Raw genomic sequence first — 112869 nt, 5'->3', positions numbered from 1 at the left:
CCGCAGCCGCACTGGCTTTCGGCCTGGACAAGACCGAAAAGGGCGACCGCAAGATCGCCGTGTACGACTTGGGCGGCGGTACTTTCGACGTGTCGATCATTGAAATCGCGGACGTGGACGGCGAGAAGCAGTTCGAAGTGCTGTCGACCAACGGCGACACCTTCCTGGGCGGCGAAGACTTCGACCAGCGCATCATCGATTACATCATCGAAGAGTTCAAGAAGATCAACGGCCTGGACCTGAAAAAAGATCCGATCGCCCTGCAGCGCATCAAGGCTTCGGCCGAGCGCGCGAAGATCGAACTGTCGTCGTCGCAGCAGACCGAAATCAACGAGCCGTACATCGCCATGGCGAACGGCGCGCCGGTCCACCTGACCCTGAAGATGACCCGCGCCAAGCTGGAATCGCTGGTGGAAGAGCTGATCATCGCCACCATCGAACCATGCAAAACCGCCATCAAGGATGCAGGCGTTAAAGTGTCGGACATCGACGACATCATCCTGGTCGGCGGCATGACCCGTATGCCTAAGGTGCAGGAAAAGGTCAAAGAGTTCTTCGGCAAGGATCCACGCAAGGACGTGAACCCGGACGAAGCGGTTGCAGTTGGCGCGGCGATCCAGGGTTCGGTCCTGTCGGGCGAGCGCAAGGACTTGCTGCTGCTGGACGTGACGCCACTGTCGCTGGGTATCGAAACCCTGGGCGGCGTGATGACCAAGATGATCCACAAGAACACCACGATTCCTACCAAGTTCTCGCAAGTGTTCTCGACCGCCGACGACAACCAGCCTGCGGTGACCATCAAGGTTTACCAGGGTGAGCGCGAAATCGCGGCCGGCAACAAGGGCCTGGGCGAATTCAATCTGGAAGGCATCCCGCCGGCAGCACGCGGCACGCCACAGATCGAAGTGACCTTCGACATCGACGCCAACGGCATTCTGCACGTCGGCGCCAAAGACAAGGCCACCGGCAAAGAGAACAAGATCACGATCAAGGCCAACTCCGGCCTGACCGAAGCGGAAATCCAGAAGATGGTGAAAGATGCTGAAGTCAACGCCGAAGAAGACAAGAAAGTGAAAGAACTGGCCGAGTCGCGCAACCAGGCCGACGCGCTGGTGCACTCGACCCGCAAGTCGCTGACCGAATACGGCGACAAGCTGGAAGCCGGCGAGAAAGAGAAGATCGAAGCGGCGATCACCGACCTGGAAGCCTCGATCAAATCGGGCGACAAGGCAGAGATCGACGCCAAGGTGGCCTCGCTGTCGACCGCTTCGCAGAAGCTGGGCGAGAAGATGTACGCCGACATGCAGGCGCAGCAAGCTGCCGGCGGTGCTGAAGGTGCACAGCCAGGCGCAGGTGCGGATCAGGCCAAGCCACAGGACGACGTGGTCGACGCCGACTTCAAAGAAGTCAAAGACAGCAAGTAATCGTCATTCCCGTGAAAACGGGAATCCATGCTGAGCCGAATCCGGCCCGTCTGCATGGGTTCCCGCCTGCGCGGGAACGACGCCGCCGAGCCGCGTGGTCATGCCGCCGGCTCGGCTTTTTCGCATAAATCAGTACAGAATATAAGCAAGGTCCCGACAATATGGCAAAGCGTGATTTCTACGAGATACTCGGTGTCGCAAAAAGCGCATCGGAAGACGAGATCAAGAAGGCCTATCGCAAACTGGCTATGAAGTACCATCCGGACCGCAATCCGGACAGCAAAGACGCGGAAGACAAATTCAAGGAAGTAAAAGAAGCCTACGAGATGCTGACCAACGCGGACAAGCGCGAAGCGTATGACCGCTATGGTCACGCCGGCGTCGATCCGAATGCGGGCGGCTTCGGCGGTGGCGGCGCGGGCGGCTTCGGCGACGCCTTCGGCGACATCTTCGGCGACATCTTTGGCGGCGGCCGTGGCCGCAGCCAGGGTCCGCAGGTGTACCGTGGCGCCGACTTGCGCTACAACCTGGAAATCACCCTGGAACAGGCCGCGCACGGCTTCGACACCACCATCCGCGTGCCGTCGTGGGACAAGTGCGACACCTGCCACGGTTCCGGCGCCAAGCCGGGCACCTCGCCGGTGACCTGCTCGACCTGCGCCGGCCACGGCCAGGTGCGCATGCAGCAGGGCTTCTTCAGCATCCAGCAGACCTGCCCGAAATGCCACGGCACCGGCAAGATCATTCCCGAGCCATGCGCAGCGTGCGCCGGCCAGGGCCGCATCAAGCGCAACAAGACGCTGGAAGTGAAGATCCCGGTCGGCATCGACAATGGCATGCGCATCCGCTCGTCCGGCAACGGCGAACCGGGCACCAATGGCGGACCGTCGGGCGACTTGTACGTGGAAATCCACATCAAGCCGCACAGCGTGTTCCAGCGCGAAGGCGACGATCTGCACTGCGAAATGCCGATCTCCTTCGCCAAGGCGGCGCTGGGCGGCGAAATCGAGGTGCCGACCTTGTCTGGTAAAGTATCGTTTACGATTCCTGAAGGCACCCAGTCGGGCAAGACCTTCCGCCTCAAGGGCAAGGGCATCAAGGGCGTGCGTTCCGGCTTCGCGGGCGATCTGTTCTGCCACGTGGCGGTCGAGACGCCGGTCAAGCTGACCGACAAGCAGAAAGAGCTGCTGCGCGACTTTGAAAAGTCGACCACCGAGGGCGGCTCCAAGCACAGCCCGCAGACGAAAACCTGGCGTGACAAGGTCAAGGACTTTTTTGAGTAACTGGTCAGTCACAGAGACTTGGTAATATCGGACCGCCGCGCTGCCCATTTCGAGCAGACCGGCGGTCTTCTTATGTACGAGAGGAGCAACATGAACGATCTGGATAAGAGCACGTCCCCCCTGCGCAACCTGCTGGAGAACAACCGTCGCTGGGCGGAGTCGGAAGTCGAACGCGACCCCGACTTCTTCAACCGCCTGGCCACCCAGGCCGCGCCGGAGTACCTGTGGATCGGCTGCTCGGACAGCCGCGTGCCGGCGAATGAACTGCTGGGCCTGTTGCCCGGCGACGTCTTCGTCCATCGCAATATCGCCAACGTGGTGGTGCACTCGGACCTGAACTGCCTGTCGGTGCTGCAGTTCGCCATCGAGGTGCTGAAGGTCAAACACGTGATCATCGTCGGCCACTACGGCTGCAAGGGCGTGCACGCCGCCATGACCGGTACCCGCGTCGGCCTGGTCGACAACTGGCTGCGCCATGTGCAGGACGTGCACCAGAAGCACGAGCGCTACATGGGCACCGTGGTCAACGAACAGCGCCGCTCGGAGCGCCTGGTGGAGTTGAACGTGGTCGAGCAGGTGAGCAACGTCTGCGCCACCACCATCGTGCAGGACGCCTGGGATCGCGGCCAGGACCTGACCGTGCACGGCTGGGTCTACGGCATCAACGACGGCAAGCTGCAGGACATGGGCATTGCCGTCAACGCCCTGAACCAACTGGCGCCGGCAGTGCAGCAGCGCCTGGCGAAGTACGCCGAGGCGTAAGACGTTTCAGTCGCTCGCATCCTCAGGCACGGGCGGCTTTTAGCCGCCGGGCGGCCTGCGCGGGCGGCGTATTCCCTAGTGGCAGCAGCGCGGCGGTGCGCGCCAACACGCGCACCAGCGTGGCCTCGCCCCGGCGCAAGCCGCGTCCGCGCAATTGCGGCAGCGAGCGCACCGGTTCCGGTGTGATCTGCACGGCGGCGCGCACCAGCAGGCGCTGGAGCCAGCGCAATGGCGCCGGCAGGATCGGCGCTTCCTGCATGATGCGCATGAAATCGGCCAGTACCGGCGAACCTTCCAATCCCGGCGCGGCGGCTGCCAGCGCCGCATCCCAATCGTTCCAGCAGCGCGGCGTTCCCGTGGCCCCGTACAGTAAAGCCGATGCCTGGCCTTCGGCGAAGGCGGCGTCCTTGTCTGCGCGCGACAGCGGCCGCGCATAGTGGTGATAGGCCTCGGTAAAGCCGAAGGTGGCGGTGGCGTGCACCCAGTCGAGCAAGCGCGGATCGTTGGCGCGGTAGGCCACGCCGTCGGGCGTCGCGCCCTGCACATGGCCATGCATGTGCACCACGTGCGCGATCATCTTTTCCGCCGCCGAGCGCGGGCCGTAGACCGTCATCATGGCGGCGAAGCCGGTGCGCCGCAGCCGCGTTTGCGGATCGCGCTGGAAGTTGCTGTGGTCCCAGACGCCGGAGCGTACCGACGGCTCGGCCAATTCCAGCAGCACTGCCGTCACCCCGCCCACGAACAGCGACACCGGGTTGGCGAACACGCGCCAGGCTACGCCGTCCGGCGGGGCCAGCGATGGTTCGCCGGCAGGCTGGCTGAAGTCGAAGGCCATGCCGGCGGGCGGCTTCATCAAGTCTTGTATCGCACTCAGCATGCAGCCAACTCCTCAAACGGATAGGTAATAACGATATTGGATATGCTTCGTTTTCTAAATAAAGACACCGGCATAAACTGTATCGCACAACTTTCTCAAGGTGTGTGCTATGGCTGCCGTTCTCCAGGACTCTTTTCAGGTTGAATTATTCGATGCGCCGCTGGGCGCGGAAGTTCTCGGGCTGGACCTGAACCGCCCGCTTTCGCAGCGCGACTTCCAGCGCATCCATGAAGCGCATCTGGACCACCATCTGCTGGTGTTCCGCGACCAGCGTATCACGCCGCAGCAGCAGGTCGATTTCAGTCGGCGTTTCGGCCCGCTGCAAATCCATGTGCTGCGCAATTTCCAGCTGCCGGCGCATCCGGAAGTGCTGATCATCTCCAACATCATCGAGAACGGCCAGCCGCTCGGCCTCGGCGACGCCGGCCATTTCTGGCATTCGGATTTATCGTACAAGGAAACGCCGAGCCTTGGCTCCATGCTGCACGCGCAGGAGTTGCCGTTCGAAGGCGGGGATACCTTGTTCGCCAATATGCACCTGGCCTGGGACACCTTGCCGGCCGCGCTGCGCCATGCGGTGCAAGGCGCGCGCGCCGAACACAGTTATCTGGCGCAGTACGAGGAGCTGCGCCGCCGCAGCCCATTCCGTCCGGCGCTGACGCAGGCGCAGATCGACGAGGTCAAGCCGGTGGTGCATCCGGTGGTGCGCACGCATCCAGAGACGGGCCGCAAGGCGCTGTTCGTGAGCGAGCATTTCACCACCCGCATTGTCGGCCTGCCGGAAGACGAGAGCCGCACGCTGCTGGCCGAGCTGTTCGCGCATAGCGTCAAGCCGGAGCATGTGTACCGCCATCGCTGGGCGCCGCATGACCTGGTGTTCTGGGATAACCGCTCGCTGATGCATCTGGCCGGCGGCACGCCCGACCATCTGCGCCGCAAGCTGTATCGCACCACCATCGAAGGCGATGTGCCTTTCTAATCTACCTAGGAAAACCATGTTCAGATTGACCGCCGCCGTTCTCGCCCTGAGCTTCGCCTTTGCCGCACCTGCTGCGCAGGCCGAGGGACGCATCCGCATCGCCGAGCAGTTCGGCGTGGTGTACCTGCTGCTGAACGTGGCGCAGGACCAGCAGCTGATTGAAAAGCAGGGCAAGAAGCTCGGCGTCGATATCAGCGTGGAGCGCTTGCAACTGTCCGGTGGTTCGGCCGTGAATGATGCGCTGCTGTCGGGCGCCATCGATATCGCCGGCGCTGGCGTCGGCCCGCTGCTGACCATCTGGGACCGCACCAACGGCAAGCAGAATGTGAAGGGAGTGGCGTCGCTGGGTAGCTTCCCTTACTACCTGGTGAGCACCAATCCGAAAGTGAAGTCCATCGCCGATCTGACCGAGAAAGACCGCATTGCGCTGCCGGCGGTGACGGTGTCGGTGCAGTCGCGCATCCTGCAGTACGCGGCGGCCAAGCAGTGGGGCGACAAGGAGTTTGCGCGCCTCGATAAATTTACCCAGACGCTGCCGCATCCGGATGCGGCGGCCGCCGTCATTGCAGGCGGTACGGAGATCAACGGCCACTTCGGCAATCCGCCGTTCCAGGAGCAGGAGCTGGCCGGCAATCCGAACGCGCACATCGTGCTCAATTCCTACGATGTGCTGGGCGGCCCGAGTTCGGCCACCGTGTTGTACGCCACCGAGAAGTTCCGCAACGAGAATCCGAAAACCTATCGCGCCTTTACCGCCGCGTTGGCGGAGGCGGCGCAGTACGTCGCCAAGAATCCCGAAGGGGCGGCCGATACCTATCTGCGCATCAGCAAGAGCAAGGTTGATCGCGATCTGCTTTTGAAGATCATCAAGAACCCGCAGGTGAACTTCAGCGTGGCGCCGCAGAATACCTTTGGCCTGTCGCAGTTCCTGCACCGCGTGGGCGCCATCAAGAAGCAGCCGGTCAGCTGGCGCGAATACTTCTTTGAAGATCCTGTGATCGCGAACGGATCATGAGCCTGCAGGTCGTCAGCCCTACCGGCGGCATCGCGCCGCTGCTGCGCGCCGAAGGCGTGAGCCTGGAATACGGCGGCACGCGCGCCACGCACAACGTCAGCTTCGATGTGTATCGCGGCGACCGCTTTGTGTTGCTGGGGCCTTCGGGCTGTGGCAAGTCTTCGTTGCTGAAGGCAGCGGCGGGATTCATCAAGCCGGCGGCGGGCAGCATTTCGATCAACGGTGCGCCGGTGCGCGGGCCGGGGCCGGATCGCATTGTGGTGTTTCAGGAATTCGACCAGCTGCCGCCGTGGAAGACGGTGAAAGAGAATGTGATGTTCCCGCTGCTGATGACCAAGCGCGTGAGCAAGCATGAAGCGGCCGAGCGGGCCATGCACTGGATCGCCAAGGTTGGCTTGGACGGCTTTGAGAACGCGCATCCGCACACGCTGTCGGGTGGCATGAAGCAGCGCGTGGCGATCGCCCGCGCGCTGGCCATGCAGCCGGAGGTGCTGTTGATGGACGAGCCGTTCGCCGCACTCGATGCGCTCACGCGGCGCAAGATGCAGGAGGAGCTGGGACGCTTGTGGGAAGAGCTGCGCTTTACGTTGTTGTTCGTGACGCATTCGATCGAGGAGGCGCTGGTGGTGGGGAATCGCATACTGCTGCTGTCGCCGCATCCGGGGCAAGTGAGGGCGGAGTTGAATAGCCATCAGTTTGATCTGGCCAGCGCCGGCGGTGCGGAGTTTCAGGCGGCCACGCAGCGCATCCATGGATTGTTGTTTTCTGACGCCCCCGCCGTCGCTCTCGCGCACGCGGGAGCCCATGCACGGCATGCGGCCACGCGTTCTATGGGGCCCCGCTTGCGCGAGGACGACGTGCTATGAGCCTGGTCCTCGATCCGCCGATCCGCCAGGAGCGCGAATATACCGTCGCGCCGCCCACGCTGCGCGCTGCCGATCCCGCCTTGCCGCTGGCGCAGCGTGTCTGGCAGCAAAGCTGGCTGCGCAAAACCATCATCCTCATCCTGCTGGCCGTGCTGTGGGAAGCCGTGGCCCGTTGGCAGGACAACGACCTGCTGCTGCCGACCTTCCTGCAAACCGCGCAGGCCTTCGCGCAAGGCATCATCAGCGGCGAGCTGCTGGACCGCGTGCGCGTCTCGCTCAGCGTGCTGCTGCAAGGCTACCTGGCCGGCATCGCCGCCGCCTTCGCCCTGACCGCGCTGGCCGCCTCCACCCGCATCGGCCGCGACCTGCTGGAAACGCTGACCGCCATGTTCAATCCGCTGCCCGCCATCGCCCTGCTGCCGCTGGCGCTGCTGTGGTTCGGCCTGGGCAAGGCCAGCCTGCTGTTCGTGATCGTGCACGCCGTGCTGTGGCCGCTGGCGCTGGGCGCCTACGCCGGCTTCCAATCAGTCCCCGAGACTTTGCGCATGGCCGGCCGCAACTACGGCCTGGGCGGCCTGCGCTTCGTGCTGCACATTCTGGTGCCGGCCGCGCTGCCGTCCATCCTCTCCGGGTTGAAGATCGGCTGGGCCTTTGCCTGGCGCACGCTGATCGCGGCCGAACTGGTGTTCGGCACCACGGCCGGGCAGGGCGGTCTCGGTTGGTACATCTTCCAGAACCGCAATGAGCTCTACACCGACAAGGTATTCGCCGGTCTGGCCGCTGTGATCCTGATCGGCCTGCTGGTGGAAAACGTGGTATTCCGACCACTGGAAACGTTCACCATACGCCGTTGGGGCATGCAACGCTGAGATGATGTCTGGCAGAATCCGGCCTTTGTGCCGTAGAATCTGCGCATGCACATTCAAAATACTGGTTTGATTCTTGCTTGCAGCAAGGTCATAACCCACTCCCATGCGTAAGCCGGCCATGCCCAATCTGCGTATCGTTGTCGTCAACACCGTCATCCATGACGAGGATGACGAAGCGCTGCATGCACAGGCCGAGCGTGAGCGGGTACTGCGTATCGGGCTGCTGGAAGCGGGCTACGACATCATCGCCTCGCTGCCGCCTGATATGTACCTGCCCGAGCGTATCGGCCAGCTGCAACCAGATATGATCATCGTCGATGCCGAGTCGGACGCGCGCGACGTGCTCGAACATATCGTCATCGCCACTCGCGACGAACGCCGTCCCATCGTCATGTTCACCGAGGATCAGGACCCGGAGAGCATGGAAGCGGCGGTCGAGGCTGGCGTGTCGGCCTATATCGTGGCCGGCCTGCAGGGCGAGCGCATCAAGCCGGTGCTGCAGGTGGCGCTGGCGCAATTCAAGCGCGAGCAGAAGCTGCTGGAGGAGCTGAGCGACACCAAGAGCAAGCTGGCCGAACGCAAGGTCATCGAGCGCGCCAAGGGCCTGCTGATGGAGCGCCAGCGCTTCACCGAGGAACAGGCCTACCAGAAGCTGCGCTCCATGGCCATGAGCAAGAACCTCAAGCTGTCCGAAGTGGCCCAGCGCATTCTGGACGTGGAAGACCTGCTGGGCTGAAAACGCCCACCCAAAATGATGCACCGCGCAATTGCGGTGCATTTTTTTTGGGCAAATGCCATCCCGCCACCACCCTTTCCCTCTGTAAACTCGCTGGCACGGACATTGCATAGCTGTAGTCAAGCGCAAAGATGCGCGGCTGTGCCCTGCCAACGGCGGTGGGGCCCACCAGACAACGACGTCTACCCAATCATGAATGTTTTCGTGAGGGTAGGCGTTTTTTTTGGCCGATAGTTATTGACGACTACAAGAAGGGATAGCCATGAATTACAAGAAGCTTGATACGAAGAGCGCGCTGCCACCCAAGACGGAAGAGGTGAATGCGACGCGTAGAAAATTGATTCATGGTGCAGGTCTTGTAGCGGGAGGAAGCATGTTGGGTTTGTCGACGGGTGGCGTGTGGGCAGCGGGTTCGGATAAGCCGGAGAAGGAAGAAATCAAGATCGGCTTCATTCCGCTGACCGACTGCGCCTCCGTGGTCATGGCCTCGGTGCTGGGCTTCGACAAGAAATACGGCGTCAAGTTCGTGCTGAGCAAGGAAGCCTCCTGGGCCGGCGTGCGCGACAAGCTGGCCAATGGCGATCTCGATGCGGCCCATGTGCTGTATGGCCTGCTGTACGGCGTGCAGATGGGCATCGGCGGCCAGAAGAAGGACATGGCCGTGCTGATGAGCCTCAATAACAACGGCCAGGCGATCACCCTGTCCAAGAAAGTGGCCGACAAGGGCGCGGTCGACGGCGCCTCGCTGGCCAAGCTGATGAACACCGACAAACGCGAATACACCTTCGCACAGACCTTCCCGACCGGCACCCACGCGATGTGGCTGTACTACTGGCTGGCCGCCAACGGCATCAATCCGATGAAGGACGCCAAGGTCATCACCGTGCCGCCGCCGCAGATGGTGGCCAATATGCGCGTCGGGAATATGGACGGCTTCTGCGTGGGCGAGCCGTGGGGCCACCGCGCCATCATGGACGGCGTCGGCATCACCGCCACCACCACCCAGGACATCTGGAAGGATCACCCGGAGAAGGTGCTGGGCTCCACGCTGGAATTCGCGAAAAAATATCCGAACACATGCCGCGCCATGATGGCCGCGATTCTCGACGCCGGCAAATGGATCGACTCCTCGCTGGCCAACAAGAACAAGATGGCTGAAACCATCGCCGACAAGTCCTACGTCAACACCAGCAAGGATGCGATCGACCAGCGCATCATGGGCCGCTACCAGAATGGCCTGGGCAAGACCTGGGACGATCCGAACCACATGAAGTTCTACAACGATGGCGCGGTCAACTTCCCTTACCTGTCGGACGGCATGTGGTTCATGACCCAGCACCGCCGCTGGGGCCTGCTGAAGGACGATCCGGATTACCTTGCCGTGGCGACCTCGGTCAACCAGATCGACCTGTACAAGGATGCGGCCACCATGACCAAAACGCCTGTACCTAAGAGCCCTCTGCGTACTTCGAAATTGATGGACGGTTCCGTTTGGGACGGCAAGAACCCGAAAGCGTTCGCCGCCTCGTTCAAGATCAAAGCCTGATGACAGGAGGATGCCATGAACGCCATGCTTAAACCTGATAGTGCAGAACCGGTGACGGTTGCCGGTACATCTGCTGCTCCTGCTGCTGCTTCCTCAGCGCGCCGTCCACGCCGCCCGCTGGCCGCCAACGGCACTGCGCGCGTGCGCCAGCAAGTCTCCGCCACCGCCATGAAAATCGTCGCGCCGCTGGTGGGTGCCGCCTTGCTGGTGCTGGTGTGGCAGCTGATCACCGTGAACAACAGCTCTTTCCCGACGCCGCTGGTCACGCTGCAGGAAGCGATCAAGCTGTTCGCCGATCCGTTCTACCGCAACAGCCCGAACGACCAGGGCATCGGCTGGAACCTGCTGGCGTCCCTGCAGCGCGTCGGCGTGGGCTTCGGCCTGGCCGCGCTGGTGGGCATTCCGCTGGGCTTCCTGATCGGCCGCGTGCAGTTCGTCGGCGCCATGTTCGGCCCGATCATCAGTTTGCTGAAGCCGGTGTCGCCATTGGCCTGGCTGCCTATCGGCCTGCTGGTGTTCAAGTCGGCCAACCCTGCTGCCATCTGGTCGATCTTCATCTGCTCGATCTGGCCGATGATCATCAACACCGCCGTTGGCGTGCAGCGCGTGCCGCAGGATTACATGAACGTGGCGCGTGTGCTCAACCTGTCGGAGTGGAAGGTGCTGACCAAGATCCTGTTGCCATCGGCCCTGCCGTACATCCTGACCGGCGTGCGCCTGTCGATCGGCACCGCGTGGCTGGTGATCGTCGCGGCCGAGATGCTGACCGGCGGCGTGGGCATCGGCTTCTGGGTGTGGGACGAGTGGAACAACCTGAATGTACCGCACATCATCATCGCCATCGTGGCCATCGGCTTGGTTGGCTTGCTGCTGGAGCAGGCGCTGATGGCGCTGGCCCGTGCATTCACCTACGAACAAGTGTCGAACTAAGGAGCGCGATCATGGACGAATCCAAATTCATCGATATCGAAGGCGTGGAGATGGTGTTCCACACCAAGAAGGGCATCTTCCACGCGCTGCGTGAAATCGACCTGACGGTGCGCAAGGGTGAATTCATCACCCTGATCGGCCACTCGGGCTGCGGCAAGTCTACGCTGCTCAACCTGATTGCCGGCCTGCTGAAGCCTAGCGACGGCGTGCTGTTGTGCGCCAACCGCGAGATCGCCGGGCCGTCGCCGGAGCGCTCGGTGGTGTTCCAGAACCATTCGCTGCTACCGTGGCTGACCTGCTACGAGAACGTGTATCTCGGCGTGGAGCGCGTGTTCGGCAAGGTTGAATCGAAAGCGCAGCTGAAGGAGCGCACCATGGCGGCGCTGGCGCTGGTGGGCCTGACGGCCGCCGAAGCCAAGCGCCCGCATGAAATCTCGGGCGGCATGAAGCAGCGCGTCGGCATCGCCCGCGCGCTGGCCATGGAGCCGAAAGTGCTGCTGATGGATGAACCCTTCGGCGCGCTGGACGCGCTGACCCGCGCCCACCTGCAGGATGAACTGCTGAAAATCGTCGCCGCCACCAAGTCCACCGTGGTGATGGTGACGCACGATGTCGATGAAGCGGTGCTGCTGTCGGACCGCATCGTCATGATGACCAACGGCCCGGCCGCCACCATCGGCGAAATCGTCGATGTGCAGCTGGAGCGTCCACGCGACCGCGTGGCGCTGGCGTCGGATGCGAAGTACATGGAATACCGCACGGCGGTGCTGGAATTCCTGTACCGGAAACAGGCGCATCCCGTGAAGGCCGCTTAAATAAAGGAGAAACAACGATGCACATGCACGCGCCCATGCCACCAGCCACCGGCTCCCATGCCGGCAAACCATTGCCGGGAGAAGTCTTCGGCGCCCTGATCAACTTGTCCGGGCGTCGCCGCTTCACCTCGCAGCGGCTGGTGCTGTACGCCGTGCTGGCATCGCAGCAGCAGGAAGGCGCGGCGGCGATAGCGCAGGAGACGCTGACGCTGTTCCGTGGCGCGCACAAGTCGCTGCTGACCGATGGAGATGGCCTGCCGGGCGTGTTCTGCCCGGAGCTGGAGCAGGCCTACTTCGGCAAGTTGCAGGGCGACCGCGAGATCACCGCCTTTGCCGACCTGGCCGAGCGCACCCTGAGGGCCATCGCGCAGAATGCCCGCGACAGCGGTGAGCTGCTGGCGGAGCTGGTGCGCATCACCACGCCCACGCTGGCGATCCTGAACCAGATCACCGGCATCTACGAAGAGCAGTCCAAGTTGCATGCGCGCCTGATGAAGAAGCAGCTGCGCGGCGTGATTACGGATATCGAAACCATTAACCGCCAGGCGCGCATGGTGGCGTTCAACGCGCGTATCGTGGCGGCGAGGGCCGGGCAGGCGGGCAAGGAGTTCTCGGTGGTGGCGGGCGTGCTGTCCTCCATCAGCGGCGAGATAGACGAAATGGTGGCGGCCGCACTGGCCGCAGCGGGGTAAATATGGGCAGCGTAACCTTGGTGGGCGCCGGTCCCGGCGACCTGGAACTGTTGACCTTAAAGGCCGTGCGGGCCATCGAACGCGCGGACGTGGTGCTGATCGATGATCTGGTCAATCCTGAAATATTGAACTTTGCGCCATCGAGCGCACGCGTGATCCAGGTCGGTAAGCGTGGCGGCTGCGCCTCCACGCCGCAGGAATTCATCGAGCGCCTGATGATCGCCGAGGCGCGCGCCGGCAACCGCGTGGTGCGGTTGAAGGGCGGCGATCCTTATATGTTCGGCCGTGGCGGCGAGGAGCGCGCCTCCTTGCGCGCGGAAGGCATCGAAGTCGAGGTGGTGCCGGGCATCAGCAGCGGCCTGGCGGCGCCCACCAGCATCGGCATTCCGGTCACGCACCGCGCGTGGAGCCAGGGCGCCACCTTCGTCACCGGCCATGGCAAGGACGAAGCGTCGGAGCCGAATTGGGCCGCGCTCGCGCAAAGCAAGCTGACACTGGTGATCTATATGGGCGTGGCCCGTGTGGACAGCATCCAGAGCGGCCTGCTGTCCGGCGGCGCCCCGGCCGACACGCCGGTCGCCGTGGTGCAATCGGCCACCCGCGCCAACCAGCAGCAATTGATCACCACCCTCGGCCAGCTGCCGCAAGCCCTGCGCGACAGCGGCCTGGGTAGCCCCAGCATCATCATCGTCGGCGACGTGGTCCGCTGCGCCGACGCCTGGCAGGAACTGGCCGCACCTATCCGCGCCAGCGCGTAGCGTTAATCCAGCTCCGCCAACCTTGCGCGCACCAGGTCCGTCAACAGATTCCGGTCGATCTCCCAATCCACCGGAATCTGGAAGCAGTTCTTGAAGACGACATATGGCCGCAGCCGCTCCTGGAAGACCTCCATCACGAACACGCTCCATGGGGCGAGCGTCAGGTGCTTCTTGTATGCGGCCAGGCCCATCACGTAGTCGCCGCCGCGATGAATCTGCGGCACATTCCACGCCATTTTGAGCGCCAGCTCAGGAAATGCCTCCAGGGTGAAGGCGATGACGGCCTTCAGCGTCGCCGCCTTGGTGGCGTCCTGCGACGCCAGGTAATCCTCCACCGATGTGAATTTTGCTGTGCCCACTGCGCCTCCATGGCTTGCGATAAATGCACCGGCCTGGCGCACCCATAGCGTGCATTATGCACCGCGATATCGCACCGCACCATAGCGCGCAGCCGCCGTAAAACCGCTCTTCCCCCTGCACAAGCCGTTTTCAGCGGGTGGCACGGCTCTTGCAATACAGAGGCTAAGGGATCAACGGCGATCTCCCCGAAGTACACGAATTCATAGCTGGTCCAAGGACGGACTGGCAGGACAACGGCGTCCGCCCAACCCAGTCTTTGAGGCCTGGTTGCGCGGACGCCTTTTTGTTTTCTGAACGGGATAAAAAAATGGCCAGCAAAGCTACCAGCATCAAGCTCTTTTCGATTTCAACGCCTCAGATGCGGGCGTTCCACTTGACCTGGATGGCGTTCTTCGTCTGCTTCTTCGCGTGGTTCGCCTGCGCGCCGCTGATGCCGGTGATTAAAGGCGAGTTTGGCCTGAGCGTCGCGCAGATCGCCAACATCAATATCGCGGCGGTTGCCGTCACCATCATCGTCCGCCTGATCATCGGCCCGCTGTGCGACCACTTCGGCCCGCGCAAAGCCTATACCGGCTTGCTGCTGCTGGGTTCCATCCCGGTGATCGGCGTGGCCTTCGCGCAGAGCTACGAGAGCTTCCTGTTCTTCCGCCTCGCCATCGGCGCGGCCGGCGCCAGCTTCGTCATCACGCAGTACCACACCTCGGTGATGTTCGGCCCTAAAGTAGTGGGCACCGCCAACGCGGCGGCCGCAGGCTGGGGCAATGCCGGCGGCGGTGCCGCGCAAGCGGCCATGCCGCTGCTGATGGCCGCCATGGTGATGCTCGGCGTGGGCGAAGGCTACGGCTGGCGCGCAGCGCTGATCGTGCCGGGCGTGCTGATGATCGTCATGGCCTTCGTCTACTATCGCTTTACCCAGGATTGCCCGCAAGGGAACTTCACCGAACTGCGCGCCGCCGGCATTACGATCGAAGGCGGCAAGAAAGGCGGCTGGGATTCGTTCAAGCTGGCCGCGACCAACCACCGCGTATGGCTGCTGTTCATTACCTACGGCGCCTGCTTCGGCATCGAGATCTTCATCCACAACATCGCCGCCGTCTACTACGTCGACCACTTCAAGCTGACGCTGGCCCAAGCCGGCATGGCGGCTGGCAGTTTCGGCCTGCTGGCGCTGTTCGCTCGTGCACTCGGCGGCTGGGTGTCGGACAAGCTGGCCGTCAACGGCAACCTGAATAACCGCGTCGTCCTGTTGTTCGTGCTGATGCTGGGCGAAGGCGCCGGCCTGCTGATGTTCGCCAACGCCGGCAGCGCCGCACTGGCCATCGCCGCCATGCTGTTCTTCGGCCTGTTCACCCACATGGCTTGCGGCGCAACCTACGCCGTGGTGCCATTCGTCGACAAGCGCGCCCTGGGCGGCGTGGCCGGCATCATCGGCGCCGGCGGCAACGTAGGCGCCGTCGCGGCGGGCTTCCTGATGAAGGGCACCGGCGACGTGCAGCAGACGCTGAGCATCCTCGGCGTGCTGGTCGCCATCTCCGCCCTGTGTGCACTGGCGGCGCGCTTCAGCAGCGCCGCCGTAGAAGAATCCGCAATCGCCACCAAGCTGGCTGCTTAAAAGGAAACGCATCATGAAAATTATCGTCATCGGTCACGGCATGGTTGGCCACAAATTCCTGGAAAGCCTGGCCAACAGCGGCGCCGCCAACTTGCAGGTGACGGTGCTGTGCGAAGAGCCGCGCCCTGCCTACGACCGCGTGCATCTGTCGGAATTCTTCTCCGGTAAAAAGGCGGAAGACCTGTCGCTGGTGAAGCCGGGCTTCTTCGACCGCGACGACATGGTGCTGCGCCTGAACACCCGCGCCACCGCCATCGACACCAAAGCTAAAACCGTCACCATCGCCGACGGCAACGTGCTGGCCTACGACAAGCTGGTGATCGCCACCGGTTCCTTCCCCTTCGTGCCGCCGCTGCCGGGCAAGGAGCGCAAGGACTGCTTCGTCTATCGCACCATCGAAGACCTGGAAGCGATGCTCGAATGCGGCAACCGCTCGAAGACCGGCGTGGTGATCGGCGGCGGCCTGCTGGGCCTCGAATGCGCCAAGGCCCTGCGCGATATGAAGCTGGAAACCCACGTGGTGGAATTCTCGCCGCGCCTGATGGCGGTGCAGGTGGATGATGGCGGCGGCCGCGTGCTGCGCCGTAAAATCGAAGAGCTGGGCGTGACCGTCCACACGGGTAAGAACACCACCGCCATCGTCGACGGCGTCGATGGCACCCACCGCATGGAATTCGCCGACGGCGGCCATCTGGATGCCGACATGATCGTGTTCTCGGCCGGTATCCGTCCGCGCGACATGCTGGCCAAGGAAGCCGGCCTGACCATCGGCCCGCGCGGCGGTATCGAAATCAATAACAACTGCGTCACCTCCGACCCGGACGTGTATGCCATCGGCGAATGCGCGCTGTGGGGCGGCATGATCTTCGGCCTGGTGGCGCCGGGCTATGAAATGGCGCGCGTCGCCGTCAAGCACATGCTGGGCGAAGCGGGCGAATTCGCCGGCGCCGACATGAGCACCAAACTGAAATTGATGGGCGTGGACGTGGCCTCCATCGGCGACCCGCACGGCAAGGAAGAGGGCAGCCACTCCTACCAGTTCATCGACGAGCGCAAACAGATCTACAAGAAGATCGTGGTGTCCAGCTGCGGCAAGTACCTGCTGGGCGGCGTGATGGTGGGCGACGCCAGCGAGTACGGCACGCTGCTGCAGATGATGCTGAACAAAATCGAACTGCCGGAATCGCCGGAGTTCCTGATCCTGCCGCAGTCGGACGGCGCGGCCAAGCCGGCGCTGGGCGTGGATGCGCTGCCGGACGGCGCGCAGATCTGCTCCTGCAACGACGTATCGAAAGGCACGCTGTGCGCCGCCGTCGCCAACGGCGCCTGCACCATCGGTGAACTGAAAAGCTGCACCGGCGCCGGCACCGCCTGCGGCGGCTGCGTGCCGCTGGTGACGCAGGTGATGAAGGCCGAGATGAAGAAGCAGGGCATGGAGGTGAACAACCATGTCTGCGAACACTTTGCCTTCTCGCGCCAGGAGTTGTTCCACCTGATCAAAGTAGGCCAGATCAAGACCTTCCCGGACCTGTTGCATAAGCATGGAAAGGGCCTCGGTTGCGACGTCTGCAAACCGCTGGCCGCCAGCATCCTGGCCACCGTCTACAACGACTTCGTGCTGAAGAAGGAACACGCCAGCCTGCAGGACACCAACGACTACTTCCTCGGCAATATCCAGAAGGACGGCACTTACTCGGTGGTGCCGCGCATGCCGGCCGGTGAGGTCACGCCCGACGGCTTGATCGCGGTTGGCATGGTCGCCAAGAAGTACGGCCTGTACACCAAGATCACCGGCGGCGCGCGCGTCGACATGTTCGGCGCCCGCGTCGAGCAGCTGCCGCTGATCTGGGAAGAACTGATCGCCGCCGGTTTCGAATCCGGCCACGCCTACGGCAAGTCGCTGCGCACCGTGAAGTCTTGCGTCGGCTCGACCTGGTGCCGTTACGGCGTCGATGATTCCATCGGCCTGGCGGTCGAACTGGAGAATCGTTACAAGGGCCTGCGCACGCCGCACAAGATTAAGTTCGGCGTCTCCGGTTGCACCCGCGAGTGCGCCGAAGCGCAGGGCAAGGACGTGGGCGTGATCGCCACCGAAAAAGGCTGGAACCTTTATGTGTCCGGCAATGGCGGCATGAAGCCGCGCCACGCCGAACTGCTGGCGACGGAACTTGACAAGGAAACGCTGATCAAGTACATCGACCGCTTCCTGATGTTCTACAGCCGCACCGGCGACCGCCTGCAACGCACCAGCACCTGGCGCGAGAACCTGGAAGGCGGCCTGGATTACCTGAAGGATGTCATCGTCAAGGACAAGCTGGGCATCGCCGCCGAGCTGGAAGCGGACATGCAGCACGTGGTTAACACCTATGCCTGCGAGTGGAAGGAAGCCGTGGAAAATCCAGAGACCCGCAAGCGCTTCCGCCACTTCGTCAATAGCGACAAGGGCGACCAGAACGTGCTGTTCCTGGAAGAGCGAGGCCAGATCCGCCCGGCCACCATCGAAGAACGCAAGCGCGTTATCCCTATCGCAGTCAAGGCAGCTTGAGGAGAATTATATGCACCGTGATATTCAAACCGATAACTGGATCGCCGTCTGCAACCTGGACGACATCGTGCCCAACACCGGCGTGTGCGCGCTGCTGAACGACGCCCAGGTAGCCGTGTTCCACGTCGACGACGGCGAAGCACGCGTGTTCGCCATCGATAACTACGATCCGAATTCGGAAGCCTCCGTGCTGTCGCGCGGCCTGGTCGGTTCGCTGGGTGAGCGCATCGTGGTGGCATCGCCAATCTACAAGCAGCACTTCGACCTGCAAACCGGCGAATGCCTGGAAGCGCCCGAGCACTCGGTCGGCACCTATCCAGCCCGCGTGGCCGACGGCAAAGTCTGGGTCGGTTTATGAAACCCGCGCTGGTCGTCATTGGCAACGGCATGGCCGGCATGCGTACAGTCGAAGAACTGTACAAGCTGGCGCCGGACATGTACGACATCACCGTGTTCGGCGCCGAGCCGCACGGTAACTACAACCGCATCCTGCTGTCGCCGGTGCTGGCGGGCGAGAAGAGCATCGACGACATCATGCTCAACACGCGCGAATGGTACGTCCAGCACAACATCACGCTGCACGCCGGCGACCCGGTGGTGCACATCGACCGCCGCAAGCGCATCGTGCGTGCGCAGTCAGGGCTGGAAGTCCGTTACGACCGCCTGCTGATCGCCACCGGCTCCAAGCCTTTCATCATTCCTGTGCCGGGCCACCAGCTGAAAGGCGTGCTGGCCTTCCGCGACATCCAGGACGTGGAAACCATGCTGGCGATGGCGCGCAATCACCGCAACGCTGTGGTGATCGGCGGCGGCCTGCTTGGCCTGGAGGCCGCCAACGGCCTGCAACGCCAGGGCATGAGCGTGACCGTGGTCCACGTGACCGAGGCGCTGATGAACCAGCAGCTCGACAAGCCGGCCGCGCTGCTGCTGCAAAAAGCGCTGGAAGCGAAAGGCCTGAAATTCATGATGGGCGCGCAGACCGAGGAAATCCTAGGTCCTGACCGCGTGACCGGCGTGCGCTTCAAGGACGGTACTCTGATCCCGGCCGACCTGGTGGTGATGACCGCCGGCGTGCGACCGAATATCGAGCTGGCGAAATCGGCCGGCCTGCATTGCGAACGCGCCATCGTGGTGGACGACACGCTGCAAACCTACGACCCGCGCGTCTACGCCGTGGGCGAATGCGTGCAGCACCGCAGCGCCACCTTCGGCCTGGTGGCGCCGATCTGGGACCAGGCGCGCGTCTGCGGCGCCCACCTGGCCGGCGCCGGCGTGCGCCGCTATGTACAGCAAACCTCGCCGACCCGCCTGAAGGTCACCGGTGTCGATCTGTATTCGGTCGGCGATTTCGTCGGCGGCGAAGGCAGCGAAGACCTGGTGTTGCGCGATGCGCGCCGTGGCGTCTATAAGCGCCTGGTGATCAAGGATGGCCGCGTCACCGGCGCCGTGCTGTATGGTGACGTGAAAGACGGTCCCTGGTATTTCGGTTTGATCCAGAACCGCGCCGATATTACGCCGATCCGGCAAACCCTGTTATTTGGCGAGGCCCTGTCCAACCGGGCCGCGTGATTTTAAAGCGAGAAGCATCTTGAACCTGTCCACCGACCATCTGGCTGTCCGTACCACTTGTGCATACTGCGGCGTTGGCTGCGGCGTGCAGGCCACGCCGCTGGCCGACGGCACGATCGCCATCGCCGGCGACAAGCAGCACCCGGCGAACAAGGGACGCCTGTGCGTCAAAGGTTCCGCGCTGGGCGAAACGGTGGGGCTGGAAGGCCGACTGCTGTATCCGCAGGTACGCGAATCTGATGGCCTGCGCCGCGCATCGTGGGACGAAGCGCTGGACAAAGTGGCCGGCGCCTGGAAGACCATCATCGCAGAACACGGCCCGGATGCGGTGGCGCTGTACGTCTCCGGCCAGTTGCTGACCGAGGACTACTACGTCGCCAATAAACTGATGAAGGGCTATATCGGCAGCGCCAACATCGACACCAACTCGCGCCTGTGCATGTCGTCCGCCGTGGCGGGTTACAAGCGCGCCTTCGGCGAAGACCTGGTGCCGGTCTGCTATGACGACCTGGAACTGGCCGACATGGTGGTGCTGGTCGGCTCCAACACGGCGTGGTGCCATCCCATCCTGTTCCAGCGCATCCTCAAGGCCAAGGAGGCGCGCCCGGAGATGAAGCTGGTGGTCATCGATCCGCGCCGCACCGCCACCTGCGAGCTGGCCGACATGCACCTGCCGGTCAAGGCCGGCACCGACGTCTGGCTGTTCAACGGTCTGCTGAGCTACCTGTCGCGCATCGGCGCGGTCGATCCGCGCTTCATCGCGCAGCACACCAACGGCTTCGACGCCGCGCTGGAAGTAGCCAACGTCGATTGCAGCGACCCTGCCGTGGTGGCCAAGATCTGCCGCATCGAACTGCCGGTGCTGCTGGAGTTCTACGAACTATTCGCCGCCACCCGCAAGACCATTACCGCCTACTCGATGGGCGTGAACCAGTCCTCGGCCGGCACCGACAAGGCCAACGCCATCATCAACTGCCACCTGATCGGCGGCCGCATCGGCAAGCCGGGCATGGGACCGTTCTCCATCACCGGCCAACCGAACGCCATGGGCGGGCGCGAAGTGGGCGGCTTGGCCAACATGCTGGCCGCGCACATGGACCTGGAGCGCGCCGAGCACCGCGAAGTGGTGCAGACCTTCTGGGAATCGCCGGCCATGGCCGACAAGGGCGGCCTGAAGGCGGTGGACCTGTTCAAGGCCATTGAAGAAGGCAAGGTCAAGTCGGTATGGGTGATCGCCACCAATCCGGTGGTCAGCCTGCCGGACGCCGACCAGGCACGCCGCGCGCTGGAGAAGTGCGAGCTGGTGATTTCGTCCGACATCATGCAGAACACCGACACCACCGCCTATGCCGATGTGCTGCTGCCGGCGCTGGGCTGGGGCGAGAAGGATGGCACGGTCACCAACTCCGAGCGCCGCATCTCGCGTCAGCGCGCCTTCCTGGCGGCGCCCGGCGAAGCGCTGCCGGACTGGAAGATCCTGTCGCTGTTCGCGCAGCGCATGGGCTACAGCGGTTTCGATTTCTGCGGCCAGCACGGCGTGTTCGATGAACACGCGCGTTTGAGCGGCTTCCGCAACGCCGTTGGCGACGTGCCGCGCGCTTTCGATATGTCCGGCCTGGGCGGCTTGAACCAGCGCGAGTACGACGATCTGGAGCCAACCCAGTGGCCGGTGCGCCGCACCGCTTCCGGCGAGCTGCAGGTGGAGATGCGTCTCTTTAAAGACAACGTCTACGCGCATGCGGACGGCAAGGCGCGCTTCATCGCCACCGCGCCGCGTGCGCCGATGCACGCCGTCAGCGAAGACTATCCGCTGTCGCTCAACACCGGCCGCGTGCGCGACCAGTGGCACACCATGACGCGCACCGGCAAGTCCGCTACGCTGGCCGACCACATCGCCGAATCCTTCGTCGACATGCATCCACAGGATGCGCTGCTGAGCGGCGTGCGTGAAGGCGAACTGGCGCGCGTTACCTCCGCCTGGGGCGCCATGGTGGCGCGCGTGCAGCACGGCGGCGGCATTCCGCGCGGCGCCATTTTCATTCCGATTCACTGGAACGGCCAGACCGCTTCCGATGCGCGGGTGGGCGCGGTGGTCAATCCGGTGGTCGACCCGGTATCCGGCGAGCCTGAGTTCAAGCATACACCGGTGCGCGTGGAGCAGTTCCGCGTCAACTGGCACGGCTTCATCCTGAGCCGCGCCGAAGTGGAGCTGGACAGCGTGGCCCACTGGACCCGCATCCAGGGCCGCGAATTTGCGCGCTACGAACTGGCCGGCCGCAACACCATCAAGAGCCATGCCGATTGGGCGCGTGAGCTGCTGGGCGTGCAGGACCTGGACGCCGACTGGCTCGAATACGAAGACCGCACCGCCGGCGTGTACCGCGCCGTACACGTGGTGAACGACCGCATCGACCAATGCATCTTCGTCTCGCCGCGCCAGGACATGCCGTCGCGCGCATGGCTGGCCAGCCTGTTCGCCAAGGAGCAGTTGAGCGAGATCGATCGCGTCGGCCTGCTGGTCGGCATGCCGGTGGAGAAGGGTGCCGATACCGGCCCTACCGTGTGCTCCTGCTTCGGCGTGGGCCGCAACACCATCTGCAACGCCATCATCGAAAAGGATTTGAAGACGGTGCCGGAAGTGACGGCCTGCCTGCAAGCCGGCGGCAACTGCGGCTCCTGCGTCCCGGAGATCAAGAAGATACTGGTACAAACGCGCGTGGAGGCAGCCGAAGCACAGTAAGCAAGGTTGTGCTTATGGTAAGCTAGACTTGTCGAACGCAACCTAGAGCGCACACATGTCTATCCGTGAAAATTTCTCCGATGCTGATATGGACCAGTGGCTCAACGAAAACCGAGTCACTGAAATCGAATGCCTGGTGCCCGACCTGACGGGCGTGGCGCGCGGGAAGATTCTGCCGCGCGCCAAGTTCACGCAGGAGCGCGGCATGCGCATCCCGGAAGCGGTGCTGGGCATGACCGTCACCGGCAACTACCCGACCGAGGACGCGGCCTACGACCGCGCCATCTCCAACACCGACCGCGACATGATCCTGCGCGCGGACCCCGGCAGCATCACGGCCGTGCCGTGGGCCATCGACCCGACCGCGCAGGTGATCCATGACTGCTATTTCGCCGACGGCACGCTGGTCGACTTCGCGCCGCGCTCCGTGCTGCGTCGCGTGCTCAAGCTGTATGCGGATAAAGGCTGGCAGCCTATCGTCGGGCCGGAGCTGGAGTTCTACCTGACCGAAAAGAACATCGATCCCGACCTGCCGCTGAAGGCGCCGATCGGCCGCAGCGGCCGTTCCGAAACCACGCGCCAGGTCTACAGCATCGACGCGGTCAACGAATTCGATCCATTGTTCGAGGACATCTACGACTACTGCGCGTTGATGAACCTCGATGTCGACACGCTGATCCACGAAACCGGCGCCGGCCAGATGGGCCTGAACTTCCAGCACGGCGATGCGATGGCGCTGGCCGACAATGTGTTCTACTTCAAGCGCACCTTGCGCGAGGCGGCGCTCAAGCACGATATGTACGCCACCTTCATGGCCAAGCCGATGGCCGGCGAGCCCGGATCTGCCATGCATGTGCACCAGAGCGTGAGCGACGTCGCCACCGGCCGCAATATCTTCAACCAGCAGGACGGCTCGCCGTCGCCGCACTTCCGCCATTACATCGGCGGCCTGCAGCGCTACACGCCGGCGGCGATGGCGATCCTGGCGCCGTATGTGAATTCCTACCGCCGCATCGTGCGCCACACGGCCGCGCCGATCAATATCCAGTGGGGCATGGACAACCGCACGGTGGGCTTCCGCATTCCGATCTCCGGCGTCGAGCAGCGCCGTGTCGAGAACCGCATCATCGGCGCGGACGCCAATCCCTACCTGGCGATGGCGGTCACGCTGGCCTGCGGCTACCTCGGATTGATCGACCAGCTGGAGCCGACCGCCATGTACACCGGCAGCGCCTACGACCATATGTACGAGCTGCCGCAAGGCTTGCCGCAAGCGCTGGACATGCTGCGGCGCGAGGACCGGCTGCGCGAAGTGCTGGGCGAGCGCTTCATCGACGTCTACACCGCCATCAAGGAACTGGAACACCAGGAGTTCATGACCGTGATCAGCCCCTGGGAGCGGGAACACTTATTGCTCCATGTTTGAGCACTGCCTTTATAATCACCGGTTTGGCAAATATTATTTTACCTTTCTAATAACATGACCATAGAGCGAGCTGCTGAACCTTTCCTCCTGATCCGCAACCTGGTTAAGGAATTCGATGGCGTCCGCGCCGTCAATGACGTATCGGTGGCGATCAACAAGGGCGAAATCTTCGCACTGCTGGGCAGCTCGGGCTGCGGCAAATCGACCCTGCTGCGCATGCTGGCCGGCTTTGAAACGCCGACCTCCGGCGCGATCACGCTGGCGGGGCAGGACATCGTCAGCGTGCCGCCTTACCAGCGCCCGATCAACATGATGTTCCAGTCGTACGCGCTGTTCCCGCACTTGTCGGTGTGGGACAACATCGCCTTCGGCCTGCGCCGCGACGGCCTGCCGAAAGACGAAATCGCCGCGCGCGTGGAAAAGATGCTGGGATTGGTGCAGCTGACCGACTACGCCAAGCGCAAACCGCACCAACTGTCGGGCGGCCAGCAGCAGCGCGTGGCGCTGGCGCGTTCGCTGGCCAAGCGTCCGCAGTTGCTGCTGCTGGACGAGCCGCTCGGCGCATTGGACAAGAAACTGCGCGAACGCACCCAGATGGAACTGGTCTCCATCATCGAGGAAGTGGGCGTAACCTGCGTGATGGTCACCCACGACCAAGACGAAGCCATGAGCATGGCGACCCGCATCGCCGTGATGAGCGCGGGCCGCATCTTGCAGGTGGGCGCTCCGGACGAAATCTACGAAACGCCGAACTGCCGCTTCGTGGCGGACTTCATCGGCAGCGTCAACCTGTTCAACGGCAGCGTGGCGGTGGATCAACCGGATCACGTGATCATCGATACGCCTGAAGGCAAGCATTACGTCACCCACGGCATTACCGGCACCATGGGCATGCCGGTGTCGGTGGCCGTGCGTCCAGAGAAGATCGCGGTGCAGGCCGAGGCGCCGACGCTGGAGCAGCGCGCCAACGCGGCCGAACATGGCTACAACTGCGTGCAGGGCACCATCACCGGCATCGCCTACTTCGGCAACGAAACCAGCTACCACGTCACGCTCGACAGCGGCATGGTGGTCAAGGTCTCGCGCACCAACGCCGCGCGCCACGACGAATCGGCGCTCAAGCGCGATCAGCGCGTGTACGCATGGTGGGATGGCGCCGACGTCGTCGTGCTGACCAGCTAAGGCAGGGTGGACATGAAATCCCTCAAGAACCTGCTCAAGCATCCGGGGCGTTCGGCGGTGATCGCCGTGCCGTTCCTGTGGCTGGCCTTTGCTTTCCTGATTCCGTTCCTGATCGTGCTGCGCATCAGCTTCGCCGACCTGGACTCCGGCGACGGCGGCCCCTTCGGCACCTTGATGACGGTGGTGGACGGCGTGCTGACGCTGAAGATCAAGTTCGGCAACTACCTGTTCATCGCGCAGGACGAGCTGTATGCGATCACCTATCTGAACTCGATCAAGTTCGCCGCGATCACGGCGGCGCTGTGCCTGGCCATCGGTTATCCGTTCGCCTACTTCATGGCGCGCGCCAAGCCGGCCATCCGCCCGGTGCTGCTGATGCTGGTGATGATGCCGTTCTGGACCTCCTTCCTGCTGCGTATCTACGCGTGGAAGGGCATCCTCGCCAACAACGGCATCCTCAACAGCTTCCTGTTGGACCTGGGCATGATCTCCGAGCCGCTGCAGCTGATGAACACCCAGTTCTCGCTGTTGATCGGCATGGTGTACGCCTATTTGCCGTTCATGATTTTGCCGCTGTACGCCAACCTGGTGAAGATGGACGTGCGCTTCATCGAGGCGGCGGCCGATCTTGGTGCGACGCCGTGGCAGACCTTCTGGCGCATCACCGTGCCGCTGTCGAAGTCCGGCATCATCGCCGGCACCATGCTGGTGTTTATCCCGGCGGTGGGTGAGTACGTGATTCCCGAGCTGCTGGGCGGCCCCGAGACCTTGATGATCGGTCGCCAGCTGTGGGATGAATTCTTCACCAATAACGATTGGCCGCTGGCGTCCTCGGTGACGGTGGTGGTGATCCTGCTGATTCTTGTGCCCATGGCGATCTTCAATAAATATCAGGCCGAGCAGGAGGCGCGCAAATGACCCAGTTACTGCATCGTTGGTTCGGGCGCGGCTGGCTGTCGCTGGGCTATCTGTTCCTCTACATTCCCATCGTGGTGCTGGTGGTGTTCTCGTTTAACAGCTCGCGCCAGGACATGGTGTGGAGCGGGTTTTCGCTGCAGTGGTATGCGGCGCTGCTGAACGACCAGGAGATCATCAGCGGCTTCGGGCTGTCGCTGCGCATCGCGCTGCTGACGGCATGCGGCTCGGTGGTGCTGGGTACTTTTGCGGCGTTTGTGCTGGACCGCTACCAGCGCTTCACCGGCCGCACGCTGTTCACCGGCATGGTGAGCGCGCCGCTGGTGATGCCGGAAGTGATCATCGGTTTGTCGCTGCTGCTGATGCTGGTGTCGGTGCAGAAGATGTTCGGATTCCCGGAGCGCGGGCTGGTGACGATCTGGCTGGGCCATACGCTGCTGGGCATGGCCTACGCGACGGTGGTGGTGCAATCGCGCCTGCGCGAGATGGACAAGTCGCTGGAGGAAGCGGCCATGGATCTGGGCTGCCGCCCGTTCCAGGTGTTCTTCCTGGTGACGCTGCCGAACATCAAGCAGGCGCTGGGTTCCGCTTGGCTACTGACGTTCACGCTGTCGCTGGATGACGTGGTGCTGTCGGCCTTCCTGTCCGGCCCCGGTTCATCGACCATGCCGATCGTGATCTTCTCGCGTGCGCGCCTGGGCCTCGATCCGCGCGTGAACGCGGTAGCGGCGCTGACCATCCTGGTTGTGTCGATCGCCGTCATCGCATCGAGTCTCTACATCGCCCGCGCCGAACGCCGACGCTCGAAACAGATTTCGAGCGCCGCCAAGGGGTGATGGGGCAAGCAGCGCCAATTATCGCCGACGCTCTTTACGGCAGCACCTCGGCGGCGATGATGGCGCCTAGTTGCACGCCATAGTCGGTAATTTGCTCCGGCGTGCAGTAGGCGTAACCCACCAGCAGTCCGCGCCGCATCTGCGCCTTGAGGTAGTAGGTGGACAGCGCCTTGACCGAGATGCCCAGCGCCGCCGCGCGCTGCGCCAGCACCACATCGTCCACCGTGTCGGGCAATTCGACCACCAGGTGCAGGCCTGATTCTTCCTTCGATATGGTGACGCTCTGCGGCAGCTGCTGCGCCAGCATGCGGCGCAGCAGTTCGCGCCGCGCGCCGTAGGTCTGGCGTATCTTGCGCACGTGGGTGGAGAAGTGGCCTAGCGCGATGAAGTCCGTCAGTGTGGCCTGCACCGTCAGCTGGCCGGGCCGCTGCAGGTCATACAGCGCGCTGCGGAACGCGTCGATCAGCGCCGGTGGCACCACCAGGTAGCCCACCTTGATGCCGGGGTAGAGCACCTTGGAGAAGGTGCCCATGTACAGCACGCGGTCCGCGTTGTCGAGGCCTTGCAGCGCTGCCAACGGCCGGCCGGTGTAGCGGAATTCGCTGTCGTAATCGTCTTCCAGTATCCACGCGTCCTTGCGCACCGCCACGTCCAGCAATTCGCGGCGGCGCGCGAGGCTCATCACCGCGCCGGTGGGATACTGGTGCGAGGGCGTGACGTAGATCAGGCGCGGCTTGCTGGCCAGGTCGGCCGCCGACAGGGCGATGCCGTCGTTGTCGACGGTGATGGGCCGCAGCCTCAGTTCGCGCGCCTGGAACGCGCGGCGCGCGCCCCAGTAGCACGGGTCTTCCACCCACGCGGTGTCGCCCACATCGGCCAGCAATTGGGCGCACAGGTCCAGCGATTGCTGGGTACCTGCGGTAATCAGCACCTGTTCCACTTCCACCTTCACCGAGCGCGACATGCGCAGGTACTCGGTGATGGCCTGCCGCAGCGGCAGGTAGCCGCCGGACTGGCCGTAGTCCAGCAGGTCGTTGCGCGCTTCGCGCCAGACGCGGTTCTGCAGCCGCTGCCACAGCTTGAACGGGAACGATGAGAAGTCCGGATCGCCCGGCGCAAAAGGCTGTATCTCGAACTGCGGGCCGGCCGCGTAGCTGGTCAACTGCTGGCCGCGACGCGACAGGCGCACCGTTGACGGTGTGGCGGCGCGCTGTTGTGGCGCCGACCCCACACCGCGCATGCTGGCGCTGTGCGCCTGCAAATCGGCCACATAGGTGCCGCTGCCCGCCGCGCTGGTCACATATCCCTCGGCCGCCAACTGCTCGAACGCGGCAATGACCGTATTGCGCGAAATGCGCAGATCCCGCGCCAGATCACGGCTGGACGGCAGTTTGCTGCCCGCGCCCAGCCGCTGCTGGTGGATCGCGGCCTTGGCCGCCTCGTAAAGCCGGCGTTGCTGCGGAAGGCGGGGATGGAAGCCGGATTGCGCCAGCGCGGACGCCAGCAGGTCGGAAGTAGGAGACATCAAAAAAGTGGTTCTATCTAATATCAATAAGTGGCACTCTACATGATACCAAAATAGGCATATCATTTAGTTAAATCAAACAGATGAAAGCTTCTATGCGTAGCCCTGTCGTTTTGGTTCCCGCGTGCGTCAACCAGATAGGCGCACATCCGTATCACACCGCGCAGCTCAAGTACGTGGCCGCCGTGGCGGACGGCGCGCATTGCACGCCGCTGATCGTGCCGGCGCTGGGCGCGGCCACCGACTTTGAAGCGTTGCTGGCGGTGGCGGACGGCGTGATGCTGACCGGCTCACCGTCCAACGTCCATGCCGGCCTGTATGGCGAAGAGGTGCTGGACCCCACACTGCCGCAGGACGCGGCGCGCGACGCCACCACGCTCCCGCTGATCCGCGCCGCCATCAAGCGCGGCATTCCACTGCTGGCGATCTGTCGCGGCTTCCAGGAAGTGAATGTGGCGCTGGGCGGTTCGCTGCACCAGGCGGTGCATGCGGTAGCCGGCATGGCCGATCATCGCGAAAACAAGGAACACACACTGGACCAGCAATACGCGCCGTCGCACCGCGTGCTGCTGGACCCCGGGGGGCGCATGGCGCAGATCCTCGACGGCGTGGCCGAGATCAAGGTCAACTCGCTGCACGGGCAGGGCATCAATCGCCTGGCGTCGGGCCTTGTGGCAGAGGCGCGCGCCGACGACGGTTTGGTGGAAGCCTACCGCGTGGCGGACGCCAAGGGATTTACGCTCGCGGTACAGTGGCACCCTGAGTGGCGCTTTTCCGAGAATCCGGACTCCGTCAAATTATTCAGAGCCTTTGGCGACGCTTGCCGCGCCTACAAGGCCATCCGATAAAAACAAAAGAGAGAAGCAAATGGCAATTCGAGAAAATTTTACCTACACCGATATGGACCTGTGGCTGAACGAGAAGCACGTCACGGAGATTGAATGTTTGGTGCCCGACCTGACCGGCGTGGCGCGCGGGAAGATCCTCCCACGCGGTAAATTCACCCAGGAGCGTGGCATGCGCATTCCTGAAGCGGTGCTGGGCATGACCGTGACCGGCAACTACCCCACCGAAGACGCGGGCTACGACCGCGCCATCTCTAGCACCGATCGCGACATGATCCTCAAGGCCGATCCCACCACCATCACCATGGTGCCATGGGCCACCGATCCCACCGCGCAGGTGATCCACGACTGCTATTTTTCCGATGGCCGCCTGGTCGACTTCGCGCCGCGCTCCGTGCTGCGCCGCGTGCTCAAGCTGTATGAGGACAAAGGCTGGAAGCCTGTGGTGGCGCCAGAACTGGAGTTTTACCTCACCGCCAAGAACGCCGATCCGGATCTGCCATTGAAACCGCCGATCGGCCGCAGCGGCCGCGCCGAAACCAGCCGCCAGGTCTACAGCATCGACGCGGTGAACGAGTTCGATCCGCTGTTCGAAGACATCTACGATTACTGCGAGTTGATGAACCTGGACGTGGATACGCTGATTCACGAAATCGGCGCCGGCCAGATGGAGATCAACTTCCTGCACGGCGATCCGTTGGGACTGGCCGACAAGGTGTTCTTCTTCAAGCGCACTTTGCGCGAAGCGGCGCTCAAGCACGATATGTACGCCACCTTCATGGCCAAGCCGATGGCGGGCGAGCCGGGTTCCGCCATGCACGTGCACCAGAGCGTGGTGGATGCGAACACCGGCAAGAACATCTTCAGTTCCGAGGACGGTTCCGCCTCGCCGCTGTTCAAGCATTACATCGGCGGCCTGCAGCGCTACATGCCGTCGGCGATGGCGATCGTGGCGCCGTATGTGAATTCGTACCGCCGCATCGTGCGCCACACGGCCGCGCCGATCAACATCCAGTGGGGTATGGACAACCGCACCGTGGGCTTCCGCGTGCCGGAATCGGGCGTGCAGGACCGCCGCGTGGAGAACCGCATCATTGGCGCGGACGCCAATCCGTATCTGGCGCTGGCGGTCACGCTGGCCTGCGGCTACCTCGGCATGGTCGACCAGCTGGAGCCGACGCCGATGACCACCAACAGCGCCTACGACCTGAAGGTCGAACTGCCGCAAGGCCTGCCGGAAGCGCTGCAGCTGCTGCGCCGCGAGGACAAACTGCGCACGGTGCTGGGCGACCGCTTCATCGATGTTTACGCCGCCATCAAGGACCTGGAGCATCAGGAATTCATGACCGTCATCAGCCCGTGGGAGCGCGAGCACCTGCTGCTGCACGTTTAAGCGAGGACACACCATGAGCGACTACGATACCGCCGCCATCCAGAAGCTGGACGCGGCACACTATATGCACCCGTTCACCGACCACAAGGCGCTGGGCGAGAAGGGTGCGCGCGTGATGGTGCGCGGCGAAGGCATCTATCTGTGGGATTCGGAAGGCAACAAGATCATCGACGGCATGTCCGGTCTGTGGTGCGTGAACGTGGGCTACGGCCGCACCAGCATCTCCAAGGCAGTGTATGAGCAGATGGAGACGCTGCCGTTCTATAACAGCTTTTTCAACACCACCAACGTTCCGGCGGTGAAGCTGGCGGCCAAGCTGGCGCAGATTTCGCCGCCGCAGTTCAACCACGTGTACTTCACCGGTTCCGGCTCGGAAGGCAACGACACCAATCTGCGCATGGTGCGCCGCTATTGGGATGTGCGTGGCTACAAGGATCGTCACACCATCATCAGCCGCCACAACGCCTATCACGGCAGCACGGTGGCCGGCGCTTCGCTGGGCGGCATGTCGGGCATGCACGAGCAGGGCGGCTTGCCGATTCCCGGCATCGTGCATATCGGCCAGCCGAGCTATCTGGAATCCGGCAAGGGCATGACCGAGGACGAATTCGGCATCGAGGCCGCGTCCTGGCTGGAGAAGAAGATCCTCGAAGTCGGGCCTGAGAAAGTCGCGGCCTTCATCGGCGAGCCGATACAGGGCGCGGGCGGCGTGATTATTCCGCCTGCCACCTACTGGCCAGAGATCCAGCGCATCTGCGACAAGTACGAAATTTTGCTGATCGCCGATGAAGTGATCTGCGGCTTCGGGCGGCTGGGGCGCTGGTTCGCATCGGAGCTGTTCGGCATCAAGCCTGACCTGATCACGTTTGCCAAGGGGGTCACGTCCGGCTATGTGCCGTTGGGCGGTGTGCTGGTGGGCGACCGCGTGGCCAAGGTGCTGATCGAGCAGGGTGGCGAGTTCAATCACGGCTTCACGTATTCCGGCCACCCCGTCGCTTGCGCGGCGGCGCTGGAGAATATCCGCATCATCGAGGATGAAAAGCTGATCGAGCGCGTGGCCAATGAAACCGGGCCTTACCTGAAGAAGCGTTTCGCCGAACTGGCCGATCATCCGCTGGTGGGTTACGCCGACAGCTGCGGCTTTGTGGCCGGCTTGAATCTGGTGCGCAGCAAGGGCGCCACGGTGCACGAGAACGTGGCGTTCGATGAATCGCTGGCCGTCGGCATGGTGTGCCGGGGCTATATGTTCAACAACGGGATGATCATGCGCGCCGTGGGCGACCGCATGATCATCGCGCCGCCGCTGGTGATGACCACGGCGCAGATCGACGAGATGGTGGCGCAGATACGCCACTGCCTCGACCTGACCTACGCCGACATCAAACAGCGCGGCTGGCTGTAAGGAGAATCTTATGGGTATATGGCATGACAAGGCCGCCGCTTTGCAGGCAGACGGCCGCGCCTTCATCGGCGGTGAGCGGGTGTGGGCGAAATCGGAACAGCAGTTTGAAAACCTGTCGCCTATCGATGGCCGCTCGCTGGGCATGGTGGCGCGTTGCGATGGCGCCGACGTGGACCTCGCCGTTGCGGCGGCGCGCGCGGCGTTCGAGGACGGCCGCTGGTCCGGCAAGTCGCCGGGGCAGCGCAAGCGGGTGTTGATCAAGTTCGCGGATCTGATGCAGAAGTACGGCCCCGAGCTGGCGTTGCTGGAGACGCTGGACATGGGCAAGCCGATCAAATACAGCCAGAGCGTGGACGTGGGCGGCGCCGCCAACTGCATCCGCTGGTATGGCGAGGCGATCGATAAGATCTACGACGAGATCGCGCCGACGGCGGCCAGCAGCCTGGCGCTGATCACGCGCGAGCCGGTGGGCGTGGTGGCGGCCATCGTGCCGTGGAATTATCCGATGCTGATGGCGTCCTGGAAGATCGGGCCGGCGCTGGCGGCGGGGAATAGCGTGGTGCTCAAGCCGTCCGAAAAGTCGCCGCTGACGGCGCTGCGGCTGGCGGAGATCGCGCTGGAGGCGGGCGTGCCGCCGGGCGTGTTCAATGTGCTGCCGGGGTATGGCGCGGAGGCCGGTGCGGCGCTGGCGCTGCACATGGACGTGGATTGCATCGGCTTCACCGGCTCCACGCGCGTGGGCAAGCAGATCATGCAGATGGCGGGGCAGTCGAACCTCAAGCGGGCGTGGACGGAGTTGGGCGGCAAGTCGGCCAACATCGTGTGCGCAGATTGTCCGGACCTGGATGCGGCGGTGGAGGCGGCCATTGGTTCGATCTTCTTCAACCAAGGCGAGAGCTGCAATGCGCCTTCGCGTTTGTTTGTGGAGGAGTCCATCAAGGAGCGCTTCCTGGAGAAGGCGCTGGCCATGGTGCCCGCGTATCAGCCGGGCGATCCGCTGGACGAGAACACCGTTATGGGTGCGATTGTCGATGCGACGCAGCTGAAAACGGTGATGGGGTATATCGAGGCCGGCAGCGCAGGTGGTGCGCGCTTGCTGGCGGGCGGCAGGCAGGTGCGCGCGGAAAGTGGTGGCTACTATGTTGAGCCGACCTTGTTCGATCAGGTGGACAGCAGCATGACCATCGCGCGCGAGGAGATCTTCGGACCGGTGTTGTCGGTGCTGAGTTTTACGGATGTGCAGGATGCCGTGCGACAGGCCAACGCCACGCCTTACGGTTTGCACGCGGCGGTGTGGACTTCGGATTTGAGCAAGGCCATCCAGACCTCGCGCGCGCTACGTGCGGGCACGGTGCACGTCAACCAATACGACGGCGACGATATCACCGTGCCCTTCGGCGGCTACAAGCAATCGGGCAACGGCCGCGATAAATCCCTGCACGCCTTCGATAAATACACCGAGCTGAAAACCACCTGGATACAGATAGGTTAGAAGCAGTGTTCCAGCGCCGGGAAGCTGCCGTCTTTGACGGCGGTGACGTAGGCGGAGATGGCGGCGTCGATGCTGGTCTGGCCGTCCATGAAGTTTTTCACGAAGCGCGCTTTGCGGCCCGGGAAGACGCCCAGCAGGTCGTGCATCACCAGCACCTGGCCCGAGCAGTCCGGACCCGCGCCGATGCCGATGGTCGGTATCGCCAGCAGGTCCGTGACTTCTTTACCCAGCGCCGATGGAATCGCCTCCAGCACCAGTAGCGAGGCGCCGGCCGCTTGCATCTTCAGCGCGTCTGATTTCAGCAGGTCGGCGCTTTCGGTGGTTTTGCCTTGCACCTTGTAGCCGCCCAGCTGGTGCACCGATTGCGGCGTCAGGCCCAGGTGCGCGCACACTGGAATCGCGCGGTCGGTCAGGAATTTGACGGTGTCGGCCAACCATGCGCCGCCTTCGATCTTGATCATGTGCGCGCCGGCCTGCATCGCCTGCACGGCGTTGGCATACGCGGTTTCCGGCGTGCCGTAGGCGCCGAACGGCAGGTCGGCCACGATCATCGCGGACTTGGTGCCGCGCGCCACCGAGGCGGTGTGATAGACGATGTCGGCGACGGTGACCGGCAACGTCGATTGGTGGCCGGCGCAGACCATGCCCAGCGAATCGCCGATCAGCAGGATCTCAACGCCGCAGCGGTCCATCAGCGAGGCGAAGCTGGCGTCGTAGCAAGTCAGCATGGTGATCTTTTCACCGGCCGCGCGCAGCGTCGCCAGCGTGTTGACGGTGACTGCTTTGGTGACGGCCGCTTTGGCCGGTGCAGGTGCGTTGGCGTCGGCGAGCTTTTGGCTCGCTGCCAGTTCGGTTCCTTGCAGGTATCCAGACATGATAAATCCTTTTATTTAGAGAGGGCTGACGCCCTGGTCGGCCACGCCGGCGGCATATTGCGCCGCCGCGCCGTGACCTGGAATATGGATGGCCGGCGCCAGTTCCAGCAACGGCACCAGCACGAAGGCGCGCTCGGTCATGCGCGGATGCGGCACCGTCAGCGTGGAGGTGTCGATTACCGCGTCGCCGTACAGCAGCAGGTCGAGGTCCAGCGTGCGCGGGGCGTTGCGGTAGGGGCGTTCGCGGCCGTGTGCCTGTTCGATGGCTTGCAGCGCCTGCAGCAGCGCTTCGGCGTTTAAGGTGGTGGCGATGCGCGCCACGGCGTTGATGTAGTCGTCGCCGCTGGAGTCGATCGGCGCGGTGCGGTACAGGCCCGATGCCGCCATCAGCGTGCAGCCGGGCTGGCGCTGCAGGCGGTCCAGCGCGTCCAGCACGTTGGCGCGGGCGTCGCCCAGGTTGGCGCCGATGCCGATGTAGGCGATGGTGAAGCCGAACGGCGCCTGGTCATCCTTGAGGCTTGCAGGCCCGAGGCCTGCGGTTGTGACGGTGTGCATGATGCGGTGACGGTAGTTTAGTCGTCGCCATTGTGGCCACCATGGCCACTGCTGCTACCTTCGCCGCCGCCGTCGGCGCCTTCGCCACGGCCGCTGCGGCTACGGCCGCCGCGACGCGGGCCGCGTTTGCGTTTTGCGCCACCAGCGCCACCGGCGCCGCTGGCACCACCGGCGTCACCGCTGCGGCCAGCAGGCTGGTTGGCGGTGACGATCAGGTCTTCGCGCGATCCTTCGTCGCTTTCGTAGAAGGCGGTCCACCATTCGCCGATTTCGGCGTCGATCTCGCCCGAGGCGCAGCGCAGCAGCAGGAAGTCGTAGCCGGCGCGGAAGCGCTGGTGTTCCAGCAGCTTGTGCGGCGACTTGCCGGTGCGGCGCTCGAAGCGCGGCTGCATGGCCCAGATGTCGCGCATGTCGGAACCGATCTTGCGCTGCAAGGCCAGCTTCTCGGTCTGCGAATCGAGCACGTCGTCGGCCGCCAGATGCAGCGCCGGAATGGTCTGCTCGCCCGCCGCGCGGTAGGCTTCCCATTTTTCCAGCACCTGGTGCCACAGCAGCGAGGCAAACAGGAAGCCCGGCGACACGGTCTTGCCGGCGTGGATGCGGGAATCGGTCGATTCCAGCGCCAGCGTCACGAACTTGAAGCCCATCGGCTGTTCCAGCACCACGTCCAGCAGCGGCAGCAGGCCGTGATGCAGGCCTTCCTTGCGCAGCTGCTGCAGGCAGGCCAGCGCGTGGCCGCTCATCAGCAGCTTGAGCATTTCGTCGAACACGCGCGCGGCCGGCACGTTGTTGATCAAAGGCGCCATGACCTTGATCGGCGCACCGGTGTGCGGCTCGATCGAGAACTTCAGCTTGGCGGCGAAGCGCACCACGCGCAGCATGCGCACCGGGTCTTCGCGGTAGCGCTCTTCCGGCACGCCGATGATGCGCAGCGTCTTGGCGCGGATGTCTTCGATGCCGCCGTGGTAGTCCAGCACCTGCTGGTTGGCCGGGTTGTAGTACATGGCGTTGATGGTGAAGTCGCGGCGCTCCGCGTCTTCCGCCTGCGAGCCGAAGGTGTTGTCACGCAAAACGCGGCCGTGTTCATCCTTCGGCGCGCTGGCCAGCGTGGTGCCGCGGAAGGTGGTCACCTCCAGCAGGTCCTGGCCGAACATCACGTGCACGATCTGGAAGCGCTTGCCGATGATGAATGCGCGGCGGAACAGGCGCTTTACCTGCTCGGGCGTGGCGTTGGTGGCGATGTCGAAGTCTTTCGGCTTCACGCCCAGCAGCAGGTCGCGCACGGCGCCGCCGACGACGAAGGCTTCGAAGCCGGCTTCCTGCAGGCTGCTGGTGACGCGCACGGCGTTGTTCGACAACAGGCGCGGGTCGATGCCGTGGGCGTCAGGCCCCAGCACCACCGGCGTGTTCGCGTCGCGTGCCGCTTTACTCTTGGTGCCGAGGATTTTGCGGATCAGTTTCTTAATCATTGAATAGGTCAATTAATGGCCAGCCATTCGCGGCGGCGTGCGTTTTCAGTTTTTCGTTGGGGTTGGTCGCCACCGGATGGCTGACGATGGACATCAGCGGCAGGTCGTTGTGCGAATCGCTGTAGAAGTGGACGGTGTCAAAGTCTTCCAGCGTCTTCCCCATTTTTTCCAGCCAGGCCTTGGTGTGCACGATCTTGCCCGCGCCCTGCGTCGGCGTGCCGAGCAGCTTGCCGGTCAGGTTGCCCTCGGCGTCCGTTTCCGGCATGGCCGCGATCAGGTGCTCCACGCCCAGCGCCTTGGCAATCGGCGCGGTGACGAAGTGGTTGGTGGCGGTGACGATGGCCACCAGGTCGCCGGCGTCGATGTGCTTCTTCAGCAGCGCGCGCGCCGCCGGATGCAGCGCCGGCGTGACCACTTCGGCCATGTATTGCGCGTGCATTTCATCCAGTTTGGCGCGCGGGAAGGCGGCCAGGGTGCCCAGCGTGAACTCCAGGTATTCTACCGGATCGAGCGTGCCGGCCTGGTATTGGGCGAAGAAGGCGCGGTTGCGGCGGTCATATTCGACGGCGTCGACGGCGCCGGTACGCACCAGGAACTGGCCCCATTCGAAGTCGGAGTCGATCGGCAGCAGGGTGTGGTCTAAGTCAAAAAGCGCCAGGTTCATTCGATTCATCATTCTTTCGCTTCAGCCTGCAGCCACTCGCGCAACAGCGGCAGAGTGATGGGGCGTTGGGTTTCAAGGGAATACTGGTCCAGCGAATCGAGTATGGTCGACAGCGACCGCATGTCGCGCTGGAAGTGGGACAGCAAGTAGGGTATCACGCCGGCCGACAGCGTCAAGCCGCGTGCGGCGGCGGCGGCGGCCAGGGCAGCGCTCTTTTCCTCGTCGGTCAGGCCGTGGATGCGGTAGATCAGGCCCCAGCCCATGCGTGTGCGCAGGTCTTCGCGCACCGGCAGCACGGCCGGCGCCACGTTGCCGCTGCAGACCATCCAGGCGTTGTTGGCGCGGATTTCGTTAAACAAGGCGAAGGCGTCGATCTGCGCCAGCGGCGACAGTTTTTCGCAGTCGTCCAGCAGGTACAGGTCCACCTCGGGCGAATACACGAACTCCGACTCGATGGAAAACGGCGAGATATAGCGGGCGCGCGCCTGCTCGGCCTCGGAGCCGCTGCTGGCCAGGGCCTTGAGCAGGTGCGATTTGCCGACGCCGACGGCGCCCCACAGGTAGGCGAAATGCTCGCGCGACGTGCGGCTGGCGAATTGCTTCATCAGCGCTGCCGCTTCGGCATTCTGTCCTACCTCGAAGGAGGCGAGGCTGTGCGTGGGTTCGGCCCCTAAATCGAGCACCAGTTGTTTCATGGCGTTCGCCTTGTGGTCTTTTGCATAACGTTTTCGTGATTCACATCATGCATTATAAAAGCTGCTGCTCAGATAGTGGCGACGCAAGTGATTAAAGGCCACCATCAGCACCGCCGAAGCGGGCAAGGCCAGCAGCACGCCGACGAAGCCGAACAGCTGGCCGAAGGCCAGCAGGGCGAAGATGACGGCCAGCGGATGCAGGCCGATGCGCTCGCCCACCAGGCGCGGCGTCAGGAAAAAGCCTTCCAGCACCTGGCCGATGCCGTAGATGACGGCCACCGCGATCACGCCGCTCCAGTCGGTGAACTGCAGCACGGCCGAGATCAGCGCCAGGATCAGGCCCAGGCCGAAGCCGAGGTAGGGAATGAACACCAGCAGGCCGGTGAGGATGCCGACCGGCAGCGCGACGTCGAAACCGGCAATCGCCAGCGCCACCGAGTAGTACACGGCCAGCACCACCATCACCAGCAATTGGCCGCGCAGGTATTGCGCCAGCAGGGTGTCGACTTCGCGCGCCATGCCCATGGTCGGTGCGATGTAGCGGCGCGGCACGCAGCCGGCCACGCGCGCCAGCATGGCGGGCCAGTCCAGCAGCAGGTAGAACAGCACCACCGGCACCAGCGTCAGCGTGGCCAGCCAGCCCAGCACGGCGGTGCCGCCGACGCGCACGGAATTCAATACGGCGCTCCAGATGGCGTCGCCGCTGGCGGCCAGTTGTTCGGAAGCCAGCTGCTTGATGCCGGCGCTGTCGAGCCGCACCTTGACGCCCATCTCCTGCAGCTTGGGCGCCAGCATGTCGTTGGCCTTGGCCAGGAAGGCCGGGATCTGCGCCTGCAGCAGCGGGATTTCTTTTTGCAGCACCGGCACCACGATCAGCACCATGGCGATCAGGGCGGCGAAGAACAGGACCACCACGATGGCGACCGAGGCCGCGCGCGGCATGCCGAAGCGGCGGCCGAAGCGGATGCGGTCGAGCCGGTCGACGCCGGGATTGAGCGCGTAGGCGAAAATCGCGGCCGCCAGGAAGGGCGTCAGGATGGGCCCGAGCGTGATCAACAGGAAGATAAATGCCGCCCATACCGCCAACCAGAATGCCGTTTGCTTTTGCTCTACCGTGAGGGGAAATGGCATGGAGGATGAATTCGATGGTTAAAAAGGCGGTTGGACGGGGCAACTTTGATAAAATAGCGGATTGACCGGGTTGTTGCGCTGGTTTCTGCGCTTTTTGTGCCATTTAGTTGATTAAACTGCACGAAATAGGTCTCCGCCTTCTATTTTACCGCCTCCGCTGCCAAATACACCATGAGCCAAACTTCTAATGTTTCCCTGTCCTACCGTGACGCCGGCGTCGATATCGACGCAGGTGACGCCTTAGTCGAAGCGATCAAGCCTTACGCCAAGCGTACCCTGCGCGAAGGCGTGCTGGGCGGCTTGGGCGGTTTCGGCGCCATGTTCGAGATCAGCAAAAAGTACAAGGAGCCGGTCCTGGTGTCCGGCACCGACGGCGTGGGCACCAAGCTGAAGCTGGCGTTTGAGCTGAACCGTCACGACACGGTCGGCATCGACCTGGTGGCCATGAGCGTCAACGACATCCTGGTGCAGGGCGCCGAGCCGCTGTTCTTCCTCGACTACTTCGCCTGCGGCAAGCTGAACGTGGCGACCGCGACCGACGTCATCAAGGGCATCGCCCAGGGCTGCGAACAAGCCGGCTGCGCGCTGATCGGCGGCGAAACCGCCGAAATGCCGTCGATGTATCCGGACGGCGAGTACGACCTGGCCGGTTTCGCGGTGGGCGCGGTGGAAAAATCGAAGATCATCGACGGCACCAAGATCGCGCCGGGCGACGTGGTGCTGGGCCTGGCCTCGTCGGGCGTGCACTCGAACGGTTACTCGCTGGTGCGCAAGATCATTGAAGTGTCGAAGCCGGACCTGGAAGGCGACTTCCACGGCCGCAAGCTGGCCGACGTGCTGATGCAGCCGACCCGCATCTACGTCAAGCCGTTGCTGGCGCTGATGGAATCGATGGAAGTCAAAGGCATGGTGCACATCACCGGCGGCGGCCTGGTGGAAAACATTCCACGCGTGCTGCAGCCTGGCCTGGTGGCCGAGCTGGACGCGGCATCGTGGACCATGCCGCCGCTGTTCCAGTGGCTGCAACAGCACGGCGGCGTGGCCGACGCGGAAATGCACCGCGTGTTCAACTGCGGCATCGGCATGACCGTGATCGTCTCGGCCGACAACGCCGCAGCGGCCAAGGCCCAGCTGGAAGCGGCCGGCGAGACCGTCTACACCATCGGCAAAATCCGCGCCCGCGTGGGTGACGAGCACCAGACCATCGTCGTGTAAGCTGTAGCTTCACGCCGAAAAAGCGGACCACGCCACCGGCGTCGTCCGCTTTTTTTATTGGAGGAGGCCATGGACAGGCAAGAATTGGTTGCAACGCTGAGGCAGCGCTTGCCGGGCTTGCTGGCGGTGTATGTGTTTGGCAGCCGCGCAGGTGAGGCTGCGCGCGCCGACAGCGATCTTGATTTGGCCGTGCTGGTAGACGGGACGCTGGCGCCGCTGGCCACCTGGGATCTGGCGCAATCGCTGGCGGCGCTGACCGGATACGATGTGGATCTGCTCGACCTGCGTGCGGCATCGACAGTGATGCAGCACCAGGTCATCACCACCGGCACGCGCCTGTGGCATAAAGATGCGCAAGCGCAGTTCTACGAATGCCTGATCCTGCGCGAGAAAATAGACCTGGACTTTGCCCGCGCCGGCCTGCTGAAAGACATCGAGCGCGAAGGGCGGATATATGGCCGATGACGTCATCATTAACAAAGCCGCATCCATCGAGCGCTGCGTGATGCGCGCGCGCGAGGAATACTTCAAGGATCCCGCGACCTTCGGCGGCGACCTGACACGCCAGGATGCTGCGATTCTGAATATCCAGCGGGCATGCGAGGCGGCGCTGGATATCGGCCATCATCTGATTCGCCGGGAGCGCCTCGGCTTGCCGCAGAGTGCACGCGACGTATTTGACCTGCTGGCCCAGACCTCATGGATAGATGCAGCGTTGGCGGACTCGCTCAAACGCATGGTGGGCTTTCGCAACGTCGCGGTGCATAACTATCAGGCACTGCAACTGCCGATTACCATCGCCATCATCGAAAAGCACCTGGATGATTTCTTGAACTACAGCCAGAAAATCATCCAGCACGATGTTTAGTTGCGTGGCGGCGGCGGCGGTGGTGGCTGGCCGCCTTCAGGCCAGGCGGCCAGGACGTCGCCCATTTTCTTGCAGGTGGCTTTGACCGTTTCGTTATTGCGGCCCTTGAACTCGACTTTGGCGCCTTCGGCCTTGCCTTTGCAGGCGGCGACGGCTTCCGGCGGTGGACCGGGCGGCCGTCCGTCCGGTGGATTGTTTTGCGCCGACGCGCTCAGCATGCCGCTGGCCAGGGCCGCGCATACCATCCAGTGCTTGATAACTTTCATGAAAACTCCTGAAAAAAAAATGAATAGCCATTGTCTGCGGACAGCCTGTTATCTGCGGTCAAGGCGCTGTAAAGACCGGTAAAATTTAAACGAAGCCAGGCGCCATAGCAAAGCGATTGGCAAAAATTCGCGTTTAAGGGTATGCGAACAACGTTTCCGCTCATCGTGCTGAGATATGATGACGGCCAATACCAATTGCCATATACGCTTCACCTCAATCATCATGAGAGACCCACACGTCGTTAGCTTGAAGTACACCCTGTTAGTGCCGGCCGATCTAATTTACCAGGGTGTTCCTACGGTAAAAGTGTCGCATGCTGAGTTTCACGCCGAGCTGAATAATGGGAATTTAGAGGTAGTGATGGATGCTCATTTTAAATCTATCCAAGCTGCTCAACGCCCAGTTGATGCTTATTTACGGGCTTGGGAAGTAGACGCGCATCTTCAAGGACATAAGATTAAATTTTCGTTTCTGAGTGGTGAAGTTATTGACCGTGATCCCGTATTGAACGGCACCGTATTGGCATCGGCTACATGCGTCATTTCTTCTTCGTTCACCGTAAGCGGAAATATTACTGTGCGCCCACGCGAGTATCCTGCACCGCCGGGATGGACTAATGTCTCTAATTTAGCTCATCGTATGTATGACCGCTTCGTGACTTACCAAGAGAAACGAGAATCGATTTTCACATCAGGATATTACTGCCTAACGGAATTGCAAGAAGCTGGCGGCGGCTCGCTGCAACGCAAAGGACGGGAGCCGGCAGCGACACGTTTTAAGATCGATCTGAATGTTCTACGCGCGTTAGGAACGTTGACCTCGGAGCGCGGTGGAGCTCAATTTGCCAGAAAAGCGGGCGCACCAGAGGCAACGCCAGTAGAGGCAGCATGGCTGGCCGCAGCTATACCGAAAATTATTCATCACGTCGCGCGCGTTGAGGCTGGCGTCGACGTGAGTGTTTTGACGATGGAAGAGCTGCCTCCACTTCAGTGAGTGTTTGCTCCTACGATCAGGTATACCGGAAGCATCGGCACCGGAGGATCATGATTACTATGCACCCTGGCGAATATCTGTCTCTGTCCTATGTCGAACCATACAAAATTAGTTCGGCCGAGTTGTCGGAGCGATTGGGGCTGTCTGTGCAGGTCATTGATGGACTGCTGGCGGAAGAAGTGGATCTGACGGGGGAGATGGCGGTTCGGCTTGAGTTGGCTTTTGGTCGTTCAGCCGAATCCTGGCTTGGCATGCAAGCCGATCACAGCCTGATGCAGGCACGAAAAAAGGTCGACCCCGGCACCGTTCGACCTTTTATATTTCCACCGTGCGCGGACGCGGCTTAGCCGCAAGCTAGCGCTTGAGGATCTTTTTCACCGGCGCCGGACGCAGGCGGAAGGCGTCGGGCATGCCGGAGCCGAGCAGGGGACGCAGGTACATGCGGAAGGCGTCGGTGACGTCGGTGCCGCTGGCGCTGATGAACTCGTCCTCCATCACGCGCGTTTTGCCGGCCACGTCGCTCAGGGCCATCAGTTCGTAGTCGACCGAGTAGAAGCCGGTGCGCTTGATCGCCACCGAGCCGTCGCGCCCGCCCCACATGGCGAACTGCACCGCCTTTTCGCCCACTTCACGCGCCTCGCGCTGGTCGACGTCCGAGACGCAGCCGATGAAGGAGCGCTGCAAATAGCCGAAGGTATCGCCGCGCACGCGCTTGATGCCGAGCTTGGCCTTGATTTCGTCGCACAGCAAATCGGCTAGCGCGCCGGTGCCGGACAGCTGCACATTGCCGTGCGCGTCGCGCTCGACTTCCTTGGCCAGCAGCGAGGCGATGGCCTCGCCCGAGGCATCGTGGATGCCTTCGGAGACCGCGATCACGCAGCGGCCGTAGCGTTCATACGTGGCCTTCACATCGGCCAGGAAGCGCTCCAGCGAAAACACGCGCTCGGGCAGGTAGATCAGGTGCGGGCCGTCGTCCGGGAATTTCTTGCCCAGCGCCGAGGCGGCGGTGAGGAAGCCGGCGTGCCGGCCCATCACCACGCCCACGTACACGCCCGGCAGCGCGGCGTTGTCGAGGTTGGCGCCGGCGAAGGCCTGGGCCACGAAGCGCGCGGCCGAGGGAAAGCCCGGCGTGTGGTCGCTGCCGACCAAATCATTGTCGATGGTCTTGGGTATGTGCAGGCAGCGCAGCGCGTAGCTGGCGGCCTGCGCCTGCTCGCTGACGATGCGCACCGTGTCGGACGAGTCGTTGCCGCCGATGTAGTAGAACTGCTCGATCTGGTGCGCCTGCAGCACCTTGAAGATCTCCTTGCAATACGCCTCGTCCGGCTTGTCGCGGGTCGAGCCGAGCGCGGAGGAGGGCGTTGCCGCCACCAGCTCCAGGTTGTGGCTGGTTTCGCGCGTGAGGTCGACCAGGTCTTCGTTGACGATGCCGCGCACGCCGTGCATGGCGCCGTAGACCTGGGTGACGTCGCGGAAGCGGCGCGCTTCCAGCACCACCCCCGCCAGCGACTGGTTGATGACGGCGGTGGGTCCGCCTCCCTGTGCGACCAGAATTTTTCCCGACGACATGCTCGCTCCTCCGTGGTGGTTGAAAGGCTTGCTGCTGCACCGAGACTATAGCGCGATCTTCAGGGCTTGCCGATATTCTTGTCGAGGAAACGCTCGACCCGGCCCCAGAAGTCCAGCCGGTTTTTCACCAGCCGCCAGCCATGACCTTCTTCTTCGTACCACACCCATTCTACGTTGGGATTGGTCTTGCGCACGGCGTCGTAGAACAGGCTGCCGTGAATCATGGGCACGCGCTGGTCGACTTCGCCGTGGGCCAGCAGCAGCGGTTGCTTTAGGCGCATTGCTTGTTGCAGCGGTGAGGTGGCGTTGAGCTGGGCCGCATCCTTCTCCAGATCGCCCACCAGCACCGGAAATCCGTATTGCTTGTAGACTTCGCCGAGGTCGGACTTGCTGCTCCAGTGTCCCTTGTTCCACATTGGGATATCGGTCACTCCCATCCAGGACACGCCGCACTTGTATAGTTCCGGGTCATTAATCAACCCCATCAGCGTAGCGTAGCCGCCGAAGCTGCTGCCGGCGATGCAGATGCGTTTGGGATCGGCGTAGCCTTGGGCAATCGCCCAGCGCGCGCCGTCAGCGATATCGTCCTGCATTTTTAAACCCCATTGTTTCCAACCGGCGGTGAAGTGCTTCAGGCCATAGCCCCGGCTGCCGCGATATTCGGGCTCCAGCACGGCATAACCGCGCGATGCGAGGAATTGACTATCCGCATCCCAGTCCCAACTGACGCCGCGCACATAGGGGCCGCCGTGCACCAGTACCACCAGCGGCAAGGACTTGCCTGATTGTCCGCGTGGCAAGGTGAGGTAGGCGGGAATCTCCAGGCCGTCACGTGCCCGGTAGCGCACCATGGTTTTGGGCGACATCTGCTCGGCCGTGATGCCGGGCCGCGCGCGGCCCATAATCTTCAGCTTGCCGGTCTTGGCGTTGTACAGGCTAAATACGGGCGGCTGCACGTCGGAACCCGAAGTCACCAGGACCGTGTCGTTCTTCGCCCGACGCCCGATGCTAATCATATTGTTGGTACCCGGCAGTATCGCGTCGACCGCCTGCTGGATCGCTTTCATGCGCTCATCGACCCAATAAGTGCCGCGCGCATCGATCTCGTAGGTGAAGCCCAGGATCTTGGAGTCGTCGGCGATCATCTCGCCGTCGAAGTCGTAGCCGGGCGTGCTGATCACCGGCTTGTCGCTGAGCGTGCGCTTGACCAAGTCGTAGCGGAACAGCGCGCTTGAGCCGTTCAGTCCGGCGGTCACATACAGATCGCCATCAGGGCCGAAAAAGCGCGGCGTGAAATATTCGCCGATGCCGTAGATTTGCTGCTTGTGCAATGGTTCCCAAGGCTGTCCGTTGTCATCCCGGTAGTAAATGGAGCGCTCGTCGCGCACCGAGGCGAAGGCGATGCGCGGCACGCCTTTTTGGTCCACCAGCCAATCGTCGTTGTAGCGTGGACGGTCGATGTTCGTGGATTTGCCGGTCAGGGTATCCAGGCGTATCAGCGCGCCGCCGCGCTGCATGTAGACGAATTCGGAATCTTGAGCCCCCCATTGCCCCGCCAGTTCACTGTCGACCTCCAGCTTGGATAATTGATTGAAACTATAGTCGTGCTGCCCCTGACGGATCAATCGCGTCCGCATGCTACCGTCGTAGTTGGCCGCGAACAATCCAGGCCAGAAGTACATCTCACCTGCGGCGCGGTTCAGGTCGGTCAGGGTGTAGACCAGGCGCTGGTCGCTGATCCAATTAAAAAAATCCACGTCGGAATCGGCATAGGCGCCTACCACTTTCATCTCGCCGCTATCGGTATCGACGGTGATCAGATACACGCGGCCCATGGGATTGGCGACCGCCGCCGCGATGTGGCGGCCATCCGGTGACAGCTTAACTTTCCGCATTGCTGGGTTGTCGAAAAACGCGCTCAGCGGGATCGGCGCGGCCAGCGATACGCACGGCACCAGCAGGACGCAGGTGCTCAGCATCAGGACTTGCAGCAGCTTTCTCATGGGGTGTGCTTGCCGATATTCTTGTCGAGGAAACGCTCGACCCGGCCCCAGAAATCGATGCGGTTCTTCGGCAGCGACCAGCCGTGGCCTTCCTCGCCGTACTCGATCCACTCGACGTTCGGGTTGCCGGGCTTGACCGCGTCGCGCAGCTTGAGGCCGTGGTTGAGCGGCACGCGCCGGTCGGCGCCGCCGTAGGCCAGCAGCAGCGGCTGCTTGATGCGGGATGCCTGCAGTAGCGGCGAGGTGGCTTTCAGCTGTTCCGCATCCTTGACCTGGTCACCGATCAGCAGCGGCATGCCGTACTGCTTCCAGTCGTTCGACGCGTCCGAGCTGTAGAACCAGCCGCCGTCGTACATCAGGTTGATGTCGCTCACGCCCACCCAGTTGATGCCGCATTTGTACAAGTCCGGGTCCTTGATCAGCCCCATCAGGGTGGCGTAGCCGCCGTAGCTGGCGCCGGCGATGCAGATGCGGCCGGCGTCCGCATAGCCTTGCGCCACCGCCCAGCGCGCGCCGTCGGCGATGTCGTCCTGCATTTTCAGGCCCCACTGTTTCAAGCCGGCGAGGAAATGCTGCTTGCCGTAGCCGGTGCTGCCGCGGAACTCCGGTTCCAGCACGGCATAGCCGCGCGAGGCCAGGAACTCGGCATCGGCATTCCAGTCCCAGCTGCCGCCGCGCACCCATGGGCCGCCGTGCACCAGCATCACCAGCGGCAGGTTCTTCTGCGCGCCGCCCGGCGGCAGGGTCAGCCAGGCTGGAATCTGCAGGCCGTCGCGCGCCTTGTAGTGGACCAGCTCGCGCGGGCCCATGTCGCTGGTCTTGATCTGCGGCGCCAGGCGGCCCACTTCGCTCAGGCGCTTGCTCTCGGTGTTGTACACCAGGGTGCGGCGCGGTTGCTTGTCGGACGACGATTCCACCAGCACCCACGCGGTTTCCGGCCGGGTCGGCGGGGTGAGCAGATTGACCGCCCCGGGCAGGCGCTGGTCGATCTGTTCCTGCAGCGCCTTCATGGCGGGATCGAGCCATACCGTGCCCTGGGCGTCGGCATGGATGCGCACCCCGAGCAGGCGCTGCTTGTTGAGAATCAGGTGGCCCTTGAAGTCGAAGCCGTCCAGTTCGATCAGGTGTTGGGGCGCGAGCTTTTGGTTCTTCAGGTCGTAACGGTACAGCGCGCTGGTGTCGCGGCCGGCGTTGCTGACCACGTACAGCGTGCCGTCCGGCCCGAAGGCCAGGGGCGTGAAACTGCTGTCGAGACTGAAGGCTTTGTAGCTGACCAGCGTGCGCCACTGCTGACTGGCGGGGTCGCGGTACAGCAGGGCGGCATTGTCCTTGTCCCGCGTGGTCAGCAGGCGTGGCTCGCCGTCCTGGTCCAGCAACCAGTCGCGCGCCAGTCCCGGATGCTCGACCGGCTCGGCCTTGCCGTTGCGGGTGTTCAGGCGTAGCAGGTCTTCGGTGGCGCCGATGTCGTTGCTGAAGCCGGCGTCGACAACGTAGACGAAGTCGCTGTTCTGCGCACCGTACTGGTCCAGCATGAAGGTGTGCCACGGCAGCAGGTCGCGGTTGTCGTCGTTGCTGCGGATGAACTCGTTGCGGCGCAGCGCCAGTTGCCGGAAGTGCTTGCCGTCGCGGTCGACCACGTACAGTCCCGGCGCGTAGCGCAGGTCACGCTGGCCGCTCGCCTTGTCGGCGGTGCTGAACATCAGGCGCTCGTTGTTGACCCATTGCGCCTTGCCGATGTCGGTGTCGGTGAACTGCGCCACCATGGTGGCTTTCAGGGTGTCGAGTTCGACCACGGCCAGGCCGTCGCGCTTGTCGTTGGCGCCGATGAAGGCGGCCAGGTAACGGCCGTCGGGCGAGAGCATGGCGCCGTTGAAGGCGGAGTTGTCGAAGAAGGCGGCGATGGGCGGCGGTGTTGCGGCGTGCGCGTGCGCGGCCGCCAGCAACAGCACCGCCAGTACTTGATGGGAAAACTTCAACGTGCAGCTCCAATTTGCTTGTCCAGGAATTTCTCGACGCGGTTCCAGAAATCGATGCGATTCTGCGGCAGGCGCCAGCCGTGTCCTTCTTTTTCGTACATGACCCACTCGACGTTGGGATTGCCCGCCTTGACGGCGGCCAGGAATTTTTCGCCGTGGTACAGCGGCACGCGGTGGTCGTCGCCGCCGTAGGCCAGCAGCAGCGGCTGCTTGATGCGGGCAGCCTGAGTCAGCGGGGAGGTGGCGCTCAGTTGCGCGGCATCGCGTTGCGGGTCGCCGACCAGCAGCGGCGCGCCGTAGGTCAGCCAGCGCTCGCTCATGTCAGACACCGCGCTCCAGGCGCCGTTGTAGAGCAGATTGATGTCGGTGACGCCGGCCCAGTTGACGCCGCACTTGTACAGGTCGGGATCGTTCACCAGGCCCATCAGGGTGGCGTAGCCGCCGTAGCTGGCGCCGGCGATGCAGACGCGCTTGCCGTCGGCGCTGCCCTGGGCGATGGCCCAGCGGGCGCCATCGGCGATATCGTCCTGCATCTTCAGGCCCCATTGCTTCCAGCCGGCGTGGAAATGCTGCCAGCCATAGCCGGTGCTGCCGCGATAGGCCGGTTCCAGCACCATGTAGCCGCGCGAGGCCAGGAACTGGGCGTCGGCATTCCAGCCCCAGTCGCTGCCGTGCACATACGGGCCGCCGTGGACCAGCACCACCAGCGGCAGGTTTTTCTTGGCCGCGCCGCGTGGCCAGGTGATCAACGCCGGAATGCTCAGGCCGTCGCGCGCTTTATAGCGCACCAGCTCCTGCCGGCCCATCTGCTCGGGACGGATGGCGTCGTGGCTGGCGCCGACCTTAACCATCTTGCCGGTCTCGGTGTTGTACACCACGTACACCAACGGCTGCACGTCCGAGTAGCTGGCCACCAGCACCCACGGCGCCTGCGGCCGGCGCGGCAGGGTGATCACGTTCACCAGACCGGGCAGCAACTGGTCGACTTTTTCCTGCAAGGCCTTGCCCTTGGCGTCCAGCCAGGCCACGCCTTCGACGTCGGCGCTGTAGCGCACGCCGACCAGCTTGTTGTCGCGCACGACCAGGGTGTCGTCGCCGGAGGGCGAGAAGTCGGGCTGGAAATCGTAATCGGCCATCTCCACCAGCGCATCGGCGGCGGTGTGCCGTTTGGCCGGGTCGTAGCGGTACAGGGCGTTCTTGTCGCTGTCGCGGCGGGCCGAGACGTACAGCGCGCCGTCCGGGCCGAAGCCGACCGGGGCGAAAGTGTTGGTGCCGTAGGCTTCGCTCTCCAGCAGCTTGCTCCAGCTCTCGCCCTCGCGCAGGTAGACCACATGCTGCTTGCCGATGTCGTTGATGGCCAGGCGTGGTTCGCCCTGCTGGTCCAGCAGCCATTCGCTGGCCTGGCCGGGGCCGGCCACGGCGGTGGTGCGGCCGGTGACCGTGTTCAGGCGCAGCAGCGCATTGTTGGTGACCTCGGTGTAGATCGGATTGAACTGCGGCCTGGTGACGTAGACTTCATCACTGTCCTGCCTGCCGGGCTGGCCCAGCAGAAAGTGGTTCCAATCCAGCAGGCGGTCCTTGATGACGCTGCCGATTTCCGGGCTGCCGCCCTGGCGGTAGTCGGTCTTGCTCAGCTGCTTGTAGCCGCTGCCGTCGCGGTTGACGGCGAACAGGCCGGGAGCGTGGCGGTCGTCGCTGTAGGTGAGGCGGCGGTCGAAGCCGTTGAACACCAGGCGGTTGTCGTTGACCCACTCGAAAAAGGCGACGTCGGCATCGGCGAACATGGCCACCACCTTGACGCTCATGTCGTCCAGGTTGAGCACCGACAGGCGGTCGCGTTCGCCCGGCCGCGATACCCGCGCGGCCAGGTAGCGGCCGCTTGGGGAGAGCTGCGGCGCGGCGAAACGGCTGTTCTCAAAGAAGGCGCTGGCCGGTGGCGCTTCGGCCGCCTGCGACCGCGCCAGCGGCCAGGCGCAGACCGCCAGCAGCAAGGCCGCCCTGAAACAGGACGAGGTATTCATGGTGACGGTCCGGATGCTTTTTCTCATGGCATTACTGCGCGGCGCCGATGTTTTTATCGAGGAATTTCTCGACGCGGCCCCAGAAGTCGATGCGGTTCTGCGGCAGGCGCCAGCCGTGGCCTTCGTCCTCGTACTCGATCCACTCGACGTTCGGATTGGTTTGCTTGACGGCCTTGTAGAACTTGGTGCCGTGTGGCAGCGGCACGCGCATGTCGGCGCCGCCGTAGGCCAGCAGCAGCGGTTGCGTGACGCGCGCCGCCTGCACCAGCGGCGAGGTGGCCTTGAATTGCTCGGCGTCCTTGACCTGATCGCCGATCAGCTGCGGCATGCCGTACTGCTTGTAGTTCTCCGGCATGTCGGAGGTGAAATTCCAGCTGCCGTCGTACAGCAGGTTGATGTCGGTGACGCCGACCCAGTTGACGCCGCATTTGTACAGGTCCGGATCATTGATCAGGCCCATCAGGGTGGCGTAGCCGCCGTAGCTGGCGCCGGCGATGCAGATGCGCTTGGCGTCGGCATAGCCCTGGGCGATGGCCCAGCGCGTGCCGTCGGCGATGTCGTCCTGCATCTTCAGGCCCCATTGCTTCCAGCCGGCGACGAAGTGCTTGACGCCGAAGCCGGTGCTGCCGCGAAACTCCGGCTGCAGCACGGCGTAGCCGCGCGAGGCCAGGAACTGCGCGTCCGGGCTCCAGCCCCAGCTGTCGCCGCGCACATACGGGCCGCCGTGCACCAGCACCACCATGGGCAGATTCTTGCCGCCGCCTTGCGGCAGCGTCAGCCAGGCCGGGATGGTCAGGCCGTCGCGCGCCTTGTAGTGCACCAGCTGTTCGCGTGCCATCTCGTTGGGCTTGATGGCCGGATGGGTTTCGCCCACCAGGGTCAGCTTTTGCGTTTCGCTGTTGTACAGCATGGTGCGCTTGGGCCAGATGTCGGCGTAGGCGGTCACCATCACCCACGGCGATTCCGGCCGCTTCGGCAGGGTCAGCATATTGATCGTGTTGGGCAGCATGGCGTCGACCTTGTCCTGCATGGCCTTCATGGCCGGATCGAGCCAGGTGGTGCCCATGGCGTCGGTCAGGTGGTGCACGCCGACCAGCTTGTTGTTGCGCATGATGAGCTGGCCGTGGAAGTCATAGCCGTCCAGCTTGACCAGCGGCTTGTCCGACAGCTTGCCGGCCGCCAGGTCGTAGGTGTAGACGGCGGTGACGTCGCCCTGGTAGGTGGAGGTGACGTACAGCGTGCCGTCCGGACCGAAGGCCAGCGGGCGGAAACGCGCGCCCTTGCCGGTATAGCTGTCGAAGTCGCCCAGCTTGCGCCAGGCCTTGGTGGCCGGGTCGCGGTAGTACATGCTGCTGGTGCCCTTGTCGGCGGTGATGGTCAGGCGCGGCTCGCCCTGGTAGTCGAGCAGCCAGCTGTGGCTGTCGCCGGGACGGTCCACCACGGTGCCGATGCGGCCGGTGACCGTGTTCAGCCGCACCAGGTTGACGTGGTTGAGCTGGCCAGGGCCGCTGAGGTTGCGGTCCTGCACGTAGATGTAGTCGGAATCCTGGGCGCCTTCATCGTTGAGCAGGTAGGTGTGCCAAGGCAGCAGCTCGCGGGTGCCGAGCGCGCTGCTGGTGGTGATGAAGGCTTTGCCGTCGCGCATGGCCAGTTGGCGGAAACCGCTGCCGTCGCGGTTGATGGCGTACAGGCCGGGCGCGTAGCGGATATCGCCCTGCGCCAGGTCCTTGTCGGTGGCGGTGAACACCAGGCGTTGGTCGTTGACCCAGGCGTAGCGGCCGATGTCGGCGTCGCTGAAATTGCCCACCACCTTGACCGCGTTGGTCGCCAGGTCCACCACGCCCAGCATGTCGCGCTTGGTCTTGCTGCCGAGGCGCACCGCCAGGTATTTGCCGCTCGGCGAGAGCACGGCCTCGCTGAATTCCGGGTTGTTGAAGAAGTCGGCGATGGGCGGCGGCGGCTTGCCGGCGGCGGCCGCCATGGCGGAGCTGCACAGCAGGGCGCCGGCGCAGGCGACGGCACGCAGGAAGTGATGGAGGCGCATAGGTCGGATTGTGAAATTGGTAACCTGGGCACAATAGCACCAAGTTATCAAATCCGCCACTCCACGCTTGTATATTAATGTTGTTACGGTGCGCGGAGGTAGTCGACCAGCGCCGCCGTCTGCGGCCCCGGTGCGCGCGTCATCAGGCTGACCGCGACGATGGTCAACAGGCCGGCCGGCACGCCGAAGATGCCGGCCGAGATCGGCGCGATGTGGAACCACTGGTTGGCCGCGCTGCCGCCCAGCACCGGGTTGGTGTGCAGCATGTAGTAGATGCAGACCAAAAAGCCGACCGTCATGCCGGCGATGGCGCCCTGGTGGTTGGCGCGCTTCCAGAACACGCCCAGCACCAGCGCCGGGAACAGCGTCGAGCCGGCCAGCGAGAAGGCCGCGCCCACCAGCGACAGGATGTCGCCCGGCTTGGTCGAGGCGGCGTAGGCGGCGATGAAGGCCACCGCCAGCAACAGCAGCTTGGAGATGGTGACGCGCTTTTGCGTCGAGGCGCCACGGTCGACCAGCTTGTAGTAGACGTCGTGCGACAGCGCGTTGGAGATGGCCAGCAGCAGGCCGTCGGCGGTCGACAGCGCGGCGGCCAGGCCGCCGGCCGCCACCAGGCCGGAGATGACGTAGGGCAGGCCGGCGATTTCCGGCGTGGCCAGCACCAGCACGTCGGCGTCGATGGCGATTTCGGCCAGCTGCACCACGCCGTCGCGGTTGATGTCGCTGATGCTGAACAGCGGGTTGAGCTTGTCGACGTTGGCCCAGTACGAGACCCAGTTGGGCAAATGCGCGTAGTCGATGCCGACCAGCGAGTTGTAGATGTCGTACTTGACCAGCACCGCCAGCGCCGGAATGGTCAGGTAGATCAGCAGGATGAAGAACAGCGTCCACAGCACCGAGACGCGGGTGTCGTGCACCGATGGCGTGGTGTAGGAGCGCATCAGGATGTGCGGCAGCGCGGCCGTGCCCAGCATCAGGCAGAACACCAGCGCCAGGAAGTTGTTGCGCTTGATGTCGGAGGTGGTCGGATCGCCGGGGTAGGGCGTGGCGTGCGGCGTGATCGGTTCGGCGCGCTGCAGGTTCTGCTCGCGCGCTTCGCGCCACAGGCGCTCGGCCTCGTCGGCGTTTTTCGGATAGGCCACCAGCTCGCGCTCGGCGTTGCGGATTTCGACCAGCGAGGCGTTGCGCGCCTTTACGCTGTCGAGCTTGCGCTGCAGGTCGATGCGCCCGGCTTCCCAGGATGCGGGCAGGGTCTTCAGGCGCGCCTCGTCGTTGGCGGCGCGCTGGCGGAAGATGGCGCGCACTTCGGCTTCCTTCGGATCTTCCTGCAGCACGTGCTCGCGCGCGCTCAGCTGCGGCAGCAGCTTGCCGTAGGCGACCTGCGGGATCGGGTTGCCGCTGTGCTTGGCCGACAGCCACATGGCCGGGATCAGGAAGGCCACCAGAATGATGATGTATTGCGCCACCTGGGTCCAGGTGATGGCGCGCATGCCGCCCAGGAAGGAGCACACCAGGATGCTGGCCAGGCCGAGGAAGATGCCGACCGAGAAATCCACGCCGGTGAAGCGCGAGGCGATCAGGCCGACCGCGTAAATCTGCGCCACCACGTAGGTGAAGGAGACCGAGATGGTGGCGACCACGGCCAGGATGCGCACGGTGCGGGCGCCTTGGCTGGCCTGCTCGCCGCCGCCGTAGCGCTCGGCCAGGAAGTCGGGAATGGTGTACTGGGCGAACTTGCGCAAATAGGGCGCGATCAGCAGCGCCACCAGGCAGTAGCCGCCGGTCCAGCCCATGATGTAGGCCAGGCCGTCGAAGCCGTGCAGGTAGAGTCCGCCCGCCAGGCTGATGAAGCTGGCGGCCGAGATCCAGTCGGCGGCGGTGGCCATGCCGTTGAACATGGCCGGCACGCGCCGCCCGGCCACGTAGTATTCCAGCACGTTGGAGGTGCGGCTGATGACGCCGATCAGCGCGTACAGCACGATGGTGGCCAGCATGAACAGGTAGCCGATCCAGACGCGCGGCATGCCTTCCTGCTCCAGCACGGCCAGCGAGATCAAAAAGCCGGCGAAACCGATGGTGAACAGGCTGTAGTAATAGCGCAGGCGCTGGAAAAAGGTGCGGGCGGGTTTCAAGCGGCGTCCTTGTCGAGCTTTCGCATGCGCCAGGCGTAGAAGGCCAGGATGGCCAGGTAGACCAGCGAGGCGCCTTGCGCCGCCAGGTAGAACGACAGCGGCCAGCCGAATACGCTCAGGCCGGCCAGTTCGCGCGCGAAGAAGGCGGCGCAAAAGGTGGTGAGCAGCCACAGCAGCAGGAGCAGCGCGCTCAGGCGGCGCGTCCGGCGCCAATGTCGCGCGCGTGCGGATTTATCCATAGTGCGGCGGCTCCAGGTCTGGTTCCGGCGCCGCCGGCGGCAGCGGGAAGCTGAGGCGGAACAGCGCGCCCGGCTGCTTGGGCTGGGCCGCGCGTGGATTGTTGAAGATGTCGACCACGGCGCCGTGCTGCTGGGCGATCTCGCGCACGATGGCCAGGCCCAGGCCGCTGCCCTCGGCGCTGTTGCCGAGGATGCGGTAGAAGCGCTCGAACACGCGCTCGCGCTCGGACGGGGCGATGCCGGGGCCGGTGTCCTCCACTTCCAGGCAGGCGTACTCGGGTTCCTGGCGCACGCGCACGGTGACGCTGCCGCCGGCCGGCGTGTAGCGCAGCGCGTTGTCGATCAGGTTGGACAGCAGCTCGCGCAGCATGGTCGGGTTGCCGGTGATCTGCAGCGCTTGCGGTGGTGCCTCGAAGCCGAGGTCGATGCGGTGGGCGAACGAGGCCTGCACCCAGTCTTGCACCACGGTGCGCGCCAGCTCGGCCAGGTCGAGCGGCTGCATGGCGCTGCCGGTCTGCGGCTGGTTCTCGGCGCGCGCCAGGGCCAGCAATTGATTCACGAGGCGCGTCGCCGCTTCCGAGCTCTTGGCCAGCTGTTCCAGCGAGCGGTGGATTTCGCCGCGGTCGGTCTGGCGCAGGGCCAGCTCGGACTGCATGCGCATGCCGGCCAGCGGCGTGCGCATCTGGTGCGCGGCGTCGGCGATGAAGCGCTTTTGCATGTCGATGGTCAGCGACAGGCGCGACAGCATTTCGTTGAGCGAGCGCACCAGCGGCGAGATTTCCTCCGGCACCTGGTTGGAGGCGATCGGGCTCAGGTCTTCCGAGCTGCGCGCTCGGATGCGTTCCTGCAGCTGCGCCAGCGGCGACAGTCCGCGCGCCAGGGCAAACCAAACCAAAGCAAGCACGATCGGCAGCACGATGAACTGCGGCAGGATCACGCCCTTGATGATGGCGTTGGCCAGTTGGGCGCGCTTTTCCAGCGTTTCGGCCACCTGCACCAGCGCCAGTTGCGGCGTGCTGCCGTCGTTGCGTTCCAGCTGCACATAGGCGAAGGCGATGCGCACCGAGGTGCCGTGCATGCTGTCGTTGCGGAAGCGCACGCCGCCCGAGCTGGTCTTGTCCTCGTCGTCGAGGATGGGCTGCGGCATGTCGCGGTCGCCGTCGATGTGCTCGCCGCGCGGGCCCTGGATCTGGAAGTAGACGTTGTCGATGTCGTCGGCGCGCAGGATGTCGCGCGCCGAGCCGGACAGGCTCTTGATGATCTTGCCGTCGACCGCGCGCACCTGCTGGGCCAGCACGGTGACGCTGTCCTCCAGCGCGTGGTCGAAGGGTTGGTTGGCGATGGACTTGGCGACCAGGTAGGTGATGGCGATGCTCATCGGCCACAGCAGCAGCAGCGGGGCCAGCATCCAGTCGAGGATTTCACCGAACAGCGAATGTTGGATATCTTCGTCCGCCTCGGCTGGCGGCGGTTGATATTCCAGTTCGGTGGCGTCCGGTGGCGTCACTTGTTGGCGTCCCCGGCCTCGGCGCTGGCGCGTGCCGCTTCGCTGAATTTTTCCAGGCAGTAGCCGAGCCCGCGCACGGTGGCGATGCGCACGCCGCCCACTTCGATCTTCTTGCGCAGGCGGTGCACATAGACTTCGATGGCGTTGTTGCTGACTTCCTCGCCCCATTCGCACAGGTGGTCGACCAGCTGTTCCTTCGAGACCAGGCGGCCGGTGCGGGCCAGCAGGATTTCCAGCAGGCCCAGTTCGCGGGCCGACAGGTCCAGCATCTGTTCGTTGATGTAGGCGCTGCGGCCGACCTGGTCGTAGCTCAGCGGGCCGTGCTTGATGACGGTGGCGCCGCCCCCGGCGCCGCGCCGCACCAGGGCGCGCACCCGCGCCTCCAGCTCGGACAGGGCGAAGGGCTTGGCCATGTAATCGTCGGCGCCCAGGTCGAGGCCGTTGACGCGTTGTTCGATGGAATCGGCGGCGGTGAGGATCAGCACCGGCAGCAGCGAGCCGCGCGAACGCAGGCGGCGCAGCACTTCCAGCCCGGACAGCTTGGGCAAGCCCAGGTCGAGGATCAGCAGGTCGAATTCCTGGGTCGAGAGGGCGGTGTCGGCTTCCTGGCCGTTGCTGACGCAATCGATGGCATAGCCGGATTGGCGCAATGAGCGGGTCAGGCCGTCGGCCAGCACGCCATCGTCTTCGGCAAGTAAAATACGCATGTAAAACGTCTCCGGCTGCACAAGCCCCTATTCTGGCGACTTTTTGTGTTTTCGCAAAGAATTCGAAGAAATACCAAATCCCGCTTGCATTAAGCACTGTTTTTTTATACAGTGCTACCTGTACTGAACAACCCACTGGCTGAAAGCACATTATGGACGATAAAAAAGGCGTAGTACCCGCATCTGAAAAAGCCAAGGCGCTGGCAGCGGCGCTGGCCCAGATCGAGAAGCAATTCGGTAAAGGCTCCGTCATGCGCATGGACGCCAGTGCTCCCATCGAAGAAGTGCAGGTCGTGTCGACCGGCTCGCTGGGCCTGGACGTGGCGCTGGGCGTCGGCGGCCTGCCGCGCGGCCGCGTGGTGGAAATCTACGGCCCTGAATCGTCGGGCAAAACCACGCTGACCCTGCAAACCATCGCGGAAATGCAGAAACTGGGCGGCACCTGCGCCTTTATCGACGCCGAGCACGCGCTGGACGTGGGCTATGCGCAGAAACTGGGCGTCAACCTGCACGAACTGCTGATCTCGCAGCCGGACACCGGCGAACAAGCGCTGGAAATCTGCGATGCGCTGGTGCGCTCCGGTTCCGTGGACATGGTGGTGGTCGACTCGGTCGCCGCACTGACGCCACGCGCCGAGATCGAAGGCGACATGGGCGATTCCCTGCCAGGCCTGCAAGCGCGTCTGATGTCGCAAGCGCTGCGCAAGCTGACCGGCTCGATCAACCGCACCAACACCCTGGTGATCTTCATCAACCAGATCCGCATGAAGATCGGTGTGATGTTCGGTTCGCCGGAAACCACCACCGGCGGTAACGCGCTGAAGTTCTACGCCTCCGTGCGCCTGGACATCCGCCGCACCGGCTCGATCAAGTCGGGCGACGAGGTGATCGGCAACGAAACCAAGGTCAAGGTCGTCAAGAACAAGATTGCGCCGCCGTTCAAGGAAGCGCACTTCGACATCCTGTACGGCGCCGGCACCTCGCGCGAAGGCGAGATCCTGGACCTGGGCGTGGAAGCGAAGATCGTCGAGAAGTCGGGCTCGTGGTACAGCTACAACGGCGAACGTGTCGGCCAGGGCAAGGACAACGCACGTATCTTCCTGCAAGAGCGTCCGGAACTGGCGTGGGAAATCGAAAACAAGGTGCGTGAATCGCTGGGCGTGCGCGCACTGCCGCCACTGTCGACCAGCACCGTCGTCAAGCTGAAGACGGTCGACAAGGCTGATAAGGCCGACAAGGCCGACGCCGCTTAAAGCACGTCATTCCCGCGCACGCGGGAATCCATGCTGAGCACGCGTTCCATGGGCTCCCGCGTTCGCGGGAGCGACGTAAGTTGCAGAGGACTTATGGCCGCTCCACAATTAAGTCTGAAAGCGCGGGCACTGCGCTTTCTCTCCATGCGCGAGCACAGCCGGCTGGAGCTTGGGCGCAAGTTGTCCAAATACGCGGAGGAGGGCGACGATATCGACGCCCTGCTCGACTTCCTGGAAAAGAACAACTGGCTGTCGCAGGAACGTTTTTCCGAATCGCTGATCCACCGCCGCGCCGCCCGCTACGGCAACAGCCGCATCGTGGCCGAGCTGCAAAGCCACGGCGTGCAGGGCGAGGCGCTGCAGGAACTCAAGTCCGGCCTGGCCGACACCGAAATCGAGCGCGCCAACGAAGTCTGGCAGCGCAAGTTCGGCACCGTCGCCACCGATCCGCAGGAACGCAACAAGCAAATGCGCTTCCTGCTCCAACGTGGCTTCTCCCAGCGCGCCGTGCTCAAGGCGCTCAAGGGCGCCGACTTTGACGACTAGCCGCCCGCGCGATCTGTTCAAGGCGCTGGCGCTGGCAGTCTGGCTGTGGCTGCCCACTCTCGCGGTATTCAACACCGATCATTTGCGCGGCGAAGGCTTTGTCCTGGCGCTGCTTTCTTTAGCACTGCTGTCTATCGCGCTGCTGGCCGCGCCCCTGGTGGCGATACCGAACCTGCGCCGCTACTTCCTGCTGTGTTCTCCGCTGGCCTTGCTGGTGCTTCCCTATGTTTATCTGACGCTGCTCTACGGCAGCGTGCCCGGCGACGCTTTGCTGGCGTCGGCCTTGCACACCAGTCCCGCGCTTAGCTGGCAAGTGGTGTCCGCATTCGGCTGGCGCCTTGCACTCGTTCCGCTCGCCTTGCTTATATATGTACTGCTGGCGCGCTCCATTCCGCGCGACTGGACCTTGACCGGGCCGGCGCGCAAGCGTCTGCTGGCGGCGTTGCTGCTGTACGTGATGCTGGCGCTGGTCGGCCGGCAAACACTGGCGCAGCAATGGCGCTGGCCGCCGCTGCTGGAACAGTCGACGTGCAATCTCGCGTTCCCCAGCGGACTGGCGATGTCGCTGCTGCGTCTGGCTCAGCAGGAGCAGGGCGGCGGCGAGTTCGCCAGCGTGCACGGCCGTGCAGCCAATGCCGGTGAATCCGTACTGGTGGTATTGGTGATCGGCGAAAGCCTGCGCGCCGATCACCTCGGCATCAACGGCTACGCGCGCAACACCACGCCACAACTGACGGCGCTCGGCGATGAGCTGCTGTCCTTCCCCGACGTGGCCGCCACCGCCAACTGGACTCATCAGGCCGTGCCCGGCATCGTCTCATGGCGGGCGGACGCCGGGGCCAACCGCGCCAGCCTGCCGCACACTTTCGCTGAAGCCGGCTTCCGCACGGCCTGGCTCTCCAACCAGGAGCCGATACCGTACAGCCGCAGCCTCGACGTGGTCGAGCACGCGACCAGCGCACAGGACACCCACCTGCGCACCGACGACAACCTGCTGCCGTTGTTCACCTCCTTCGTGCGCCAGGCCGGTCCGCGCCAGTTCGTGGTACTGCACATGATCGGCAGCCACATTCCCTACGAAGAGCGTTACACCGCCGCCTCGCGCATCTACACGCCAACGCTGCGCGACCTTGGCGTCGAGCAACCGCTGGCGCAGCACAAACAAGCCGCCATCAATTCCTACGACAACACGGTGATCGAGACCGACCGCTTCCTGGCCCGCGTGATCGCCGTGCTGCGCGCCGAGCGCCGCCCGGCCATCCTGCTGTTTACCTCCGACCACGGCGAAAATCTGTTCGACGACGAGCGCGGCCTGTTCATGCACGCGCAAACCGGCCCCACCCGCCACGACATCCACGTGCCCCTGCTGGCGTGGATGAACGAGGCCTACCGCGTCGCCCATCCCGCCGTCATGCAAGCGTTGCGCGCCAACCACCAAAAAAAAATCAGCCACGTCGATATATTTCCCTCACTGTTGGAGGCCGGCGGCGTGCAGTGGAACGGTCGCGATGCGCGCCGCAGTCTGATGTCATCCTCCTATGAAGAGCAGGCGCGCGAGGTGATGGTCAACCTGCAAACAAGCACGCCATACGAGGCCCTGCGCTAGCCATGGCGCGCATAAAGATATGCGATGAGTTGGCATTGGGCACATGCCAAGACGGTCTTGGGTGTGCTACACTTTGCAGGTTTTTGCAGCACCGCGGGTGCGGTGGTTGTCCGTAGAAGCTGCGGCAACGTGCGTTTTTAATAAGAGAAACGCGCCAGGCTGCTAACTAATTACATGCCGCGAGAGCGGTATCGATCTTATGTCTCTGTCAACTCCAGTCATCCGACGTGCGCTGCGGCCCACGCGCGCTATTGCCGTCCCAAGCAAGGATGGCTCGCGGGATATTGGCGGCACCCCTCTGCATCAAACACCGTTTCGACCCCAATTCCAAGTCCTGTGCCCCTTGAGCGGCGCAGCGGCCAAGTTTTACCCGCGCTGGGTGGACAAAGCAGCACCGGGTAGCGCGTAGCAATATTATCTGCTTAATCATTCAACCGATTTATACACATCAGCATCAGAAGGGAAGCCAGCATGAAAATCCATGAGTATCAGGGCAAAGAAATCCTCCGAAAATACGGAGTGACGGTACCGCGCGGCATTCCGTGCCTGTCCGTTGAAGAAGCAGTGAAAGCTGCTGAAACCTTGGGCGGCCCAGTCTGGGTTGTAAAAGCGCAAATCCACGCCGGTGGCCGTGGTAAAGGCGGCGGCGTGAAAGTTGCCAAGTCGCTGGAACAAGTCAAAGAATACGCAGACCAGATCCTGGGCATGCAGCTGATCACCCATCAGACCGGCCCAGAAGGCCAAAAAGTACGCCGCCTGCTGATCGAAGAAGGCGCGGACATCAAGCAAGAACTGTACGTATCGCTGGTTACCGACCGCGTGACCCAGCGCGTTGTGCTGATGGCCTCGTCTGAAGGCGGCATGGACATCGAAGAAGTTGCTGAGTCCCACCCAGAAAAAATCCACTCGATCGCTATCGATCCAGTCGTCGGCCTGACCGACGCTGAAGCCGCCGACATCGCCGCTAAAATCGGCGTACCGGAAGGCTCGATCGCCGACGCCGTCACCAACCTGCAAGGCCTGTACAAAGCCTACTGGGAAACCGACTCGTCGCTGGCCGAAATCAACCCACTGATCGTGACCGGTTCGGGCAAGATCATCGCCCTGGACGCGAAGTTCAACTTCGACGCCAACGCGTTGTTCCGTCAACCGGAAATCGTCGCTTACCGCGATCTGGACGAAGAAGATCCAGCTGAAGTCGAAGCATCGAAATTCGACCTGGCCTACATCTCGCTCGACGGCAACATCGGCTGCCTGGTGAACGGCGCCGGCCTGGCCATGGCCACCATGGACACCATCAAGCTGTTCGGCGGCGAGCCTGCCAACTTCCTGGACGTCGGCGGTGGCGCCACGGCTGAGAAAGTTACCGAAGCCTTCAAGATCATGTTGAAAAACCCAGGCCTGAAAGCCATCCTGGTCAACATCTTCGGCGGCATCATGCGTTGCGACGTGATCGCCGAAGGCGTGATCACCGCATCGAAAGCCGTTTCGCTGCAAGTACCGCTGGTCGTGCGCATGAAGGGCACCAACGAAGATCTGGGCAAGAAGATGCTGGCTGACTCCGGCCTGCCGATCATCGCCGCCGACACGATGGAAGATGCAGCGAAGAGCGTTGTTGCCGCCGCTGCTGGTAAATAATTAAGGAACCGATATGTCTATTCTGATCAACAAAGACACCAAAGTCATCACCCAGGGTATCACCGGCAAAACCGGTCAGTTCCACACCCGCATGTGCCGCGAATACGCGAACGGCAAAAACGCCTTCGTAGCAGGCGTGAACCCGAAGAAAGCCGGCGAAGATTTCGAAGGCATTCCAATTTTCGGTTCGGTGAAAGAAGCCGCATCGAACACCGGCGCTACCGTGTCGGTGATCTACGTGCCGCCAGCCGGCGCCGCTGCCGCGATCTGGGAAGCTGTTGAAGCCGAACTGGAACTGGCGATTTGCATCACCGAAGGCATTCCAGTCCGCGACATGATGGCCTTGAAGGACCGCATGGCCAAAGCCGGCTCGAAAACCCTGCTGCTGGGTCCTAACTGCCCAGGCCTGATCACCCCTGACGAAATCAAGATCGGCATCATGCCAGGTCACATCCACCGCAAGGGCCGTATCGGCGTGGTGTCGCGTTCGGGCACCCTGACCTATGAAGCAGTCGGTCAGCTGACCGCACTGGGCCTGGGCCAATCGTCGGCAGTTGGTATCGGCGGCGACCCGATCAACGGTCTGAAGCACATTGACGTGATGCGCATGTTCAACGAAGATCCTGAGACCGACGCGGTCATCATGATCGGCGAAATCGGCGGTCCGGACGAAGCCAATGCCGCACGTTGGGTCAAAGACAACATGAAGAAACCGGTGGTTGGCTTCATCGCCGGCGTAACCGCTCCTCCAGGCAAGCGCATGGGCCACGCCGGCGCGCTGATCTCGGGCGGCGCGGACACCGCACAAGCCAAGCTGGACATCATGGAAGAGTGCGGCATCAAAGCCACCAAAAACCCGTCGGAAATGGCGCGTCTGCTGAAAGCCATGCTGTAATTTAACAGCTGCTTGAATGTGGAATAATAAAGGGGAGCCTCGTGCTCCCCTTTATCTTTTGGAGACCGCCGATTGGCCAAGCTCATCATCTCGCGCAATGGACAGGTAGAGCAACAAATACAACTGAGCAAAGAGCGCATGACGCTCGGTCGCCACCCGCGCAATGACATCGTGCTATCGCACCCGGCCGTCAGCGGCGAACATGCGGCCATCGTCACCATCCTCGACGACTCTTTCCTGGAAGACCTGCACAGCACCAACGGCACCTTCGTCAACAGCCACCGCATCGGCAAGCATTTCCTGCAGCATCAGGACCTGATCAAAATGGCCAAGTTCCAGCTGGAGTTCGTGGCCGACGGCATCCGCCCGCTGGCCGCCGCGCAGCCGGTGCTGGCCGAGATCTCCATCCTGAACGGCAACAACGCCGGCAAGCACGTCGCCCTGACCAAGCCGCAGACGACGCTGGGGCGGGCCGGCGTGCAGGTGGTGGTCATCCACCGCCATCCAGAGTTCTACACCATCACCCATACCGAAGGCGAACTGGCGCCGCTGCTCAACGGCACGGCGCTGGACCCGCAGGCGGCCGAGCGTCTCAGCCACGGCGACGTGATCGACCTGGGCGGCACCCAGATGGCGTTCCGTATTGCCTGACAATAATTGTCAGTCGCGTCCCGGATGACAAATAGTGGCGGTCCCGACTGACAAAAAACGGCAGTTTCAGGCATGTTTTGCTGAAAATTTGGGCAAAAACAGGCTGGCACACCAATTGCACTATGGTAGGTGTACCACCCAACAACGTGTTTAACCCCGAAGGAGTCGCAAAATGAAATCCATGAAAATGATGAAGAAACAGGCACAGGCTGGTTTCACCCTGATCGAACTGATGATCGTAGTCGCGATTATCGGTATCCTGGCCGCTGTGGCGATTCCTGCATACAGTGACTACACCGCCAAGGCCAAAGCCGCCAACGCGATGTCGGCGGTTGACTCGCTGAAAACCGCCGTGGCGTTGTGCGCCCAGGAAGCCGGCGGCGACGCAACGGCTTGCGTCAACGGCGCCGGCGGCATCCCTGCGGCGACCGACTTCACCAAGACCAAAGAAGTGGCCAGCGCTTCCGTCGGAGCTGGCGGCGTGATTATCGCCACCCTGGAATCGGGCGTTGGCTCGGGCATGGACGGCAAGACCATCACCTACACCCCGAAAGTGGCAGCCGGCGCATCGGCCATCACCTGGACCATCACGACCACGGTCAGCAACACGGCCGCCGCTGCCGCCATCACCAAGAACAGCGTACCTTGATGTAGCGACTGCATAAGTCTGTATGAAAAAAGCCCGGCGGGTCACCCCGCCGGGCTTTTTTACGTCCTCAAGCTCTTGAACCTAGACGATCTTCTGGCGATCGGCGATCAGGGCTTCGTAGGTCAGGTTTTGCAGCATTGTGTAGTGGACCGGATCGAGGTCGACGAACTGCACGCCGTAGGTGAACACCTGCGGCTTGTCGCCGGTGGCCGGCGTGACCACGTTGATGTTGCGGATGGTCGCATTCGGATTGACGCGCACCTGGCGGTTGCCGGGCTGGGCGATCAGGTAGAAGGACAGGCCGACCTGGTCGTCGCCGGCGGTCAGTTGCTTGGGCGACTCGATCAAGGCGCCGGACACGCTCAGGTTGACCAGGAACACCGACGTGCTGGCGCCGGAGGCCGAGGTCACCTGCGCCGGGATGTCGACCTTGACGCGCATCGCCGTGCGCAGGCTGGTGCCCTGGATGGAAACCGGGAAACTCAGGTGGGCATAGAACAAGGGACGCGGGAACACGCGCTGCACCATGCAGGAGAACGAGCACACGTTCACGCCGGAGAACACGCGGATGGTCAGCTTGTCGCCTTCATTGAGGGCGATCGGCGCGTTGTTCTCAAACGGCACCTTGACGATCATGTACTCGTCCTTGACCCAGCCGATCAGGGTCGAGAAGTGCTGGATCGGCTTCATGGTCCGGTGCGTGATGAACTGAATTCTGCCGCCTACTTGCAGATTCATCTGCTCGAACTCGTACTCCTGAGTCTTGGCTTCGCTTGGCGGAGGATTGCTACTCATTCAACTCTTTCTCGATGTGCGCAAGGTGGCCCGGAAAACGAGACCGTCAAAAAAATTGTTCCTGCGACATTAATTATATACCCGCCAAGTTTGGGTAACAATCAGGCAATACAACAGATTGCGGATTGGTCATTCTGATGGTGGCGCGTCTTGTCCGACGGCGGTTAGCTCGTGACGCTCCAGTCGCCCGACTTGCCGCCGTGTTTTTCGGTGACGCGGATATTGGTCATGACCATGCCCCGGTCCACGGCTTTGCACATGTCGTACACGGTCAGCAGGCCGACCTGGACGGCGGTGAGGGCTTCCATTTCCACGCCGGTTTTGCCGTAGGTTTCTACCTGCGCCTTGCAGTGGATGCTGGAATTCTCGGCGTCGGTTTCGAAGTCCACCGCCACCCGTGTCAGGGCCAGCGGATGGCACAGCGGCACCAGGTCGCTGGTGCGCTTGGAGGCCATGATGGCGGCGATGCGGGCGATGCCCAGCACGTCGCCTTTCTTGGCCGTGCCGCCCATGATGATGGCCAGGGTTTCCGGCTTCATGCGGATCGAACCGCTGGCGAGCGCGATGCGGTGGGTTTCCGCTTTGGCGCCGACATCCACCATGTGGGCTTGTCCGGTGGCGTCGAAATGGGTCAGGTGGTCGGTGGTCATGGCGATGGCGGAAAATGATTCATAATGTGACGCTAAGCTTTAGCGCCCGAGTTGCGGGTATCATATCACCGTGAAAGCAAATCGCTCCTCCTACTCCGGCCGCATGCGCGCCGTCGCCGTCGCCCTGCTGCTCGCCATGCCGATGGCGATGGCGCAGAACGTGCTCGCGCCTGCCAAGATCCCCAACCTGCCAGCGCTGGGCGGTACCGAGAACCAGGATTTGTCTCCGCTGATGGAGCGCAAGATCGGCGAGGAAATCATGCGCGATATCCGCCGCGACCGCGATTACCTCGACGATGGCCCCATCCTCGAATACATGAATAGCTTCGGCAATGCGCTGGTGGAGGCCCGCCCCGGCGCGCGCGGTGAGGCCAATTACAATTACTTCTTCTTCGTGGTGCGCGATCCGCAGCTGAACGCGTTCGCGCTGCCGGGCGGCTTTATCGCCGTCCACTCCGGGCTGCTGCTGCAGGCGCAGACCGAGTCCGAGCTGGCCTCCGTGCTGGGCCACGAGATCGGCCACGTGGTGCAGCGTCACATCGCCCGCTCCATCGGCCAGCAGAAGCAGGATGCGTTGATCCCGCTGGCGGCCATGATCCTGGCCGCGCTGGCGTCGCGCCAAGGTGGCGATGCCGCCATCGGCGTGTTTCTCGGTGGCCAGGGCCTGGCGATCCAGCGGCAGCTGAACTTCGGCCGCGATGCCGAGCGCGAGGCCGACCGCATCGGTTTCCAGATCATGGGCGAGGCCGGTTTCGATACCTCCGGCATGGTGGCCTTCTTCCAGCAAATGCAGGCTTCCACGCGCAATTACAGCGACCTGGTTCCAGCCTGGCTGCTGACCCACCCGCTGCCTGCCGAGCGTATCGCCGACATCCAGGCGCGCATCCGCGAGCAGCCGTACAAGCAACGTTCCGACAGCCTGGACTTTTATCTGGTGCGTTCGCGCGCCCGTGTGCTGCAGGACCAGACGTCCAGCGGCTACAACGAGACCAAACTGTTCTTCCAGGGCCAGATTCTGCAGGATAGCTGGCAGCAAAAAGCCGCCGGCCAGTACGGCCTGGCGTTCCTCAGCATGAAGCAGGGCGATGCGGTCGCGGCCCGAAGCTGGCTGGATAAGGCGCAGGAGACCGTCAACCGCCCACCGCCGGCCGGCGTGTTCGGCGCGTCGCCGCGCAGCAAGGCCGAAGCGATCTTCGCCGCCACATCGATCGAGCTCAAGCTGGCGCAGACGGACAACAAGGCGGTGCTGGCGAAGGCTGTGCAAGAGGCGGACGCTGCGCGCCAGACCTTCCCGCTGTCGCGCGGCATCGCCCACCAGTATGGCGAGGCACTGCTGGCGGCCGAGAAACTGGACGAGGCCGCCGTTTATCTGCGCGAGCAGGTGCAGTTGTACCGTGAAGACATTGAGTGCTTCGACATCCTGGCGCGTGTGTACGCCAAGCAGGGCAAGCTGGCCTTGCAGCATCTCGCGCTGGCGGAGTCGTATGCTTTGCAGGGCGGCACGCTGTCGGCGCTCGATCAGCTGGGGCTGGCGCGCAAGTCGCCCGATGCCTCGTTCTACGACCACTCGCTGATCGATGCCCGCGAGCGCGAATGGCAGGCGCGTCGCCGCGAGGAGATGGGCGACAAGGGCAAGAAGGATTTGGCGGAGTCGCGCCCGGCCTTCAAGGCCGAGCTCAAGTCGCATAGCGAGACCGACAGCGACAACCGCCTCAATCCCTACACCAGCCCGCTGGATCGCCTGCGTAAGAGCACTGATCCTATGCAGCAGGGGCCGTCGGTACGCTGACGTAGCCGAAGTGCGCCGGCAGCTCGCCGGCGCCGATGCGCTGCACGGCCACGCCGTCGAGCGTCAGCTGGCCTTCCACGCGGCCTTCCATCCAGGCCAGCAAATTTTCATCTTCCACCGCTTGGTTGTTCATGCGCAGCTGCGGCAGCACGTGCGCGAAGTCGCGGTCGTCCAGTTGCGCCACCACGGCGCCGCTGCGCAATACCAGCGCGCCGGCGTCGGTCAGCCATGCCGCTTCCAGCGGTCCCAGCGGCGCGCCCGTGTGCAGCAGCCATCCGGCCGATGGATCGGTGCGCACGATGTAAGGCGTTGCCTCCAGTTCCACATACACGCGCTGCGGGCCGTTCTGGAAATACCAACAGCCGCGTTCATCCACCGCGTAGTTGCGCGTGATGAAGCCGACCAGCGCGGCGTTGGTCAGCTTGTCGCCCGGCAGGTTCAGGTGCTGGGCGCGCTCGTCGCGCATGCGCCAGTAGCCGCGCGCATCGAGCGCCAGCCAGCCGTAGCAGTGCGGCACGTTGGGCCACTTGGCCAAGGCCTGTTTAACGATGTCATCCATGTTGTTCGAGGAAGTGGATCAGGCGTTGCGGCAGCCAGTTGATGCTGCCCGGAATGCGGCCGACGGCAAAGCCGACATGGCCGCCTTGTTCAGGATAATCCAATACCACGCGCGGGGCCGCACGTTGCGGCAGGTGGCGGCCGGGCAGGAAGGGATCGTTCTTGGCGTTCAGCACCAGGGTGGGCACGGTGATGTCGGTCAGGACGTGCTTGGCGCTGGCGCGGTGCCAGTAGTCTTCCGTGTCGCGGTAGCCGTGCAGCGGCGCGGTGACGATGTTGTCGAAGGCATACAGGTCGCGCGCGGCGTGCAGGGCGTCCAGGTCGAACAGGCCGGGGAATTGCTGTAGTTTGGCTACGCATTTCGGCTTCAGCGTTTGCAGGAACATGCGCGTGTAGACCATGTTGAAGCCGCTCGACAGCGAGGCGCCGCCCTGCGCCAGGTCCAGCGGCGCGGAGACGGCGCAGGCCGCGTCCACGAACTCGGCCTGGTGTTGCGATTCACCCAGCCAGCGCAGCAGGGCGTTGCCGCCAAGCGAGACGCCGGTGGCGTAGAATTTGCCGCCGTTGTTGCCGCCATCCTTGCCGCGCTGCGCGTGCAGGCGGCGGATGATCCAGTCGATTTCGGTGGCGTCGCCCGAGTGGTAGAAGCGCGGCGCGCGGTTGGCCTCGCCCGAGCAGCCACGGAAATGCGGCACCGCGCCGGACCAGCCGCGCGCCTGCAGCGCGGCCATCAGCGCCCGCGCGTAGTGGCTGTTGGAGGAGCCTTCCAGTCCGTGGAACAGCACCACGAAGGGCTTGCCCGGCTGGCCGTCGACAAAGTCGATGTCGACGAAGTCGCCGTCCGGCGCCTCCCAGCGCTCGCGCCGGAATTTCACCGGCGGCTTGCTGATGGCCAGCGCCGGATAAATGGTTTGCAGGTGCCCGGTGGGCAGCCAGAATGGCGCGGTGTACTTCACGGCAGGCTTCGATACGTGGCTAGTGCAGGATCTGGGCGTTCGGATCGACCGGCGCCGGACCCGGTGCGATCGATACATGATGCAGGACGATGCGCCAGCCGCGTGGCGTTTTTGCGTACACATTGGTGGCTAGCAGGTGCGCCGGCTCGCCGCTGGCGGCGGTGCCGCCTTCGACCACCGTGTGGACCGAGCTCATCAAAGTGTGGGTTTCGTGCAGTTGCGACGGCTGGATGTGCAGGCCGCCGTGCTCCAGGATGGCGGTCCAGGAGGCGCGGATCGCCGCGTGCCCGATCAGGCGCGGACCGCCCGGATGCACGCAGACCACCTCGTCGTCCTCGGCCCATAGGGCCATCAGCGCCTCCAGGTCAGCGCGGTTGAGTGCGTCGTAGAAGGCCGCTTCGGTTTCGGCGGCGCTGCCGTTGTGCGCTTTCTTGGCTGGCATGGTGGGCGCGCGGTGCTTAGTGGTGGCCGACGACGGTGCCCGGCTTCAGGCGGTAGGCGGTGCCGCAGTACGGGCACTTGGCTTCGCCGTGGACGAATTCCAGGAACACGCGCGGATGCGAGGACCACAGCGGCATGGCTGGGTTAGGGCAGTGGGCCGGCAGGTCCTTGCCATCGAGTTCAACGGCGTTGGCGGTGTTTGGGGTGGTCATTGCGTGTGGCTCCAGATGGCTGAGAGAAAAGCACGATTTTAACGGATTCGCGCAGGGAGCAAAAATCGTCGGTAAAATAGCGCCTCAACAACCCCGGTCCAGCCCGCCATGTGGCAGGAATGCCACACCCATCCCATGACTGAATCGAGCAGTACAGCCGCCGCGCCCAATGTCGCGGCCCACCACGAACCCTCCTGGCGCGAAGGCCTGAAAACCGGCATGCCGTCGCTGTTCGGCATCGGCGCCTGGGGCCTGGTGGTCGGCATCGCCATGATCAAGTCCGGCATGAGCATACCGCAGGCGCTGGGCATGACGCTGGTGGTGTTTGCCGGCTCGGCCCAGTTGGCCGCTTTACCACTGATCGCCGCCGATGCGCCGATCTGGGTGATTTTCCTGACCGCGCTGGTGGTCAATCTGCGCTTTGTCATCTTCTCGGCGCTGCTGGCGCCCCATTTTTCCCACTTGCCGTGGCGCCAACGCCTGACGCTGGGCTACGTGGCCGGCGACATGACGGTGGCCCTGTTCCTGCAAAAATACCCGTCCGAGGCGCCGCAGGTCGGCAAGTTGTCGTATTTAAAAGGTCTGCTGTATCCGAACTGGGCTTCCTGGCAGATCGGCTCGATCGCCGGGATTTTCCTCGGCAGCGCCGTGCCGCCCGAGTGGGGCCTGAGCTTCGCCGGCACCTTGGCCATCATCTGCGTGATGATTCCGTTGATGGTCGGCCGTCCGGCCCTGTGCGGCGTGCTGGTGGCGGGCGCGGTGTCGGTGCTGGCGGCCGGGCTGCCTTACAAGCTGGGCCTGCTGCTGGCCGTGCTGGTCGGTATGCTGACCGCCATGGTCATTGAAGAAACCGCCGAAAAATGGAGAAGCAAACGTGGCTGATTGGGAAATATGGCTGGTCATCCTGGTGCTGGCGCTGGCCACCGCCGCCACCCGCAGCTCGTTCTGGCTGATCGGGCACCACATCACCATCCCCAAGCGGGTGCAGGAAATGCTGCGCTACGCTCCGGCCTGCGCCTTGGCCGCCATCGTGGCGCCCGACCTGATCCTGGCCGCCGACGGCCGCGCCGTGCTGGACGCCAGCAACCTGAAACTGGTGTCCGGCGTTGTCGCCACGATCTATTATTTGCTGCGACGCAATATGTTGGAGACCATCGTGTTCGGCATGGTTTTCTTTACGGCCTTGCGGCTGTTTGATGTAACTCAATAACAGGAAAATCACGTTCGGCTTGCGGTAAAATAGCGTTCTTTTTACAACTCGACCTTGGGTAGCCATGTCCGCTGTTCTGAACTTTATCCGTCTGCAAGACCTCATCGATCAAAACGCACTGCAAGGCAAACGCGTTTTCATCCGCGCCGATCTGAACGTGCCGCAGGATGATAACGGCAATATCACCGAAGATACGCGCATCCGCGCCTCCGTTCCAGCAATTAAGGCGGCCGCTGCCGCCGGCGCCAAGGTCATGGTCACGTCCCACCTGGGCCGTCCTACCGAAGGCGAATTCAAGCCGGAAGACAGCCTGGCGCCGGTCGCCGCGCGCCTGTCCGAGCTGCTGGGCCAGCCGGTCGAGCTGAAGCAGAACTGGGTCGACGGCGCCGGGCTGGAAGGCCTGCAGGCCGGCCAGGTGGTACTGCTGGAAAACGTCCGCGTGAACAAGGGCGAAAAGAAGAACAGCGATGAACTGGCGCAGAAAATGGCCGCTTTGTGCGACATCTACGTCAATGACGCTTTCGGCACCGCCCACCGCGCGGAAGCTTCCACGCACGGCATCGCCAAATTTGCACCAATCGCCGCCGCCGGTCCGCTGCTGGCCGCCGAGCTGGACGCGCTGGGCAAGGCGCTGGGTGCGCCGGCCCGTCCGCTGCTGGCCATCGTAGCCGGTTCGAAAGTTTCCTCCAAACTGTCGATCCTGAAGGCGCTGGCCGACAAGGTCGATAACCTGATCGTCGGCGGCGGCATCGCCAACACCTTCATGAAGGCCGTCGGCCTGAACATCGGCAAGTCGCTGGTGGAAAACGACCTGGTGGAAGAAGCCAAGGCCATCATCGACATCATGGCCAAGCGCGGCGCACAAGTGCCGATCCCGACCGACGTGGTGTGCGCGAAAGAGTTCTCGCCGACCGCCGTGGCCACCGTCAAGGACGTTAAGGACGTGGCGGACGACGACATGATCCTCGATATCGGCCCGCAAACCGCCGCCACCTTGGCCGCGCAGATCGCCGCCGCCGGCACCGTGGTGTGGAACGGTCCGGTCGGCGTGTTCGAGTTCGACCAGTTCGGCGAAGGCACCAAGACGCTGGCGCTGGCCATCGCCAATTCGAAGGCGTTCTCGATCGCCGGCGGTGGCGACACCCTGGCGGCGATCGCCAAGTACAACATCAGCGAGCAGGTCGGTTACATCTCGACCGGCGGCGGCGCTTTCCTGGAGTTCCTGGAAGGTAAAACCCTGCCTGCGGTCGAGATCCTGACCCAGCGCGCGGCAGCGAAGTAAAGCCTAGTAAATAGTACGGTCGTGCTTTGTAGCAAACTAACAGTAGAATCCAGGTAATGCCTGGTTAAGGCATCAAAAGTGTAGCAAAGCTACAGTTTTGATGTCTGTACCGCAATAAAGTGCAGCTTCCTGGTTTCCGCGCCGCGCGGAAACTGTTCGCATGACCTACCGCTAAGGAATACTATGTCTCGTAGCACCAAAATTGTCGCCACGATCGGCCCAGCTTCTACCGACTTCAACGTCCTGGTAAAAATGATACGCGGCGGCGTCGATGTCGTCCGCCTGAATTTCTCGCACGGCAAGGCGCAGGATCACATCGACCGTGCCCGCCTGGTGCGCGAGGCGGCGGCCGAGTGCGGCCGCGAAGTGGCGATCATGGCGGACATGCAGGGCCCGAAAATCCGCGTCGGCAAATTCGAGAATGGTAAGATCGAGCTGACCAAGGGCGACAAGTTCATCCTTGATTCGAAATGGGGCGAGAACGGCGAACTGGGTAACCAGGAACGCGTGGGCCTGGACTACAAGGCGCTGCCGCAGGACGTGCGTCCGGACGACCAGCTGCTGCTGAACGACGGCCTGATCGTGCTGGTGGTGGAAAAAGTGGTCGGCAGCGAGATTTACACCGTCGTGAAAATCGGCGGCGAACTGTCCAACAACAAGGGCATCAATCGTCTCGGTGGCGGCCTGACCGCGCCGGCGTTGACCGCCAAGGACATGGAAGACATCAAGACGGCAATGAGTTTCCAGTGCGATTACCTGGCGATCTCGTTCCCGAAAAGCGCAACCGATATGGAAATGGCGCGCCAGCTGGCCAACATCGCCGGCGAGCCGTTCGGTCACAAGCCGCTGATGATCGCCAAGATCGAGCGCGCCGAAGCGATCCCGCTGCTGCAGGAGATCCTCGACGCCTCCGACGGCATCATGGTCGCCCGTGGCGACTTGGCGGTGGAAGTGGGTAACGCCGCCGTGCCGGCACTGCAGAAGCGCATGATCCGCATGGCGCGCGAGTCGAACAAGCTGGCGATCACCGCGACCCAGATGATGGAGTCGATGATCTTCAACGCCGTGCCGACCCGCGCCGAAGTATCGGACGTGGCCAACGCCGTGCTGGACGGCACCGACGCCGTGATGACGTCGGCCGAGACCGCATCGGGCCGCTACCCGATCGAAACCGTTGAAATGATGGCCGCCATTTGTGTGGAAGCCGAGCAGTCCGAGTACAACAAGCTCGACGCCGACTTCCTGAATGCGACCTTCACCCGTATCGACCAGTCGATCGCCTACGCCGCGCTGTTCACCGCGCATCACCTGGAAGTGAAGGCGATCGTGGCGTTGACCGAGTCCGGCTCGACCGCACTCTGGATGAGCCGCCACAACATCGATACGCCGATTTACGCGCTGACCCCGAGCACCACCACCTTGCGCAAGGTGGCGCTGTACCGCAACGTCAAGGCCTACAATTTGCAGCAGGAAGGTGGCAGCGCCGCCGTGCTCAAGCAGGCCGAGGAGTTGCTGGTGCAGCACGGCGTCGTCAAGAAGGGCGACACCATCGTGGTCACCTGGGGCGAACCGATGGGCCAGGTCGGCGGCACCAATGCGCTGAAGATCGTGAAGGTCGGCGAATTTAGTTAATACCGGTCGCGTCGCTCCCGCGCAAGCGGGAGCCCATGCTGCGCCTCAATGGCAGCCGACGTATGGATTCCCGCGTGCGCGGGAATGACGGGCCGGTGACAGGTTTTTTTATTGTTATTGGAGTATTACCATGTCCCTCGTATCCATGCGTCAACTGCTGGACCATGCTGCTGAAAACGGCTATGGCATCCCTGCGTTCAACGTCAACAATCTGGAACAAGTGCAGGCCATCATGGCTGCCGCCGACGCGCTCAACTCGCCGGTGATCATGCAGGCTTCGGCCGGCGCCCGCAAATACGCCGGCGAAGCCTTCCTGCGCCACCTGATCGACGCCGCCGTCGAAGCCTACCCGCACATCCCGGTCGTCATGCACCAGGACCACGGCCAGTCGCCGGCCGTGTGCCAGGCCGCGATCCGCTCCGGCTTCACCTCGGTGATGATGGACGGCTCGCTGGAAGCCGACGGCAAATCGGTTGCTTCCTACGAGTACAACGTGGAAGTGTCGAAAGAAGTGGTCAAGTTCTCGCACGCCATCGGCGTGACGGTGGAAGCCGAACTGGGCGTGCTCGGTTCGCTGGAAACCATGAAGGGCGACAAGGAAGACGGCCACGGCGCCGACGGCACCATGACCCGCGAACAACTGCTGACCGACGTGGCCCAGGCCGCCGACTTCGTGCAGCGCACCCAGTGCGACGCCCTGGCCATCGCCATCGGCACCTCGCACGGCGCCTACAAGTTCACCCGCAAGCCGACCGGCGACATCCTGGCCATCGACCGCATCAAGGAAATCCATGCCCGCATCCCGAACACCCACCTGGTGATGCACGGTTCGTCGTCGGTGCCGCAGGAACTGCTGGCCATCATCCGCGAATTCGGCGGCGACATGAAGGAAACCTACGGCGTGCCGGTGGAAGAGATCCAGGAAGGCATCCGTCACGGCGTGCGCAAGATCAACATCGACACCGACATCCGTCTGGCGATGACCGCCGCCACCCGTAAATTCCTGTTCGAAAACCCATCGAAATTCGACCCGCGCGACTTCCTGAAGCCAGCGCGCGCCGCCGCCGAGCTGATCGTTCGCGCCCGTTTCCAGTCGTTCGGCTGCGAAGGCCAGGCGTCGAAAATCAAGGTAATTCCACTGGAGAAGATGGCCGAACGCTACAAAGCCGGCGAGCTGTCCCAGATTGTGAAGTAAAATTCTGTTTGGAACGGCTTGGTTCTTTTGGACTAAGCCGACACTTTCGACCGGCGATCGAGGATTCCTCCACCGCCGGTTTTCGCTTTTTCATTACACGTCCCTGCTATGAACAGCCTCTACCAGTCTTCCATCAAGTCCCTGCCACTCCTCGGTCACGGCAAAGTCCGCGACAACTACGCTGTCGGCGATGACAAAATCCTCATCGTCACCTCCGACCGCCTGTCGGCCTTCGACGTTGTCATGAATGAACCGATTCCCGGCAAAGGCAAGGTACTGAACCAGATGACCGACTTCTGGTTCGAGAAACTGGGCCACATCGTGCCGAACCACCTGACCGGCGTCGCGCCGGAGTCCGTGGTTGCCGCCGACGAAGTGGATCAGGTGCAGGGCCGCGCCGTGGTCGCCAAGCGCCTGAAGCCGATCATGGTGGAAGCCGTGGTGCGCGGCTACATCATCGGTTCCGGTTGGAAAGACTACCAGGCCACCGGCTCGATCTGCGGCATCAAGCTGCCGGAAGGCCTGCAGCAAGCTGAAAAGCTGCCACAGCCGATCTTCACGCCGGCCGCCAAGGCCGACCTGGGCGAGCACGACGAGAACATCAGCTTCGAAGACATGGAAACCCGCATCGGCGCCGAACTGGCCGCCAAAATGCGCGAAGTCGCCATCAAGCTGTACACTGAAGCGTCCGAATACGCTGCCTCGCGCGGCATCATCATCGCCGACACCAAGTTCGAATTCGGCCTGGACGACAACGGCGTCATGCACCTGATGGACGAAGTGCTGACCGCCGACTCCTCGCGCTTCTGGCCTGCCGATTCGTACGCCACCGGCATCTCGCCGCCGTCGTTCGACAAGCAATTCGTGCGCGACTACCTGGAAACCCTGACCGATTGGGGCAAGACCGCACCGGCGCCGGCGCTGCCGGCCGACGTCATCGACAAAACCCAGGCCAAGTACTTCGAAGCCATCGAACGCCTGACCGGCGAAAAGCTGAAGGTCTGAGCGATGAGCGATAACAAACCTTTGGTCGGCGTCATCATGGGCTCGTCCTCGGACTGGGACGTGATGCAGAACGCGGTTGCCATCCTCAAGCAGTTCGGCGTGCCGTTTGAAGCGCAAGTGATCTCGGCCCACCGCATGCCGGACGAAATGTACGCCTACGCCAAGAGCGCCCGCTCGCGCGGCCTGCGCGCCATCATCGCCGGCGCTGGCGGTGCGGCGCACTTGCCGGGCATGGTGGCCGCCATGACCATCGTGCCGGTGCTGGGCGTGCCTGTGCCGTCCAAATACCTGCGCGGCGAAGATTCCATGCTGTCCATCCTGCAAATGCCGAAAGGCGTGCCGGTCTCGACCTTCGCCATCGGCGAAGCCGGCGCCGCCAACGCAGCGCTGACCGCCGTCGCCATGATCGCCGCCAACGACGACGCTCTGGCCGACAAGCTGGAAGCCTTCCGCGTGACGCAAACCGAGGCCGCCAAGGCGATGACCCTGCCGCTTGATTGATTGATGAGTAATGCGTAATGAGTGATACGAAGTTAAAGCCCATCCTGCCCGCCGCCAATCCACCAGCTTGGCTGGGCGTGATGGGCGGCGGCCAGTTGGGCCGCATGTTTGCCCAAGCCGCGCAAGCCATGGGTTATCAGGTCGCCGTGCTGGAACCTGCCGACGCCTGTCCGGCCGGGCAGGTCGCGCAGCGTCTGGTCAACGCCGGCTACAGCGATGCCGCCGGCCTCGATGCCCTGGCCGCGCAATGCCTGGCCGTGACTACCGAATTTGAAAACGTCCCTGCGGACAGCCTGTCGCGCCTGGCGCAATCGGTGTTCGTCGCGCCGAACGCGCATGGCGTGTCGGTGGCGCAGGACCGCATTGCCGAGAAGCGTTTCTTTGTCGATTGCGCGCCCAAGTCGGGCGTGCTGCCGGCGCCGCACAAGGTGATCGCCTCGCAGGAAGATATCGACGCCATCGGCGACGACCTGCTGCCGGGCATCCTGAAAACCGTGCGCATGGGCTACGACGGCAAAGGCCAGGTGCGCGTGAAATCGCGCGCCGACGTCCAGGCCGCGTTTGAATCCATGGACAAGGTCACTTGCCTGCTGGAGAAAATGATGCCGCTGGCCTACGAGGTTTCCGTGCTGACCGCGCGCGGCCACGACGGTGAATCGGTGGTCTATCCGATCGCCGAAAACGTGCACCGCGACGGCATCCTGTTCACCACCACCGTGCCCGGTCCGAACGTGTCGGACGCCAGCGCGCTGAAGGCACAGCAGGCGGCGCAAGCCATCGTGGCCGAGCTCGGCTACGTGGGCGTGCTGTGCATCGAGTTCTTCGTGCTGACCGACGGTTCGCTGGTGGTCAACGAAATGGCGCCGCGTCCGCACAACAGCGGCCACTACACCATGGACGCCTGCGTCACCAGCCAGTTCGCGCAGCAAGTGCGCGCCATGGCGCGTCTGCCGCTGGGCGATGTGCGCCAGCATTCGGCGGCCGTGATGCTGAACATCCTGGGCGACGTCTGGTTCACCGACGACAGCGACGCCACGCGCGAACCGGCGTGGGATCAGGTGCTGGCGCTGCCAGGCGCCAACCTGCACCTGTACGGCAAGGACGATCCGCGCCGCGCCCGCAAGATGGGTCACCTGACCTTCATCGCGCCGACGCTGGCGCAAGCCCAGCAGCAGTTGACCGCCGCCTGCGTGATTCTCGGGATCGAGCCGTGAAGCAAGCCTCCGCAAGCGTTGCCAGCCAGGCGGTGATCGCCGAAGCGGCAGCCATCCTGGAGGAGGGCGGCCTGGTGGCGTTTCCGACCGAGACCGTCTACGGCCTCGGCGCGGATGCGGAAAACCCGGCGGCCGTGGCGCGCATCTACGAAGCCAAGGGCCGTCCGCACGACCACCCTGTGATCGTGCACATCGCCCCCGGCGCCGATCTCGATTACTGGGTCACCGATGTTCCGCAGGAAGCGCGCCTGCTGGCGCAAGCTTTCTGGCCCGGCCCGCTGACCCTGATTCTGAAACGCCACCCGCAGATTCCGGACGCGGTCTCGGCCGGCCAGGATTCGGTCGGCATCCGCTGCCCGTCGCATCCGGTCGCCATCGCCTTGCTGAGCGCCTTCAAGGGCGGCAAGGGCGGGGTGGCCGCGCCGTCGGCCAACAAGTTCGGCAACGTCAGCCCGACCACCGCCCAGCACGTGCGCGATGAGTTCGGCATGGACGAACACGACGACGGCGCCCTCAACGGCGACGACGCCTGCTCGTCCTCCGCGCTCAGCGTAGTGCTGGAAGGCGGCCCGAGCGAGGTCGGCATCGAATCGACCATCGTCGACATGTCGCGCCTGGCCACGCACGGCCCGGTGCTACTGCGTCCCGGCCACATCAGCGCGCAGCAGATCGCCGACGTGATCGGCATGCTGCCGGCCGCGCCGGACCAGGCTGCGCCGCGCGCCTCCGGCACGCTGGAATCGCACTACGCGCCGCGCACCCCGGTCACCATGCTGGCGGCCGACGCCTTTGCCGCCACGCTGGCCCAGCTGGGCGCCAAGGGCATCAAGGTGGCGCTGATCGGCCACGCCTTGCCGGCCGCATTGCTTGCCACGGCCCACGCCCGCCGCGAGCTGCCAGCCGACCCGGCCGGCTACGCCTACGGCCTGTACGCCGCCCTGCGCGACATGGACCAGACCGGCTCCGACCTGATCCTGGTCGAACCCCCTCCGCAAGAAGGTGATTGGCTGGGCGTCAACGATCGCCTGCGCCGTTCCGTGTTCGGTTCGACGGGCGTGATCGAGGCACTGCTGCAAAAATAGGCCCTGATTGTTGCCGTGCCGGGTGTCGCCCCGGCTTTCCTTACCTGCTAAGATGATTTGGTTGCCGGCCGAAAATCTCGCCCGGCCATCTTGCAAGGATGCGATATGCGCAACGCTCGATTGGCTTTGATTCCGCTGGCTATGGCGCCGGCTGTCCTGTTGCTTGCCTGCGGCGGAGGCGGCGGGCATTCCGGCAGCGGCACGGTCACCGTGCCGGTCACGCCGACACCGCCGGTGTCGTTGCGCGGCCAGGTGATCGGCAACGCCACGCTGGCGCCGGTCACGCTCACGCCCGGCGTCACCAAGAACACGCTGGACCCGGTGTCGCTCGCGGTCCTGCTGGAGGCCGACAACATAGTTGGTGTGCCCATCACCGGCAAGCCGGTCTGTTCCATCACGGTCTACTCCGTCAAATACCACACGCTCGATTCCATGGCCGCCGATGCCCAGGCCGGTGCCGCCATCTATGTCCCGTCCGGCAGCGATCCGGCTTGCCAAGGCAGCCGTCCGGTGCTGCTGTACGCGCACGGCACCTCGGTGCAGAAAAGCTACGACATGGCCAACCTGGGCTCGAATGAACCGCTGCTGGTGGCCGGCATGTTCGCGGCGCAGGGCTACATCGTGGTCGCGCCCAACTACCTCGGCTATGCCGGCTCCACCGCCGGCTATCATCCCTATCTGGACGCCGAGCAGCAGTCGGCCGACATGGTGGACGCCTTGCGCGCCGCCCGCAGCGTGTTCAGCGGCATCAACGCCAACGCCTCCACCCGGCTGATGATTTCCGGCTACTCGCAGGGCGGCTACGTGGCGCTGGCGACCCAGCGCGCCATGCAGACCAAACACGCGGCGGAATTCAATGTCACGGCGGCGGCGCCGCTGTCCGGCCCTTACGCGCTGAGCCTGTTCGGCGACAGCATCTTCAACGGTGCGCCGACCATGGGTGCGGCCGGTTTCATCCCCTTGCTGATCAATGCCGGCCAGCGCGCCGGCGCGGCGCTCTACAACAGCACCGGCGATATCTACGAACCGAAATACGCCACCGGCATCGACACCCTGCTGCCGGGCACGCAAGGCTTGGGCGCGCTGGTGACGGCGGGCAAGCTGCCGAACGACGTGCTGTTCGCCACCGACTCGCTGCCGCAGGCGGCCGGTTACGGCAGTTTCTTCGGCCCCGACCACCTGATCAAGACCAGCTACCGCGACGCCTACCTGGCCGACCTGCGCGACCATCCTTGCAACGCTAACAACACCACGCCGCTCGCCTGCACGCCGGCGCAGTCGTTGCGCAAGTGGCTGCTGAAAAACGATTTGCGCACCTATGCGGCCAACGTGCCATTGTTCATGTGCGGCGGCGACGCCGATCCGCTGGTGCCGTACGCCAACACCTCGTCGACCTCGGCCTATTTCCGCGCCCAGAGCGCCGCCGTGCAGCTGACCGTGCTGGATGTGGACGACAACGCCTTGACCGGCCCGTTCCGCGATACCCGTGGGCAATTTGCCACCGCCAAGCTGCTGGTGCGGGCGGCGGCGCTGAAGGGCGGCGCCAGTTCCGCCGCCGCCGACCTGGCGGTGCGCGAGGCCTATCACGCCGGACTGGTGGCGCCGTTTTGCCTGCGCGAGGCGCGCGCCTTTTTCGATTCTGCACCATCGCGGTGAGTCGTTATTTAACGTAGGTCAACACTCACCGAGCAAGCGTTCTTTTTTGCTCACAAACGACGGTTTTTGGTTGCGTTCCCCTATACAAGACTTGTCGAGACTGGCATATTAGTCAGGTTGCGAATAGCACGGCCGTTCGTATCTATAGACAAAAAAATATCATTAGGAGACAACATGCGTCACACCAAATTTGCACTCGCTGCAATGGCCCTGGCCGTCCTTGCGGGCTGCGGCGGCACCGACCCGGCACCGGGCAACCAATCCACCAAGATCAAATACAGCGCGCAGGTGTCGTTCGGCGACAGCCTGTCCGACGTCGGCTCCTATGCCGTGGGGACCGTTGCCGCACTGAAGGGCGGCAAGTTCACCATCAATGGCGACTACACCTCCGTCAACCCCACTTTCACCGGTAAAAACTGGACCGAGCTGCTGGCCGCCCAGATCGGCGTGGCCGCGCCTTGCGCCGCCGTGACCGGCCTCGATGGCAATGCCGCGCAAGGCTTCTCGGCGGCGGCAACCCCGCATACCGGTTGCTACGGCTACGCCATGGGCGGTTCGCGCGTGACCAACCCGGTCGGTCCCAACCACAAGCTGACCGGCAGCGCGCTGGGCGCGCTGACCTACCCGGTCGCCACCCAGATCGCCAACCACCTGAAAGCGGCCGGCGGCAAGTTCAAGGGCGACGAGCTGGTGCTGGTCATGGCCGGCGGTAACGATGCGCTGTTCCAACTGGGCGCGCTGAGCTCCGCCGCCACCAACGCCGGCGCCACCGCCGGTGCCGCCGCAGGCGCCAAGGCCTACGTTGCCAGCCTGATCGGTCAACTGGCCGCCAAGGCCACCGACCCGGCATCGGCCGCCGCCGCCATCACCGCCGCCGTCGGCGCTGAAAGCGTGCGTCCGGGCAGCACCCAGGAAAGCATCACCTTCGTCGCCATCGGCGCCGCCGCCGTGCAGCCGGGCGCCATCAGCGTGGCCGATAAGACCGTGTATGGCCCGATAACCGAGAAGGCCAAGGCCGACGCCACCACCGCCGGCAACGCCGCCGGCGCCAAGGCCGGCGCCGAGTACGCTGCGGCCCACGGTCCGGAGCTGATCACGGCCATGGGCCAGGCCGGCACCGAACTGGTGGCACTGGTGAAAACCCAGCTGATCGCCAACGGCGCCAACTACGTTGTGGTGAACAACCTGCCGGACGTCGCCACCACCCCTGCCGGCCGCTCGAAAGATGCCGGCACCCAGGCCCTGATCAACGCCATGGTGAGCGCCTTCAACACCGCGCTGACCAACGGTCTGGCCAGCGAATCGAAAGTGGTGCTGGTGGACGTGTTTGCGGTGAGCCACGACCAGGCCACCAATCCTGCGCCATACGGCCTGACCAATGTGTCCGAAACCGCTTGCGACCTGGACAACAAGACCAAGAACCCGCTGGGCAGTTCGCTGACCTGCAACGGCACCAATCTGAAGTCGGGCGACGTCAGCCACTGGTCGTTCGCCGATGATGTGCACCCGACCCCGTACAACAACCTGCTGCTGGCGCGTTATGTGTCGATGGCGCTGGTGACCAAGGGCTGGCTGTAATTCAGTCGTCGGACCTATCAAAATATATATTCGGAGACGATATGAAGAACACGGTAAAACTGCTGGCGCTGGCCGCCGCAATGACGGTGGCCTCGGCTGCATCGGCACAACAAACCGCCGGCACCTGGCTGGGCACGCTGGGCGCGAACAAGATCACGCCGAAGGTTGATTCGGGCAACGTGTCGGCGCCTGCGCTGCCGAACACCAAGACCGATGTCGGCACGGACACCCAGCCGCGCTTCGCGATTGCCTACATGCTGACCGACAATGTGTCAGCCGAGGTCGATCTGGGCCTGCCGTACAAGCACAACCTGTACGGCGCCGGCGCCATCGAAGGCACCGGCAAGCTGGCGACCTCGGAAGTGCTGCCGCCGACGGCCTTCATCCAGTACCGCTTCCTGAAGCCGGACTCGGTGGTTCGTCCTTATGTGGGCCTGGGCGTGACCTACGCCATGTTCCAGAAGGAACGCGGTTCGGGCCAGCTGACGGCGGTGTTGAACACCGGCGGCGCGCCTGCCACCTTCAAGCTGGACGACAAGCTGACTTACAGCGTCCAGATCGGCGGCACGGTCCGTATCAATGACAAGTGGTTCCTGGACGCATCGGTCATCAAGACCAAGCTGAAGACCAAGGCCCACTACTCGACCGGCCAGACCCAGGATGTGACCCTGGACCCGCTGGCGGTGAATGTCAGCGTAGGCTACGCCTTCAAGGGCTGGTAAAAATGAAAACCGCTGCCGAGGCAGCGGTTTTTTTTTGGGTGTTCGGCTTACTGGAAAGCTTGAATGCCTGTTTGCGCTCGTCCCAGGATGAGCGCATGAATATCATGCGTGCCCTCGTAGGTGTTGACCACCTCCAGGTTGACCATGTGACGGATGATGCCAAACTCATCCGAAATACCATTCCCGCCCAGCATGTCGCGCGCCATGCGTGCCACGTCCAGCGACTTGCCGCACGAGTTGCGCTTCATCATCGAGGTGATTTCCACCGCCGCCGTGCCTTCGTCCTTCATGCGCCCGAGGCGCAGGCAGCCTTGCAGGCCCATGGTGATTTCAGTCTGCATGTCGGCCAGCTTCTTCTGGATCAGCTGGTTGGCGGCCAGCGGACGGCCGAACTGCTCGCGGTCCATCACATACTGACGCGCGGTGTGCCAGCACGACTCGGCCGCGCCCAGCGCGCCCCAGGCGATGCCGTAGCGTGCCGAATTCAGGCAGGTGAACGGACCCTTCAGGCCGCGCACATCCGGGAAGGCGTTCTCCTCCGGTACAAACACATTGTCCATCACGATTTCGCCGGTGATCGAGGCGCGCAGGCCGAACTTGCCGTGGATGGCCGGCGCGCTCAAGCCCGCCATGCCTTTTTCCAGCACGAAGCCGCGAATCGCGCCTTCATCGTCCTTGGCCCAAACCACGAACACATCCGCCACCGGCGAATTGGTGATCCACATCTTGGCGCCGGTCAGCGCGTAGCCGCCGGCCACTTTCTTGGCGCGGGTGATCATCGAGCCCGGATCGGAGCCGTGGTTCGGTTCGGTCAGGCCAAAGCAGCCGATCCACTCGCCGGTGGCCAGCTTGGGCAGGTATTTCTGTTTCTGTTCTTCGGTGCCGAATTCATAGATCGGCACCATCACCAGCGACGATTGCACGCTCATCATCGAGCGGTAGCCGGAATCGACGCGCTCGACTTCGCGCGCGATCAGGCCGTAGGCCACGTAGTTGAGGCCGGGACCGCCGTATTGTTCGGGTATGGTCGGCCCCAGCAGGCCCAGTTCGCCCATTTCGCGGAAGATGGAGATGTCCATCTTTTCGTGGCGGAAGGCTTCCAGGATGCGCGGTTGCAGCTTGTCCTGGCAGTAGGCGGCGGCCGCTTCGCGCACCATGCGCTCGTCGTCGGTCAGTTGCTGGTCCAGCAGCAGAGGGTCATCCCAGTGGAATTGGGCGCGGGCTTGGCTCATAGTAGTCTCTCATTATGATGATGAATGCTGCCAGCATTCTAAGCCGCCGCCCTGGCGCCGGCTTTTCAAAGAGCGACACCAATTTCCGTTTTTACCCCAGGCTGCCGAACTGGCCGCTGTGGTAGATCAGCGGTGGACTTGGCGAAAACTCGCAGAATTCCACCTCGCCGACGAAAATCACGTGGTCGCCCTCGGGATAGCGGCTGCGGTTATGGCATTCAAACCACGCCGACACGCCCTTGATGATGGGCTGGCCGGTGCGCGACAGTTCGATTTCCAGGCCGTCCCACGGGTCCGTGCCCCGGGTGGCGAAGCGCTTGGCCAGGTGCGCCTGCTCGGCGTTGAGCACATTGATCACGTAGTGCGAGTTGCCGGTGAAGATGGGCATGCTGTTGGCCCCGTTGGCCAGGCTCCACAGCACCAGCGGCGGATCGAGCGACACCGAGTTGAAGGAACTGGCGGTCAGGCCGCGAAACGTGCCGTCGGCCAGGCGGGTGGTGATGATGGTCACGCCCGTGGCGAACTGGCCCAGCGCCTGGCGGAAATGCGCGGTGTCGAAACTGCGCTCTTCGGCGCGTGGAGAAGTGATGTTCATGGTCTGTCATTATGCCAAAGATTTGTGCTGCCATAGCGAATTGCCGACGTTTGCGTTACAGTGGGGTGGTGGGTGAGTCTTCTACGCAAGGGGGAGTCATGGCGGGCAATTCGGAAACGGCGATACTGGGCGGCGGTTGCTTCTGGTGCACCGACGCGGTGTATCGGGAAGTCAAAGGCGTCACGTCGGTGGAGTCCGGCTACATGGGCGGCCATGTGGCCCAGCCCAGCTATGAGCAGGTGTGCGTGGGCGATACCGGCCACGCGGAGGTGGTCAAGCTGGAGTTCGATCCGGCCGTCATCACTTACCGCGACCTGCTGGAAATCTTCTTCACCATCCACGATCCGACCACCCTCAACCGCCAGGGCAACGACGTCGGCACCCAATACCGTTCCGTGATCTATTACCAGTCGCCGCAGCAGGAAGCCATGGCGCGCCAGGTGGTGGGGGAAATGGCCCACGTGTGGGACGCGCCCATCGTCACCGAGCTGGCGCCCGCGCAGGCCTGGTACAAGGCCGAGGACTACCACCAGGATTACTTCAGCCAGCATCCGCTGCAGGGCTATTGCGCTTTCGTGGTGGCGCCCAAGGTCGACAAGTTCAAGAAGACGTACGCCAGCCGACTGAAGTAGCGTCCGGATACATGTGGCGGCGCGACCACGGCAGCGCGCCCGAGCGCTGGCCCGCCTTGCGGCCGACGATCTGGTACAGGCTGATCCAGTCCTGCTCGAAGGCGTAGGCGCAGCCGGCCAGGTAGACGTGCCAGATGCGATAGCGCTTGTCCCCGGCCAATTCGCGCACGCGCTCGCCGCGCGCCTCGAAATTATCGGTCCAGATGGCGCAGGTGCGGGCATAGTGGCGGCGCAGGTTTTCCACGTCGCTCACCTCCAGCGCGCCCTGCTGCATGGCCTTGAGCACGTTGCCGATGTGCGCCAGCTCGCCGTGCGGAAACACATATTTCTCGATGAACTCGCCGCCGCCATACGGCGTTTCGCCGTTGTCGGGATCGGTGGTGGTGATGCCGTGGTTCATCACCACGCCGTCCGGCGCCAGCAGCTGGTGGATCGCGCCGAAGTATTCAGCCAGGTGGCGCACGCCCACGTGCTCGAACATGCCGACGCTGGTGATGCGGTCGAACTGGCCGCGCACGTCGCGGTAGTCCTGCAGGCGGATTTCCACCAGGTGCTCCAGCCCGGCCTCGCGCACGCGCTGCTTGGCCAGTTCATACTGGTTTTCCGACAGCGTCACGCCGACGCAGCGCGCCTGGTATCGCTGCGCCGCGCGGATCACCAGCGCGCCCCAGCCGCAGCCGATGTCGAGCAGGGTCTGGCCCGGCTGCAGCTCGATCTTGCGCAGGATGTGGTCGATCTTCTTGAGCTGGGCGGCGGCCAGGTCTTCGTCGCCGTTCTCGAAATAGGCGCAGGAATACACCATATTCGGGTCGAGGAACTCGCGGTAGAAATCGTTGGAGACGTCGTAGTGGTAGCGGATCGCCTCGGCATCCTTGTGCTTGCTGTGGCTGAAGCTGCGCACCATGCGCGCGAACTTGCCCTCGGCCTTGAGCGAGGTGCGCGCAAGGGCGTTGACCACGGCGATCATGTCGCGCGCCTTGCCCTTGACCTCGATGGCGCCTTCCACATAGGCCGCGCCCAGGTTGGACAGCGACGGCGTGAGCAGATAGCGGGCCGCCGCCACGTTGGGCAGCTTGATGGTCACGCGCGGCGCTTCGCTGGACAGGTCGACCTGCTGGCCGTTCCACAATTCGATGCGCAGCGGCAGCGTCAGCTGCGCGCGGATGGCCTCGATCCAGTTGCTGAGTTGATTCTGTACGAACAAGATACCCTCCCGAGGTTCAGAAAACAAAAGCCAGCGCCTGATGGCCAGGCCAGGGGAGGGAACACCGCTTACGGTTGCAGGCGCTCCTTCACCCAACTGCCATCAGCTTGTTTGAGATACACGATCCGGTCGTGGAACCGCGAGCGGCGTCCCTGCCAGAACTCGATGCGTTCCGGGTCGAGGCGGTAGCCGCCCCAGTGCGCGGGGCGCAGCGGATGGTCGCCGCTGACGGCGGCGGCCGCATCGAAATTGACTTCCATCTGCTCGCGGTTGGCGATGGGCGCGCTCTGCTGCGAAGCGATCGCAGCAATCTGGCTCTTCACCGGGCGGCTGTAGAAATACTTGTCGCTTTCCTCGGCGGCGGTTTGCACCACTTTACCTTCGATCCGAATTTGTCGTTCCAGTTCACTCCAAAAGAATAGCAAGGCCGCATGCGGGTTATCGCGCAGTTGCCGGCCTTTCTGGCTCTCGTAGTTGGTGTACCAGGTGAAACCACGCTGGTCATATTGCTTGATGAGAACGATGCGCGAGCTCGGCTTGCCGTCCGCGTCCACCGTGGCCACGCTCATCGCGTTCGGTTCGTTGACCTTGGCGTGCAGGGCCTCCTCGAACCACTTGCCGAACTGGGCGATCGGATCGTCCAGCACATCGTTTTCCGTCAGGCTGGCGCGGCCGTAGTCGAGCCGCAGGTCGGCCAGCACCACGCCGTCGGCCACCGCCTGGGTGACCGGCGCCGCCTGTTGTTCGGGCACCTGGCTGTCCGGCAGGGCCGGCGTGATGCCGCGCCGCACCTGCATGGCGCTGCCCAGCTGCGCCATCTGCTCCGGGCTGAACAGCCGCTTGGCCATGGTGGCGATATTGGTTTCCTCCATCACCATGTGGGCCGCGTAGGCGTCGCAGAAGCGCGCCACGTCGCTGGCCGACAGGTTGGAGCCGGCGCCATTGGCGATCTGCTCAAGTTGCGATTTAAGTATAGTCCAGTCTCTATCCATTTGCTCGTGACCGGCCAAAATCACGGGCGCCAGCTCTGCCAGCAGGGTGGCGTCGGCGCCGCGCGCGGTGGCTTGCAGCATCGGCAGCAGGTTCTGTTCCTCGTCCTCGTGGTGCAGATGGGCGGCGTTGTTGAAATATTTCAACACCGCCTGCGCGGCCTTTTGCGCATCGACGTCGGCGCCATGCTTGGGCAAATGCGCCAGCAGGCTCTGCAGCGTTTGCAGTTGCTTGCGGATACGGTCGTGGCAATGTTTCAGCACGGCGATAGGCTGGCTGAAATCGGGGGCGGTGTCGTACAAACTATTGCTCATGGTGTGCGCGCTTTTGAGGAGTAAGAGAGCATTCTAAAAGAATTCAACGTCTTTGGAGCTGAAGCAAAGGGCTCGACAAATAATTCGCGATACTGATGCAAGCAAAGCAAACGTTAATTTCACGCTCAATGCAGAGGATGCCATGTCGCTGGAAACGATCAAGAACATCGCGGTCAAGTCCTTTTGGGAGCCCTTCCAGAAAAATCCGCTCCTGGTAGGGGTGCTGCTGGGTGTCGCTATGCTGGTGCTAAGCGTTCTCGTCCAGAGTCTATGGCCGCCGGGTGTCCATCCTGTAAGCGGCATCGCCGGATGGGCGTTGAGTGGCGCGGGAACGGCTATCCTTGGGACCGGCGTGTTCACGGCGATCGTGAAGTCGTCGCAGTTTGCCGAGATCTTCCAGGTGCATGTGATGGATGCCTTGTATTCCCCCAACAAGATCCACACCACCGAGCAATTGCGACAAAGCTGGATGAGCCTGACCAAGGCGATGCTTGATCGCGCCCTGGGTAGCGATGCGGAAAAAACGGCGCGCAAAATACATGAGACATTTCTGAATTCGGATCTGGAGCTGTCGCATACTTATCACGGTGTTAATATCAGCTACGACATCGACGTTGATGCTACCGGTAATGCGACCATCACCAACACCCTGAATGCAACTTTAAAAGTTCCGCTCGGCGTCGATTCACCCACCTTCTCGCAATGGTTGAAAACCGATGGAGCAAAAAAGCTTACCTATTTGCGCATAGGGAACCACGAAGTGGACCTTAACACGGAAATCCCGCCGGCAATTCCGAATGGGACTGGCGAGTTAACTCTTTCGTATCCCTTGGCGGGACATCTGGACGATGCGAGAGCGGTCGAGGTTGAGCGAACATTTGAAATCAGTCAAAATTTGCGCGTTGAACCTTTCATTACTATCGTGATCGAAAAGTACGTGTTCGGAATGGAAGTGCGGGTGAGGGTGAAGAATGACTACCAAATCATCTACATCAAGTCTGGAAAAAGACAGAACAATGCCGATATTCTAAAGGACGGTAAGGGATTTTTCCGTTGGGTTATCGCGCCTGCCAAGACCTTGCTGTGGCCGGGCTCTGGGTTTACACTGATATTGACGAAGTAGTGCAAAAGGAGAATTTTATGCGTTCCACCGAATCCATTTAAGTGCTAACCTTGCCGCGCCCAGCGCAGGCAGCCTTCCAGGCTGCGTTGCGGGTTCGGACCCCATGACTCGGCCGTGACCTTGTCGCCCAACAGGTCGAGCTGGGCCAGCAGGGTCGGTTTGTCCTTGGCCAGGCACGCCATGTAGGCGTAACGGTTGCGGCGGCCGTCGCTGGGGTAGCGCGCCAGCATGTCTTCGTAGGACTGTTTCATCGTCGGCCAGTGGACCCGGCTGTTCTGGAACAGCGCGTGGCCATACTCGTCTTCGGCGGCGGCCGAATACAGGCGGGCGTACATGCCGGTGCCGAAGCTGGCCTTGGTCTGTTCGGTAGCCTTGCGGATGAATTGGTCCAGCGCCTTGTTGTCGCCGCCCCACTTGGGCAACAGGCCGGTGAGGGCGTTGAAGTACAGGGTGACGTCGTCCGGGTTGCGCTTCAAACCGTCGTTGATGACGTCCCATATCTGTTTGCTGTCCCAGCCCATGCCCCGGCTGATGTTGAGCAACACCACGTGGCCATAGCTGTCGCTCAAGGCCACGTCGGCGTGATCGAGCAGATACTGAGTCGCGCGGTGCAGATACGCTTCGAAATCCTTCCATGCTTCCGGCGGCACGTCCTTGACATAGCCGCCGCCGCGATACGCCCAGCCGTGCGCCACCAGCACCCTGGCGTACAACACATGCGCCAGCGCCGACTTCGGATATTCCCTGGTCCATTGCAGCGTCAGTTTCTCCAGTTCCTGCAAGTAGGCTTCCTGATTGGGATGGCTGGCGTTGAGCACCTGGGCCACGCCGATGCGGAACCATTCGAGCTCCACCACCCCATCCGCGCCCACATGGCCGGGCTGGCGCAGCACGGCGTTCTGCTGTTCCAGCGCGGGGAAATCGCCCCACCAGAAGGCTTGCATGGCCGCCTGGGTCAGCGGCGATTCTTCGGCCGCGCCAGCCAAAGTGGTGGTGCACAACGCCAGCGCCGGCATCAGTTTCCGTATCAGCCGCTTCATGGGCGTGCTCCTTCGAGGGTCCACACCAGTTGATACTTGAGCTGACCGCCTGCGGCCGGTTTGCTCTCCATGCCGTACTTCAGCGTGGCGGCGTCGAACAAGTTTTCAAAGGCAACCGGGCGCACTTCGCGTATGCCGGGCACAACGATTTTCCGCTCGATCACGCTGGTTTGCTGGGGCTTGCCGCCGGCGCCCAGCCTGATCTGTCCGATGGTGGACCCCTCGGCCTGGAAGCGCGTGGCGACGGCGGGGTAGGGCGGCTTGCCTTGCTCCTGCCCTTGCTGCGGATTGAACATGCCCGCCAGGCGCACGTCGGCGCTGATCATCGTGCCGTAGCGGAAGGCGTTGAGCGCTGTCGCCGGCGCTACGCCTTGCTGCAGGCTGTGCTTGAACCACCAGTGCTGAAGCAGGCATTGTTCTTCGCGCGCCATCGCATCGTAAAGCTTCGTCTCTCCCAGCAATTGGCTGGCAAGCACGGGCGGCAAGGCTGGGCGCGCAGGCTGCACCGGCGTTCCCTTGAGCAGCGCCACCGCCGCGTCCTGCGGAAGCGGAACGGGCCAAGGCGCTGGCGCCGCACGTGGCTTGCCCCAGCGCGACAGCAGCTCGCGTTCGGTGGCCAGCAGGGCGGCCCGCTGCGCCACCGGCACTTGCTGGATGCGCGCGATGCGGGCGGCGTAGTCGCTGAAACGGTTGTCGCCATGCAGGTCGCAGACCTGCGGCGTAGCGGTCAACGCTGCCTGCATTGCGCTTTCGTAAGTGGCGTCGCCCGGTTCGATTTGCCACAGCGCCAGTTCATTGAGCACCCTGGCCCACACCGCAAAGTAGACATACCAGATGGCAGCCTGCTTGCCGCCGGCGCTTTGTACCTTGCGCTCTTCCTCCAGCCAGGCCGGCAGCAGCGCGTCGATGCGGGCCAGGTGGGCGTCGGCGATCTCGTCGGCAGCGCTGCGCAGCGCCGGGTCCAAGGGCAGTTCCGGCGCCAGCACGAAGGCGCGCGCCAGATTGTTGCGCAGACTCTTCAACATATCTTGTTCCTGCTGGTCCGGTGCCGCCGTTGCAACGGCGGTGGCGCAGCAGAGGAGAAGCGGCAAGCAAAGGCGCATGGCGGAGGTTTCCGGGAATGTTGTCAAATATGATATTAGCATTGATTTCGCGGCAGTCCGTTAAAATGTCGGGATGAACAGCATCCCTTCCCCATTTGACGACGTCGACTTCGAGCGGCGTTTCGGCGGCATCGCCCGCCTGTACGGCGCCCACGGTTTGGCGCGCTTCCGCGCCGCCCACATCTGCGTGGTGGGCGTGGGCGGCGTCGGCTCGTGGATCGTCGAGGCGCTGGCGCGCAGCGCCATTGGCCAGCTCACCTTGATCGACCTGGACAACGTGGCCGAGTCCAACATCAACCGCCAGATCCAGGCTCTGAGCAGCACCGTCGGCATGGCCAAGATCACCGCGCTGGCCGAGCGCATCGCCCAGATCAATCCCTTCTGCAAGGTCAACCAGATCGAGGAATTCGTCGAGCCGGACAACCTGGAGCAGATGCTGGGCGCCGGCAACTACGATTACCTGATCGACGCCACCGATTCCGTGAAAGCCAAGGCCGCCATGCTGGCCTGGGCCCGCCAGCACAATCTGCCGGTGATCACCATCGGCAGCGCCGGCGGCAAGACCGACGCATCGCAAATCTCCGTGCGCGACCTGGCCAGGACCGAGCAGGAGCCGCTGCTGAAGAAGGTGCGCAAGATCATGCGCGCCCAGTACGGTTTCCCGCGCGGCGAGAAAACCAAGTTCCACATCGACGCCGTGTTTTCGATGGAGCCGCTGAAGTTTCCGGAAACCGGCGAGGTCTGCGCGGTCGATGGCGACGACCGCAGCGGCGGCGTCACCGGCCTCAATTGCGCCGGCTTCGGCTCGGCCATGGTGGTGACCGCCACCTTCGGCATGGTGGCCGCCGGCCACGCGCTGCGCCGCCTGGCGGACGACGCGGCGCCGACAACGGCCCCGGACGCCGTCTAGTTTGTTATTATTCCGAGCTGTTTGCAGAACTCATCGAAAGAAACCACATGAAGCGTAGTTCCGTTTTCGTCGCCTTGCTGCTTGCGACCGCCACCGCCATCGTCCAGGCCCAGGCGCCGCAAGCCCAGCCCGAAGTTGCTCCTGCCTCTGCTCCTGCTCCTGCCGCCGAACCAGCCGCCGCCGTCGTAGTCGGCTCGGCCACGCCGGGTCCGGCCGCCGAACAGCTGATCGTCACCGACACCAAGGTCGGCACCGGCAAGGAAGCCTCCGTCGGCGCTACCGTGGTGATGCATTACTCGGGTTGGCTGTACCGTCCGCTGGCCAAGAATATGCACGGCAAGCTGTTCGACTCGTCCTACCCGCGCGGCGAACCGCTGGACTTCGTGCTCGGCGCCGGCCGCGTCATCAAGGGCTGGGACCAGGGCATCCGTGGCATGAAGGTGGGCGGCAAGCGCACCCTGATCATCCCGTCGGAACTGGCCTACGGCTCGCGTCCTAGCCCGGGCAGCAATATCCCGCCAAATTCCGCGCTAATCTTCGACGTGGAACTGGTAGACGTCAAATAAAGGCGTAGACTGGAGCCTCCGTCCCACTCGGAGGTTCTCCATGAAGATTGCCAACGACGTCACCGAACTGGTCGGCCGCACACCCCTGGTGCGGCTGAACCGGCTGTCCAAGGGCAGCGGCGCGCAAGTGCTCGCCAAGCTCGAATACTGCAATCCGGCCCACAGCGTGAAAGACCGCATTGGCCTGTCCATGATCGAAGCGGCCGAAGCGGCCGGGCAGATCCGCCCCGACACCATCATCCTCGAACCCACCAGCGGCAACACCGGCATCGCCCTGGCCATGGTCTGCGCGGCGCGCGGCTATCGTTGCACGCTGGTCATGCCCGACACCATGAGCCGCGAACGGCGCATGCTGCTGCGCGCCTATGGCGCCGAGCTGATCCTGACACCGGGCAGCGAAGGCATGCTGGGCGCGATCCGCCACGCCGATGCGCTGGCCGAATCCGATCCGCGCTACCTGATGCCGCAGCAGTTCAACAACCCGGCCAATCCTGATGTGCACCGCCGTACCACGGCCGAGGAAATCTGGGCCGACACCGATGGCGCAGTCGACATCCTGGTGGCCGGCATCGGCACCGGCGGCACCATCACCGGCGTGGGCGAGGTGATCAAAGCGCGCAAGCCGTCGTTCCGCTGCGTGGCGGTGGAGCCGGAAGCCTCGCCCATCCTGTCCAAGGGCACCAAGGGGCCGCACCCGATCCAGGGCATCGGCGCCGGCTTCGTGCCGGGCGTGCTGAATACCGCCATCTACGATGAAATTGTCTGCGTCGGCAACGACGACGCGTTTGAAACCGCGCGCCGCGCGGCCAGGGAAGAAGGGCTGCTGGTGGGGATATCCTCCGGCGCCGCGCTGTGGGCGGCGATGCAGGTGGCCCAGCGGCCGGACAGCGCCGGCAAGCTGATCGTGGTGATCATCCCCTCGTTCGGCGAGCGTTACCTGAGTACCGCTCTATACGCCAACCTGGCCGATTAGTGCGCGTGCGCGTGGGCGGCCGGTGCGGCCGCCGGCGCTTGCAGGCAGCATTCCTGCTCGCTGGCGCCGGTGCGCACCTGCAGCGTGCTGTGCTGGATCGAGAAGTCCTCGCGCAACGCCTTGCTGATGGCGTCGATGGCGTCGTCGCCCGGATAGCCGGCCGGCGTCACCAGCTGCGCGGTCAGCGCGTTCTCGGTGGTGCTCATGGCCCAGATGTGCAGGTCGCACACCGAGCTTACGCCCGGCTGGTTGTGCAGGAAATGTTCGATCTTGGCGCGGTCCACATTGTCGGGCACGGCGGCCAGCATCATGCGCAGCGACTGCTTCAGTAGCGACCAGGTGCTATACACGATGATGGCGACGATCACCATGCTGACCGCCGGATCGAGCCAGTTCCAGCCGGTATAGCGCACCACCACGCCGGCCACCAGCACGCCGAGCGAAATGGCGGCGTCGGCGGCCATGTGCAGGTAGGCGCCACGGATATTGATGTCGTCCTTGCTGCCGGCCATGAACAGCCAGGCCGAGAAGCCATTGACCAGGATGCCCACGCCCGCCACCACCGACACTGTCATGCCGGCCACCGGATCGGGATGCAGCAATTGCTGCACGGCTTCCCAGGCGATGCCGCCGCAGGCCGCCATCAGCAGCATGGCGTTGAACAGCGCGGCCAGCATCGAGGTGCTGCGCAGGCCGTAGGTATAGCGTTGGTTCGGCGCGCGCTTGGCCAGGATGGCGGCGCCCCAGGCCAGCATCAGGCCCAGCACGTCGGACAGGTTGTGGCCGGCGTCGGCCATCAGCGCGGTCGAGTTGGCCAGGAAACCGTAGAAGAATTCGATGCCGACGAACGCCAGGTTGAGCACGATGGCGATGGCGAAGGCGCGGCCCATGGTGTTGGGGTCGCCGTGGTGATGGTGGTGACCGTGGGCATGGCTGTGACCATGATCATGGTCGTGGCCGTGATGGTGCCCATGGTCGTGGTCATGATGGTCGTGATCGTGGTGCTTGCTCATGCTTCGGTCCCGGTGGAAGGTTCGGCGATATGTTCGAGCATATCGTTGAGGACGCCGCTGATGTGGGCGTCGGCGGTGGAATAGAAAACCTGCTTGCCCTGGCGCTCGGACTTGACGATGCGGGCGGCGCGCAGCAGGCGCAGATGGTGGCTGACCAGCGAGCCGCTCAGTTCCAGTGTAGTGGCAATATCGCTGACGGCAATCGGCGCCGGCATGCAGGCGAGCACGATGCGCAGGCGCGTCGGATCGCCGAGCAGGTGGAACAAATCAGCCAGTTGCGCGATCTGTGGATCGCAGGCGGAATAGTCGTATTGGCAGCTCATTATCGCTAACAAATGAATAGGTGTTCATATGTTAGCACAAAACCGGGGTCAGTTCTGCCATTGGTACATGAGCTCGTGTACCAATGGCAGAACTGACCCCGTTTTGCTTATTTCTGCAGTTCGGCTTGAAGTTGGGCGCGGGCCTTGGGATCGAGTTTCTCGATGGCCTGCTCCAGCCTGGCGGCGTGCTGTAGTGCCTGCGTCTGCTCCGCCGTCAATGCTGGCGCTGGTTTGTGGAAGGCGGCCTGGCCGCCCAGTACGATCAGCGCGCTGAGGGTGGCGATGCCGGCGGCGGCGCCCAGCAGGCGCAGTTCGCGCGGTGTGATGGCCGGCGACGTTTGGGTGGCGATCGGCCGCACCGGCCCCGAAGGCGGCGTCGGCACGTAGCCGGGCGCGGCGGTGGTGGCGGAGCCGTGGCTATGGCCGTCCTGCAGCGGCGGCAGGCCGCCGGCCAGGCGCGCCTGCTGCGCCAGCTCCAGCGAGGCGGCGTCGATCAACGCCACGTGGCGCTGCACGGCTTCCTCCAGCACCGCTTCGTTCAGCGCCACCAGCGCGAACACGGGATCGTCGACGTCGATTTTGACGCCGGTCTTTTCAAATACCAGCGTGCGCAGCTTTTGCTGATCCATGGCCGCCTACCACTGCACTTTGTCGAGTTGCTCGAACAAGTCGCGGAACACCACCTTGATGCGCTGCTTTTCCATGACGTTGAATTTGTCGCTTTCCTTGACCTCGGCGGCGGTCAGGCGCGCCGTGTTCATCTTCTTGATGTCGGCGCCGAAGGTGTCGGCGTTGCGCGCCGACAGCACCACCCGGCCCACCACGCGCGCGGCGTTGTCGGCATAAGTCTGCGATTCGATGAATTGCTTGCCGGCCGCCGATTGCAGCAGGCCGAAGTGTTCGTTCTCCCACAGCACCAGCGGCACGTTGGTGGCCTTGGCGGTGGAGACGAAGCCCATGGCGGTGTCGTGCAGCGTGTCGCCGCCGCCGACAATGGTGTGGACATAGACCTTGCGGCCCGATTCCTGCAACAGCGAGAAGCAGTCGTTCTCGATCAGGTAGCCCATCAGCGGCGAGAAGGTGTTGGCGCCGTTGTCGATCACGCAGTTGCCGTCCTGTTCGAGGATGTCGATCATCAGCGCGTCGAAGCGCTTGGGGTCGATGGTGCGGCTGTCCGTCATCACCGGTACGTGCTTGACGTTCATCGCCTTGTAGCGCGAGAAGGTCGCATTCTCCTGGTCGGTGTCGTAGCAGCGCAGCGGCTGCTGGTCCTCGGCCACGTCCTTGCTGGCGATCCACTGCGCAAGGATGGTAGAGACCAGCGTCTTGCCGATGCCGCCTTTACCCTGGAGAATAAAATGTACCGTGTTTTGCATCAATGACTCCCGAAACGCTTGAATGCGTCGAGAGTAATTGTTTTGCCGCGCGAAGGCAACCTAGTTGATGAAGCGCAGCAAGCCTTGCAGGGCATGGATCACGGTCTGCTCGCGCACCGCGCGGCGGTCGCCGGCAAACACCAGGCGTTCGGTGTGGACCGTGTCGGCGTTGGCCCAGCCGAAGCACACCGTGCCGACCGGCTTGCCCGGCACGGCGCCGGTGGGGCCGGCGATGCCGGTGGTCGAGACCGCCAAGTGGGCGTTGCTCGCACCGAGCGCGCCGCTGGCCATGGCGCCGGCCACTTCTTCCGACACGCTGCCCATCTGCGCGATCAGCGCGGCCGACACGTCCAGCATTTCGGTTTTCGAGGCGTTGGAATAGGTGATGAAGCCGCAATCGAACCAGGCGGTCGAGCCGGCGATTTCGGTGATGGCCTGGGCCACGCCGCCGCCCGTGCACGATTCGGCGGTGGCCAGGATCAAGCCCTTGTCTTGGAGTGCTTTGCCGACTTGTGCGGCGAGTTCGAAGATGGTGTCGCTGTTGCTCATGGCTATTCCTTCTCTGGTGCGGACTGCGGGGGCTTGCTATCACTGTACCATGCACTTCCTGATCGATGCCAGTGCCGCACGAAAATTTGGTATAGTTGCAATGTATTATGGAAATTGCAACAGCCTCAGCCGTGCGCCGCCATTTGTCGAGGCTGGTAAGCTGACTCAAGAGTACGTAGCCACCGGAGGCGCAATGATCAGTCACACCGACATTTCCCACGCCCGCATTTTGATCGTCGATGATCAGCCCGTGAATGTCGAGCTGCTGGAGTATCTGCTGACCTCCACCGGTTACAAGGCGGTCAGTTCGACCACCGATCCGCGCGTGGTCGCCGGCTGGCATGCCGAGCACCGCTACGACCTGATCATTCTCGACCTGCAAATGCCGGGCATGAGCGGCTTCGACGTGATGGAGGCGCTCAAGCCGCTGGAGCCGGACGGTTGGCTGCCGGTGCTGGTGGTCACCGCCCAGCCCGACCACAAGATGCGCGCCTTCGAGAGCGGCGCGCGCGACTTCATCAGCAAGCCTTTCGACGCCATCGAAACGCTGATGCGCATCCGCAACATGCTGGAGATGCGCCTGCTGCACGCGCGCGAGCGCAGCTACAACGCCCGCCTCGAGAAAACCGTGCGCGAGCGGACCGCCGAACTGCAGCGCTTCCGCAGCGCCATGGACGCCACCGCCGACGCCATCTTCCTGCTCGACACCGAGAGCGCCGAACTGGTCGACGTCAACGAAGGCGCCTGCCGCATGCTGGCCTATCCGCGCTTCGAGATGCTGGGCCAGACCGCCAGCCGGCTCGGCCTCGGCACGCCGGACGCGCTACGCCTGCAAGCGCAGCGGCTGGCCGATTTCGCCGCCGCCGTCGGTCCCGCGCGCGCGCCGGAACTGAGCGAGCTGGAACTGATGCGCAGCGACCTGATGGCGGTGCCGGTCGAGCTGTACTGGCAGCTGTTGCAGCGTCCCGGCCAGCCCACCGTGATGCTGGGCGTGGCGCGCGACATCAGCGAGCGCCGCCAGTCCGAAGAGCTGTTGCAGCGCATGGCCCACTACGACAGCCTGACCGGCCTGCCCAACCGCACGCTGTTCTTCCGCACGCTGGGCGACACCATCGCGCTGGCGCAGGACAAGCCGTGGCGCATCGCCGTGCTGTTCATCGGCCTGGACCGCTTCAAGAGCATCAACGACTCGCTCGGCACCGCCTGCGGCGACGACCTGCTGCGCCAGTTCAGCAACCGCCTGGTGCAATGCGTGCGCATCCGCGACACCGCCGGCCGCCTCGGCGGCGACGAGTTCGCCCTGATCCTGACCATGAACCGTGACCAGCAGGAAGCGGTGAACGCCGCCTCGGAAGTGCGCGAGGCGCTGCGCCAGCCGTTCGAGCTCGACGGCCAGCAGGCCGTGCTCAGCGCCAGCATCGGCATCGCCCTGTATCCGGACGACGCCAGCGATCCGGAAACCCTGGTCAAGTATGCCGACACCGCCATGTCGCGCGCCAAGCAGGCCGGGCGCGACGGCTACCGCTTCTTCACCGCCGGCATGAACGTGCAGGTGCTGGCGCGGCTGGACATGGAGCTGGCGCTGCGCCGCGCCTTCGACAACCGCGAGCTGCTGCTGCACTACCAGCCCAAGGTCAACCTGAACACCGGCGCCATCTGCGGCGTCGAATCGCTGCTGCGCTGGCAGCGGCCCGGCTTCGGCCTGGTGTATCCGGCCGAGTTCGTGCCGGTGCTGGAGGACACCGGCCTGGTGGTGCGCGTGGGCGGCTGGATCATCGACACCGCCTGCAAGCAGATCGCCGCCTGGCTGGCCGACGGCACGGGGCCGGTGCGGGTGGCGGTCAACGTCGCCAGCCGCCAGTTCGTCGAGGGCGACCTGGAGCAGGTGGTGCGCGCCGCGCTGGCGCGCCACCAGGTGCCGCCCGAGCTGCTGGAGCTGGAGCTGACCGAGTCGGCGCTGATGTCCAACGCCGAGCGCACCATCACCGTGCTGAAGAACCTCAAGGCGCTTGGCATGAAGGTGGCGATCGACGATTTCGGCACCGGTTATTCATCGCTGGCCTACCTGCAGCGCTTCCCGATCGACAAGCTGAAGATCGACATCGCTTTCGTGCGCGAGATCACCACCAATCCCAACGACGCCGCCATCGCGCTGGCCATCATCAGCATGGCGCACAGCCTCAAGCTGCATGTGATCGCCGAAGGCGTGGAAACGCGCGCCCAGCTCGAAGCCCTGCGGCGCAGCCGTTGCGATGAAATCCAGGGCTATTTCTTCAGCCGGCCGGTCGCGCCGGACGAACTGGGCCGGCTGGTGCGCTCGGGCCGCAGCCTGCCGCCGGCGCCGGGCGCGGCCAGCCAGCCGCCGCAGACGCTGCTGATCGTCGACGACGACGTCAACGTGCTGGCCTCGCTGCACCGCCTGTTCCGCCGCGACGGCTACCAGATCCTGACGGCGGCCAACCCGATCGAAGCCTTCGAGCTGCTGGCCCTGCACGCGGTGCAGGTGGTGGTGTGCGACCAGCGCCTGCCGCTGATGAGCGGCACCGAGTTCCTCAGCAAGGTCAAGGAAATGTATCCGGAGACCATACGCATCATCCTGTCCGGCTATACCGGGCTGGAGGCGGTGCTCGATTCCATCAACCGCGGCGCCATCTACCGGTTTTACACCAAGCCGTGGGACGACACCCAACTGCGCGACAACATCCGCCTGGCCTTCCACCACTACTGGCTGATGCACGGCAGCGGCCGCATGGCCGGCGAGCCGGGCGAGGATGCGACTGCGCTGCCGCCCTTGATTCAGGAAGTGAAGTGATCGAAGCCCGCTAGCTGCAGGTCGAGCGCGGCGCCGCCGGCGTCCACCAGGCGCAGGCCGGCCTGGGCATCGATGCTGCCGACGCGGGTCACCGGCGTGGCCACGCTGCCGGCCGCCGCCAGGATGGCCGCGCGCGACGCTGCCGGCGCGGTGAAGCACAACTCGTAATCGTCGCCGCCGGCGGCCGTGTAGGCGCGGCGCAGGGCGGTGTCGCGCGTGGCCAGCACATCGCCGGCCGGCAGCGCGTCGACGTCGAGCGTGGCGCCGACCCCGGAGCGCTTGAGGATGTGGCCGAGGTCGCCAATCAAGCCGTCCGAGATATCGATGGCGGCGTGGGCGATGCCCTGTTCCGCCAGCAGCACGCCCAGTTCCACCCGCGGCACCGGCATGTGCATGCGCACGGCGGCGGCGCGCTGGGCGGCATCGTCCAGCGGCTGCGCCAATTCCTGGCGGTAGCCGGCCAGCGCCAGGCGCGCATCGCCCAGGGTGCCGGAAATCCAGATATCGTCGCCGGCTTGCGCGGCGCTGCGGCGCAGGGCCTGGCCCGGGCGCAGCTCGCCAAACACGGTGATGCAGATATTCAGCGGCCCCTTGGTGGTGTCGCCGCCTATCAGTTCGATGTTGAAGGCGTCGGCCAGCGCGAACAGGCCTTGCGAGAAGCCCTGCAGCCAGGCGCGGTCGGCGGCGGGCAGGGCCAGCGCCAGCGTGAAGCCGACCGGGCGCGCGCCCATCGCCGCCAGGTCGGACAGGTTGACGGCCAGCGCCTTGTGGCCCAGCCGCTGCGGGTCCTCGCCGGCGAAGAAGTGGCGGCCCTCGACCAGCATGTCGGACGAAATGGCGGTCTGCATGCCGGGCGTGGGCGCGATCAGGGCGCAATCGTCACCAATGCCGAGCACGGCGCGCGCGGCATGGTGGGGACGCTGGAAATATTCTTTAATGAGGTCGAATTCGGAAAGCATGACGGTATTTTACTGCTTACCGCTATGGCTCCAGCCGTTTCTGCAGGTTTTCCACGCCGATGGCGGGCAAGCTCTCGTCCGACAGGAACAGCCAGTCGTGGTTGGCCAGGCGCACCGCCACGCCGTTCACGTGGAAGCGGCTCAGCAGGTTGGGCGTGAAGAATAGTTGCGGCCCGGCTTCGTAGCTGGCCCCGGCCAGCACGATGTAGAGCTTGCTGGCGCCGGCCTCGATGGTGGCGGCGTCCAGCGACAACTGCGCCAGGCTGCCCTGGCCGGTGTGGATCAACCCGCCAAGCGAGCGGCTATAGACGAAGGCCAATTGCTGGGCGTTTTCCTGCCAGCGCAGCAGTTGCTGCCAGGCCGCGCCCTGGGACGAGGCGCCGGCCGGTTCGGGCAAGTGTTTGGACACGATCACGGCGGACATGGACTTCTCCTGAAGAAAGCACATGTCTTCAGCTTAGCCGAATTCCCGATGGCTACGCTTCACATCGTGAAAAATTGATAATTTCAATCAAATTTCATCACTCGATAGCAAAAGGTGATGGGTTCGGAAAATTGATTATGTTGCGCCTATCCATAGTTTATCACCCCAAAAATTCGGCTAACGCCCGACTTGCTCACAAAAAATGCTGACCATGGTGCCGATAGTTGGTGAAAATACCTACTTAATTGCAAGAAGCGGTCTGATAAAATCATAGGCCTTCGATCGCACAATATGGGAAGGCTGTTAAAGCATGGATTCGTCACCTGAGAAAAAAGAAGCAATTCGTCAACAACTGCGCGTCGCCGCGCTGGAATATCACGAGTTCCCTACACCAGGCAAAATCAGCGTTACTCCGACCAAGCAACTGACCAATCAGCGCGATCTGGCGCTGGCCTACTCCCCCGGCGTGGCGGCGCCCTGCGAAGAAATCGTCATCGATCCGGCCAACGCCTATAAATATACGGCGCGCGGCAACCTGGTGGCCGTGATCACCAACGGCACCGCAGTGCTGGGCTTGGGCAATATCGGCCCGCTGGCCGCCAAGCCGGTGATGGAAGGCAAGGGCGTGCTGTTCAAGAAGTTCGCCGGCATCGACGTGTTCGATATCGAAATCAACGAGCAGGACCCGGACAAGCTGGTCGAGATCATCGCCTCGCTGGAGCCGACCTTCGGCGGCATCAACCTGGAAGACATCAAGGCGCCGGAATGCTTCACCATCGAGCGCAAGCTGCGCGACCGCATGCAGATCCCGGTGTTCCACGATGACCAGCACGGCACCGCCATCATCGTCGGCGCCGCCATCCTGAACGGCATTTCGCTGGTCGGCAAAGATATTAAGAACTGCAAACTGGTGGTCTCCGGCGCCGGCGCGGCCGCGCTGGCCTGCCTGGACCTGATCGTCGACCTCGGCTTCCCGCTGGAAAACATCTACGTCACCGACCTGGCCGGCGTGGTCTACAAGGGCCGCACCGAGCTGATGGACCCGGACAAGGAACGCTTCGCCCGCGAAACTTCGGCCCGCACCCTGGCCGAAGTGATTCCGGACGCCGACATCTTCCTGGGCGTCTCGGCCGGCGGCGTGCTGAAACAAGACATGGTCAAGGCCATGGCGCCGAACCCGCTGATCCTGGCGCTGGCCAACCCGAATCCGGAAATCCTGCCGGAAGACGTCAAGGCCGTGCGCGGCGACGCCATCATCTGCACCGGCCGTTCGGACTACCCGAACCAGGTCAACAACGTGCTGTGCTTCCCGTACATCTTCCGTGGCGCGCTCGATTGCGGCGCCACCACCATCACGCGTGAAATGGAAATCGCCGTGGTGCACGCGATCGCCGAGCTGGCCCACGCCGAGCAGTCGGACATCGTGGCCACCACCTACGGCTTCACCAACCTGTCGTTCGGCCCGGAGTACCTGATCCCGATGCCGTTCGATCCGCGCCTGCTGACCAAGATCGCCCCGGCCGTGGCCAAGGCGGCCGAGGATTCCGGCGTCGCCACCCGTCCGATCAAGGACCTGGTGGCCTACGAGGAAAGCCTGCAGCAGTTCGTCTACCGTTCGGGCACCTTCATGAAACCGCTGTTCCAGGTCGCCAAGAAGGCGCCGCTGGACGTCAAGCGCATCGTCTACGCCGAAGGCGAAGAAGAGCGCGTGCTGCGCGCGGTGCAGGTGATTGTCGATGAAAAGCTGGCGCGTCCTATCCTGGTCGGCCGTCCGGCCGTGCTGGATTCGCGCATCGCCAAGTTCGGCCTGCGCCTGAAGCAGGGCGTTGACTTCGACGTCATCAACCCGGACCACGACGACCGTTACCGTGATTACTGGCAGGCTTATTACGAGCTGACCGCCCGCAAAGGCGTCACGCAGGAGTACGCCAAGCTGGAAATGCGCCGCCGCCACAGCCTGATCGGCGCCATGATGATCAAGAAGGGCGACGCCGACGGCATGATCTGCGGCACCTTCGGCACCACCCAGTTGCACCTGCACTATATCGACCAGGTGCTGGGCCGCCGCGAAGGCGCTTGCGTGTACGCCGCCATGAACGTGCTGGTGCTGCCGCAGCGCCAGCTGGTGATGGTCGACACCCACGTCAACGAAAACCCGGACGCCAACGAACTGGCCGCGATCACCGTCATGGCGGCCGAGGAAATGCGTCGCTTCGGCCTGTCGCCGCGCGCCGCGCTGCTGTCGCACTCGAACTTCGGCTCGTCCAACAACGCCTCGGCGCAGAAGATGCGCGCCGCGCTGGAGTTGATCAAGCAGCGCGACCCGTCGCTGGAAGTGGACGGCGAAATGCATGGCGACACCGCGCTCGACTCCAAGCTGCGCAACGCCATCATGCCGAACTCGACCCTGACCGGCGACGCCAACCTGTTGGTGATGCCGAACATCGAATCGGCCAACATCGCCTACAACCTGGTGAAAACGGCGGCCGGCAACGGCATCGCGGTCGGCCCGATCCTGCTCGGCTGCGCCAAGCCGGTGCACATCCTGACGCCATCGGCCACCGTGCGCCGCATCGTCAACATGACCGCCCTGTGCGTGGTGGACGCCGTCGCCCAGCGCAAGGTTTAAACCAGCTTCATCGGGCCGGTTGCCGCTTTAACAGCGGTAACCGGCCTTTTTATTTCTCTGTAACAAGATGTAATTGATGTAAAACGAGGATTTTCGTTAGAAATGGTCATGTAGCGCTCTGTTACAATATCGGGCTATTAGAAGATTACTCACGATTCTGGATTTGTCATCATCATGCAAAAAGCAAAAAAAGCCCTGGTTACGGGCATTACCGGTCAAGACGGCGCCTACCTGGCGGAGCTGCTGCTGGAAAAAGGCTATGAAGTCACCGGCACCTATCGCCGCACCAGTTCGGTCAATTTCTGGCGCATTGAAGAACTGGGCATCCAGTCGCACCCGAACCTGAACCTGGTCGAATACGACCTGACCGACCTGAGCTCGAGCATTCGCCTGATCCAGACCGCGCAGCCGGACGAGGTGTACAACCTGGCCGCCCAGAGCTTTGTCGGCGTGTCCTTCGAACAGCCGGTCACCACCGCCGAAATCACCGGCATCGGCCCGGTCAACCTGCTCGAAGCGATCCGCATCGTCAATCCGAAGATCCGCTTCTACCAGGCGTCCACCTCCGAAATGTTCGGCAAGGTGCAGGCCGTGCCGCAGAAGGAAGACACCCCGTTCTACCCGCGCAGCCCGTACGGCGTGGCCAAGCTGTATGCCCACTGGATGACCGTGAACTACCGCGAGTCCTATGGCATCTTCGGCTCGTCCGGCATCCTGTTCAACCACGAGTCGCCACTGCGCGGCCGTGAGTTCGTCACCCGCAAGATCACCGACTCGGTCGCCAAGATCCACCTCGGCCTGCTGGACGTGCTGGAACTGGGCAATATGGACGCCAAGCGCGACTGGGGCTACGCCAAGGAATACGTCGAAGGCATGTGGCGCATCCTGCAGGCCGACGAGCCGGGCACCTATGTGCTGGCCACCAACCGTACCGAAACCGTGCGCGACTTCGTCACCATGGCCTTCAAGGCGGTCGATGTGTCGCTCGAGTGGAGCGGTGAGGCCGACCACGAAATCGCCACCTGCAAGCAAACCGGCAAGGTGCTGGTGCGCGTCAATCCGAAGTTCTACCGTCCTGCGGAAGTGGAACTGCTGATCGGCGACCCGGCCAAGGCCACCAAGGAACTCGGCTGGAAACCGTCGACCACGCTGGAACAGCTGTGCCAGATGATGGTGGACGCCGACCTGCGCCGCAATAAAGCCGGCTTCTCGTTCTAATCCAAGGAGTACCGATGGCTGCTGAAGGTACGGGCAAACGCGCCCTGATTACCGGCTTGTCCGGCTTCACCGGCCAGTACGTGGCGCAGGAACTGCGCGCGGCCGGCTATCAGGTCTTCGGCACCATCACGCCCGGCCATGCGCCGCGCGAGGGTGAGTTCGCCGTCGACCTGAACGACCGCGCCGGCCTGGCCGCCGTGGTGCAGCAAGTGCAGCCGGACGTGGTGGCCCACCTGGCCGCCATCGCCTTTGTCGGCCACGGCGACGTCGAGCAGATCTACCGCGTCAACGTGGCGGGCACCCGCAATCTGCTGGAAGCGCTGGCCGCGCAGGCGCACAAGCCGTCGGCCGTGCTGCTGGCCTCCAGCGCCAATATCTACGGCAACACCGACGTCGGCGTGATCCACGAAGACGTGCCGGCCGCACCGGCCAACGATTACGCCGTCAGCAAGCTGTCCATGGAATACATGGCGCGCCTGTGGCAGGACAAGCTGCCGCTGATCTTCGTTCGTCCTTTCAATTACACCGGTATCGGCCAGGCGGAAAACTTCCTGTTGCCGAAAATCGTCTCGCACTTCCGCCGCAAGGCCGCCGACATCGAGCTGGGCAACCTGCATGTGTGGCGCGATTTTTCCGACGTGCGCATGGTCGCGGCCAGCTACCGCAAGCTGCTGGCCGCGCCGGCGGCGGTGGGCGGCGCCTTCAACATCTGCTCCGGCCACGCCTATTCGCTGGGCGAGGCGCTGGACATGATGGCCGACATCGCCGGCTACAAGATCAACGTCCACGTCAACCCAGCCTTCGTGCGCGCCAATGAAGTGGTGCGCCTGGTGGGCGACAACGGCCGCCTGGTCGCCGCCACCGGCCCGCTGGCCGTGGTGCCGCTGGCCGATACGCTGCGCTGGATGTACTCGGCGTGAACGCCACGCCCGCCCTGCGTGTCGGCCTGTCGGTGACGACGGCCGAACCGGTGCTGACCGGCGGCCGTCTCGACGGCCTGGGCGTGTATAGCCGCGCCCTGCTGGAGCACCTGCCGCACGCCGGCGTGGACGTGCAAGCGCTGTCCTTCGCGCCGCATGGCGACGCGAGCAAGGTCAAGCTGGGCCGCGCGCTGCCGCTGTCCTTTCCATTGGCGACGCTGGGCGATTTGATCCTGCCATCCTCGGTGCACCTGAGTAGCCATACGGCGTTGATGCGCGGCGACCGCGCCGCCGCGCCGCTGGACCTTTTTCACGCCACCGACTACCGCATCGTGCGCATGGACTGCCCGGTGGTGGCCACGCTGCACGACGCGCTGCCGGTGTCGCATCCCGAATGGGCCAGCGCCAAATGGCGCAAGCTGAAGAACTGGTTGCAGATCAAGGCCGCGCGCAAGGCGCAGCATGTCATCACCGGTTCGCATTTTTCCGTGCGCGAGCTGGTCGAGTGCTTCGGCGTCGATGAGCGCAAGATCAGCGTGGTGCACCACGGCGTGGCCACCCACTGGTTCGATGCGCCCGCCGCCGAAGAACGCGACGTCACGCTCGGCCTGCACGGCCTGCGTGAAGGCTACTTCCTGTTCGTCGGCACGCTGCAGCCGCGCAAGAACGTCGAGCGCCTGCTGGAAGCCTACCTGGCGCTGCCGCCGGTGCTGCGCGCCGCGCGCCAGTTGGTCATCGTCGGCCAGCCGGGCTGGCGCAGCGAGGAACTGGTCAGCCGCATCAAGGCGGCGCAGCAGCGCGGCGAGAATGTCGTCTGGCTGGACCAGCTGACCGACGACCGCCACCTGCGCCACCTGTACGCCGGCGCCGGCGCCTTCATCTTCCCGTCGCTGCACGAAGGTTTCGGCCTGCCGCTGGTGGAGGCTTTTGCCAGCGGCGTGCCGGTGGCCTGCTCCAACACCACCTCGCTGCCGGAAGTCGCCGGCGGCGCGGCGCTGGAATTCGATCCGCTGTCGGTCGGCGACATCACCGCCGCCATGACCACCCTGGCGCGCGACGACGCCGCACGCGCGCGCTGCATCGCCGCCGGCCATCGCCGCGCGCTGGAGCTGACCTGGGACGAGGCGGCACGCCGCACCGTCGCCGTCTATCATCAAGCACTGTCTCACTGAATTGTCACCCCCAGCCATGCGCGTCCTCCATTTCTACAAGACCTATTACCCCGACTCCTGGGGCGGTATCGAGCAGGTGATACGCCAGATGTGCGTGGGTACGGGCCGCCTGGGCGTGACCAACGAGGTGCTGACGCTGAGCCGCAACGGCCCGTCCGAGATCGAGTTCGAAGGCCACACCGTGCACCGCGTGCCGCTCGATTTCGAAATCGCTTCGACCGGTTTTTCGTTTGCCGCCATCCGCAAGCTGGCGCGCCTGGCGCGCAAGGCGGACGTGATCCATTACCACTTTCCGTGGCCGTTCATGGATGTCGCGCACTTCCTGGCCCGCATCAACAAGCCGAGCGTGGTGACCTACCACTCGGACATCGTGCGCCAGAAAAAACTGCTGCGCGTGTACGGCCCGCTCAAGCGCCGTTTCCTGCACAGCGTCGACACCGTGGTGGCGACTTCGCCCAACTACCTGGCCTCGTCGCCGGTGCTCAAGCGTTTCGCCCACAAGACCCGCACCATCACCTATGGCCTCGACAAGTCGATTTATCCGACGCCGTCCGAGGAGCTGAAGGCCAAGTGGCGTGCCGAATGCGGCGAGCGCTTCTTCCTGTTCATCGGCGTGCTGCGCTACTACAAGGGGCTGCACATCCTGCTCGACGCGATGGCCGATGTCGATTACCCGGTGGTGATCGTCGGCGCCGGCCCGATCGAGCAGGAGCTCAAGGAGCATGCGCAGCGCCTCGGCCTGACCCACGTGAAGTTCATCGGCGCGGTGCAGGAGGACGACAAGGCCGCGCTGCTGGAACTGAGCTATGCCATGGTGTTCCCGTCGCACCTGCGTTCGGAAGCCTTCGGCATCTCGCTGCTGGAAGGCGCGATGTTCGGCAAGCCGATGATCTCCAGCGAAATCGGCACCGGCACCACCTACATCAACATCGACAACGAAACCGGCCTGGTGGTGCCGCCCGATGATCCCGAAGCGCTGGGTGTCGCCATGCGCAAGCTGTGGGAACACCCGGAGCTGGCCGCCGACATGGGCCGCCGCGCCGAAGAACGCTACTGGGAATTGTTCACGGCCGAACGCATGGCCGAGAACTACCACGCGCTGTACCTCGAGCTGGTCGCCAAGCCAAGGTAGCCAAGGTAGAATAAGCGCCTTACCCCGACTGCCGGAGAATCGCGTGCGCTGCCTGGTCATCGAAGACGAAGCCGAAACCTCCAACTACATCTGCAAGGGCCTGCGCGAGGCCGGCTACAGCGTCACCGCTGCCGTCACCGGCCCGCAGGGACTCGACTACGCCACCGGCGAGGAATGGGACATCATCATCCTTGACCGCATGCTGCCGGGGCGCGTGGACGGCCTGTCGATCGTCGACCGGCTGCGTGCGCTGGGCCGGCAGACGCCGGTCATCATCGTCAGCGCGCTGACCACCATCGACGCCCGCGTGACGGGCCTGCGCGGCGGCGCCGACGACTATCTCTCCAAGCCTTTCGCCTTTTCGGAACTGCTGGCCCGGGTGGAGGCGCTGCTGCGCCGTAGCGCCCCCGGCGTGCCCGGCGCCGACAGCACGCAGCTGCAGGTGGCCGACCTGCGGCTGGACCTGCGCACCCTGCGCGTCACGCGCGGCAACAAGGTGATCACCCTGCAGCCGCGCGAATACCGCCTGCTGGAATACCTGATGCGCAACGAGAACCAGGTCGTGACCCGTACCATGCTGCTGGAATCGGTGTGGGACTATCACTTCGACCCGCAGACCAATGTGATCGACGTGCAGATCAGCCGCCTGCGCGCCAAGGTCGACAAGGATTTCCCGGTGATGCTGATCCACACCCTGCGCGGCGTCGGTTACCGCATGGGCATAACAGCGCCGGAGCAGTAACTTGTTCAAGTCCCCCAAGCTGCTGCGCACCTCGATCGCCGCCAAGCTGGTGCTGGGCTACGGCCTGCTGGGCATCGCCTCCATCGCGGCGGTGTCGATGGTGTTCTATCGGGGCACCATCGGCGTGATCGACCAGAATATCGACGGCAAGATCGTCGCGCAGAGCGAACGCCTGCTGGACAACGTCGCCGAGGGCGACGCCTTGAAGGCCGAAGTGCGGCGCCTGCTCGGCGACGGCGTCGACAGCGACCGCGAAATCTTCCTGATCCTCGATGGCGACGGCACGCCGGTGGCCGGCAACCTGGCCACCTGGCCCGGCGTGGCCGATTCGCCGGACATGGTGACGGCGCAAGTGCTGCGCAACGGCCGCAGCGCGCCGGCGCGCTTGTACCTGCGGCCGCTGGTGCGCGGCGGCACGCTGATCGTCGGCCGCGACCTGAGCGAAGAGGAGGCCGTGCGCGAAGTGATCTGGCGCGCGCTGCTGGCCGGCGTGTGCGTCTCGCTGATGCTGACCATCGCCGGCGCGCTGCTGTTCCGCCGCAGCATCGAGGCGCGGCTGGGCGAGATCCGCCGCACCGCCGCGCAGATCGAGGCCGGCGATTTGAGTCCGCGCATCCCCGTCACCGGCAACGACGAATTCGCGCTGCTCAACCACGACATCAACCGCATGCTGGACCGCATCGAGCTGCTGATGGAGGGCATACGCCACGTCTCCAACGCCATCGCCCACGACCTGCGCACGCCGCTGAGCCGCATCCGCGGACGGCTGGACGACGCCCTGCGCCACGAGATGACGGTACCCACGCTGTCGGCCGCCGCCCACCACGCCATCGACGACATCGACGATTTGATCCGCCTGTTCGAACGGCTGCTGCAGATTGCGGAAGCCGAATCGGGCATGCGCGGGCGGCTGTTCGAGCGGCTCGACCTGGCGCGCGTGGTGGCCGATATCGGCGAGATGTATGAAGCCATCGCGGAAGACGACGGCATCGTGCTGACGGTCGATGCGCCGGACGCGCTGCATGTGGACGGCGACCGCAACCTGCTGGCCAGCGCCGTCGCCAGCCTGCTGGACAACGCAATCAAGTACGCCGGTCCCGGCGCCGCCATTCATGTGCGCGCCGGCCTGTATCACGGCCAGGCGGCGATCTCGGTGCAGGACAATGGACCCGGCATCCCGGAAGGAGAGCGCGGCAAGGTGACGCAGCGTTTTTACCGCCTCGATAAAAGCCGCCACATGCCGGGCAATGGACTGGGGTTGTCGATCGTCGGCGCCACCGCCACCTCGCATGGCGGCCGGCTGGTGCTGGAGGATGGCGCGCCGGGGCTGGTGGCGCGCATCGTGCTGCCGCTGGCTGCCGGCTAGCTAGCCCTTATCTTTCGGCCCAGCGCTGCTTGATCTCCAGCAGCGCCGGCATCTGCTGGAAGAAGATGTCCACCAGCCGGCCTTCGAAGTGCTGCTCGCGCTGCGCCTGCATGTGGGCGACGGCTTTCTCCACCGGCCACGCCTCCTTGTACGGCCGCGCCGACGTCAGCGCGTCGAACACGTCGGCGATCGCCACGATGCGGCCCACCAGCGGAATCTCTTCACCTTTCAGGCCGTTCGGATAGCCGCTGCCATCCCACTTCTCGTGGTGGGTCATGGCGACGTCGTAGGCCATGGCCAGCATACCGCTCGGGTGCTTGCCGATGATGTCGCCGCCGATGCTGGCGTGCGACTGCATGACTTTCCATTCATCGGGATCGAGCGCGCCGGGCTTGCGCAGGATGCTGTCCGGGATGCCGATCTTGCCGACGTCGTGCATCGGCGAGGCGTGCAGCAGGTCTTCCGCCTCGGCCTCCGACATGCCCACCGCCAGCCCCAGGATGCGCGAGTAGTGGCTCATGCGGATCACGTGCAGGCCGGTTTCGTTGTCCTTGTACTCGGCGGCCAGGCCGAGACGCTGAACGATCTCCAGGCGCGTCTTCTTCAGTTCATCCACGCCCACCAGCGACAGGTGGTTGCGCACGCGCGCACGCACGATGGGCGGGCTGACCGGCTTGGTGATGTAGTCCACCGCGCCGGCGTCGAAGCCGACCACTTCGTCCTCGGTGTCGCTCAGGGCGGTGACGAAGATGACCGGAATGGCGGCGGTGCGTGGATCGGCCTTGAGCAGCTTGCAGGTTTCGTAGCCGGTCATGCCCGGCATCATGACGTCGAGCAGGATGAGCTGCGGCTGTTCGGTGCGCGCCAGTTCCAGCGCGCGCGGGCCGTCCTTGGCGAACAGCAGGCGGTAGTGGTCTTGCAGGATGTGGCGCAGCAGTTGCAGGTTGCTGGCTTCGTCGTCGACGACGAGGATCTGCGGCTGGTTCGGCTGGTGGGTGGTGATCATGGGTACTCCGTGGACAGGCTGGCCAGCAATGCTTCCAGTGCGGCCTGCGCCTGCGGGAAATCGAAATCGTTGAGGGCGTTCAGCACCGCGCCGAGTTGCTGCGCCAGTGCGGGCGGGGCGCCGGTCAGGGCGGCCGTCAGCGCGGTGAGGGCGGTGTCGTTCAGGGCGCCGCGTTGCAGGGATGGTAGCAGAGCGGCGGATTTTTCGCGCGCGGCAGCCGGATCGAAGGCCGCCGCCGGTGGCGTTTCCAGGCGCGAGCTGCGTGGTGGCGCCAGCGCGTGGACGGCGCTCAGCGCGGCGTCCAGCTGCGCGCCCAGCGTGCGCTGCGCCTGCGCCAGTTCGGTTTGCAGCGCCACCGTCAGTTCGCCGGGAGCGCCGCTGTCGCGTTGCGGCGAGCCGCACAGCCGCTCCAGCTGCGCCAGCGTGGCGGCCAGTTGTTCGAGGCCGATGTTGGCGGCTACGCCGCGCACCTTGTGGCACCAGGCCTGGGCTTCGGCCATGCGTAGTTCACTGCCGTCGGACAGCAGCTTGGCCAGCGTCGCCGCCGCCGTGCTGTAGTCGGCCACGAAGCGGTGCAGCGCCTGGTGGTAGGCCGTCTCCTGATCGCCCCAGCGCTGCAGGCCCGCTTTCTGATTGAGCACGCGGTGGCGCGGCGCTTCCGCCGGCGGCGGCGCCGAAGGCAGCGGCGCCAGCTTGAGCACTTTCGCAATCTCGTGCGACAGCGTGTGCCAGTCCACCGGCTTGGACGCGAAACCATCCATGCCGGCCGCCGCGCTGGCCTCGCGGTGCGCGGCCAGCACGCTGGCCGTCATCGCCACGATAGGCAAGTGCGCGGCGCCGTCCGGCTGCGCTGCCGTGAGCTCGCCTCGGCGTTCACGCTCGCGGATGGCGCGGGTGGCGGCCAGGCCGTCCAGGTGCGGCATCTGCATGTCCATCAGGACCACGTCGTAGCGCTGTTCGGCCGTCATCCGCACCGCCTGCGCGCCGTCGCTTGCGGTGTCGAGCGTGTGGCCGCGCTTGGCCAGCAGCAGCGACAGCAGCTCCAGGTTCTGCTGCACGTCGTCGGCCGCCAGGATGTGCAGCGGCGGCAGCGGATAGTCGCTGCGTTCGCCGCCCTGCGATGGATCGCTGCGCGCCGCTTCCAGCGGCAGCAGCACGTGGAAGGTGCTGCCCGCACCCAGCGTGCTCTCGGCCCAGATCTTGCCGCCCATGAGCGCCACCAGCTGGCGGCTGATGGTGGTCCCCAGGCCGGTGCCGCCGAAGCGGCGCGTCATCGAGGCGTCGGCCTGGGTGAAAGGATCGAAGATGGCGTTGATGCGCTCGGGCGCGATGCCGATGCCGGTGTCCTGCACGGCGATGTGCAACTGGCCCTGCTTCTCGCAGGCGCGCAGCGAGACCTTGCCGGCGGAGGTGAACTTGATGGCGTTGTCGAGCAGGTTGCCGAGGATCTGGCGCATGCGCAGCTCGTCGCCGTACAGCGACGCCGGCAGCGCCGGGTCGTAGACGATGTCGATGATCAGGCCCTTGCTGCGGGCGTTGCCGCCGAAAGTGGAGGCCAGTTCGTCGATCAGGCCCACCAGGCTGTAGTCGTCCGGCTCCAGCTCCATCGCGCCCTTATCCAGCTTGGCGGTGTCGAGCACCTCGTTGAGCAGGCGTAGCAGCGAGCGGCCTTCCTTGCGCACCGTGTCGAGGTGGCGGCGCTGCTCGGTGTTCAAGTCGGTGTCGAGCAGCACGTCGGTGAAGCCGAGGATGGCGTTCATCGGCGTGCGGATCTCGTGGCTCATGTTGGCGACGAAGCTGGCGCGCGCGGCGGCCGCTTGTTCGGCCGTCTCCTTGGCCTGGCGCAGCTGCTGCTCCATTTCGCGCCGTTCGCTGATGTCGAGGATCACGCCGTCGATCCAGCGGATTTCGGGATGGCTTTCGTCCTGGGTCACGGCGCCGTGCTCCCACATGAAGCGCTTGCTGCCGTCGGCGTGCAGCAGGCAGTACTCGACCTGGTAGTTGGCCAGGCCGTCGATGCTGCGCGAGATTTCGGCCGCCACGCGTTCGCGGTCCTCTTCGCAGATCAGGGAGCCGAGCGTGCGGGTGCGCGTGGCGCCGACGAAGTCGCTGGCCGGATAGCCAGCCAGGCGCCAGATGTTATCGCTGATGAACAGCGGCGGCGCGTCGAAGGCCATGCTGCTGCGGAAGGAGATGCCGGGGATATTGCCGATCAGCGAGCGGAATTGCTGCTCGCTGTCGCGCAGCGCCTGCATGATGGCGCGGCGCTCGGTGATGTCGGTGATGAACAGCACGAACAGGTCGCGCTGCGCCAGTTTGGCGTGACCCAGCGCGCGCCGGATCGGCACGCTGCTGCCGTCCTTGCGCAGGGCGATCACTTCGCTGCCCTTGCCGGTCACGCTGGCGTCGCCGGTGCGCAGGTAGTTGAGCAGGCCGTCGCGTTCCGAACGCTCGGTGTCGGCCATCAGCATGCGGATGTTGCGGCCGACGATCTCGTCGCGGCTCC

General features: G+C 63.9%; 104 protein-coding genes (2 of these 104 running past the window's edge). 64 read left to right on the top strand and 40 right to left on the bottom strand.

Annotation, left to right across the window (positions count from 1 at the left end; translation table 11 throughout):
• The 3 genes from dnaK to can all read left to right on the top strand — a co-directional run.
• Positions 1-1424, top strand: the 3' portion of a protein-coding gene (dnaK, locus tag ACXZ1M_RS10695; protein WP_459053143.1) for a molecular chaperone DnaK. 517 nt of this gene lie to the left of the window's left edge; 1424 of the gene's 1941 nt are visible here — the last part of the coding sequence; the start codon falls outside the window, past its left edge; the stop codon is at positions 1422-1424.
• A gap of 161 nt (positions 1425-1585) precedes the next feature.
• Positions 1586-2707, top strand: a complete 1122-nt coding sequence (dnaJ, locus tag ACXZ1M_RS10690; RefSeq protein WP_459053142.1) for a molecular chaperone DnaJ — start codon at positions 1586-1588, stop codon at positions 2705-2707.
• A 90-nt stretch (positions 2708-2797) separates the two neighbouring features.
• Positions 2798-3469, top strand: a complete 672-nt coding sequence (can, locus tag ACXZ1M_RS10685; protein ID WP_459053141.1) for a carbonate dehydratase — start codon at positions 2798-2800, stop codon at positions 3467-3469.
• 22 nt (positions 3470-3491) lie between these two features.
• Here can and ACXZ1M_RS10680 read toward each other — a convergent pair whose 3' ends face one another.
• Positions 3492-4346: an oxygenase MpaB family protein gene (locus ACXZ1M_RS10680; protein ID WP_459053140.1), complete on the bottom strand. Its 855-nt coding sequence runs from the start codon at positions 4344-4346 to the stop codon at positions 3492-3494.
• 109 nt (positions 4347-4455) lie between these two features.
• Here ACXZ1M_RS10680 and ACXZ1M_RS10675 point away from each other — a divergent pair, with 109 nt between their 5' ends.
• The 10 genes from ACXZ1M_RS10675 (at position 4456) to cobA (ending at position 13552) form a co-directional block, all read left to right on the top strand.
• Positions 4456-5325 (top strand): TauD/TfdA dioxygenase family protein, encoded by an 870-nt coding sequence (locus tag ACXZ1M_RS10675; RefSeq protein WP_459053139.1) that lies wholly within the window; start codon positions 4456-4458, stop codon positions 5323-5325.
• 16 nt (positions 5326-5341) lie between these two features.
• Positions 5342-6340: an ABC transporter substrate-binding protein gene (locus ACXZ1M_RS10670; protein ID WP_459053138.1), complete on the top strand. Its 999-nt coding sequence runs from the start codon at positions 5342-5344 to the stop codon at positions 6338-6340.
• On the top strand, positions 6337-7206 hold the full coding sequence (locus ACXZ1M_RS10665) for an ABC transporter ATP-binding protein (RefSeq protein WP_459053137.1): 870 nt from the start codon (positions 6337-6339) through the stop codon (positions 7204-7206). Before ACXZ1M_RS10670 ends, ACXZ1M_RS10665 begins: the two co-directional genes overlap by 4 nt.
• On the top strand, positions 7203-8075 hold the full coding sequence (locus tag ACXZ1M_RS10660) for an ABC transporter permease (RefSeq protein WP_459053136.1): 873 nt from the start codon (positions 7203-7205) through the stop codon (positions 8073-8075). The genes ACXZ1M_RS10665 and ACXZ1M_RS10660 overlap by 4 nt, the downstream gene beginning before the upstream one ends.
• Positions 8076-8193: 118 nt before the next feature.
• Complete coding sequence (locus tag ACXZ1M_RS10655) at positions 8194-8811, top strand: ANTAR domain-containing response regulator (protein WP_459053135.1); 618 nt, start codon at positions 8194-8196, stop codon at positions 8809-8811.
• A gap of 373 nt (positions 8812-9184) precedes the next feature.
• Positions 9185-10357 (top strand): CmpA/NrtA family ABC transporter substrate-binding protein, encoded by a 1173-nt coding sequence (locus ACXZ1M_RS10650; protein ID WP_459053134.1) that lies wholly within the window; start codon positions 9185-9187, stop codon positions 10355-10357.
• A 15-nt stretch (positions 10358-10372) separates the two neighbouring features.
• Complete coding sequence (ntrB, locus tag ACXZ1M_RS10645) at positions 10373-11287, top strand: nitrate ABC transporter permease (RefSeq protein ID WP_459053133.1); 915 nt, start codon at positions 10373-10375, stop codon at positions 11285-11287.
• 11 nt (positions 11288-11298) lie between these two features.
• Entirely contained in the window at positions 11299-12102 is an 804-nt protein-coding gene (locus ACXZ1M_RS10640; protein ID WP_459053132.1) for an ABC transporter ATP-binding protein, read from the top strand.
• 17 nt (positions 12103-12119) lie between these two features.
• The gene (locus tag ACXZ1M_RS10635; protein WP_459053131.1) at positions 12120-12794 is read left to right on the top strand and encodes a methyl-accepting chemotaxis protein; all 675 of its coding nucleotides are present in this window, start codon (positions 12120-12122) and stop codon (positions 12792-12794) included.
• A 2-nt stretch (positions 12795-12796) separates the two neighbouring features.
• On the top strand, positions 12797-13552 hold the full coding sequence (cobA, locus tag ACXZ1M_RS10630) for a uroporphyrinogen-III C-methyltransferase (RefSeq protein WP_459053130.1): 756 nt from the start codon (positions 12797-12799) through the stop codon (positions 13550-13552).
• Between the two features lie 2 nt (positions 13553-13554).
• On the opposite strand, the gene ACXZ1M_RS10625 is transcribed toward cobA, so the two are convergent.
• Complete coding sequence (locus ACXZ1M_RS10625) at positions 13555-13911, bottom strand: iron chaperone (protein WP_459053129.1); 357 nt, start codon at positions 13909-13911, stop codon at positions 13555-13557.
• A 308-nt stretch (positions 13912-14219) separates the two neighbouring features.
• On the opposite strand from ACXZ1M_RS10625, the gene ACXZ1M_RS10620 reads away from it, so the two are divergent.
• The 9 genes from ACXZ1M_RS10620 to ACXZ1M_RS10580 are packed head-to-tail and all read left to right on the top strand — an operon-like array spanning position 14220 to position 26737.
• The gene (locus tag ACXZ1M_RS10620) at positions 14220-15524 is read left to right on the top strand and encodes an MFS transporter (RefSeq protein WP_459053128.1); all 1305 of its coding nucleotides are present in this window, start codon (positions 14220-14222) and stop codon (positions 15522-15524) included.
• 13 nt (positions 15525-15537) lie between these two features.
• Positions 15538-18069: a nitrite reductase large subunit NirB gene (gene nirB / locus ACXZ1M_RS10615; protein ID WP_459053127.1), complete on the top strand. Its 2532-nt coding sequence runs from the start codon at positions 15538-15540 to the stop codon at positions 18067-18069.
• Between the two features lie 10 nt (positions 18070-18079).
• Positions 18080-18427 carry a nitrite reductase small subunit NirD gene (gene nirD, locus ACXZ1M_RS10610; RefSeq protein ID WP_373989195.1) on the top strand — a complete coding sequence of 116 codons (348 nt, stop codon included), beginning with the start codon at positions 18080-18082 and terminating at the stop codon, positions 18425-18427.
• Complete coding sequence (locus tag ACXZ1M_RS10605) at positions 18424-19638, top strand: NAD(P)/FAD-dependent oxidoreductase (protein WP_459053126.1); 1215 nt, start codon at positions 18424-18426, stop codon at positions 19636-19638. The genes nirD and ACXZ1M_RS10605 overlap by 4 nt, the downstream gene beginning before the upstream one ends.
• A 19-nt stretch (positions 19639-19657) precedes the next feature.
• Positions 19658-22378 (top strand): molybdopterin-dependent oxidoreductase, encoded by a 2721-nt coding sequence (locus tag ACXZ1M_RS10600; protein WP_459053125.1) that lies wholly within the window; start codon positions 19658-19660, stop codon positions 22376-22378.
• Between the two features lie 55 nt (positions 22379-22433).
• On the top strand, positions 22434-23804 hold the full coding sequence (locus ACXZ1M_RS10595) for a glutamine synthetase family protein (RefSeq protein WP_459053124.1): 1371 nt from the start codon (positions 22434-22436) through the stop codon (positions 23802-23804).
• A gap of 54 nt (positions 23805-23858) precedes the next feature.
• The gene (locus ACXZ1M_RS10590) at positions 23859-24986 is read left to right on the top strand and encodes an ABC transporter ATP-binding protein (protein ID WP_459053123.1); all 1128 of its coding nucleotides are present in this window, start codon (positions 23859-23861) and stop codon (positions 24984-24986) included.
• A gap of 12 nt (positions 24987-24998) precedes the next feature.
• The gene (locus tag ACXZ1M_RS10585) at positions 24999-25904 is read left to right on the top strand and encodes an ABC transporter permease subunit (protein ID WP_459053122.1); all 906 of its coding nucleotides are present in this window, start codon (positions 24999-25001) and stop codon (positions 25902-25904) included.
• A complete protein-coding gene (locus tag ACXZ1M_RS10580; protein ID WP_459053121.1) occupies positions 25901-26737 on the top strand; it encodes an ABC transporter permease in 837 nt (278 codons plus the stop codon). Before ACXZ1M_RS10585 ends, ACXZ1M_RS10580 begins: the two co-directional genes overlap by 4 nt.
• Positions 26738-26771: 34 nt before the next feature.
• Here ACXZ1M_RS10580 and pdxR read toward each other — a convergent pair whose 3' ends face one another.
• A complete protein-coding gene (pdxR, locus tag ACXZ1M_RS10575; protein ID WP_459053120.1) occupies positions 26772-28262 on the bottom strand; it encodes a MocR-like pyridoxine biosynthesis transcription factor PdxR in 1491 nt (496 codons plus the stop codon).
• A 95-nt stretch (positions 28263-28357) separates the two neighbouring features.
• On the opposite strand from pdxR, the gene ACXZ1M_RS10570 reads away from it, so the two are divergent.
• From ACXZ1M_RS10570 to ACXZ1M_RS10555, 4 genes are read left to right on the top strand one after another with little or no spacing between them, the layout of a single operon-like run.
• Entirely contained in the window at positions 28358-29110 is a 753-nt protein-coding gene (locus ACXZ1M_RS10570) for a gamma-glutamyl-gamma-aminobutyrate hydrolase family protein (RefSeq protein ID WP_459053119.1), read from the top strand.
• A 19-nt stretch (positions 29111-29129) separates the two neighbouring features.
• Positions 29130-30500, top strand: coding sequence for a glutamine synthetase family protein (locus ACXZ1M_RS10565; protein ID WP_459053117.1), 1371 nt, complete (start codon positions 29130-29132; stop codon positions 30498-30500).
• 13 nt (positions 30501-30513) lie between these two features.
• Entirely contained in the window at positions 30514-31902 is a 1389-nt protein-coding gene (locus ACXZ1M_RS10560) for an aspartate aminotransferase family protein (RefSeq protein ID WP_459053116.1), read from the top strand.
• 10 nt (positions 31903-31912) lie between these two features.
• Positions 31913-33394: an aldehyde dehydrogenase gene (locus tag ACXZ1M_RS10555; protein ID WP_459053115.1), complete on the top strand. Its 1482-nt coding sequence runs from the start codon at positions 31913-31915 to the stop codon at positions 33392-33394.
• On the opposite strand, the gene panB is transcribed toward ACXZ1M_RS10555, so the two are convergent.
• Genes panB through ACXZ1M_RS10525 form a run of 6 tightly spaced genes read right to left on the bottom strand, consistent with a single transcriptional unit; the run spans position 33391 to position 38783 of the window.
• Positions 33391-34269, bottom strand: coding sequence for a 3-methyl-2-oxobutanoate hydroxymethyltransferase (gene panB / locus ACXZ1M_RS10550; RefSeq protein WP_459053114.1), 879 nt, complete (start codon positions 34267-34269; stop codon positions 33391-33393). The two genes, ACXZ1M_RS10555 and panB, sit on opposite strands and share 4 nt — an antisense overlap.
• 15 nt (positions 34270-34284) lie before the next feature.
• On the bottom strand, positions 34285-34824 hold the full coding sequence (gene folK / locus ACXZ1M_RS10545; protein WP_459053113.1) for a 2-amino-4-hydroxy-6-hydroxymethyldihydropteridine diphosphokinase: 540 nt from the start codon (positions 34822-34824) through the stop codon (positions 34285-34287).
• A gap of 17 nt (positions 34825-34841) precedes the next feature.
• A complete protein-coding gene (gene pcnB / locus ACXZ1M_RS10540) occupies positions 34842-36293 on the bottom strand; it encodes a polynucleotide adenylyltransferase PcnB (RefSeq protein ID WP_459053112.1) in 1452 nt (483 codons plus the stop codon).
• Complete coding sequence (locus ACXZ1M_RS10535) at positions 36286-36957, bottom strand: histidinol-phosphatase (RefSeq protein WP_459053996.1); 672 nt, start codon at positions 36955-36957, stop codon at positions 36286-36288. Before ACXZ1M_RS10535 ends, pcnB begins: the two co-directional genes overlap by 8 nt.
• An 8-nt stretch (positions 36958-36965) precedes the next feature.
• Positions 36966-37652, bottom strand: coding sequence for a DnaA regulatory inactivator Hda (hda, locus tag ACXZ1M_RS10530; RefSeq protein ID WP_459053111.1), 687 nt, complete (start codon positions 37650-37652; stop codon positions 36966-36968).
• Between the two features lie 45 nt (positions 37653-37697).
• A complete protein-coding gene (locus tag ACXZ1M_RS10525) occupies positions 37698-38783 on the bottom strand; it encodes an AI-2E family transporter (RefSeq protein ID WP_459053110.1) in 1086 nt (361 codons plus the stop codon).
• 171 nt (positions 38784-38954) lie between these two features.
• Between ACXZ1M_RS10525 and purM the strand changes: the two genes are divergently transcribed.
• From purM to hepT, 3 genes are all read left to right on the top strand, one after another.
• Complete coding sequence (purM, locus tag ACXZ1M_RS10520) at positions 38955-39998, top strand: phosphoribosylformylglycinamidine cyclo-ligase (protein ID WP_459053109.1); 1044 nt, start codon at positions 38955-38957, stop codon at positions 39996-39998.
• A 69-nt stretch (positions 39999-40067) separates the two neighbouring features.
• Complete coding sequence (mntA, locus tag ACXZ1M_RS10515) at positions 40068-40463, top strand: type VII toxin-antitoxin system MntA family adenylyltransferase antitoxin (RefSeq protein ID WP_459053108.1); 396 nt, start codon at positions 40068-40070, stop codon at positions 40461-40463.
• Positions 40453-40866, top strand: coding sequence for a type VII toxin-antitoxin system HepT family RNase toxin (gene hepT / locus ACXZ1M_RS10510; protein ID WP_459053107.1), 414 nt, complete (start codon positions 40453-40455; stop codon positions 40864-40866). Before mntA ends, hepT begins: the two co-directional genes overlap by 11 nt.
• Here hepT and ACXZ1M_RS10505 read toward each other — a convergent pair.
• The gene (locus tag ACXZ1M_RS10505) at positions 40863-41132 is read right to left on the bottom strand and encodes a hypothetical protein (RefSeq protein WP_459053106.1); all 270 of its coding nucleotides are present in this window, start codon (positions 41130-41132) and stop codon (positions 40863-40865) included. The genes hepT and ACXZ1M_RS10505 overlap by 4 nt on opposite strands.
• Before the next feature lie 178 nt (positions 41133-41310).
• Here ACXZ1M_RS10505 and ACXZ1M_RS10500 point away from each other — a divergent pair, with 178 nt between their 5' ends.
• The gene (locus ACXZ1M_RS10500) at positions 41311-42126 is read left to right on the top strand and encodes a hypothetical protein (RefSeq protein WP_459053105.1); all 816 of its coding nucleotides are present in this window, start codon (positions 41311-41313) and stop codon (positions 42124-42126) included.
• A gap of 50 nt (positions 42127-42176) precedes the next feature.
• Positions 42177-42473 carry a HigA family addiction module antitoxin gene (locus ACXZ1M_RS10495; RefSeq protein WP_459053104.1) on the top strand — a complete coding sequence of 99 codons (297 nt, stop codon included), beginning with the start codon at positions 42177-42179 and terminating at the stop codon, positions 42471-42473.
• 7 nt (positions 42474-42480) lie between these two features.
• Here the strand turns inward: ACXZ1M_RS10495 and ACXZ1M_RS10490 are convergent, their stop codons facing one another.
• The 9 genes from ACXZ1M_RS10490 to ACXZ1M_RS10450 form a co-directional block, all read right to left on the bottom strand.
• Positions 42481-43695, bottom strand: coding sequence for a 6-phosphofructokinase (locus ACXZ1M_RS10490; RefSeq protein ID WP_459053103.1), 1215 nt, complete (start codon positions 43693-43695; stop codon positions 42481-42483).
• Positions 43696-43754: 59 nt separating this feature from the next.
• Positions 43755-45698 (bottom strand): alpha/beta hydrolase family protein, encoded by a 1944-nt coding sequence (locus ACXZ1M_RS10485; protein WP_459053102.1) that lies wholly within the window; start codon positions 45696-45698, stop codon positions 43755-43757.
• Entirely contained in the window at positions 45695-47674 is a 1980-nt protein-coding gene (locus ACXZ1M_RS10480; protein ID WP_459053101.1) for an alpha/beta hydrolase family protein, read from the bottom strand. The genes ACXZ1M_RS10485 and ACXZ1M_RS10480 overlap by 4 nt, the downstream gene beginning before the upstream one ends.
• Complete coding sequence (locus ACXZ1M_RS10475) at positions 47671-49722, bottom strand: alpha/beta hydrolase family protein (protein WP_459053100.1); 2052 nt, start codon at positions 49720-49722, stop codon at positions 47671-47673. Before ACXZ1M_RS10475 ends, ACXZ1M_RS10480 begins: the two co-directional genes overlap by 4 nt.
• 4 nt (positions 49723-49726) lie before the next feature.
• Positions 49727-51739, bottom strand: coding sequence for a S9 family peptidase (locus tag ACXZ1M_RS10470; protein ID WP_459053099.1), 2013 nt, complete (start codon positions 51737-51739; stop codon positions 49727-49729).
• Between the two features lie 83 nt (positions 51740-51822).
• Complete coding sequence (locus tag ACXZ1M_RS10465; RefSeq protein WP_459053098.1) at positions 51823-53871, bottom strand: sodium:solute symporter family protein; 2049 nt, start codon at positions 53869-53871, stop codon at positions 51823-51825.
• Positions 53868-54110, bottom strand: a complete 243-nt coding sequence (locus ACXZ1M_RS10460) for a DUF4212 domain-containing protein (protein ID WP_459053097.1) — start codon at positions 54108-54110, stop codon at positions 53868-53870. The genes ACXZ1M_RS10465 and ACXZ1M_RS10460 overlap by 4 nt, the downstream gene beginning before the upstream one ends.
• Positions 54103-55617, bottom strand: a complete 1515-nt coding sequence (locus ACXZ1M_RS10455; RefSeq protein WP_459053096.1) for a sensor histidine kinase N-terminal domain-containing protein — start codon at positions 55615-55617, stop codon at positions 54103-54105. The genes ACXZ1M_RS10460 and ACXZ1M_RS10455 overlap by 8 nt, the downstream gene beginning before the upstream one ends.
• Entirely contained in the window at positions 55614-56324 is a 711-nt protein-coding gene (locus tag ACXZ1M_RS10450) for a response regulator (RefSeq protein WP_459053095.1), read from the bottom strand. Before ACXZ1M_RS10450 ends, ACXZ1M_RS10455 begins: the two co-directional genes overlap by 4 nt.
• Positions 56325-56476: 152 nt before the next feature.
• Between ACXZ1M_RS10450 and recA the strand changes: the two genes are divergently transcribed.
• The 7 genes from recA (at position 56477) to ACXZ1M_RS10415 (ending at position 63562) form a co-directional block, all read left to right on the top strand.
• Positions 56477-57577 (top strand): recombinase RecA, encoded by a 1101-nt coding sequence (gene recA, locus ACXZ1M_RS10445; protein ID WP_459053094.1) that lies wholly within the window; start codon positions 56477-56479, stop codon positions 57575-57577.
• A 93-nt stretch (positions 57578-57670) separates the two neighbouring features.
• Positions 57671-58123 (top strand): recombination regulator RecX, encoded by a 453-nt coding sequence (gene recX / locus ACXZ1M_RS10440; protein ID WP_459053093.1) that lies wholly within the window; start codon positions 57671-57673, stop codon positions 58121-58123.
• Positions 58113-59729 carry a phosphoethanolamine transferase gene (locus ACXZ1M_RS10435; protein ID WP_459053092.1) on the top strand — a complete coding sequence of 539 codons (1617 nt, stop codon included), beginning with the start codon at positions 58113-58115 and terminating at the stop codon, positions 59727-59729. Before recX ends, ACXZ1M_RS10435 begins: the two co-directional genes overlap by 11 nt.
• A gap of 471 nt (positions 59730-60200) precedes the next feature.
• Complete coding sequence (gene sucC / locus ACXZ1M_RS10430) at positions 60201-61367, top strand: ADP-forming succinate--CoA ligase subunit beta (protein ID WP_459053091.1); 1167 nt, start codon at positions 60201-60203, stop codon at positions 61365-61367.
• 13 nt (positions 61368-61380) lie between these two features.
• Complete coding sequence (gene sucD, locus ACXZ1M_RS10425; protein WP_154379791.1) at positions 61381-62262, top strand: succinate--CoA ligase subunit alpha; 882 nt, start codon at positions 61381-61383, stop codon at positions 62260-62262.
• Positions 62263-62334: 72 nt separating this feature from the next.
• A complete protein-coding gene (locus ACXZ1M_RS10420; RefSeq protein ID WP_459053090.1) occupies positions 62335-62913 on the top strand; it encodes an FHA domain-containing protein in 579 nt (192 codons plus the stop codon).
• A 172-nt stretch (positions 62914-63085) separates the two neighbouring features.
• Positions 63086-63562 carry a pilin gene (locus ACXZ1M_RS10415; protein ID WP_459053089.1) on the top strand — a complete coding sequence of 159 codons (477 nt, stop codon included), beginning with the start codon at positions 63086-63088 and terminating at the stop codon, positions 63560-63562.
• 81 nt (positions 63563-63643) lie between these two features.
• Here ACXZ1M_RS10415 and ACXZ1M_RS10410 read toward each other — a convergent pair whose 3' ends face one another.
• On the bottom strand, positions 63644-64357 hold the full coding sequence (locus ACXZ1M_RS10410; protein WP_459053088.1) for a flagellar brake protein: 714 nt from the start codon (positions 64355-64357) through the stop codon (positions 63644-63646).
• A gap of 164 nt (positions 64358-64521) precedes the next feature.
• The gene (moaC, locus tag ACXZ1M_RS10405) at positions 64522-65007 is read right to left on the bottom strand and encodes a cyclic pyranopterin monophosphate synthase MoaC (RefSeq protein ID WP_459053087.1); all 486 of its coding nucleotides are present in this window, start codon (positions 65005-65007) and stop codon (positions 64522-64524) included.
• A gap of 103 nt (positions 65008-65110) precedes the next feature.
• Between moaC and ACXZ1M_RS10400 the strand changes: the two genes are divergently transcribed.
• A complete protein-coding gene (locus tag ACXZ1M_RS10400) occupies positions 65111-66796 on the top strand; it encodes a beta-barrel assembly-enhancing protease (RefSeq protein WP_459053995.1) in 1686 nt (561 codons plus the stop codon).
• Here ACXZ1M_RS10400 and ACXZ1M_RS10395 read toward each other — a convergent pair.
• The 4 genes from ACXZ1M_RS10395 to ACXZ1M_RS10380 are packed head-to-tail and all read right to left on the bottom strand — an operon-like array spanning position 66768 to position 68963.
• Positions 66768-67355, bottom strand: coding sequence for a DUF2946 family protein (locus ACXZ1M_RS10395; RefSeq protein ID WP_459053086.1), 588 nt, complete (start codon positions 67353-67355; stop codon positions 66768-66770). The two genes, ACXZ1M_RS10400 and ACXZ1M_RS10395, sit on opposite strands and share 29 nt — an antisense overlap.
• Positions 67348-68310 carry a YheT family hydrolase gene (locus ACXZ1M_RS10390; RefSeq protein WP_459053085.1) on the bottom strand — a complete coding sequence of 321 codons (963 nt, stop codon included), beginning with the start codon at positions 68308-68310 and terminating at the stop codon, positions 67348-67350. The genes ACXZ1M_RS10395 and ACXZ1M_RS10390 overlap by 8 nt, the downstream gene beginning before the upstream one ends.
• A gap of 19 nt (positions 68311-68329) precedes the next feature.
• Positions 68330-68752 (bottom strand): YybH family protein, encoded by a 423-nt coding sequence (locus ACXZ1M_RS10385; RefSeq protein WP_459053084.1) that lies wholly within the window; start codon positions 68750-68752, stop codon positions 68330-68332.
• A gap of 16 nt (positions 68753-68768) precedes the next feature.
• Positions 68769-68963, bottom strand: a complete 195-nt coding sequence (locus tag ACXZ1M_RS10380; RefSeq protein WP_459053083.1) for a zinc-finger domain-containing protein — start codon at positions 68961-68963, stop codon at positions 68769-68771.
• Between the two features lie 135 nt (positions 68964-69098).
• Here ACXZ1M_RS10380 and ACXZ1M_RS10375 point away from each other — a divergent pair, with 135 nt between their 5' ends.
• From ACXZ1M_RS10375 to ACXZ1M_RS10320, 12 genes are all read left to right on the top strand, one after another.
• Positions 69099-69845, top strand: a complete 747-nt coding sequence (locus tag ACXZ1M_RS10375) for an AzlC family ABC transporter permease (RefSeq protein WP_459053082.1) — start codon at positions 69099-69101, stop codon at positions 69843-69845.
• Entirely contained in the window at positions 69838-70173 is a 336-nt protein-coding gene (locus tag ACXZ1M_RS10370) for an AzlD domain-containing protein (protein WP_459053081.1), read from the top strand. Before ACXZ1M_RS10375 ends, ACXZ1M_RS10370 begins: the two co-directional genes overlap by 8 nt.
• 64 nt (positions 70174-70237) lie before the next feature.
• A complete protein-coding gene (locus ACXZ1M_RS10365) occupies positions 70238-71455 on the top strand; it encodes a phosphoglycerate kinase (RefSeq protein ID WP_459053080.1) in 1218 nt (405 codons plus the stop codon).
• A gap of 183 nt (positions 71456-71638) precedes the next feature.
• Complete coding sequence (gene pyk, locus ACXZ1M_RS10360) at positions 71639-73087, top strand: pyruvate kinase (RefSeq protein ID WP_459053079.1); 1449 nt, start codon at positions 71639-71641, stop codon at positions 73085-73087.
• Positions 73088-73217: 130 nt separating this feature from the next.
• Positions 73218-74282 (top strand): class II fructose-bisphosphate aldolase, encoded by a 1065-nt coding sequence (gene fba / locus ACXZ1M_RS10355; RefSeq protein ID WP_152808802.1) that lies wholly within the window; start codon positions 73218-73220, stop codon positions 74280-74282.
• A 108-nt stretch (positions 74283-74390) separates the two neighbouring features.
• A complete protein-coding gene (locus tag ACXZ1M_RS10350; RefSeq protein ID WP_459053078.1) occupies positions 74391-75287 on the top strand; it encodes a phosphoribosylaminoimidazolesuccinocarboxamide synthase in 897 nt (298 codons plus the stop codon).
• 3 nt (positions 75288-75290) lie between these two features.
• Positions 75291-75788, top strand: coding sequence for a 5-(carboxyamino)imidazole ribonucleotide mutase (gene purE / locus ACXZ1M_RS10345; RefSeq protein ID WP_459053077.1), 498 nt, complete (start codon positions 75291-75293; stop codon positions 75786-75788).
• A gap of 17 nt (positions 75789-75805) precedes the next feature.
• Complete coding sequence (locus ACXZ1M_RS10340) at positions 75806-77002, top strand: 5-(carboxyamino)imidazole ribonucleotide synthase (RefSeq protein ID WP_459053076.1); 1197 nt, start codon at positions 75806-75808, stop codon at positions 77000-77002.
• Positions 76999-78084, top strand: coding sequence for an L-threonylcarbamoyladenylate synthase (locus ACXZ1M_RS10335; RefSeq protein ID WP_459053075.1), 1086 nt, complete (start codon positions 76999-77001; stop codon positions 78082-78084). Before ACXZ1M_RS10340 ends, ACXZ1M_RS10335 begins: the two co-directional genes overlap by 4 nt.
• Positions 78085-78189: 105 nt before the next feature.
• Positions 78190-79740: an alpha/beta hydrolase family protein gene (locus tag ACXZ1M_RS10330; protein WP_459053074.1), complete on the top strand. Its 1551-nt coding sequence runs from the start codon at positions 78190-78192 to the stop codon at positions 79738-79740.
• 174 nt (positions 79741-79914) lie between these two features.
• The gene (locus tag ACXZ1M_RS10325) at positions 79915-81318 is read left to right on the top strand and encodes an SGNH/GDSL hydrolase family protein (protein ID WP_459053073.1); all 1404 of its coding nucleotides are present in this window, start codon (positions 79915-79917) and stop codon (positions 81316-81318) included.
• Positions 81319-81359: 41 nt separating this feature from the next.
• On the top strand, positions 81360-82040 hold the full coding sequence (locus ACXZ1M_RS10320; protein ID WP_459053072.1) for an OmpW/AlkL family protein: 681 nt from the start codon (positions 81360-81362) through the stop codon (positions 82038-82040).
• Between the two features lie 47 nt (positions 82041-82087).
• Here the strand turns inward: ACXZ1M_RS10320 and ACXZ1M_RS10315 are convergent, their stop codons facing one another.
• Positions 82088-83272 (bottom strand): acyl-CoA dehydrogenase, encoded by a 1185-nt coding sequence (locus ACXZ1M_RS10315; protein WP_459053071.1) that lies wholly within the window; start codon positions 83270-83272, stop codon positions 82088-82090.
• 91 nt (positions 83273-83363) lie between these two features.
• A complete protein-coding gene (locus tag ACXZ1M_RS10310) occupies positions 83364-83867 on the bottom strand; it encodes a flavin reductase family protein (protein ID WP_459053070.1) in 504 nt (167 codons plus the stop codon).
• Positions 83868-83965: 98 nt separating this feature from the next.
• On the opposite strand from ACXZ1M_RS10310, the gene msrA reads away from it, so the two are divergent.
• The gene (gene msrA, locus ACXZ1M_RS10305; RefSeq protein WP_459053069.1) at positions 83966-84499 is read left to right on the top strand and encodes a peptide-methionine (S)-S-oxide reductase MsrA; all 534 of its coding nucleotides are present in this window, start codon (positions 83966-83968) and stop codon (positions 84497-84499) included.
• On the opposite strand, the gene ACXZ1M_RS10300 is transcribed toward msrA, so the two are convergent.
• Both ACXZ1M_RS10300 and pdxH read right to left on the bottom strand, forming a co-directional pair.
• A complete protein-coding gene (locus ACXZ1M_RS10300; protein ID WP_459053068.1) occupies positions 84468-85703 on the bottom strand; it encodes a class I SAM-dependent methyltransferase in 1236 nt (411 codons plus the stop codon). The genes msrA and ACXZ1M_RS10300 overlap by 32 nt on opposite strands.
• A gap of 68 nt (positions 85704-85771) precedes the next feature.
• Positions 85772-87007, bottom strand: a complete 1236-nt coding sequence (gene pdxH / locus ACXZ1M_RS10295; protein ID WP_459053067.1) for a pyridoxamine 5'-phosphate oxidase — start codon at positions 87005-87007, stop codon at positions 85772-85774.
• A 52-nt stretch (positions 87008-87059) separates the two neighbouring features.
• Between pdxH and ACXZ1M_RS10290 the strand changes: the two genes are divergently transcribed.
• Positions 87060-88130 (top strand): hypothetical protein, encoded by a 1071-nt coding sequence (locus tag ACXZ1M_RS10290; RefSeq protein ID WP_459053066.1) that lies wholly within the window; start codon positions 87060-87062, stop codon positions 88128-88130.
• 44 nt (positions 88131-88174) lie between these two features.
• On the opposite strand, the gene ACXZ1M_RS10285 is transcribed toward ACXZ1M_RS10290, so the two are convergent.
• Positions 88175-89170 (bottom strand): DUF4034 domain-containing protein, encoded by a 996-nt coding sequence (locus ACXZ1M_RS10285; protein ID WP_459053065.1) that lies wholly within the window; start codon positions 89168-89170, stop codon positions 88175-88177.
• Positions 89167-90195: a hypothetical protein gene (locus ACXZ1M_RS10280; RefSeq protein WP_459053064.1), complete on the bottom strand. Its 1029-nt coding sequence runs from the start codon at positions 90193-90195 to the stop codon at positions 89167-89169. The genes ACXZ1M_RS10285 and ACXZ1M_RS10280 overlap by 4 nt, the downstream gene beginning before the upstream one ends.
• A gap of 151 nt (positions 90196-90346) precedes the next feature.
• Here ACXZ1M_RS10280 and ACXZ1M_RS10275 point away from each other — a divergent pair, with 151 nt between their 5' ends.
• From ACXZ1M_RS10275 to cysK, 3 genes are read left to right on the top strand one after another with little or no spacing between them, the layout of a single operon-like run.
• On the top strand, positions 90347-91183 hold the full coding sequence (locus ACXZ1M_RS10275; RefSeq protein ID WP_459053063.1) for a tRNA threonylcarbamoyladenosine dehydratase: 837 nt from the start codon (positions 90347-90349) through the stop codon (positions 91181-91183).
• Positions 91184-91230: 47 nt separating this feature from the next.
• Positions 91231-91749: an FKBP-type peptidyl-prolyl cis-trans isomerase gene (locus tag ACXZ1M_RS10270; protein WP_459053062.1), complete on the top strand. Its 519-nt coding sequence runs from the start codon at positions 91231-91233 to the stop codon at positions 91747-91749.
• Between the two features lie 40 nt (positions 91750-91789).
• On the top strand, positions 91790-92722 hold the full coding sequence (gene cysK, locus ACXZ1M_RS10265) for a cysteine synthase A (protein WP_459053061.1): 933 nt from the start codon (positions 91790-91792) through the stop codon (positions 92720-92722).
• Here the strand turns inward: cysK and ACXZ1M_RS10260 are convergent.
• From ACXZ1M_RS10260 to ACXZ1M_RS10240, 5 genes are all read right to left on the bottom strand, one after another.
• Positions 92719-93735 (bottom strand): cation diffusion facilitator family transporter, encoded by a 1017-nt coding sequence (locus tag ACXZ1M_RS10260; RefSeq protein WP_459053060.1) that lies wholly within the window; start codon positions 93733-93735, stop codon positions 92719-92721. The genes cysK and ACXZ1M_RS10260 overlap by 4 nt on opposite strands.
• A complete protein-coding gene (locus tag ACXZ1M_RS10255; protein ID WP_459053059.1) occupies positions 93732-94058 on the bottom strand; it encodes an ArsR/SmtB family transcription factor in 327 nt (108 codons plus the stop codon). Before ACXZ1M_RS10255 ends, ACXZ1M_RS10260 begins: the two co-directional genes overlap by 4 nt.
• 107 nt (positions 94059-94165) lie before the next feature.
• The gene (locus ACXZ1M_RS10250; protein ID WP_459053058.1) at positions 94166-94687 is read right to left on the bottom strand and encodes a hypothetical protein; all 522 of its coding nucleotides are present in this window, start codon (positions 94685-94687) and stop codon (positions 94166-94168) included.
• A 6-nt stretch (positions 94688-94693) separates the two neighbouring features.
• The gene (locus ACXZ1M_RS10245; protein WP_459053057.1) at positions 94694-95434 is read right to left on the bottom strand and encodes a P-loop NTPase family protein; all 741 of its coding nucleotides are present in this window, start codon (positions 95432-95434) and stop codon (positions 94694-94696) included.
• A gap of 60 nt (positions 95435-95494) precedes the next feature.
• Entirely contained in the window at positions 95495-95983 is a 489-nt protein-coding gene (locus ACXZ1M_RS10240; protein WP_459053056.1) for a CinA family protein, read from the bottom strand.
• 193 nt (positions 95984-96176) lie between these two features.
• Here ACXZ1M_RS10240 and ACXZ1M_RS10235 point away from each other — a divergent pair, with 193 nt between their 5' ends.
• Complete coding sequence (locus tag ACXZ1M_RS10235) at positions 96177-98795, top strand: EAL domain-containing protein (protein ID WP_459053055.1); 2619 nt, start codon at positions 96177-96179, stop codon at positions 98793-98795.
• Here ACXZ1M_RS10235 and thiL read toward each other — a convergent pair.
• Both thiL and ACXZ1M_RS10225 read right to left on the bottom strand, forming a co-directional pair.
• Positions 98780-99754, bottom strand: coding sequence for a thiamine-phosphate kinase (gene thiL, locus ACXZ1M_RS10230; protein ID WP_459053054.1), 975 nt, complete (start codon positions 99752-99754; stop codon positions 98780-98782). The two genes, ACXZ1M_RS10235 and thiL, sit on opposite strands and share 16 nt — an antisense overlap.
• Positions 99755-99776: 22 nt before the next feature.
• A complete protein-coding gene (locus ACXZ1M_RS10225) occupies positions 99777-100178 on the bottom strand; it encodes a hypothetical protein (RefSeq protein WP_459053053.1) in 402 nt (133 codons plus the stop codon).
• Positions 100179-100488: 310 nt separating this feature from the next.
• Between ACXZ1M_RS10225 and ACXZ1M_RS10220 the strand changes: the two genes are divergently transcribed.
• From ACXZ1M_RS10220 to ACXZ1M_RS10190, 7 genes are all read left to right on the top strand, one after another.
• Positions 100489-102807, top strand: coding sequence for an NADP-dependent malic enzyme (locus ACXZ1M_RS10220; RefSeq protein ID WP_459053052.1), 2319 nt, complete (start codon positions 100489-100491; stop codon positions 102805-102807).
• 174 nt (positions 102808-102981) lie between these two features.
• Entirely contained in the window at positions 102982-104025 is a 1044-nt protein-coding gene (gmd, locus tag ACXZ1M_RS10215; RefSeq protein ID WP_459053051.1) for a GDP-mannose 4,6-dehydratase, read from the top strand.
• 14 nt (positions 104026-104039) lie between these two features.
• Positions 104040-104945 carry a GDP-mannose 4,6-dehydratase gene (locus ACXZ1M_RS10210; protein ID WP_459053050.1) on the top strand — a complete coding sequence of 302 codons (906 nt, stop codon included), beginning with the start codon at positions 104040-104042 and terminating at the stop codon, positions 104943-104945.
• Positions 104942-106117, top strand: coding sequence for a glycosyltransferase family 4 protein (locus ACXZ1M_RS10205; protein WP_459053049.1), 1176 nt, complete (start codon positions 104942-104944; stop codon positions 106115-106117). Before ACXZ1M_RS10210 ends, ACXZ1M_RS10205 begins: the two co-directional genes overlap by 4 nt.
• Positions 106118-106133: 16 nt before the next feature.
• Positions 106134-107249 (top strand): glycosyltransferase family 4 protein, encoded by a 1116-nt coding sequence (locus ACXZ1M_RS10200; protein ID WP_459053048.1) that lies wholly within the window; start codon positions 106134-106136, stop codon positions 107247-107249.
• 43 nt (positions 107250-107292) lie between these two features.
• On the top strand, positions 107293-107991 hold the full coding sequence (locus ACXZ1M_RS10195; RefSeq protein ID WP_459053047.1) for a winged helix-turn-helix domain-containing protein: 699 nt from the start codon (positions 107293-107295) through the stop codon (positions 107989-107991).
• 1 nt (position 107992) lies between these two features.
• Positions 107993-109357, top strand: a complete 1365-nt coding sequence (locus ACXZ1M_RS10190; RefSeq protein WP_459053046.1) for a HAMP domain-containing sensor histidine kinase — start codon at positions 107993-107995, stop codon at positions 109355-109357.
• A 7-nt stretch (positions 109358-109364) separates the two neighbouring features.
• Here the strand turns inward: ACXZ1M_RS10190 and ACXZ1M_RS10185 are convergent, their stop codons facing one another.
• Both ACXZ1M_RS10185 and ACXZ1M_RS10180 read right to left on the bottom strand, forming a co-directional pair.
• On the bottom strand, positions 109365-110363 hold the full coding sequence (locus ACXZ1M_RS10185) for a response regulator (protein WP_459053045.1): 999 nt from the start codon (positions 110361-110363) through the stop codon (positions 109365-109367).
• On the bottom strand, positions 110360-112869 hold the 3' portion of the coding sequence (locus ACXZ1M_RS10180; protein WP_459053044.1) for an MHYT domain-containing protein. The gene runs 913 nt beyond the window's last position; only the last 2510 of its 3423 coding nucleotides appear in the window; its start codon lies off the right edge, out of view; it ends in the stop codon at positions 110360-110362. Before ACXZ1M_RS10180 ends, ACXZ1M_RS10185 begins: the two co-directional genes overlap by 4 nt.

This window comes from Duganella paludis (assembly GCF_054461335.1).
Note: the sequence above shows the minus strand (reverse complement) of the source record. Positions and strands in the feature narration are given on the sequence as shown.

Excerpts from the sequence above, each read along its gene's own strand:
- ACXZ1M_RS10340 (WP_459053076.1), top strand. The coding sequence starts at position 75,806 with ATGAGTGATACGAAGTTAAAGCCCATCCTGCCCGCCGCCAATCCACCA.
- ACXZ1M_RS10260 (WP_459053060.1), bottom strand. The coding sequence starts at position 93,735 with ATGAGCAAGCACCACGATCACGACCATCATGACCACGACCATGGGCAC.
- ACXZ1M_RS10380 (WP_459053083.1), bottom strand. The coding sequence starts at position 68,963 with ATGACCACCCCAAACACCGCCAACGCCGTTGAACTCGATGGCAAGGAC.
- ACXZ1M_RS10350 (WP_459053078.1), top strand. The coding sequence starts at position 74,391 with ATGAACAGCCTCTACCAGTCTTCCATCAAGTCCCTGCCACTCCTCGGT.
- ACXZ1M_RS10385 (WP_459053084.1), bottom strand. The coding sequence starts at position 68,752 with ATGCCAGCCAAGAAAGCGCACAACGGCAGCGCCGCCGAAACCGAAGCG.
- ACXZ1M_RS10185 (WP_459053045.1), bottom strand. The coding sequence starts at position 110,363 with ATGATCACCACCCACCAGCCGAACCAGCCGCAGATCCTCGTCGTCGAC.
- ACXZ1M_RS10375 (WP_459053082.1), top strand. The coding sequence starts at position 69,099 with ATGACTGAATCGAGCAGTACAGCCGCCGCGCCCAATGTCGCGGCCCAC.
- ntrB (WP_459053133.1), top strand. The coding sequence starts at position 10,373 with ATGAACGCCATGCTTAAACCTGATAGTGCAGAACCGGTGACGGTTGCC.
- msrA (WP_459053069.1), top strand. The coding sequence starts at position 83,966 with ATGGCGGGCAATTCGGAAACGGCGATACTGGGCGGCGGTTGCTTCTGG.
- dnaJ (WP_459053142.1), top strand. The coding sequence starts at position 1,586 with ATGGCAAAGCGTGATTTCTACGAGATACTCGGTGTCGCAAAAAGCGCA.
- ACXZ1M_RS10315 (WP_459053071.1), bottom strand. The coding sequence starts at position 83,272 with ATGAGCCAAGCCCGCGCCCAATTCCACTGGGATGACCCTCTGCTGCTG.
- panB (WP_459053114.1), bottom strand. The coding sequence starts at position 34,269 with ATGTCTGGATACCTGCAAGGAACCGAACTGGCAGCGAGCCAAAAGCTC.
- nirD (WP_373989195.1), top strand. The coding sequence starts at position 18,080 with ATGCACCGTGATATTCAAACCGATAACTGGATCGCCGTCTGCAACCTG.
- can (WP_459053141.1), top strand. The coding sequence starts at position 2,798 with ATGAACGATCTGGATAAGAGCACGTCCCCCCTGCGCAACCTGCTGGAG.
- ACXZ1M_RS10235 (WP_459053055.1), top strand. The coding sequence starts at position 96,177 with ATGATCAGTCACACCGACATTTCCCACGCCCGCATTTTGATCGTCGAT.
- ACXZ1M_RS10460 (WP_459053097.1), bottom strand. The coding sequence starts at position 54,110 with ATGGATAAATCCGCACGCGCGCGACATTGGCGCCGGACGCGCCGCCTG.
- ACXZ1M_RS10605 (WP_459053126.1), top strand. The coding sequence starts at position 18,424 with ATGAAACCCGCGCTGGTCGTCATTGGCAACGGCATGGCCGGCATGCGT.
- ACXZ1M_RS10410 (WP_459053088.1), bottom strand. The coding sequence starts at position 64,357 with ATGAGTAGCAATCCTCCGCCAAGCGAAGCCAAGACTCAGGAGTACGAG.
- ACXZ1M_RS10365 (WP_459053080.1), top strand. The coding sequence starts at position 70,238 with ATGTCCGCTGTTCTGAACTTTATCCGTCTGCAAGACCTCATCGATCAA.
- ACXZ1M_RS10240 (WP_459053056.1), bottom strand. The coding sequence starts at position 95,983 with ATGAGCAACAGCGACACCATCTTCGAACTCGCCGCACAAGTCGGCAAA.
- sucD (WP_154379791.1), top strand. The coding sequence starts at position 61,381 with ATGTCTATTCTGATCAACAAAGACACCAAAGTCATCACCCAGGGTATC.
- ACXZ1M_RS10310 (WP_459053070.1), bottom strand. The coding sequence starts at position 83,867 with ATGAACATCACTTCTCCACGCGCCGAAGAGCGCAGTTTCGACACCGCG.
- pdxR (WP_459053120.1), bottom strand. The coding sequence starts at position 28,262 with ATGTCTCCTACTTCCGACCTGCTGGCGTCCGCGCTGGCGCAATCCGGC.
- recX (WP_459053093.1), top strand. The coding sequence starts at position 57,671 with ATGGCCGCTCCACAATTAAGTCTGAAAGCGCGGGCACTGCGCTTTCTC.
- ACXZ1M_RS10650 (WP_459053134.1), top strand. The coding sequence starts at position 9,185 with ATGTTGGGTTTGTCGACGGGTGGCGTGTGGGCAGCGGGTTCGGATAAG.
- purE (WP_459053077.1), top strand. The coding sequence starts at position 75,291 with ATGAGCGATAACAAACCTTTGGTCGGCGTCATCATGGGCTCGTCCTCG.
- ACXZ1M_RS10500 (WP_459053105.1), top strand. The coding sequence starts at position 41,311 with ATGACGGCCAATACCAATTGCCATATACGCTTCACCTCAATCATCATG.
- ACXZ1M_RS10470 (WP_459053099.1), bottom strand. The coding sequence starts at position 51,739 with ATGCGCCTCCATCACTTCCTGCGTGCCGTCGCCTGCGCCGGCGCCCTG.
- ACXZ1M_RS10210 (WP_459053050.1), top strand. The coding sequence starts at position 104,040 with ATGGCTGCTGAAGGTACGGGCAAACGCGCCCTGATTACCGGCTTGTCC.
- ACXZ1M_RS10320 (WP_459053072.1), top strand. The coding sequence starts at position 81,360 with ATGAAGAACACGGTAAAACTGCTGGCGCTGGCCGCCGCAATGACGGTG.
- ACXZ1M_RS10555 (WP_459053115.1), top strand. The coding sequence starts at position 31,913 with ATGGGTATATGGCATGACAAGGCCGCCGCTTTGCAGGCAGACGGCCGC.
- ACXZ1M_RS10490 (WP_459053103.1), bottom strand. The coding sequence starts at position 43,695 with ATGTCGTCGGGAAAAATTCTGGTCGCACAGGGAGGCGGACCCACCGCC.
- cysK (WP_459053061.1), top strand. The coding sequence starts at position 91,790 with ATGAAGATTGCCAACGACGTCACCGAACTGGTCGGCCGCACACCCCTG.
- ACXZ1M_RS10245 (WP_459053057.1), bottom strand. The coding sequence starts at position 95,434 with ATGCAAAACACGGTACATTTTATTCTCCAGGGTAAAGGCGGCATCGGC.
- ACXZ1M_RS10535 (WP_459053996.1), bottom strand. The coding sequence starts at position 36,957 with ATGAACCTGGCGCTTTTTGACTTAGACCACACCCTGCTGCCGATCGAC.
- ACXZ1M_RS10595 (WP_459053124.1), top strand. The coding sequence starts at position 22,434 with ATGTCTATCCGTGAAAATTTCTCCGATGCTGATATGGACCAGTGGCTC.
- ACXZ1M_RS10680 (WP_459053140.1), bottom strand. The coding sequence starts at position 4,346 with ATGCTGAGTGCGATACAAGACTTGATGAAGCCGCCCGCCGGCATGGCC.
- ACXZ1M_RS10640 (WP_459053132.1), top strand. The coding sequence starts at position 11,299 with ATGGACGAATCCAAATTCATCGATATCGAAGGCGTGGAGATGGTGTTC.
- mntA (WP_459053108.1), top strand. The coding sequence starts at position 40,068 with ATGGACAGGCAAGAATTGGTTGCAACGCTGAGGCAGCGCTTGCCGGGC.
- ACXZ1M_RS10475 (WP_459053100.1), bottom strand. The coding sequence starts at position 49,722 with ATGAGAAAAAGCATCCGGACCGTCACCATGAATACCTCGTCCTGTTTC.
- ACXZ1M_RS10450 (WP_459053095.1), bottom strand. The coding sequence starts at position 56,324 with ATGCGTATTTTACTTGCCGAAGACGATGGCGTGCTGGCCGACGGCCTG.
- ACXZ1M_RS10585 (WP_459053122.1), top strand. The coding sequence starts at position 24,999 with ATGAAATCCCTCAAGAACCTGCTCAAGCATCCGGGGCGTTCGGCGGTG.
- pcnB (WP_459053112.1), bottom strand. The coding sequence starts at position 36,293 with ATGATTAAGAAACTGATCCGCAAAATCCTCGGCACCAAGAGTAAAGCG.
- ACXZ1M_RS10285 (WP_459053065.1), bottom strand. The coding sequence starts at position 89,170 with ATGAAGCGGCTGATACGGAAACTGATGCCGGCGCTGGCGTTGTGCACC.
- ACXZ1M_RS10525 (WP_459053110.1), bottom strand. The coding sequence starts at position 38,783 with ATGCCATTTCCCCTCACGGTAGAGCAAAAGCAAACGGCATTCTGGTTG.
- ACXZ1M_RS10280 (WP_459053064.1), bottom strand. The coding sequence starts at position 90,195 with ATGTTGAAGAGTCTGCGCAACAATCTGGCGCGCGCCTTCGTGCTGGCG.
- moaC (WP_459053087.1), bottom strand. The coding sequence starts at position 65,007 with ATGACCACCGACCACCTGACCCATTTCGACGCCACCGGACAAGCCCAC.
- hepT (WP_459053107.1), top strand. The coding sequence starts at position 40,453 with ATGGCCGATGACGTCATCATTAACAAAGCCGCATCCATCGAGCGCTGC.
- ACXZ1M_RS10505 (WP_459053106.1), bottom strand. The coding sequence starts at position 41,132 with ATGAAAGTTATCAAGCACTGGATGGTATGCGCGGCCCTGGCCAGCGGC.
- folK (WP_459053113.1), bottom strand. The coding sequence starts at position 34,824 with ATGCACACCGTCACAACCGCAGGCCTCGGGCCTGCAAGCCTCAAGGAT.
- ACXZ1M_RS10330 (WP_459053074.1), top strand. The coding sequence starts at position 78,190 with ATGCGCAACGCTCGATTGGCTTTGATTCCGCTGGCTATGGCGCCGGCT.
- ACXZ1M_RS10565 (WP_459053117.1), top strand. The coding sequence starts at position 29,130 with ATGGCAATTCGAGAAAATTTTACCTACACCGATATGGACCTGTGGCTG.
- gmd (WP_459053051.1), top strand. The coding sequence starts at position 102,982 with ATGCAAAAAGCAAAAAAAGCCCTGGTTACGGGCATTACCGGTCAAGAC.
- ACXZ1M_RS10560 (WP_459053116.1), top strand. The coding sequence starts at position 30,514 with ATGAGCGACTACGATACCGCCGCCATCCAGAAGCTGGACGCGGCACAC.
- ACXZ1M_RS10635 (WP_459053131.1), top strand. The coding sequence starts at position 12,120 with ATGCACATGCACGCGCCCATGCCACCAGCCACCGGCTCCCATGCCGGC.
- thiL (WP_459053054.1), bottom strand. The coding sequence starts at position 99,754 with ATGCTTTCCGAATTCGACCTCATTAAAGAATATTTCCAGCGTCCCCAC.
- ACXZ1M_RS10660 (WP_459053136.1), top strand. The coding sequence starts at position 7,203 with ATGAGCCTGGTCCTCGATCCGCCGATCCGCCAGGAGCGCGAATATACC.
- ACXZ1M_RS10620 (WP_459053128.1), top strand. The coding sequence starts at position 14,220 with ATGGCCAGCAAAGCTACCAGCATCAAGCTCTTTTCGATTTCAACGCCT.
- nirB (WP_459053127.1), top strand. The coding sequence starts at position 15,538 with ATGAAAATTATCGTCATCGGTCACGGCATGGTTGGCCACAAATTCCTG.
- ACXZ1M_RS10670 (WP_459053138.1), top strand. The coding sequence starts at position 5,342 with ATGTTCAGATTGACCGCCGCCGTTCTCGCCCTGAGCTTCGCCTTTGCC.
- ACXZ1M_RS10395 (WP_459053086.1), bottom strand. The coding sequence starts at position 67,355 with ATGGATGACATCGTTAAACAGGCCTTGGCCAAGTGGCCCAACGTGCCG.
- ACXZ1M_RS10270 (WP_459053062.1), top strand. The coding sequence starts at position 91,231 with ATGAAGCGTAGTTCCGTTTTCGTCGCCTTGCTGCTTGCGACCGCCACC.
- hda (WP_459053111.1), bottom strand. The coding sequence starts at position 37,652 with ATGAAACAACTGGTGCTCGATTTAGGGGCCGAACCCACGCACAGCCTC.
- ACXZ1M_RS10325 (WP_459053073.1), top strand. The coding sequence starts at position 79,915 with ATGCGTCACACCAAATTTGCACTCGCTGCAATGGCCCTGGCCGTCCTT.
- ACXZ1M_RS10580 (WP_459053121.1), top strand. The coding sequence starts at position 25,901 with ATGACCCAGTTACTGCATCGTTGGTTCGGGCGCGGCTGGCTGTCGCTG.
- ACXZ1M_RS10415 (WP_459053089.1), top strand. The coding sequence starts at position 63,086 with ATGAAATCCATGAAAATGATGAAGAAACAGGCACAGGCTGGTTTCACC.
- ACXZ1M_RS10655 (WP_459053135.1), top strand. The coding sequence starts at position 8,194 with ATGCCCAATCTGCGTATCGTTGTCGTCAACACCGTCATCCATGACGAG.
- ACXZ1M_RS10400 (WP_459053995.1), top strand. The coding sequence starts at position 65,111 with ATGCGCGCCGTCGCCGTCGCCCTGCTGCTCGCCATGCCGATGGCGATG.
- cobA (WP_459053130.1), top strand. The coding sequence starts at position 12,797 with ATGGGCAGCGTAACCTTGGTGGGCGCCGGTCCCGGCGACCTGGAACTG.
- ACXZ1M_RS10675 (WP_459053139.1), top strand. The coding sequence starts at position 4,456 with ATGGCTGCCGTTCTCCAGGACTCTTTTCAGGTTGAATTATTCGATGCG.
- pdxH (WP_459053067.1), bottom strand. The coding sequence starts at position 87,007 with ATGAGCAATAGTTTGTACGACACCGCCCCCGATTTCAGCCAGCCTATC.
- sucC (WP_459053091.1), top strand. The coding sequence starts at position 60,201 with ATGAAAATCCATGAGTATCAGGGCAAAGAAATCCTCCGAAAATACGGA.
- ACXZ1M_RS10665 (WP_459053137.1), top strand. The coding sequence starts at position 6,337 with ATGAGCCTGCAGGTCGTCAGCCCTACCGGCGGCATCGCGCCGCTGCTG.
- ACXZ1M_RS10485 (WP_459053102.1), bottom strand. The coding sequence starts at position 45,698 with ATGAGAAAGCTGCTGCAAGTCCTGATGCTGAGCACCTGCGTCCTGCTG.
- pyk (WP_459053079.1), top strand. The coding sequence starts at position 71,639 with ATGTCTCGTAGCACCAAAATTGTCGCCACGATCGGCCCAGCTTCTACC.
- recA (WP_459053094.1), top strand. The coding sequence starts at position 56,477 with ATGGACGATAAAAAAGGCGTAGTACCCGCATCTGAAAAAGCCAAGGCG.
- ACXZ1M_RS10495 (WP_459053104.1), top strand. The coding sequence starts at position 42,177 with ATGATTACTATGCACCCTGGCGAATATCTGTCTCTGTCCTATGTCGAA.
- ACXZ1M_RS10220 (WP_459053052.1), top strand. The coding sequence starts at position 100,489 with ATGGATTCGTCACCTGAGAAAAAAGAAGCAATTCGTCAACAACTGCGC.
- ACXZ1M_RS10200 (WP_459053048.1), top strand. The coding sequence starts at position 106,134 with ATGCGCGTCCTCCATTTCTACAAGACCTATTACCCCGACTCCTGGGGC.
- purM (WP_459053109.1), top strand. The coding sequence starts at position 38,955 with ATGAGCCAAACTTCTAATGTTTCCCTGTCCTACCGTGACGCCGGCGTC.
- ACXZ1M_RS10570 (WP_459053119.1), top strand. The coding sequence starts at position 28,358 with ATGCGTAGCCCTGTCGTTTTGGTTCCCGCGTGCGTCAACCAGATAGGC.
- ACXZ1M_RS10225 (WP_459053053.1), bottom strand. The coding sequence starts at position 100,178 with ATGTCCGCCGTGATCGTGTCCAAACACTTGCCCGAACCGGCCGGCGCC.
- ACXZ1M_RS10250 (WP_459053058.1), bottom strand. The coding sequence starts at position 94,687 with ATGGATCAGCAAAAGCTGCGCACGCTGGTATTTGAAAAGACCGGCGTC.
- ACXZ1M_RS10590 (WP_459053123.1), top strand. The coding sequence starts at position 23,859 with ATGACCATAGAGCGAGCTGCTGAACCTTTCCTCCTGATCCGCAACCTG.
- ACXZ1M_RS10275 (WP_459053063.1), top strand. The coding sequence starts at position 90,347 with ATGAACAGCATCCCTTCCCCATTTGACGACGTCGACTTCGAGCGGCGT.
- ACXZ1M_RS10255 (WP_459053059.1), bottom strand. The coding sequence starts at position 94,058 with ATGAGCTGCCAATACGACTATTCCGCCTGCGATCCACAGATCGCGCAA.
- fba (WP_152808802.1), top strand. The coding sequence starts at position 73,218 with ATGTCCCTCGTATCCATGCGTCAACTGCTGGACCATGCTGCTGAAAAC.